The organism is Xanthomonas sp. NCPPB 4467 (assembly GCF_041475665.2).
Taxonomy (GTDB): Bacteria; Pseudomonadota; Gammaproteobacteria; order Xanthomonadales; family Xanthomonadaceae; genus Xanthomonas; species Xanthomonas dyei.
This window is the reverse complement of sequence record NZ_CM191260.1, coordinates 1,150,908-1,261,782: the sequence shown is the minus strand read 5'-3', so window position 1 is coordinate 1,261,782 and position 110,875 is coordinate 1,150,908. Positions and strand designations below refer to the sequence as shown.

Here is a 110,875-nt window from a genome sequence, read left to right as displayed (position 1 = left end):
CGTACAGCGCTCATAGCCCGAACTTTTCCACGGCGCGTTGCAGCGCGCGGTTATCAGGATCCAAGCGGCGGGCTTCGTCGAAGTAGCGCCGCGCCTCGTCCTGCTTGCCGCTGACCCACAGCACCTCTCCCACGTGCGCGGCGATCTCCGGGTCCTTGACCAGCGCCCAGGCGCGGCGCAGCTGCACCAGCGCTTCCTTGGCGCGGCCCATGCGATACAGCACCCAGCCATAGCTGTCGACGATGGCCGGGTTGTCCGGGTCGGCGGTGCGGGCGCGATCGATCAGCGCCAGCGCTTCCTTGTAGCGGGTGGTGCGGTCGGCCAGGGTGTAGCCCAGCGCGTTCAAGGCCGCCACGTTTTCCGGCTCGGCGACCAGGATCTTGCGCAGGTCGGCCTCAGCGCGCGCCACGTCGTCGCGACGCTCCCAGGCCAGGCCGCGGGCGTACAGCAGCGCGCTGTCGTCCGGGTAGGCGGCCAAGCCACGTTCGAAGGCATCCAGCTCGCCCGGGGCGTCGTCGGCGCGCTGATGCAGCTCGGCTTCCAGCACATAGGCATCGCGACGGGCATCGTCGTCGGCGCTGGCATCGCCCTGCAATGCACGTACTTCGGCCAAGGCTTCAGGCTTGCGGCCCAGCTCGTACAGCGCGCTGGCGGCGCGCAAGCGGGCTTCGCTCATCTGCGGCCCGCCGGGTACGCCGCGGTACCACTCCACCGCTTCGTCGTAACGCTTGAGGAATTCGGCGATCTTGCCCAGCAGCAGGCGGCGATCCGGGGCGGGCTTGGTGGCGCTGCTCTTGAGCTCGCCATACAGCGCCTCCAACGCGGTGCGGTCCTTCTCTTTGGCGAGCATGGACGCGCGCAGGCCGTAGGTCTGGGTGTCCTGCGGGCCGGTGGACAGCACGCGCGCCGCCGCTTCGGTCTGGCCCATGGCGTCGTAGGCGAAGGCCAGCGCGCCGCGCAGCTCGGAATCCTTCACCGCCTGCGGTTCGACGTTCTTCAGCAGCGCCAGCGCTTCGTCGTTCTTGCCTTCCTGCTGCAGCTGGGTGGCATGCAGCAAGGCCACGCGCGGCTCTTCGGGGAAGCGGCGCACCACTTCGTCGACGATGCGTTTGGCCAGCGCCGGGCGCTCCATGCGCAGCGCGAGCCGGCCGAATTCCTGCCACACCTCGATCTGGTTGGGGATGGCGCCGGCCTTGACCAGGTCTTCGAGTACGTCGGCCGAGGCTTCCGGCTCGCGGCCGCCATTGGCCAGCGCGATCAATGCAAAGCGCCAGCCGCGCGGGTCGGGTTCTTTGAGCAGGCCCAGCAAGTCGCGGCGCGCGGTGCGCAGATCGTTGCGGCGCAGGGCCAGCGAGGCTTCGGTGCTGCGCATCGACATCGACGATGGCGCGCGGGCGCGCCATAGCGCCAGGGCTTCGATGGCACGCGGGTCGTCGTTGGCCAGCATGGCGATGCGGGCGGCGCGCTCGGCCAGCCCGGCGTCGCCGGCCTCGGCCTTGGCGGCGTCCAGATAAGCGCGTGCAGCTTCGTCCAGCTGCCCGGCCTGCAAGGCGAATTCGCCGGCGAGCACAGGTTCCAGCGAGGTGGCGCCGGCACTGCTGGCGGGTGGAGCGGGCGGTGCTTTCTTGGGTGCTGCCGTGGCGTTGGCGGACACTGCTACCAGCAAAAGAACACTCAGGATGCGAATCGGTACAGGCATCGGGGGCAACCGGGCCGTAAAATGGGGCCCTGAATGGCCGCCAGCTTATCGCAAGCAACTGAACAATGACGTTGTGGGTGCTCGGACTGAATCACCAGACCGCACCTGTGGACCTGCGCGAACGCGCGGCGTTCGCAGGTGACGCGCTACCGCGCGCGCTCGAATCGTTGCGGGCCTTGCCGCAGGTGCGCGAGGCCGCGCTGCTGTCCACCTGCAACCGCACCGAGCTGTATGCGGTGGCCGACGATGCACAGGCGCTGGCCGGCTGGCTGGACGCGCATGCGCCGGGATTGAGTAGCTATCTGTACCAGCATCAGGATGCGGACGCGGTGCGCCACTTGTTCCGGGTCGCTACCGGGCTGGATTCGATGGTGCTGGGCGAGCCGCAGATCCTGGGCCAGGTGAAAGATGCCTGGGCGGTGGCGCGCGCGCATGGCGCGCTGGGCAGCGGGTTGGATCGGCTGTTCCAGCAGACCTTTTCGGTGGCCAAGCGCGCGCGGACCGATACCCGTGTCGGCGCCAACCCGGTGTCGGTGGCCTCCACCGCCGTGCGCCTGGCACAGGAGTCCTTTGCCCGGCTCAACGAATCGACCGTGTTGCTGGTCGGCGCCGGCGAAACCATCGAGCTGGCCGCCAAGCACCTGAGCGAAGGCCGCGTGCGGCGCCTGTTGATCGCCAATCGCACCCTTGCGCATGCGCAGACACTGGCCAGCCAGCACGGCGGCTATGCCTTGCCGCTGACGGATCTGGAACGCCATCTGGCCGAGGCCGATGTGGTGTTTTCGGCCACCGCCGCGCGCGAGCCGGTCATCACGCGGGTGCAGGTGGAACAGGCGCTGCGCGCGCGCAAACGCAAGCCGATGCTGTTGTTCGACCTGGCGGTGCCGCGCGATATCGAAGCCTCGGTAGCCACGCTGAGCGATGCCTACCTGTACACCGTGGACGATCTGGAACGCGCAGTCGAAGACAACCGCCGCAGCCGCCGCGAAGCCGCAGACCAGGCCGAGGCGATCATCGACCTGCAGGTGGCGCGCTATGTCGAGACCGTGCAGGCCAACGCGCGCCAGGCACCGCTCAAGCGGCTGCGCGCGTTCGGCGACAGCACCCGCGACGAACTGCTGGCCAAGGCGCGTCAACAGTTGAGCAACGGCAAGCCGGCCGACGAAGTATTGGAGCAGCTGGCGCATGCGCTGACCAACCGCTTGTTGCACCCGCCGACCGCCGCGCTGCGCGATGCCGCGCTCAACAACGACCTGGAATTGACCAGCGCGGCCGACCGGCTGTTTCCGGAAAAGCCCGGTTATCAACATCCCCCTGTAGCTACCCCGATCGTGAGGACTGATGACGCCGACCCTGCGCCGTAAGCTCGAAGCGCTGGCCGAGCGCCGCGAAGAACTGCAGCACCTGTTGTCCGACCCGGACGTGGTCAACAACAACGACAAGTTCCGCAGCCTGTCGCGCGAGCTGTCGCAACTGGAGCCGGTGGCCGTTGCGCTGGAAGACGAGGCGCGCGCCAAGGCCGACCTGAGCGCGGCCGAAGCCATGCGCAACGACCCGGAAATGCGCGAGTTGGCCGAAGAGGAGATCGCTGCGGCACAAGCGCGCCTGGACGAACTGGATGCGCAGCTGGCATTGCTGTTGGTCCCGCGCGATCCGCGCGACGACGGCAACCTGTTTCTGGAAGTGCGCGCCGGCACCGGCGGCGATGAGGCGGCGATCTTTGCCGGCGACCTGTTCCGCATGTACGCACGCTATGCCGAGCGCCAGGGCTGGAAGGTCGAAATCGAATCCGACAGCCCCGGCGAACACGGCGGCTACAAAGAAGTGGTGGCACGCGTGGTCGGGCGCGGCGCGTATTCGCGGCTGAAGTTCGAATCCGGCACCCATCGCGTGCAGCGCGTGCCCGCGACCGAGTCGCAGGGCCGTATCCATACCTCGGCGGCGACGGTGGCGATCATTCCCGAAGCCGACGACGTGGAAGAGATCGCGATCAATCCGGCGGATTTGAAGGTGGATACCTTCCGTTCGTCCGGCGCCGGCGGCCAGCACGTCAACAAGACCGAATCGGCCATCCGCATCACCCACGTGCCCAGCGGCGTGGTGGTGGAATGCCAGACCGAGCGCAGCCAGCATGCCAATCGCGACAAGGCGATGAAGCGCCTGAAGGCGCAATTGGTGGAAGCCGAACGCAGCAAGGCCGCGGCCGCCGAAGCGCAGACGCGCAAGTTGCAGGTGGGCAGCGGCGACCGCAGCCAACGCATCCGCACCTACAGCTTTCCGCAGGGCCGCATCACCGACCACCGTGTCGAAGGCCTCACGCTATACGACCTGCCCAACATCATCGAAGGCGATCTGGATGCGTTGGTCGCACGGTTGCTGCACGAGCATCAGGCCGACGAACTGGCGCGGTTGAGCGACAGCCCGTGAGTGCCAACGTCCCGCGCGAGCTACTGCAGCTGCGCGAAGCGGTGCAGCGGCAGCCCGGCGATTTCGTTGCGTGGTTGATGCTGGCCGATGCCGAACTCGGCATGGGCGGCATCGCTGCCGGCGAGTTGGCCGTGCAACGCGCGGTGGCCTTGCATCCCGGCCACCCGGAAGCGATTGCGCGGCTTGGGCGCGTGCGTTGGGCGCAACAGCGGCACGCCGAGGCCTCGCGTCTGCTGCAGCAGGCATCAGACCTGGTGCCGCAGCATCCGGGCATTGCGCTGTGGCTGGGCCATGCCTTGGAAGACGCCGATCAGCCGGAGCAAGCGGCAGCGGCCTATACACGCGCGTATCACCTGCTGCCCGACGAGCCGTACATCGCCGCGCAGCTGCTCAACTGGCGACGTCGTTTATGCGATTGGCGCGGTCTGGATGCCTTGGCCGCGCAGGTCCGTAACGCCGTGGCGCATGGCGCAGCGGTGGTGGAGCCGTTCGCGTTCCTGAGCGAAGACGCCACTGCGGCCGAGCAACTGGCCTGTGCGCGCACGCGCGCGCAGGCCATCGCTTCAAGCCTGCAGCAACTGCCACCAGTTGCGCTACGCAGCCGCGGCGGGTTGCGCGTGGGCTTCGTGTCCAATGGCTTCGGCGCGCATCCCACCGGTGTGTTGACGGTGGCATTGTTCGAGGCATTGCAGCGGCGCCAACCGGAGCTGCAGCTGCACCTGTTCGCGACCAGCCACGACGACGGCAGCGCGATTCGCGCGCGCCTGACCCAGGCCACGACGCTGCACGATGTCACCGCGCTTGGGCATCTGGCCACCGCCCAGCACATCCGTGCGCAGGGCATCGACGCGTTGTTCGATCTGCGCGGCTGGGGCGGTGGCGGACGCCCGGAAGTCTTCGCGCTGCGGCCGGCGCCGGTGCAGATCAATTGGCTGGCATACCCGGGTACCTCGGGTGCGCCGTGGATGGACTACGTGCTGGGCGACGCCTTTGCGCTACCACCGTCGCTGGCGCCGTTTTACAGCGAGCAGGTGCTGCGCTTGAACCGCGTGTTTCAGCCGTCGGACACCACGCGCACGCCTGGCGAGCCGCCATCGCGCACCGCGTGCGGTTTGCCCGCGCAGGGCCGGGTGTTTTGCTGTTTCAACAACAGCTACAAACTCAATCCGCGCAGCATGGCGCGCATGCTGGCGGTACTGCGTGCGGTGCCCGGCAGCGTGCTGTGGCTATTATCGGGGCCGGGCCAGGCCGATGCGCGGCTGCGTGCGGCAGCACAGGCGCAAGGCGTGGATGCGCAGCGCCTGGTCTTCATGCCGAAGTTGCCCCACCCGCAGTATCTGGCGCGTTACCGGCACGCGGATCTGTTTCTGGATACGCATCCTTATAACGCGCACACCACCGCCTCCGATGCGTTGTGGGCGGGTTGCCCGGTACTGACCACGCCCGGCGAAACGTTTACCGCGCGGGTGGCGGGCAGCCTCAATCAGTATCTGGGGCTGGAAGAGATGAACGTGGCCGACGACGCTGCATTTGTGGCCAAGGCAGTGGCATTGGCAAGCGATGCGGATGCGTTGGCCGATCTGCGTGCGCGGCTAGCTGAGCAACGACAGCGCAGTGGCGTTTTCGATATGGATGGCTTTGCGGACGATCTTGCGGCCCTGCTGCAGACGATGGCGCGGGAGCGTGGTTGGTTGGGGGTTTAGATGGTGGTTGGTGGGATGCGGCGCTGAAGCGATGGTGTGGGCCGCTGTGGCTCAAGGCGCGATTTAGAACAGCTAACAACACTACTGTGCAGCCGCCAGGCCGGCGCGGCCGGTGCTCGGTGCGGCATGGATCGCTCCGTACACTCCGGTTCTGAGCGCGTCATCCACACCTACCTGACAACTGCTCGCTACGTTTGTTACCCGCTCTTACTGCAGCGGCATTAGGCCAAAAACTGCCGATAGACCTGCTCGCTTCTCTCGTCGGGAGAAGGTGGCGCGCAGCGCCGGATGCGGGTGCGAGCAAGCCTGCCATGCGCAGGCTGCGACCGATCGCCGATCCTCGGGGCTCTGCTGATCGCTGCGGCCTTGTGCTCACCCATGTAGCAAGTGCTGCCATTGAGGCTTCGCCCGTACCCTCACCCCAACCCCTCTCCCGCAGGAGGGGGGCTTTTGTCACTGCACGCTGAGAGTCGCAGCGCGCGTAGTGGCTGACGCTCGATAGCCCAACACTGATCGACGTCCACCATTGACCGAATTCCAGCAGTGAGCGATCCCCACCGCTCGGCTTCCCTCAAATTCACACCGCGGCGCTGTACCCGGCCGCGGCAGCTGGTTACGCTGCGGCCATGCCTTCTACTCCCGACTTCATCCCCCTGCGCCTGTGCGTGCTGACCGTGTCCGACAGCCGCACGCTGGCCGACGACCGCTCCGGCGATTACCTGGCCGATACCCTCACCCAGGAAGGCCACGTGCTGCACGACCGTGCGCTGTGTCCGGACGACCGTTACCGCATGCGTGCAATTGTTTCTGCGTGGATTGCCGATGCGCAGGTGGACGGCATCCTGGTCACCGGCGGCACCGGCTTTACGGGCCGCGACAGCACGCCGGAGGCGATCACACCGCTGCTGGACAAGATCATGCCGGGCTTCGGCGAGATGTTCCGCGCCATCAGCATGGAAGAGATCGGCACGTCTTCGCTGCAATCGCGCGCGTTTGCGGGGCTGGCCAATCACAGCTTCGTATTCTGCCTGCCCGGCTCCACCTCGGCGTGCCGCACGGCGTGGGAAAAGATCGTGGGTGCGCAGTTGGATGCGCGCACCAAGCCGTGCAATCTGGCGACATTGCGTCCACGGCTGGGCGAATAGCCTGGGTGTTCGATCGCCGAACGGAACCTGCATGTCGCACCTGAAACGCAAGGCCTACAAAAAGTTGCTGGCACCGCTGCAGTTGGAGTTGGTCGGCATGGCGCGCTGGCTGCGCCACACCAATCAACGCGCCCTGGTGCTGGTGGAAGGCCGCGACACCGCCGGCAAGGGCGGCGTGATCCAGACCATCGCCAGCCATCTCAATCCGCGCCAGTGCCGGGTGGTGGCGCTACCCAAGCCCAACGACCGCGAAAGCACGCAGTGGTATTTCCAGCGCTATGTGGCGCATCTGCCGGCCGGCGGCGAGTTGGTCCTGATGGACCGCAGCTGGTACAACCGCGCCGGCGTGGAGCGGGTGATGGGCTATTGCACCGACGCGCAATACGAGGCGTTTCTGGAGCAGGCGCCTCGCTTTGAACAGATGCTGGTCGATGACGGCATTCTGCTGTTCAAGTACTGGTTGTGCGTGGACCAGGCCGAGCAGGAAGACCGCTTTGCCGAGCGTCACGAAGACCCGCTCAAGGGCTGGAAGCTGTCGCCGGTAGACTTGCAATCGCGCACCAAATACGACGATTACACCGCCGCGCGCGAGCGCATGCTCGAAGTGACCCATATCCCGGATGCGCCGTGGACGCTAGTGGACTTCAACGACCAGAAACGTGGCCGGCTGAGCCTGATCCGCGATCTACTGGATCGGCTGCCGGATACTTCGGTGCCCGACGAGCCGCTAGCGCTGCCGCCCTTGCACGGCAAACCGCATAAGGAGCGCTACGGCGTGCTGGAACCGATCGACGATTACGCCGGCCAGTCCTGAGAGACTTCGTCGCTGGCCGCGGTGGCGCGCGGCAGCGGATGCAGGCCGGCCTGGCGTTCGGCCTGCTCGGCCTGCAGCACCAGCTGGCTCAGGCGCTGACTGAACAACTGCATGAAACCGCGGTGCAGCGGGCGCATCGCTTCCATATAGTCCACATCGTCGGCCTGCGCGCCGAGCGGGCTGCAGGACGACAACAGCACTTCATCCAGGCGCAGGGCGCTGTCGGGCAAACGGACCAGCGCAGCGCGGCGCAACCAGTCGCGCATGCCTTCTCGGTATTCGGCGGCCAGGATGTAGGCCACTTCGACCTGGTCAAGGTCCACGTCCGGGTTCCATGCCAGCACCTGGATCACCTGCGAGCGCTCGTCCAGCATGCGGCCTTCGGCCACCAATGCATGCAGTTGCTGCAGCAGCCGCCACTGCACGCCTGCCGCATCGCGTTGTGCGGCAGGCATCGCCTCGATGGCCAAGGCCAGGCGGCGTGCGAACAGGGCCGGCACATCGGCCAGCACGATCGGGCCCGCGTCGGCGCCCAGCAGGAAGCGCTCGGTGCGCAGTGCGGCGGTGTCGGGCAGGTAGCCGTCCTGCAGTGGGCGCATCACGCCGTGATCGAGCAGCGACAGCACCACGTCGAGCCAATAACGGCGCTCCTGCTGCAGCGTGCGGTTGACCGAGGCGTTCTGCCAGGCGGTGCGCACTTCGTCCAGGCGTGCGATGCAGGCCTGGGCGTCCAGTCCATCCCATGGCGCGCGGGTGGCATCGTTGGGGTCGAAGGTTTCGGCGCTGAGCATGCCGGCGCCGAAGCGGTGCCAGGCGGCGCCACGCTGGGTGTCGTTCGGGTCGAGGCGGGGTGCGGCAAGCGCGGTCGGAGCCGCCGGGCGCAGCAACGCCGCATAGGCATCGGTCCACGATTCGGGCAGGCGTGCCGACATCGGGTAGGTCGCCGATGGCTGCACCAGGCCGCGACGGGCCAGACGCAGGCTCCACGCCACCGCACCGATCACGATGCCGCCGAACGTCCACGCCAGCAGCCAGCTGGTGGCCGCCTGTTCGGGCTGCAGGACGCGGGTGGACGGCTGCACGAACAACAACCAGCCACTGCCCAGCAGCGCGCCGAGATACAGCCACGGCCCGACCTGCGTCAGCTGGCGATTGCGGCGATGTGCCGCCGGAGCGTGCCCGTCGTTGTGATCTTGAGATGGAGCGGCCATTACATTCCCCTGAACGCCTGATCGCGTTGAGAAGGTTATCGGCGAGGCAACGCAACTCTGTTGCCCCGCCGTGGCGGCACGCACTCAGCCAGTTACAAATTCTTCAGTCGGCGGAACCGCGCACGCCGTGCGTGTCACCGACGTCACCTGCGCCGCTGGCGGGCCCTGCCACAGCCAGATTTCCAACGCATCCAGTGCGGCCTGGCTGCCGGCGGCGACCACCTCCACGCTGCCGTCCGGCTGGTTGCGGGCGTGCCCGTACAGGCCCAGCGCCAGCGCGCGCTCGCGGGTGGAGGCGCGGTACCACACGCCCTGCACTGTCCCGCTGACCACAAAGCGCGCCGCCTGCATCACCCCGCCTTGCCGGTGATGCCGACCGCCGCTTCGATGTCGCGGGCGGTGACCGGGCCGAGAAACTGCTTGGCGACCTTGCCGTCCGGACCGATCAGATAGGTCATCGGCAGGCCGCGTGGCGTGGCGAAGTCCTGCGGCGGCTGATACGGGTCCAGGATCGCCACCGGGTAAGACACTGGGTGATCCTTCAAAAACGCCTGCATGTCGGCGGCGGTGATGTCTTCATAGGCAAGGCCGACCACTTCGACGCTGTCGCGCATGGTGTGCAGTGCCGACAGCTCCGGCATTTCCTTCAGGCAAGGCGCGCACCAGGTGGCCCAGAAGTTGACCACCACCCACTTGCCGCGATGCGCGGCCAGGTCGTAGGTCTCTCCCGACACCGTGGGCAGCGACAGCTTGGGCATCTCGGCGGTCTGCTGCACCACCGAGGTATTGGCCGCGCTTGCCGGGTCAGCGGCGGGTTTTTCGGGTGTCTGGGTGGTTGCGGCAGGCGCAGCCGCCGAATCGGCCGCAGCGGGGGTGCCCTCGCCGGTAGGCTTGCAGGCGGTCAGGATCAACAGCGGCAACAGCAGCGCGCATGCGCCGCGCACAAGACGCATCGTCATAGGGGATCTCCGGGGAGGTGGGTGTAGAGGTCGCCGACCGGTTGCGCCAGCACGCCACGCAACGGTTGACGCAATTGTTCCAGCGCGGCGGCGGCGGCCTGGCCGTAGGCATCGTCGCGGCACGGAAGCGGGCGGTCTTCGATCGGCACGCGCAGCTGGCAGTTTTCGTAGAGTTCGGCCATTGGCACCACGTCCAGATCGCGCGCCAGCAGCCATTGGCCGCGTTCGTCGCGCCGCAGCAGGCGGATGCGTTTGAGCTCGCACAGCAGCTCCTGCATCAGCGTGTCGGTGAGCATCGGCTCCAGCGCCAGGATGCGGTCTTCGTCCAGGCCATTGCCGTGGATGCGCGCCTGCCGGAACCGGCCGAGCAGGCGCAGCAGGCCATAAATTTCGAAGCCCGGCGGCAGGCGCATGGCTTCGGGCTGATAGCGGAATGCGGACATCGACGACGCCAGCGACGCGCCCAGCAACACCGACACCCAGCTCAGATAAATCCACAGCAGCAGGATCGGCAGCGCCGACAGCGCGCCGTAGATGCGCTGATAGGTCTGGAAATTGCCCAGATAGAAGCCGAAGCCCCACTTGACGATTTCCATCAGGATCACCGCCAGCAGCGCGCCAGGCAGCGCGTGCCGCAGGCGCACCGCATGCTGCGGCACCACGCGGTAGATCAGCACGATGCAGACGAACTCCACCGCCATCGGTGCCAGCCGCCAGGCGAATTCGGCCAGCCACTGGCCTTCGGTGGTGCGGAACAGCGGCAGCGCGAACACGTAGGCCGCCATCGCCATCGAGGCGGCGGCGAGCATCGTGCCCAGGGTCAGCACGGTCCAGTAAATCAAGAACCGCGTCACCTTGGGCCGCGCGGCAGCCACCCGCCAGATGCTGTTGAAGGTCTGCTCGATGCTGTGCAGGGTGATCAGCAACGAGGCCACCAGCGCCACCATACCGGCGACGGTGAACTTGCCCAGATCCTCGAGCGAGCGGTTGAGATAGTTCTGCACCGAGCGCGCGGCGCCGGGCACGAAATTGTTGAAGATGAAGTCGGTGAGCGCGTCCTTCCACTCGTTGAATGCAGGAAACGCCGACAATACGCCGAACACCACGATGGCCAGCGGCACCAGCGCAAACACCGTGGTGTAGGCCAGCGAGGCCGCTGCCTGGAACAGGCGGTCGTCCAGAAAGCGGCGCCACAGAAAGCGCCCGAAGCTCACCGTCCGCGCGCGATCGCGCAGACGCTCTTTCCATTGGTGGAGTTTGTTCACACGCGACATCGCGCAAGGGTACCCGATGCGCCGTCATCGCGGCCTTGTCGCACCTGCGGCGTGCAGGCAGGCGGCGGCATGGCCGATACTGCGGCAACTCAACAGGCGGCAGAGGCACGATGGCGGAGATTCTGGTGCTGTATTACAGCCGCGGCGGCTCGGTGGCGCGGCTGGCGCGGCAGATCGCGCGCGGCATCGGCGAGGTGCCGGGCATGAATGCGCGGCTGCGCACGGTGCCGCCGGTGGCTGCGGTCACCCAGACCAGCGCCCCACCGGTGCCTGACGAAGGCGCGCCGTATGTGGACCGCGTCGATCTGGCCGAATGCAGCGGCCTGCTGCTGGGCAGCCCGACCCGCTTCGGCAACATGGCCGCACCGATGAAACACTTCCTCGACAGCCTGGGCGCCGAATGGGCCACCGGCACCCTGGCCGGCAAGCCGGCAGGCGTGTTCACCTCCACCGCATCGATGCATGGCGGCCAGGAATCCACCCTGCTGTCGATGCACCTGCCGTTGCTGCACCACGGTTGCCTGATCGTCGGCATCCCGTTTACCGAGGCCGCGCTCAGCCACACCACCAGTGGCGGCACTCCGTACGGCGCCAGCCATGTGTCCGGCGCCGCTGGCGACCCGCAACCCAGCGAGGACGAAACCCTGCTGGCGCGCGCGCTCGGCCGCCGCGTGGCCGACATCGCGCGCCGGCTCGCCACGCCGTGAGCCTGCGCGCCGTGCATTGGCTGCTGACGCTTGCGCTGCTGGCGCTGGCGGTGGTGTACGTGATCTGGTTTCACGACGACCCGCATCGCACCGCCGCCTTGCTGGTCTTCGCGCTGCCGCCGGCACTGACCGGCGTGCTGGCCGTGCGCAGTGCCCGTGCCCGCTTCTGGGCCGGCACCTTTGCGCTGGGCTGGTTCAGTCACGGCGTGATGGCGGCCTGGAGCCAGCCCCACGTCCGTGGGCTGGCGTGGCTGGAACTGCTGCTGGCGCTATTGGTCATCGGGCTGGTCAGCGGGCCCGGCGTTGCCGCGCGCTTCGGCAAGAAACGTACCCCGCGCTAACGGCTGCGCCCTGCAGCGCGGGGCGCCGCGCCGTATCATGACGGCCCTCGCGCGGCCTGCACCGCGCACGTTTGAAGGATTGGCAGCAATGGAAGACCTCCTGATCGTCACCACCGGTGGCACGATCGACAAGATCTACTTCGACGACAAATCCGATTACCAGATCGGCGACCCGCAGATCGGCCAGATCCTCAAGGAGCTGGGCGTGACCTTCCGCTTCTCGGTCATTCCGATCATCCGCAAGGATTCGTTGCACATCACCGATGCCGATCGCGAGCTGATCCGCGCCACCATTGCCGCCCAGCCGACCCGCCACGTACTGATCACCCATGGCACCGATTCGATGGTGGCAACCGGCAAGGTGCTGCAGTCGATCGTCGACAAGACCATCGTGATGACCGGCGCGCTCAACCCGGCGCGTTTCCGCGGCTCGGATGCGGAGTTCAATATCGGTTGCGCGGTCGGTGCGGTGCAGTCGCTGCCGGCCGGCGTCTACATCGCCATGAACGGGCGGATCTGGAACCCGGAACAGGTGCGCAAGAACGTCGCTGCCAACCGCTTCGAATCGGTCTGAGGCGATGAGCAAAGCCACCCGCGCGACCAAGGCATTGGACGCTGCCGGCGTGGCCTACGTGCTGCACCCTTACGACTATCAACCCGACGCAGATGCCAAAGGCCTGCAGGCGGCAAACGCGCTGGGGCTGGCACCGCAGACGGTGCTGAAAACATTGATGACCTGGGTCGACGACCTGGCCGTGTGCGCGGTCATTCCCTGCAACCGGCGCCTGTCGCTGAAACAACTGGCCAGCGCGTGCGGCGGCAAGTCCGCTCGCATGATGGACGTGACCGATGCCGAACGTCGCACCGGCTACAAGGTGGGCGGTATCAGCCCGCTCGGCCAGCAACGGCAGGCGCCGGTGCTGATCGAAGCCACCGCGCTGGACGCACCGGCGCTGTGGATCAACGCCGGCCAACGCGGGTTGCTGCTGGAATTGCCCGGCGCGCAGCTATTGCAGGCCCTCAGTGCACGGGCTTGCGTGCTGTGCGAGTAGGAGCGGTCAACAAACCGTAGCGCGCCCCCGTCAGGTCCGCATGGACGGCATGCTCAGCACCGGAACGTACGCGTGGCACAACCGCAGCCAGCATCGGCCGCGCCCACCTGGTGGCGAGCGCAGCCGGTGTGTCGGCGGCCTTACGCCGCATCGGCAGGGGTGTTCCCGCGATACTCAGTACGCCGCCGTGACGCTGACGCCTGAAAACGCCAACGTCGCTTTCAACCGCACGTAATACGTGCCGGCCACCGGTGCGTTCAGCGTGCAGCTGTCGGCATTGCCCGGCAGCAGGCTGCGGCAGGTGTAGGCGGTGTCGGTGGGCAGTGCCGCTGCGCGTAGCGACAGATCGGCATTGCCGCTGCCCCCGTTGAGCGCCACCTTGAGCGCGCGCGTGCCGGCCGGCACATCGATCTGGTAATACAGCACATCCGACTGCGCTGCACTCAATCCGGTACGTGCCGCATTCCTGGCCAAGGTGGTCGACGCGATCACCGCCGCCACCGCGCCATCGGCATTGACCAGCCCCGCACCGCACCCCTGCGTGCAGGCAATCGGCAACGGCCGGGCGCTGCTCTTGAGCAGTGCTTTCACCGTGGCCGGCGTGAGCGGATTCAGTGCCACCGACTGCATCAGCGCCACCACGCCAGCCACATGCGGCGCGGCCATCGAGGTGCCGCTGTAGGACGCGTAGGCCGCAGTCCCCGGCACCGTGGTGCCGCTGTTGAGCGTGGAGACGATGGCCTGCCCCGGCGCTGCAATATCCACGCCTTTGCCGAAGTTGGAGAAGCTGGCCTTGGCGCCCGCCGAGGTGGTGGCCGCCACTGCGATCACGTTCGGGCAATTGGCCGGCACGCTGGTGGCCACATCCATATTGCTGTTGCCTGCCGCCACCACCACCGAGCTCCCCCGCGTCACCGCACCGGCGATGGCCGTGCTCAGCGTTGTCGAACAACTCCCCGCACCGCCCAGCGACAGATTGATCACCGTGGCCGGATTCGGATTGGCCGGCGCACCGGTGACCTTGCCGCCCGATGCCCAGACGATCGCATCGGCGATATCGGACATGTACCCGCCGCAGCGGCCCAATACGCGCAGCGGCAGCACCTTGGCATTGAACGCCGTGCCGACCACGCCGCCTGCATTGTTGCCGACCGCCGCCACGATGCCGGCCACATGCGTGCCGTGCCAGCTGGAGCTGGAGGCGGACGCACCGGGCCCGCATTCGTTTGCCGCCGTCCAGTCGCCCTGGTCGGTGGCACTGGCGTCGCGCGCATTGCCGTCGCGCGCGGTCGCCGGGTCGACGATGAAGTCGTAGCCGGGCAGCACATTGGCGTCCAGATCCGGATGTTTGGTGATGCCGGTATCGATCACCGCCACCACGATGCCCTTGCCGGTGGTGCGGTCCCATGCCGGCCGGATGTTGAGACCGGCGGTGCTGGTGCCCATCGCCCACTGCTGGGACACGCCGGGATCGTTGGGCACCAGCAAGGGGCGCATCAATACGTCCACTTCCACACGTTTGACGGCCGGGTCGGCGGCAAGGCGCCGCATCAGGCTTTCCGCATCCACGCGATCCAGTTTGCGATCGGCCACCAACAGCATCGGGCCGGTGCTGAGCCGGCGCGTGGCGGACAACCCCAGCACGCGCCCGCGCTGTGCAGGCACGACGCTGGCGATCTCGCGCCACGGCGCAGACAGGCCGGTCGCGCGGCTGCTGCCGACACGGTCCTTGTAGCTGACGATGAAACGTTGATGGGTGGAACTGGACGCCAGCCCTTGCAGACTGACCTCGCCGGCCGTGGCATAAAACGTGCAGGACAACGCACAGACAAACACAGCGTGGCGCAGCACACCAACCGAGACATGCGACATGGATCAACCCTCCCCAAGGCGTTGAACGTTCGGAAGACAACGCGCTGACACCCTCTGCGACGCGCACTGCCTGATCGTGGGGCGGTTGCACACGGCCATACCTCACGTCGGCTGGCTATCGGCATGCCATCCGCGTGGCTGAAGCGGTCGGTAGTCAATGCCAAGCGCTTTGTTCAGCCATTGCCGCCGCCGGTTGACCAATGCCCAGGTCTGGCCAAGGCCCAAACGCACACTGCCCCGCCGAAGCGGGGCAGTGCAGGTTTCAAAACACCGACAGCGGCGTCGGGGCCGGCCCGACGTCGATGCCGGCGGTCAGGCCGGCATCGCGCCTCGCCGTCGCCTTACGGGGTCTGGCTGACCGCACCGGCCGCGTTGACGATGCCGGCACCGCAGCCGCCCGAGCAGGCACCCGGCAACGGACGTGCGGTGTTCTTCAGCAGGGTTTCCACCGCCGCCGGCGTCAGCGGACGGCTGGCCGCCGATTGCACCAGCGCAACCACGCCGGCCACGTGCGGGGCCGCCATCGAGGTGCCGTTGTAGGACGCGTAGCTGGCGCTGCCCGGCGTGGTGGTGCCGCTGTTCAAGGTCGACAGGATCGCCGAGCCCGGACCGGAGATGTCGATGGTGCTGCCGAAGTTGGAGAAGCTAGAACGCGCGCCGGCCGAGGTGATCGACGCCACCGAGATCACGTTGGCGCAGCTGGCCGGGGTGAAGTTGGCCACGTTGGCATTGCTGTTGCCGGCCGCCACCACCACCGTGGTACCGCGCGACACCGCACCGTTGATGGCGTTCTGATAGGTGCTGGAACAGGTGCCGTTGCCGCCCAGCGACATATTGATCACCTCGGCCGGATTGGCGTTGGCCGGTACGCCGGACACCGTGCCGCCGGAGGCCCACACGATGGCGTCGGCGATATCGGAGGTGGTGCCACCGCACAGGCCCAGGGCACGGATCGGCACGACGCGCGCATTGAACGCGGTCCCGGCCACACCGGTGCTGTTGTTGGTGACCGCAGCAATCGTGCCGGCCACATGGGTACCGTGCCAGCTCGAGTTGGAAGCCGGCGAACCCGAGAAGCACTGGTTGGCTGCGCTCCAATCGCCCTGGTCGGCCGGATTGTTGTCGCGGCCGTTGTTGTCGCGTGCGCGCGCCGCATCGCTGATGAAGTCGTAGCCCGGCAGCACATTGGCGTTGAGATCCGGGTGGCTGGTGATGCCGGTGTCGATCACCGCCACCACCACGCCGGTGCCGGTAGCGGTGTCCCAGGCCGGGCGCACGTTGATGCTGGACGCGGTGGTGCCGAAGCCCCACTGCTCGGACAGCCGCGTGTCGTTCGGGGTCAGGGTCGGATACATGATCTGGTCGACTTCCACGTAGTCCACGCTCGGATCGGCGGCGATGCGGCGCATCAGCGTCTCGGCTTCGGCACGGTCCAGGCCACGGCTGGCCTTGAGCACTTCCGACCCCAGCGCGGTGCGGCGCACGTGGTTCAAACCCAGCGCGCGACCGGCGCGGGCCGGCACCGCGCTGGCGACGGAATTGAGCGATGCGCGCATCGACGTCGGACTCACTGCCGGGCTGCTGCCGTCCTTGTACTTGACGATGAAGCGGTCCAGCGTGGGCTGCGATTCCAGGCCAGACAAATTGACCTGACCGGCAAACGCCGGCACGGCCAGCAGGGAGGTCAGCGCGGAAACACCCAGCACCACCAGTGCGCGTGCAGGTGCACGACGTTGCGACACATTGGACATCGATCGTTCCTCAAGAAAGTAAGAAGTACCGCAGCTGCGGCGAGGTGGCCGAGCCCTTGCCGCAACACCGCGGATCGGGCCGGACGAAACGGGCGATGACGCCCGTCGAAACGACTGACCGGTGTCCATTCCGGCCGAGCGGCACTGCCCTGCCTGCGCCTGCCGAAACGGCAGACGTGGGCGGACATCGCAGATGGGATGCAGCGCCGGGTCGGCGCTGCCTGGCCAGCCGGCCAGACAGCGCAACAGCGTCGAGCGGCAACGTTTAGTAGCTGGCGCTCAAGGTCACGCCAGAGAACGTGCTGTACGCCTTGACCCGCACGTAGTACGTGCCCGATGGCGCGCTGATGCTGCAGGTTTCGGCATTGCCGCTGAGGTACGGACGGCAGGCGTAGGTGGTGTCGGTCGGTGCGCTGCCGGCGCGCACGTACAGGTCTGCATCGCCGGTGCCGCCGCTGATCGCCACTGTCAGCGTGCCGCTGCCAGCAGGAACGGCGATGGTGTAGTTCAGCTCCGCACCGCTGGACGCGCCCAGGCCGGTGACCGGCGTGCCGTTGGTCAGCGTGTTGCCGGTTCCGCCACCGCCACCACCGTTGCTGCCGCTGATGGCCGCCGTCACTGCGGCGTCGGCATTGACGATGCCGGCGCCACAACCGCCGGAACAGGCACCCGGCAACGCGCGCGCGGTGTTCTTCAGCAAGGTTTCCACCGCTGCCGGAGTGAGCGCGGTCGGTGCGACCGACTGCACCAGCGCGACCACGCCGGCCACATGCGGCGCCGCCATCGAGGTGCCGTTGTAGGACGCGTAGCTGGCACTGCCCGGGGTGGTGGTGCCGCTGTTGAGCGTGGACAGGATCGCCGAGCCGGGGGCTGACACATCGATGCCGGCACCGAAGTTGGAATAGCTGGCCTTGGCGCCCGCCGAGGTGGTGGCCGCCACCGCGATCACGTTGGCGCAGTTGGCCGGCAGCGAGCCGGACACGTTGGCCGAGCTGTTGCCCGCCGCCACCACCACCGTGGTACCGCGCGACACCGCGCCGCTGATCGCGTTCTGCATGGTGGTCGAGCAGGCACCACCACCGCCGAGCGACATGTTGATGACCTCGGCCGGGTTGGCGTTGGCCGGAATGCCGCTGACGCTGCCGCCCGATGCCCAGACGATGGCGTCGGAGATGTCCGACAACGAGCCGCCACACTTGCCGAGCACGCGCACCGGCACGACCTTGGCGTTGTAGGCGGTACCAGCCACGCCGGTACTGTTGTTGGTCACCGCGGCAACCGTGCCGGCCACATGGGTGCCGTGCCAGCTGGAGTTGGAGGCCGGAATCCCGGTGCCGCACTCGTTGGCGGCATACCAGTCGCCCTCGTCCGCAGGGTTGCTGTCGCGTCCATTGCCATCGCGCGCAGCCGTCGCGTCGCTGATGAAGTCGTAGCCGGGCAGGATGTTCGCAGCGAGGTCGGCATGGGTGGTGATGCCGGTATCGATCACCGCCACCACGACGCCGGTGCCGGTCGCCTTGTCCCAGGCCGGACGGATGTTGAGGCCGGCGTTGGTGGTGCCAAAGCCCCATTGCTCGGACAGCCGGGTGTCGTTGGGTGTCAGCGTGGCATGCAGGATCTGGTCGACTTCCACGCTCTGCACATTCGGGTCGGCGGCCAGCTGGCGCATCAAGGTTTCGGCCTCGGCGCGGTCCAGCGTGCGGTCGGCCTTGATCAATTCAGGCCCCAGCGCCAGACGGCGGACAGAAGCCAGGCCCAGTGCCTTGCCGGCCTTGGCCGGCACCGCACGTGCGGCGGTGCGCAGCGAAGTGCTCAGCACGGTGGGACTGGCCAGCGCCGTGCTGCCGTCCTTGTAGGTCACGATGAATTTCTGATGGGTTTGGGCGGTGGCAAGACCGTCCAGGTAGACCTCGCCGGCAAACGCAGGCGTTGCCAGTAGCAGGCAAGTCAGGGCGGTGGCGCCCAGGACGGTAAGCGTGCGCGGACGCTTGCGGAAAGACTCGTTCGACATTGAATTCCCTTCCAAATCAAAGAGAACCGCCTTGGCGGTGTAATCCGGCACCGCCTGCAATAGGTCGGCGCCGAGTCCCCGGAATCAATCCCCTGTTATCGATCCGTTCAGCGAACCTATCTCACTGAAACCAAACTGGACAATACGAAATCGACACTTTTGAAACTTGAATATCATTTTTGTGACAAGCATCATGTCTGCTCAGCCCGCTTCCCACAGTTTTTTGACCGTCAGCATGTCGGCGTGCTGCACGGCAGGCAAAAAAAAGCCCCTGCACTGACGCGCAGAGGCCTGTTTTTGACGCTTTAGCGCTGACTCAGGACAAGCGCACCAGCCAGCCATGCCGGTCCGGCACGCGGCCGTACTGGATATCGGTCAATTCCTGGCGCAGCGACATGGTCACCTCGCCCGCCGGCGCGGACAGATCGCCCACCGCAAAGCCGTCACCCTTGAGCTCACCGATCGGGGTGACCACCGCGGCGGTGCCGCAGGCGAATACTTCAGCGATTTCGCCCGACGCCACACCCTGCTTCCATTCGTCGATGGACACCTTGCGCTCGACCACGCGCATGCCGCGGTCGCGGGCCAGCTGCAGGATGCTGTCGCGGGTGATGCCTTCCAGGATGCTGCCGGACAGTTCCGGGGTCACCAAGGTGCCGTCCTGGTAGACCAGGAACACGTTCATGCCGCCCAGTTCTTCGATGTACTTACCTTCCACCGGGTCCAGGAACAGCACCTGCGAGCAGCCCTGCGCATAGGCTTTTTGCTGCGGCAGCAGCGAAGCGGCGTAGTTGCCGCCGCACTTGGCCGCGCCGGTGCCGCCCTTGGCCGCACGCGCGTATTCGGTGGACAACCAGATCGACACCGGCGCCACGCCCTTGGCGAAGTACGGGCCGGCAGGACTGGCGATGACGTAGTACGAGGCCTTGTGCGCAGCGCGCACGCCCAGAAAGGCCTCATCGGCAATCATGAACGGGCGGAAATACAGGCTGGTTTCCGGCGCCGACGGCACCCAGCCGGCGTCCACGGCCACTAGCTGGCGCAGCGATTCGACAAACAGGTCCACCGGCAATTCCGGCAGCGCCAGACGGCGCGCCGAGCGCTGCAGGCGCTCGCCATTGGCCTGCGGGCGGAAGGTCCAGATCGAGCCGTCGGCATGCCGGTAGGCCTTGATGCCTTCGAAGATTTCCTGGCCGTAATGCAGCACCGAGGCCGCCGGATCCAGCTGCAGCGGGCCATAGGCGCGCACTTGCGCGTCGTGCCAGCCCTGCTCGTTGTTCCAGGAAATGGCGACCATGTGGTCGGTGAAATGCAGCCCGAAGCCGGGCGCGGCCAGGATCACGGACAGTTCGTCGGCACTGCGCGGCGACGGAGAACGGGTGGAAGCGAAGGACACGGACACCGGAAGATTCCTGTATGGCGGGCGAAAGGACGCGGCGCCACATCTGCAGACATGGCGCCTGACGATCAGAGCATGCCGGTCTCGAGACGGGCCGCTTCGGACATCATATGCCGGCCCCACGGCGGGTCGAACACCAGCTCGACATCGGCCTCGGCAATGGTCGGGATCATTTCCACCTTGCTGCGCACGTCGTCGACCAGGATCTCCCCCATGCCGCAGCCGGGCGCGGTGAGCGTCATCTTGACGTCCACCCGGCGCTGGTTGTCCTCTTCGCGATGGCTGACCACCGCCTCGTAGACCAGGCCCAGATCGACGATATTGAACGGAATTTCCGGGTCGAAGCAGGTACGCAGCTGCTGCCACACCAGCGCTTCCACTTCTTCGTCGCTGGCGTTGGCGGGCAATTCCAGCCCCGGCGGGGCCTCCTTGCCGATCGCATCGCCATCCTTGCCGGCAATGCGGAACAGATTGCCTTCGACAAAGACCGTGTAGCTGCCACCCAGGGCCTGGGTGATATAGCCATAGCTGCCTGCGGGCAGGGTCACCGAATCGCCCTGCGGCACCATGACGGCATCGCAATCGCGTTCGAACTGGACGGGTTCGCTGCTACGGGAGTACATGGGCTGGATATGGGGCCGCGCCGGGTGCGCGCAAGTCGGCCATTCTAGCCGACCGTGGTGGCGCCACCGCCGCCGGCCGCCCATTCCATCGACGACGCTGCATTCCATCTGCCGACGCAGTGCATCGCAAAGTGCGGCATGCGCTCTATCATGTGCGCACTGTCAGGAGCTCCAATGCCGCCCACCTCCGCGTCCGCCAGAAGCGCCCACTGGCTCTGGCCCCCGCTCCTGTTGCTGGGAAGCGTCACCGCCCTCATCGCCTGGCTGCTCATCGCCCTTGCGCTGGGCAACCAGGCCGGCTGGATGGCAGTGCTGGTTGCGCTGGAAGTGGCCTGGATGCTGCGCCTGGGCACGTTGCGCGCCGGCCGGTTGCGGATTGGCGTGGCGGTGGCGACCACCGCACTGATCATCGTCGGCGCCAATTGGGGCATCGCCTCGGCGCAACTGGGCGGATCGCTGGGCCTGGACCCATGGACCTCGGCGCAGAAAATGGGCCCGCGCCTGGCCTGGACCCTGCTGCAACTGGCCACCAATGCGTTCGATCTGTTGTGTTATTTCGCAGCGGTGCTCGTGGCGTGGTGGGCTGCGCGCTGAATCAGGCGCGTTTGTCGCGGTAGCCCAAGCACAGATGTGTTGAAGCGGATGCCTCAGTCACACAGATCCAGATGGCGCTGTTCTTCGAAGGCTGTCATGCCTCATTGTGCCGACGCAGCGATGCCTGAAGCTCTGCAACTTGGCTGCAGGCCCTTACCCGCCCACCCTCGCGGGACACGCTGCAAGTACGTCCTTGTAAGCTCTTTGGCGGCATCCATGCCGCCAAAGGTCACGCGACGGTGAGCGGGCAAGGACCAGTCAAGCTGGTCGGTGTGTGTGGTTGCGAGCAGGGCATGACGTGCGCTGATCGGCTCACTTTGCGTCTGCCAGCTTCTCACCACATTCTCATCGCAAGCCGAGCAGCAGACCGGCTTTCAACACGCAATCCAAAAACTTTCGTTTGCATAGCGCAGCGCAACACCCGCAGCACGCTTTCAAGAAAGCAGCCGACCAACTCTCTGGTGCGGTGTCCTCGCCGCTTGCGGGACCCCTGGCGGCATGGATGCCGCCAAGGAGCCTCCACGGACGGATTCACGGCGTGTCCCGCAAGCGGTGAGGGCACCGCGCCCTCGACGAGCTGAGCGTTGGACTACCCCTGAACACTGCTGCGATTCGAAAGCTCGGCAGCTTATGTGCGACTGGCTGGAGATTGCGGATGGCTCACGCGTGAGCTGCCGATCTGGGCCTTAGCTGCGAGGAACTTGGCAGCGAGCACAGCGCCCTAGACCAATCGGCTTCTCAAGTGCATCCGCGACATCAGTCGTACGAGGCCTCAATGCCCGCCCCCATCCAGCGCCTTCAACTCGCTGACCAGCGCGCTGGCCGCTTCGGCACCGTCTCCGTAGAGCATGCGGGTGTTGTCGGCGTAGAACAGCGCGTTTTCGATGCCGGCAAACCCGGTGCCCTTGCCGCGCTTGATCACCACGGTGTTGCGTGAATTGACCACGTCCAGGATCGGCATGCCGTAGATCGGGCTGGCCGGGTCGGTCTTGGCGACCGGGTTGACCACGTCGTTAGCGCCGATCACCAGCGACACATCGGTGCTGGCGAACTCGGGATTGATGTCGTCCATATCGGCGATCAGGTCGTACGGCACGCCGGCTTCGGCCAGCAGCACGTTCATATGCCCGGGCATGCGCCCGGCGACCGGGTGGATCGCAAACTTCACCTTGACCCCGCGCGCGATCAGCCGCTGCGCCAGCTCCCAGATCTTGTGCTGCGCCTGCGCCACCGCCATGCCGTAGCCGGGCACGATCACCACCCGCTCGGCGAAGGCCATCATCGCGGCAACATCGCCGGCCTCGATGGGTTTTTGCGCGCCACTGATTTCCTGCGCCTGTCCGCCGCCACCGAAGTTGGAAAACAGCACGCCGCTGATCGGCCGATTCATCGCCTTGGCCATCAGCCGGGTCAGCAGGATGCCGGCCGCACCCACCATCATGCCGGCGATGATCAGCGCTTCGTTACCCAGCACATAGCCTTCGAATGCCACCGCCAGGCCGGTAAAGGCGTTGTAGAGCGAAATCACCACCGGCATGTCGGCACCGCCGATCGGCAGCGTCATCAACACGCCTAGCGCGAGCGCCGCGGCGAAGAAGGCGATGATCGCCAGCGGCTGCAAACTGGTGGCGGCCCAGATGCCGAGCGCCAGGACCGCGAGCGCCACCAGCAGATTGACCGCTTGCTGGCCGGGAAAGGTCACCCGTCGGTCGAGCCGGCCATCCAGTTTGGCCCAGGCGATGATCGAGCCGGACAAGGACACCGCCCCGATCGCCGAGCCGATCACCGCCAGCACCACCGTGGTGGTGTCCGGCCGCCGCGCCGCCAGCTCGGCGATCGCCTGCGCGCTCCAGTGCGCGGTGTCGCGATTGGCAAAGAAGGAAAACCGCAGCAATTCCACCGCGCCGATCGCCGCCGCCGAGCCGCCGCCCATGCCGTTGTACAGCGCCACCATCTGCGGCATGTCGGTGATGGCCACTTTCCTGGCCGACCACCACGCCACCCCGGTGCCGATCGCCAGCGCTGCCAGGATCAGCGGCACGTTGCGCAGTTCCGGCAGGAAGAACGTGGCCACCGTGGCGATCAGCATGCCCAGCCCGGCCCAGCGGATGCCGCTACGCGCGGTCAGCGGCGAGGCCATGCGCTGTAAGCCCAGCAGGAACAACGTAGCGGCAACCAGATAACTGGATTTCACCAGCCACGACAGTAATTCAGGGGTAGAAACCGTCATGTCGCATCCCCGCTGGGCGGCTTCTTACTCGACTTGAACATGTCCAGCATCCGCTCGGTCACCACGTAACCCCCGGCCGCATTGCCCGCGCCCAGCACCACCGCGACGAACCCCAGCGCTTTTTCCAGCGTGGTATCGGCATGCCCAAGCACCACCATCGCACCGATCAGCACGATGCCATGGATGAAGTTGGAGCCGGACATCAGCGGGGTATGCAGGATCACCGGCACCCGCGAGATGATCACGTGGCCAGCGATGGCCGCCAGCATGAAGATGTACAGCGCTACGAACCCGTCGCTCATCGTCTTTCGCTCCACTGGCCGGTGCGGCCCGCCGATCATACCCACGCATCGGGCATGTCAACCGAATCGGCGCTGGGCCGTTGACGTCGTATCGTCTTCGCGGAAGCTACGCTGTGCTGGTGGGAACCTCTTTCGATCCGCAGCCTTCTGCAACGGCCGCCGCCGTCCCGGTGTCGCTGGACGCCTTTCTGGCCGGCATCGGTCCGCGCGCGTTCCGTTTTGCCGAGGCCGGTCTGCGTCACCGCGAAGACGCGCTGGATGCCGTGCAGGACGCCATGGTCAAGCTGCTCGGCTACCGCGAGCGGCCGGCCGAGGAATGGACGCCGTTGTTTTGGAGCATCCTGCGTACTCGCATCATCGACCTGCAGCGCCGCCGCACGTTCCGGCTGAAATTCTGGGCACCGGCCGAGCGCGCCGATGACGAAGGCCCGATCGAGTGGGCCGACCCCGGCATCGGCCCGGTCGGCGCGCAGCAACATCAGCAGGCTTACCAGCGGCTGGTCCAGGCGCTGCGCAACCTGCCGGCACGCCAGCGCGAGGCATTCACGCTGCGTGTGCTGGAAGACCTGGACGTGGCCACCACCGCCAAGGCGATGGGCTGCTCCGAAGGCTCGGTCAAAACTCACCTGTCGCGCGCGCGCGACGCGTTACAAAAACAGTTCGAGGATTTCCTGTGAACCGCTCCCACGATCCGGCCCAGTTCGATGCGCAACTGCGCCAACTGCACGCCGCAGCGCTCACCAGTCTGCCGCCGCAGACCCTGGCACGCCTGCGCCAGGCCCGCCACGCGTCGGCGGCGCGTCCACGCCGCGGTTATTGGTTGCTGGCCACCGCCTGCTCCGGGCTGCTGGCCATCGGTATCGGCCTGCAATTGCGACCGGGCGACAGCGCGTCCGCAGGCGTGGCCCCGACCCAGTCCGTGGCCACCGCCGGCAATGCCGCCAGCACCGATACCGACGACCTGCTGACCCAGAACCCCGACCTGTATGTCTGGCTCGGGTCCGATACCGCTTTGGCCATGGAATGAACACGATGACCCGCACCACCCGCCTGCTGTTGACCCTGCTGCTCTGTGCCGGGCCGTGCGCGTCGCTGTTGGCCCAGGACCGCCCGCCGGGCCCGCCAGGGCCACCGCCGATGGACGGACCCGGCCCGCATGGCCCGGGACCGCGCAACGAGACGCCGATGCCGGAGTGGGACAAGCTGACCCAGCAACAGCGCCAGGTGCTGATCGATGCGCTGCGCGAGCGCTGGAACGATGTGCCCGAAGAACGCCCGCGCATGTACCGGCACGCCAGTCGCTGGCTGGACATGACCCCCGAACAGCGCAAGCAGGCCAAGGCCGGCATGGACCGCTTCCGCAACATGAGCCCGGACCAGCGCCGCGAAGCCAAGGCCTTGTTCGACCGCATGCGCGCGCTCAACCCGCAACAGCGCAATGAGCTGCAACAACGCTGGCAGAAGATGAGCCCGGCCGAACGCAGCGCCTGGTTACGCGACCACCCGCCAACGGACGATTGAACGCGGCCGCACTGGCTGCCCGGATGCTCCGGCGTGCGATCACACCTTCAGAGTTCAGACACCAGCGCGCGCCAGCGGGTCTTCGAAAGTCGCCGCGTGCGTTGCAGACAGACGGCGCGTTACGTCGCCGCTGTCGCCGCTGTCGCCGACCAACGCGTCTTCGCCAGCAACTCATCGTTCCAGTCGAATGACAGCGCACCGTCGCTGATCAACAACGCGGCGAACGCGTAGACGTTGCGCGCAAACATCTCGCTGGCATGCACGGCGCCCTGGCTTGCCAGATTGAGCGGCCCGGCGACCACCACGCCATCGAGCTCAACGGTTTCGCCCGGACGCGTGGCCGCGCAATTGCCGCCGGTTTCCGCCGCAAGATCCACGATCACGCTGCCGGCGCGCATGCCCTGCACCATCTGCGTGGTCACGATCTTTGGCGCCGGCCGCCCCGGCACGGCCGCGGTGCAGACCACCACATCCACGCCTTTGAGATGCTCGGCCAGGCGGCGCTGCTGCTCGGCGCGTTCGTCGTCGGTGAGTTGGCGCGCATAGCCGCCTTCGCCGGCAGCGCTGACGCCCAGATCCAGAAAGCGCGCGCCTAAGGACGCGATCTGTTCGCGGGTTTCCGGGCGCACGTCGAAGCCTTCCACCTGCGCACCCAGCCGTTTGGCCGTGGCGATCGCTTGCAAGCCGGCCACGCCTGCACCGATCACCACCACCTTGCAAGGGCGCATGGTGCCGGCGGCGGTGGTGAGCATCGGGAAGAACCGCGGCGCCAGTTGCGCGGCCAGTAACACAGCCTTGTAGCCGGCCATGCCGGCCTGCGAACTCAGCACGTCCATCGATTGCGCGCGCGTGGTCCGCGGCAGGCGCTCCAGCGGAAACGCAACCAGCTCGCGCGTGGCAAATGCCTGCGCGCGCGCCGGGTCGGCATCGGGTGCGAGCATGCCGATCACCACCGTCTGCGGCTTGCAGTGCAGCAGGACATCGGCCGGCGGCGCCTGCACGCAGAGCAGCATGTCGGCCTGATCGAGTGTCTGTGCATGGGCAAGTTGCGCACCGGCCTGCAGATACGCCGCATCGTCCATGCTGCTGGCGCGGCCGGCGTCCGGCTCGATCCACACATGGGCCCCAAGCGCGACCAGCTTCTTGACCGTTTCCGGCGTTGCCGCCACCCGGCGTTCGCCCGCCGCCTGTTCTTTCAGCACCAGCACCTGCACAGCCATGGGTTGCTCCGGTCTCGCGCTCAGTGCGGCGATGCTAGCAGAGCGCGGCTGCGGCGCCTGGCACATGTGCTGCGCTGGCTGTCGGCCAGGTCGCACGTCACCACGTACCGCACGTCCCTCGCAGATGGCGCCTCAGGGCTCCAGCACCGCCTGCAGCAACGGCGCGAACACCACTTCAGGCGCAAACGCCCGCAGTGCGTCGTGCTTGCGGTCGATCGCAAGCGACGCATAGCCATGCACGGCGCTCCACGCCAGCAGGGTGCGCTGTTCCAGCAGCTCGGCACCTGGAGCGCTGCCGTGACGAGCACTCCACTGCGCGCGCACCGTATCGCGCAGGCAGGCCATGGCCGCCTCGCTGGCCTGCAGCAACCGTGGCAGGCGGCGCGAACGCAGGTCCAGACCCAACATCAGCCGGAACTGCTGCGGATAGTCGATGGCAAATCGCAGGTAGCCCAGTCCGCAGCCCAGCAACGGGTTGGCAAGTTCCTGTTGGGTTGCGTGGATGCGCGCAAGCATGCGTTCATAACCATCGGCCGCCAGTTCCGCCACCAACCCGTCCAGCGAGCCGAAGTGGTGCGCGGGTGCGGCATGCGAGACCCCGGCGCGGCGCGCGCATTCGCGCAAGGTCAGCCCACGCACGCCCGATTCGCCGACCAGCTCCCAGCCAGCGCGACGCAATGCGGCCGGCAGATCGCCGTGGTGATAGCCAGCAGGAACGTCTGATCGCGACATGGCGGCTTCGTTTATCGGGAGCTCAGTGGAGCAGATCATCTTGACGCTGACAAGATTGAATCGGCAAACTTGTGGCGCATCTTGTCACCGACAAGATATGCGACGTGCCCTCACCCCACAAGGACTCCCCCATGAGCTCGTCCATCGCCAAGTTGCGTGCGCAGCTGCTCCGCGGTCTGATGAGCGGCATCAGCCGGCTGGCCCCCGGCCCGACTGGCCGCTCTCTGGCGCGCCGTTTCGTCACCCCGGGTGCGGCCGGGCGCCGGCAGGCCGCCGCTATCGCCGCAACGCTGACCGATGTGCAGCAGCAAACCCTGCGCATCGACGGCATCGACATCGCCGTCTATCAATGGGGCGACCCCGCGCAGCAGCCGTATGTGCTGCTGTCGCATGGCTGGGCCAGCTACGGGCTGCGCTTTGCGGCCTGGGTACCGCAGCTGCGCGCACGTGGCTATGCAGTGCTCGCGTTCGATCAGGCGGCACATGGCCTGAGCAGCGGCAAGATCAGCAACATGCCGCATTTCGTGAAGATGCTGCGCCAGATCGGCGAGCGCTTCGGCCGCCCTGCGGTGTTCATCGGCCACTCGCTGGGGGCGGCATCGGTGGTGTTTGCCGACGCCCCGGCATGGCGTCCGTCCCGTTATGTGTTGATCGCCCCGCTGCTGGCGCCGGCCGCCAGCGCGCAACGTCAGTTCCGCGCGTTCGGTATCGCACCCGGCGCATTCGTACCGTTCGAAAACTGGCTGATCCAGATTACCGGCAAGCGTTTTGCCGACTTCGATGCCACCGCGTACCTGCCGCACTTCGATCGCCCGGCGCTGATCATCCACGACCGCCGCGACCGCGAGACGCCGTGGGAAGAAGGCGCGCGTTTTGCCGCACTGTGGCCAGGCGCGCAGCTGTTCAGTACCGAAGGACTGGGCCATAACCGTATGGTCGATCACGCCTCGGTGATCGCGCGGGCGCTGGAGTTCATTGGCCCGGCATCGGGCTGAAGACCGCGCTCCGGGATGCGGTCATCGCAGGCGTGGCTGCCGGAGTGCGAGGATCAAGGCAACTGCATCGGTTAAGAGCGGCCGACAAACGGGCGCGGCCGGTGCTCGGTGCGGCATGTACCACGCGTGCACCCCGGTTCCTCCGCACCGTCCGCACCCACCTGGCGACTGCTCGCTACGTTTTGTTAGCCGCTCTAAGCGTGCTGCACAATCCGATCGCAAATGCAGCGCTCACGTATTGCGCGATAAGACAGCACACGCAGCGTTTGCTGCTGCAATGATTCCGCGCCTGCCGATGAGTCACTTCGAAAGAGTCGCGTGGCCATCCGAACCGCCACGACGCCGCGAACATCCGGCGTCTGCCGCAGGAGCCCAACGGCTCTAGGAGTCCGAACGCCGACCCGGCAAGACCCTCGCGATGGCCGCGCCAGCGACGCATATCCACTCTCGAACGCACGCTCGCCGAAGACAGCGACACGGCCTCCGCGGCGCAGCGAAATCGCCGCGCAGTCCATGCAATCGCTCAGTGCACCGTGCCGCTGTTGTGCAGCGGATCCAGCCGGTCGATCACGCCCTGCATCGCACTGTCGAACGCGCCATCGTTGATGTGTTCGCGCAGGCGACCCAGCCGCACCATCACCGCCAATTCTTCCGGCGAGGCGACGCAGAAACGCACACCGCGGCGGTTGACGAACAATAGCCGCTGCGAGATCGGGCTGACCCACGACAGCTTGCCAGCCTGCACCTTGCCGTCCTTGTCGACGAAATCCAGCCAGGTGCCGATGTCCATCGCACGGAACCGTTCGGCGTCGGCACTGTCGATGCTCTGCGCCACCGCTTCGGCACCCAACACCACGCTGACGCTTTCGGCCGCTGGCGGCGGCAGGTTGACCTGCGGCAGTTCCGGCAAGGCTTTTTCCAGCTCCGGGCGTGCCTCGGCGATGGCTTGCAAGGTGTCGTGCAATGCCGTGATCGCTACCACCACCGCGTCGCCATGCAGGCCAACGCTGGCGAACACGCGATGCAGCGCCGGTTGCCAGACCTGCAGCCACGGCTTGCCGATGATGTGGCGGCGCGCCTCGCTCAGTTCTTCCAGCACGCCATCGGCTAGCGCCAATGCCTCGACCGTGCCGGGACCTTCGTCGCCGTCGCGCAGGATCGCCATGGTCAGGTGATGCAGCCACGGCTGGCGCAGGAAGTCTTCCACTGCCTTGGGCAACGGCGCACCGGCCAGCACGCGCTGCTCCAGCTCCGCCAGCGCGCGGTTACGCGCCAGCTCCAGTTTTTCCTGGCCGCGCTGGGTTTCGGTGGCGCGGCGTTCGGCAATTTCCACACGGCGGCGGTGCTGCGACAGGAAATCGCGGAACTCTTCTTCCAGGGTCAGGAAGATCGCCAGATTCTCGTTGAATTCGGCCACCAGGCGGTCGACGATTTCTTCGACCTTGCCCATCAGCACGCGCTCGGCGGCGCTATCGCCGTTATTGCCCTCGCAGGCCTCGGCCAGCGAGTTGAGCAGGCGCCGTGCCGGGTGGGTCTTTTGCACGAACATCTTGCGGTCCAGCAGCGCCACCTTGACGAAGGGCACCACCAGCCGGCCGATCATCTCGCGCGAGCGGTTTTCCAGATCGCGCTCGTCCAGCATCACGTCGAACAGCATGCCGACCAGGTCGATCGCATCCTCGTCCATCGGATCCAGCCGTGCGGTGGCCGGGTCCACGCCCAGACGCGTGGCGCTGTTGAGCACTTCGTTCTTCAGGCGCTGCGCAAGCGATTCGTTGTCGTCGCCGATGGCCGCCTGCAGCGTTGCGCTGGGCGTGGCCTGCAACAACGACAACACCGACATCATTTCGCGCTGGCTCAGCGGGCGTTGCTGGCCCACCGCCACCGACGCGGCCGAGGCTGCGCTGTCGCGCACGCTACGGGTCTGCTGCAACAGCTCATGCAGCGCATCCAGCAGCATGCCCTGGCTGCCACCCGGATGATCGGCCTCGCCTTCCATGCCGCCAGCGCCGCCACCATCGGCATCGCCGCGTTGCGCCGCGGCCTGCATGCGGCCGCGACTATGCGCCCAGCGGTCCAGGAAGCGATTGGCCCAGGCTGGCGCGTATTGGTCGTTCTGATCGTCGCCGCCCATCTCGGCATTGCCGCCATAAGCGTCGGCCTGCGTGCGCGCTTCGGGCGTCTGCCCGCGTGGCTGCATGCGCGGCGGCGGGCGCTTGGGCTGCGAAATCTCCGGCATCACGCCAGCCTTGGCCAGGGTTTCGTCCAGGCGCGCGTACAACTTGCCGATCGGTTCGGCCAGGTCGCGCTCGCACAGTTTGATCACGACCAGGCGCACTTCCGGCGCCAGATCGCAGGTGGCGAACGCTTCGTGGATCGCCACGCCCAGATGTTCCGGACCGAACGGATTGGTGTCGGCCACTAGTTCCAGGCCGCCGGCAATCCAGCCCAGGCGGCGGTCGACACGCGCCAGCACCTGCTTGAAATCGCGCAGCAGCACGGTGGCAAGGTTGCGCACTGCCAAGCGCGATTCGAGGACATGCTCGGGCACCAGACTGAGCGGGCCGGTGCCCATGTCGCCGGCCAGTACCACTTCGGCCGACAACGGCGTGCCGAGCAACAACGCCTGCCAGCCATCTTCCAGCTGTTGGCGGAATTGGGTGGTCACGTCCTCGCGCTTGCGGCGCAGCTCGCGCATGCCATCGAGAAACAGCAACTGTGACGCGCCAGCGGATTCGGCGCGATCGAACAGCACATCATCGAAATGTGCGACTGCAGCTGCAAACACCTGCACCAGCGCGGGCACAAACGCGTCGTGCGCCTGCTCGAGCAAGCGTTGGTCACGGCCCGGGTGTCCCGACGGACTGGGCTGAAAAGTCATGCGCAAAGGCTCCCCGCCTCTGCAGGCGTGAAAATATTCAAACGAGGAAAAACCGACGCGGCCCCAAATTCCGCCCTCGCATGGTAGGCGTTTCGCTCGTTCGTTAAGTGTGACGCAACTCTCACTTTACTCGTGACCGCCCAGGGTTTGCGTGTCAAGCCGACATCCTAGCTCGCAACGCCGTGGTGGAGCCTGCCGTTGGTCCTTATACGCCTGCGGGGGTTAAGGCTTCAGGTTGGCTGCCGCGTCCAGCCCGTCGACCACGCCCTGCATCGCGCTGTAGAAGGCGTCTTCTTCGCGATGCAGACGCAGCCAGTCCAGCCAGACCCATCATGACTCGGCCTCGCGCGGCCCAATGCCGGCCAGGGCAAGGCCTCCAGCAGCGCCGCCCGCCGCGCGTCCAGCGCGGTATCGCCGCGTGCAGGCGTCAGCTGCGCCAACACGGCGTCGCCCACTGCAATGGCAGCGTCCAGGGCCGGGCCGGCATCGACGCGCAACGCAACCTGTTGCACGCTCGGACGCCAGACACGGCTGAGAAAGTGCTCCACCACCGCCGGCAGCGATCCGTGTGCCAGCCGCTCTGCCAGCACCTGCGCGGCAATGCGGGCAGGAAGGAGCGATGCTATGACGGCAGGCATCGCCTGGCCGGCCAGCATGCGACAGGCATCGGGAAGAGCCCGTCTATAATTGGGATATCCGTTGCCCAGAACCGCAAATCATGCACGCACCGTATTCGCTACAAGCGCTGGACGCGCGTCGTTCGGTCCCCTCCAAACAACTGGGTGAGCCCGGGCCGGATGAAGACACCTTGCTGCGCATGCTGACATCGGCCGTGCGCGTGCCCGACCACGGCAAGCTGGTGCCGTTCCGTTTCCTGCGCATCAGCGGCGACGCGCGGCATGCCTTGGGCGACTTTCTGGCCGACCGCACCCAGGCCGCCGATCCGCTGGCGCCGCCAGCCGTAGTCGAAAAAGACCGCAAGCGCTTCAGCGACGCACCGCTGGTGATCGTGGTCATCGCCGCGCTGCGCCCGGAGCACAAGGTGCCCGAGCAGGAACAACTGCTCACCGCCGGCTGTGTGTGTTTTGCATTGCTGCAGGCCGCGCAGGCGCATGGTTTCGGCGCGCAGTGGCTGACCGCCTGGATGGCCTACGACCCGGCCGTGACCGGCTACCTGGGCCTGGGCGAAAACGAGCGCATTGCCGGCTTCATCCATATCGGCACGCCGCGCATGCAGGTGCCCGAGCGCGAGCGTCCGGACCCGCGCGCCTTATTGCGCGACTGGACCCCGTGAGCACGCTGCCGGGTGCCATTGCCGCGGCGCTGCCGGGCGGTCCGCGCCCGGAGCCGCTGTATCTGATCGATGCCAGCCTGTACGTGTTTCGCGCCTGGCATTCGATCCCGGACGAGTTTCAGGACGCGCAAGGCTGGCCGACCAATGCGGTGCACGGCTTTGCGCGGTTTCTGCTGGACCTGCTGGAACGCGAGCGCCCGCAGTACATCACCATCGCCTTCGACGAAGCGTTGGACAGCTGCTTTCGGCATGCCATCTACCCGGCCTACAAGGGCAACCGCGAGCCGGCACCGGATGCATTGCGGCGCCAGTTTGCGCATTGCAAGGCACTGTGCGCGGCACTGGGCCTGAGCGTGCTGGCGCACCGTGAGTACGAGGCCGACGATCTGATCGGCAGCGCCTTGCACAGCGTGCGCGCGCAAGGCTTGCGCGGGGTGATCGTGTCGGCCGACAAGGATCTGTCGCAGTTGCTGTTCGAGCACGACGAACAGTGGGATTACGCGCGCAATCTGCGCTGGGGCATGGATGGGGTGAAGGCGCGCCATGGCGTGCATGCGCATCAGATTGCCGACTATCTGGCGCTGTGCGGCGATGCGATCGACAACATTCCCGGCATCACCGGCATCGGCGCCAAATCGGCAGCCGTGCTGCTGGCGCATTTCGGCAGCCTGGATGCCTTGCTGGAGCGCATCGACGAGATCCCGTTCCTGCGCTTGCGCGGCGCCGCGCAAATGGCCGTGCGGCTGCGCGAACAGCGCGACCATGCGCTGCTGTGGCGCCAGCTCACCACCATCGCGCTGGATGCACCGCTCGACCTGACCGACGCCGGCTTCACGCGTGCACCGGCCGATGCGGACATGCTGATCGGCTTGTGCGACAGCCTGCGCTTCGGACCGCTCACGCGCCGACGCCTGCTGGCCGTGTGCGACGGCGCCGCGCTGCCGCCCCCTCCCGCTTCCCTGTCTCAAGGCACCTACCCATGAACCGACACGACACCCCGCCCACCGTGGTTTACGAAGGCAAGTACCAGCGCATGGTCGTACGTGGCACCTGGGAATATTCCGAGCGCGTGCACGCCGGCGGCCTGGCCGCGATCATCGTGGCGGTGACGCCGGACGATGCGATGTTGTTCGTCGAACAATTTCGCGTACCGCTGCAGGCGCGCACCATCGAAATGCCGGCCGGGCTGGTGGGCGATGTGCATGCCGATGAATCCATCGAGCTGTCGGCGATCCGCGAACTGGAAGAAGAAACCGGCTGGACCGCCGAACACGCCGAGATACTGATGATCGGCCCCACTTCGGCCGGCGCCAGCAGCGAGAAGATCGCCTTCGTGCGCGCCACCGGGTTGCGCAAGGTCGGCGCCGGCGGCGGCGATGCCAGCGAAGACATCACCGTGCACGAAATCCCGCGCGCGCAGGTCGGCGCGTGGCTGGTGCAGAAGATGGCCGAGGGCTATCAGATGGATCCAAAGTTGTGGGCCGGGCTGTATCTGGTCGATCACGCACTGGATGGCACGCCGCGTGGTTGATGCCGCTGCCGGTCACTTGCTTGGCCCCGAGGATCCGCCAGCGTTCACCGTGCACAACGCGCAGGCGGCATCGCCGTGGCTGTTGATCGCCGATCACGCCGGCCAGCGCGTGCCCGCACGGCTGGCCAATCTGGGCCTGCCGCAACAGGAGCTGGATCGCCATATCGGCTGGGATATCGGCATCGCACAGGTCACACGTCTGCTGGCCGAGGCGCTGGATGCGATCGCCATCACCCAGACCTATTCGCGTCTGGTGATCGACTGCAACCGGCCAGATGGCGCGGCCAGCCGAATGCCGGAGATCAGCGACGGCACATCCATTCCCGGCAACCTGGCGTTGACCGCCGCCGATCGCCAGCAACGTATCGATGCAATCTTCGCGCCTTACCACGCACGCATTGCGGCCGAACTGGATGCACGCGCGCAGCGCGCCCAACCGACGCTGCTGGTGTCGATGCACAGCTTCACCCCGGTGATGGCCGGCAACGCGCGGCCCTGGCATGCCGGCGTGCTGTACCACCGAGACGCGCGGCTGGCGCATCGCTTGCTGGATGCGTTGCGCGCAGAACCGGACCTGGTGGTTGGCGACAATCAACCGTACGCGGTAAGCGATGCCACCGACTACGCCATCCCGGTATACGGCGAAGGCCGCGGCCTGCTGCATGTGGAACTGGAAATCCGCCAGGACCTGATCGGCGACGCCACCGGGCAACAGGCATGGGCAGATCGATTGGCGCGCATCCTGCCGCCGCTGGCCCAGGCGCTGTTACCACGCTGAAACGACAACCACCGTAGGAGCGTGCCTGCGCGCGAGGAAGCGTTGTCGATCACGCCTCATCGCGCGCAGGCACGCTCCTACGGGTCATGCGCTCGTGTGACCGGGCGCATCACTCGCCTGTGCCCGACGGCGTCGCTCAAACGAACCCGTCGGTCGCGCGCACCAGTGCATCGACATTTTCCGGCTCGAAGGCCGAATGTCCCGATGCCGGGCTGATCTGCAGCTGCGCCTTCGGCCAGACCTTGTGCAGGTCCCAGGCGCTTTGCAGTGGGCACACCACATCGTAGCGGCCATGCACGATCACGCCGGGGATGTCGGCAATGCGGTGCGCATCGCGCAACAACTGGCCTTCCACCTCGAAGAAGCCCTTGTTGACGAAGTAGTGGTTTTCGATACGGGCGAAGGCCAACGCAAAGTGCGCGTCTTCATGCCCGGTAACGAAGTCTTCGTCCACATGCAAAAAGCTGGTGGCGCCTTCCCACACGCTCCAGGCCTTGGCGGCGGCCAGGCGCGTGGCCTCGTCGTCGCTGGTCAGGCGGCGATGGAAGGCGGCGACCAGATCGCCGCGTTCGTCGGCCGGGATGGCGTTGATGTAGTGCTCCCATGCATCCGGGAACAGCCGGCTGGCGCCTTCCTGATAGAACCAGTCCAACTCGAAACGACGCAGCAAAAAGATGCCGCGCAGCACCAGTTCGGTGACCTGCTGCGGGTGGGTTTGCGCATACGCCAAGGCCAGCGTCGAGCCCCAGCTGCCGCCGAACACCTGCCAGCGGTCGATGCCCAACTGCGTGCGCAAGCGCTCGATGTCGGCGACCAGATCCCAGGTGGTGTTGTCGGTGAGATCGGCATGCGGGGTGGACCGGCCGGAACCGCGCTGATCGAACAGCACGATGCGGTACTTGGCCGGGTCGTGGAAGCGCCGCATTTTGGCGTTGCAGCCGCCGCCCGGGCCGCCGTGCAGCATTACCACCGGCTTGCCCTGCGGGTTGCCGCACTGTTCGAAGTACAGCGTGTGGCGGTCGTCGACCTTCAGACTGCTCTGTTCGTAGGGCGTGATCTCGGGATAGAGCGTGCGCATGCGTCGGTCCTGGGCGAAAACCCGCATTGTAGCGATCGACGATGGAGCCGACGGCTGCGTCTTCCCGTGGCGAGGTGTGACTGCGCAGGCCGGCGCGCAATGCCGGCGTGACCACCAACGCTGCGTCATCCACCAGCATCACCGCATAGTCCCCTCCTCCCAGCAGCCCAACGTCACACGATCGCGCTGTTCCAGATCCTGATGCGTGGCCACCTGCGTAAACCCGCGCGTGCGCAGCAACTCGGCCACGGCCGCGCCCTGATCCCAGCCATGCTCCAGCAGCAACCAGCCGCCTGCGCGCAGATGGCCGGGCGCATCGGCCACGATCAAGCGAATGTCGTCCAGCCCGTCGCTGCCCGATGCCAGCGCGCTGGCCGGCTCGTGGCGCAGATCGCCCTGCGCAAGATGCGGGTCGCCGGCTGCGATATACGGCGGATTGCTGGCGATCAGATCGAAGCGCTCGCCGGCCAGCGGCGCGAACCAGCTGCCGTGGCGGCAGTGCACGTTCGATAGGCGGTGACTGTCGGCGTTGCGCTGGGCGATGGCGAGCGCGGCCGCGCTGGCGTCGGTGGCGATCACCTGCGCCTGCGGCCGCTCGCTGGCGATCGCCAGCGCGATCGCGCCGCTGCCGGTACCAAGATCGGCCACGCGCCGGCCGGGCGCCTGGTCCAGCCGTTCCAGCGCCAGCTCGACCAACGCTTCGGTGTCGGCACGCGGAATCAGCGTGGCCGTGGAGACGGCCAGGTCCAGGGTCCAGAACCCGCGCGAACCGGTCAGGTAGGCCACGGGCTCGCCCGCCTGCCGCCGCTGCACCAAGGCGTCGAAGGCCTGCGCGACGGTCGGCGGCACCGGGTCGCGGCCGTGCGCGAAGAGCCAGGCGCGGTCGCGGCCCAGTGCATGCAGCAGCAGCGGCTCGGCATCGGCACGCTCGATCCGCAGCGCGGCCTGCCGCAGCAGCTGTTCGGCGGGGATGCCTGCAGGATCGTCGCTCATACGAATCATTCACTTGTGCGAAACATCGGCCGACCATTATCGGAGATGGAACGGCCTACCCGCAGCGCCAGATGCCGTCTGCAAAATCGATAGCCAAAACCTATCTATGCAATTCCATCAATCGATTTGAGATATCTATCGATCCTGCCTACCATGGCCACTGTTCCATCCCCCGCCCCCCTTTCATCGCACGAGGAAACTCAATGTCTCTCATCAACACCCAGGTCCAGCCGTTCAAGGCGAATGCGTACCACAACGGCAACTTCATCGAAGTCACCGAGGCCAGCCTGAAGGGCAAGTGGTCGGTGCTGATCTTCATGCCGGCTGCATTCACCTTCAATTGCCCGACCGAAGTGGAAGACGCCGCCGACAACTATGCCGCGTTCCAGAAGGCTGGCGCCGAGGTGTACATCGTCACCACCGACACGCATTTCTCGCACAAGGTGTGGCACGAGACCTCGCCGGCCGTGGGCAAGGCGAAGTTCCCGCTGATCGGCGACCCGGCCCACAAGCTGACCCGCGCCTTTGGCGTGCACATTGAAGAAGAAGGCCTGGCCCTGCGCGGCACCTTCATCATCAATCCGGAAGGCGTGATCAAGACCCTGGAAATCCACGACAACTCGATCGCCCGCGACGTCACCGAGACGCTGCGCAAGCTGACCGCAGCACAGTTCGTGGCCAACAACCCTGGCCAGGTCTGCCCGGCCAAGTGGAAGGAAGGCGCCAAGACCCTGGCTCCGTCGCTGGACCTGGTCGGCAAGATCTAAGCCGCCGCGCATCCCTGGCCCGGTCCATCGGGCCGGGGGTGAACCGGAGCCGGTGCCGGGCTGCCCGCCAGCCATCGCCAGCACGCATCCCGACCTCGCGCCGGCTGCGGTTCACCTCCTTCCTTCCCCGGCGGCCTGCCCTGCGGCAGCGACGCCACGCCCTCCCCTTGCCCATTCCCAGGAGTTTTCCATGTTGGATGCCAATCTCAAGACCCAGCTGACCGCCTACCTGGAACGGGTGACGCGCCCGATCCAGATCCATGCGTCGATCGACGACAGCACCGGCTCGCGCGAAATGCTCGACCTACTCGAAGACCTGGTGCTGCTGTCGGACAAGATCAGCCTGGACGTCCACCGCGACGATAACCAGCGCAAGCCGTCGTTCGCGCTGACCACCCCGGGCCAGGATATCTCGCTGCGGTTTGCCGGCCTGCCGATGGGCCACGAGTTCACCTCGCTGGTGCTGGCGCTGCTGCAGGTCGGCGGCCATCCGTCCAAGGCCACCGCCGAGCTGATCGAGCAGGTGCAGCATCTGGATGGCGACTACCAGTTCGAAACCTATTTTTCGCTGTCTTGCCAGAACTGCCCGGACGTGGTGCAGGCGCTGAATCTGGCGGCCGTGCTCAACCCGCGCATCAAGCATGTCGCCATCGATGGCGCATGGTTCCAGGACGAGGTCGAAACCCGCCAGATCATGTCGGTGCCCACCGTCTACTTGAACGGCGAGCTGTTCGACCAGGGCCGCATGACGCTGGAGCAGATCGTCGCCAAGCTCGACACCAACGCCGCCAAGCGCGACGCTGCCAAGATCGCCGCCAAGGAGGCCTTCGACGTGCTGGTGGTCGGCGGTGGCCCGGCAGGCTCGGCAGCGGCGGTGTATGCCGCGCGCAAGGGCATCCGCACCGGTGTGGCCGCCGAGCGTTTCGGTGGGCAGGTGCTGGACACCATGTCGATTGAAAATTTCATCTCCGTGCCGGAAACCGAAGGCCCGAAGATGGCCGCCGCGCTCGAACAGCACGTGCGTCAATACGATGTGGACATCATGAATCTGCAGCGCGCCGAGCAGCTGATCCCGGCCGGTGCCGACGGCCTGATCGAGATCAAGCTGGCCAATGGCGCCTCGCTCAAGAGCAAGACCGTGATCCTGTCCACCGGTGCGCGCTGGAGGCAGATGAACGTGCCGGGCGAAGATCAATACAAGAACAAGGGCGTGGCCTATTGCCCGCACTGCGATGGCCCGCTGTTCAAGGGCAAGCGCGTGGCGGTGATCGGCGGCGGCAATTCGGGCGTGGAAGCGGCGATCGATCTGGCCGGCATCGTGGCGCATGTCACGCTGGTGGAATTCGACGACAAGCTGCGCGCCGATGAAGTGCTGCAGCGCAAGCTACGCAGCCTGCACAACGTGCGCATCATCACCAGCGCGCAGACCACCGAAGTGCTGGGCGACGGGCAGAAGGTCACCGGCCTGGTCTACAAGGACCGCACCGGCGGCGATATCCAGCACATCGATCTGGAAGGTGTGTTCGTGCAGATCGGCCTGCTGCCCAACACAGAGTTCCTGCGCGGCACGGTCGAGCTGTCGTCGCGCGGCGAGATCATCGTCGACGACCGCGGCCAGACCAGCGTGCCCGGCGTGTTTGCGGCAGGCGATGCCACCACGGTGCCGTACAAGCAGATCGTGATCGCAATGGGCGAAGGCTCCAAGGCCGCACTGAGCGCATTCGATCACCTGATCCGCTCCAGCGCACCGGTCAGCGCCGAAAACGTTGCGCAAGCCGCGTAAGCGCAAGCGCAGCCATCGCCCGGCCATGCCGGGCGCTAAGCTGGATCACGCGTCAGTCGTTAACCGTCACCGCCTTGAGGGCTGCTGCACATGAATCTGCGTGACCTGAAATATCTGGTAGCCCTGGCTGACCACAAGCATTTCGGCCGCGCCGCGACGGCGTGTTTTGTCAGTCAACCGACGCTGTCCACCCAGATCAAGAAACTCGAAGACGAGCTGGGTGTGCCGCTGGTGGAACGCGCACCACGCAAGGTGATGTTGACGCCGGCCGGCCGCGAAGCGGCGATGCGCGCGCGCGGCATCGTTGCCGAAGTGGAACAGATGAAGGAAGCCGCACGCCGCAGCCAGGACCCGGAGGCGGGCACCGTGCGGCTGGGCATCTTCCCCACGCTGGCGCCGTATCTGTTGCCGCATGTGGTGCCGCGCATCCGCGAGCGCTTCCCGCGCCTGGAGCTGCTGTTGATCGAAGAAAAAAGCGATCAGCTGATACACCAGCTGCGCGAGGGCCGCCTGGATGCGGCGCTGCTGGCGCTACCGTTGCAGGACGACCAGTTGCATGCCGAATTTCTGTTCGAAGAACCCTTCGTGCTGGCGGTGCCGGAGGGCCACCCGCTGTCGCGCCACGACAGCATGACGCTGGACGATCTGTCCGAACAGCGCCTGTTGTTGCTGGAAGACGGCCACTGCCTGCGCGAACAGGCGCTGGATGTCTGCCATCTGGCCGGTGCGCTGGAAAAGTCGGAATTCCAGGCCACCAGTCTTGAGACCCTGCGTCAGATGGTGGCCGCCAATGTCGGCGTCACCCTGCTGCCGCTGCTGGCAGTCAAACCGCCGGTGGCCCGGTCGGAAAACATCCGCCTGATCCGCTTCCGCGAAGACAAGCAACCCAGCCGTCGCATTGCCATGGCCTGGCGTCGCAGCTCGGCCATGACTGCTTTCCTGGAGCAGTTGTCGCAGTTGTTCAAGGAATTGCCGGACAGCCTGTTTACGCTGGATCAACCTGCGACCGGCCCCAAGGCGGTTGCGGCTTAGGGAATCGGGAATCGGGAATCGTAAAAGCGTTTCACGGATGTGGTCGCTTCGCGCGACATTCGTAGACAACACACATTGGCGGCGCGGAAGCGGCGCCTTTGGTTTTTCTTCAGCTGCTGTTTTTGTACCTCTGCAGATTCATCTGTGCAGCCACTTCCGTCTGGTGGCGTACATGCGCGGCGTTCGATCCGGCCATCTGCGCCCTGGAATTCGCTCACCGCGCTCGCTTGATCGCCTCGTTAACGCCAGTGGCTTGAAAAAAGAACCGCGTCGGCCTGAGACAAGTCACCGCACGTTTCCGCCGGGCAGCATGTATTGGGATCGGCCAACGGCGCCCTCATCTTGTCGGTGCCGCTTGCCATGTTGGCGAGCCGTATTCGTCAGGAGAGTGCCATGACTTCGCAACATCACAGCGGCTTGCCGCCATCGATCCTTGTCTCCAGCCACGACCTCGCCCGGCTTGAGGCCTTGCTCGATTCCCCCGCGTTCAACAAGCATCCCGCCGCCACTGCGCTGAGCGACGAACTGGGCCGCGCACGCGTGCTGCCGCCCGACCAGATTCCCGGCGATGTCGTCACCATGCACTCGCGCATCGAATGCGAAGACCAGCTGCACGGCGAACGGCATACGCTTACCCTCGTGTACCCGCATGAGGCCGATGTCCAGCACAGCCGCATCTCGGTGCTCGCGCCGGTCGGCAGTGCGCTGCTCGGCCTGTCGGTTGGCCAGAGCATCGACTGGCGCACGCCTGACGGGCGCGACCTGCGCCTGCGCGTGACCGCAGTGCACGATCAACCCGCTGCTGCGGGCGACTTCCAGCGCGCGGCGCGCTAACGTAACGCGCTGTGTCATCCCCGACCCGTTCCACGATTCGAGAGAACCCGCATGACTGCATCCCCCTCCAAGCTTGCCCAACTGCGCGACCTGTCTGTGGTCGTTGCCGACACCGGCGATTACGACGCGATCAAGCGCCTGAAGCCGGTCGACTGCACCACCAATCCTACCCTGGTCAAAAAGGCGCTGGACCTGCCGGTCTATGCCGACCTGATCGAGCGCGAACTGGCCTGGGGCCGCGAGCACGGCGGCGACGATCGCACTGCCACCATCCACGAGGTCGCCGACCGCCTGACCATCGGCGTGGGCGTCAAGCTGGCCGAACTGGTGCCGGGGCGCGTGTCCACCGAAGTGGACGCCGACCTGGCCCACGACACCGAAGCCACCATCGCCAAGGCGCGCAAGTTCATTGCGATGTACGCCGAACGTGGCGTGTCCAAGGACAAGATCCTGATCAAGATCGCAGCGACCTGGGAAGGCATCGAAGCCGCCCGTCAGCTGCAACGCGAAGGCATCGACTGCAACCTCACCCTGATCTTCAACCGCTCCCAGGCGCTGGCCTGCGCAGAAGCCGGCGTGTTCCTGATCTCTCCGTTCGTGGGCCGCATCCTGGATTACTACGTCGCGCAAGGCCAGACCCCGGCCAGCATCGACGAAGATCCGGGCGTGGTGTTCGTGCGCACCGTCTACGACGAATTCAAGCGGCGCGGCTCGTCCACCGTGGTGATGGGCGCCTCGTTCCGCTCTACGGCGCAGATCGAAGCGCTGGCCGGCTGCGACCGCCTGACCATCTCGCCGGACCTGTTGGAAAAGCTCGACGCCGAACACGGCGAGTTGCCGCGCAAGCTCTCGCCGGCCAAGGCCGACAATGCGCAGATCACCCCGATCAACAGCGACAGCTTCGCCACCGACCTGGCCGCCGACCCGATGGCCACCGAAAAGCTGGCCAGCGGCATCGACACCTTCGCCAAGGATCTGCAGGCCCTGCGCAAGACCATCGCCGACAAGCTGGCCGGCTGATCGTCTTAGCGTACAAGCGCGACCAACAACGCCTGCAGCCGATGCTGCGGGCGTTGTCATTTCCGACGTGCAGCGGGGATCGCACTGCGGTGTTCAAGCCTGCGCGGACACGACGGCCCGCAACGCGCAAGCCACTGCCGCTGCGTCGCGCACCTCTCTGACGCTGGTACACGCTGTGTATCGAGTTAAAGCAGGTAACGCGACGGATCCGATCGACACCGCGTGTCTCGCAGATCGTTGCCATCCTCCACCGCCCCGCGCATCGCGCAGGCAACCTCCGTTCGAGCAGCCGATGGATCAGATCGCGATCCGGCCGCCCGCCTGTCTGTCTGCACACCCTGCTTACAATCGCCGCGCGCGCACTGCCTAGAATCCGGGTACCTCAACTGGCGTAGCGGACAATGGCAAACATTGCAGTGGTGATGGTCGACGGCGTGGCCGATTGGGAAATCGGTGTGGTGCTGCCAGCGGCGCGCGAATGGTTTGGCGATCAGGTGGTCATTGCCAGCATCGATGGCCAGCCGGTGCAGTCCATCGGCGGTCTGCGCATCACTCCGGAATTTGCGCTTTCGGATCTGGCGCCGCTGGATGCCGACCTGTGGATATTGCCCGGCAGCGAGCGCTGGCAGGCGGGGGAAATCCCCGGCTTGAGTGGTCTGTTGGTGGAGCGCGTGCAACACCAGCGTCCGGTCGCGGCGATCTGCGGCGCCACCATCGCGCTGGCCTATGCCGGCCTGCTCGACGACCGCGCACATACCAGCAACACGCTGGCATTCTTGCAGGAACACGTGGTGCCGTATGCCGGCGCCGCACAGTATCGCCACGAAAAAGTCGTTACCGCCGACAGCGTGATTACCGCACCAGGCACCAGCCCGGTCGGCTTTGCGCTGGCCTGCATGCGTTTGCTGCATCCCGAACGCACCGAGACGCTCGCGCAGCTGCGCGGCATGTTTGCCGGCGAATTCGTCTGATCCAACGGACTCAAGCACGCCTAGCGCATTGGCTGCATGCAATGACTGCTGCGATTCGCCGCACCGACGCATTGCAGCAATTGGCTGCAATGATCCGCTGGGCCAGTTCGCCTATCAGGCACACATGGTAGTGGCGGCGCGCCTTGCGCACGCCACACAAAAAAAGATGGCCACGCCGTCTCCGACGCAGCCATTCAAGTTGCCTGGCATGCACTCCCATGCGCGCCTGATCGTGATAACGCTGCCGGTCACTGTTGGCCATCGGCACGCTGCCACGATCACGTGGTTGTCAGCGTTTCAATCCGGCCCGCCTTTCCGTCAGGCATCCAGCCCGATCGGGCAGCTCACTCCCGTGCCGCCAAGCCCGCAATAGCCATTGGGGTGCTTGGCGAGATACTGCTGGTGATCGTCTTCGGCGTAGTAGAACGTGGGCGCCGGGAAACGGATCTCCGTGGTGATTGCGCCATACCCTGCAGCATCCAGCTGCTGCTGATAGGCGTCGCGGCTGGCGAGTGCCGCATCGTATTGCGCCTGCGTCGTGCAATAGATCGCCGAGCGGTATTGCGTGCCGACATCGTTGCCCTGCTGCATGCCCTGGGTGGGGTCGTGGCTTTCCCAGAACGTGCGCAGCAACTGCGCAAACGACACCGACGTTTCGTCGTACACCACCAACACCGCTTCGGTATGGCCGGTCTGTCCGGAACACACTTCGGAGTAGGTCGCATTAGGTGTCTCACCGCCGGCATAGCCCACTGCGGTGGTGTACACCCCCGGCACGTTCCAGAACTTGCGTTCTGCGCCCCAGAAGCAACCAAGCCCGAATTGCACCTGGGCCAGGCCGGTAAATTCCCCGCGCAACGGGTGACCGTTGATCAGGTGCGTGTTATGCAACGGCAGCGCTTGCTCGCGGCCAGGCAGTGCCTCGCCCGGACGTGGCATGCGTTGTTTGAAGGCGCCGATTCCCAGCATGGTGCAACTCCGCAATCGTGAGGATTGCCTGCTGGATGGCGCCGGCCGCAGCAGCTTTCAAGCCTGCCCGGCCGGCGCGCGTTGCCGATGCAGCACTTACTTGGTCTTGGCGACTGCCGCTCGCGTGTCCACTTCCGGCATCGCCGAGCTGTGGTGGTTGATGATCAGCCACTTGCCGTCGCGCTTTTCGTACACGAAGGTGTAGCGCGCCTGCACATTGCTCTTCTTGCCGGCCTCGTCGGTCAGCGTGAAGGTGTACACGCCGGCATCCACCGCGCTGTCGTCATCGAGCACGCGCACGGTGCGGTAATTGACCACGCCCTGCGGCTTTTTGGTCAGGAACATCTCGAAGTACTTTTCGATCTGCTCGCGCGAGGCACGCACTTCGTTGGAGACCGTCGGCAGCAGCACGCCATCGGGTGCGTACAGATCGGCCACCTTGTGCGGGTTGCCCGTCGCCAGCGCGGCGTTCCAGGTATCGAACAGCGCGGCGACTTCACGTGCTTCACCGTCGACAGGCAGCGCCGCCTTTTCGGTGTAATGCATCACGCCGGCGGCCAGCGCCGGGGTGGCAGCCAGAGCCAAAGCCAGAGAGAACAGGGTGCGACGCATGGGAAATCTCCGTTGGGTTGTTGTGGGGTGCCTCATCGGGCGAGCTCAGTATCGAAATCCAGCAGCCCCAACAATTCTGCCGATTGGCATATACTCAAATATGCTGATCGGCCTAGAGCGAACCCATGGAAACCCCTACCAATGCTGGCGATTGGCGCCTGAGCTTGCGACGCGAGGCCTCCGATAGCGCACGTTGGCAGGCGTTATGGGAGGCGGCCGTGGCGCTGCGTCAGGCGAACACGCCCGAGCACGCCTGCGATGCAGTGCTTGGCCGCGTGCTGCTGTTGCTGGGCCTGGAACACGGTGCTGTGCTGGCGCAGCGCGAACCGCGCGCGCAAGTGCTTGCCAGCCGCGGGCGGGCACTGCCGCCCGGTGCCAGTGCGGCCGGCGACGGCCACGAAGCCGCCTGGTTGATGCCGCCGCGCCCCAGCGACATACGCGAGGCCAAGGTGCCGATCCATGCACTGGGAACGACCCACGGCATGCTGTGCGTGGCCTGGAACGACAACCGCCCCGCGCCCGGCAACGACGACGTTCAGGCGCTGCAGGCCTTCGCACTGCTGCTGCCGGCGATGGTGGCCGAACCGGCCAAGCCGATCGCCACGCGTCGGCGCAAACCGATGCAGGACGACCGCCTCAGCGCGCTGAGCAAGCGCGAAAAACAGGTGCTCTCACTGCTCCCGCGCGGACTCACTAACGCGACGCTCGCAGCTGAACTGGGGATTTCTCCCGGCACGGTAAAAGTGCATGTGGAGCGAATCCTGCAGAAACTTGAGGTAAAAGATCGCACCCAGGCCGCGGTGTACGCGGTCCAAGCCGGACTCGCGCTATGAATGCATTGGCGGTGCGTTGGAACGATTGGCCGATCACCCGCAAGAGCCTGGCGGTGGTGACCCTGCCGCTGCTGTTGCTGGCCGTGGCACTGATGGCGATCTACAGCGTGGAGCGGCAGAACATCGCCGCCGAAAACGACGTGCGCCAAACCTTGGAAGTGTTGAGCGATCTGTACGAAGCACATGCGCTATTGGCCGAAACCGCAGCAGGTGTGCGCGGCTATCGCCTGGTGCGCCGCGATGAATTCCTTACCCCTTACCGCGATGCCGAACCGCGGTTGCAACGCGTGGCCGAACGGCTCTCGCAACGCATCACCGACCCGGTGCAGGCGCAACGGTTTGCGCGCATCAAGCCGCTGTTTGCGGAAAAAATGCAGGGTTGGCGGCGGTTGCTGGCCCCGGACCTGAGCCGCGAAGAAGAGATCCGTCAGCTCTGGGACGGCAAGTACAAGCTCGACATCCTGCGTGCGGAACTGCGCGAGTTGCGCAACTACGAAACCGCGCAGTTGCAAGTGCGCACCGCCAAGGCGCAAGGGCTGCGCCAGCGCAATCTGATCATCACCCTGAGCGCGGCCATGCTCGGCGGCCTGGGCGCGGTGTTTGCGGTGGCGTGGTTCGCCTCGGCCTTGTCCGGGCGGCTGCGCACGCTGGCGGCCAACGCCGACCGCCTGGGCGAAGGCCTGCCGCTGGCGCCGCAACCGCGCGCCGGCGATGAGTTGGGCCAGGTCGGCCAGCGGCTGGCGCAGGCCAGCGAACTGTTGGCCGCACGCGCGGCCGAAGCGCAACTGGCACGGCGCGAGGCAGAAACCGCCAACCGCGCGAAAACCGAATTTCTCTCGCGCAGCAGCCATGAACTGCGTACGCCGCTCAACGCGATTCTGGGCTATGCGCAGGTGCTGGAAATGGACCTGCCCGAACCGGGCCACCGCCGCCATCTGCAGCACATCCTGGGCGCCGGCCGGCACTTGCTGGGGCTGATCACCGAGTTGCTGGACATCGCGCGGATCGAAGCCGATCAACTGGATCTGAGCCCGGAACCCATCTCGGTGCGCGCCGCCGTGCACGAAGCGCTGGGCCTGATCGCGCCGGATGCCGACAAGTACGGCATCGCGTTGCAGCCGGCCGCCATCGAAGGGCCGTGGACGGTCCGCGCCGACGCGCAGCGGCTGCGTCAGGTGCTGCTCAATCTGCTGTCGAACGCGGTCAAGTTCAATCGCCCCGGCGGCCAGGTGCAGGTCACCGCACAGGCAGATGGCGAACAGGTGCGCATCACCGTGGCCGACCAGGGCACGGGGCTGACGCCGGCGCAGATCGAGCGCTTGTTCACGCCGTTCGAGCGACTGGGTGCCGAGCGCTCGGCGGTGGAAGGGACCGGTCTGGGCCTGGCACTGAGCAAGCGTTTGATCGAGGCGATGGGTGGGCAGATCGGCGTGGACAGCAGCCGCGATGGCGCACGGTTCTGGATCTCGCTGCCGCAGGGCGAGCCGCAACGCAGCGAGCCGGCTCGCACCCTGCTGCCGCCCAGCACCAGCGGCAGTGGGGTGTGCCGGCTGCTGAGCATCGAGGACAATCCGTCCAACCAGGCGCTGATCCGCACCCTCACCGAGCGTCGCCCGCAATGGCAGTTGCTCGAAGCCGCCAGCCTGGCGCAGGCGCGCGACTTGCTGCAGCACGGCGTGCCGGATCTGATCCTGCTGGATCTGCACCTGAGCGACGGCAACGGCGAGGAGCTGTTGCGCGAGTTGCAGGCGCAACCGGCCACGGCGCAGGTGCCGGTGGTGGTGATCAGCGCCGATGCCACCACCGCCACCCTGGCGCGCGTCGGCAATCAGGGCGTGCGTGCGTATCTGACCAAACCGCTCGACGTGGCGGAATTCTTCACCGTGATCGACAGGTTGCTGGCATGACACGCGACGAAATTTTGGGCTCCCGCATCCTCATCGTCGACGACGAGCCGGCCAATGTGCGGCTGCTCGAAGACCTGCTGCAGCGCGAAGGCTTTCAGCAGGTCATCGCCACCACCGACCCGCTGCGGGTCATGGGGCTGGTGTCGGCATTCGCGCCGGACCTGATCCTGCTGGATCTGAAGATGCCCGAGCTGGACGGTTACGCGCTGCTGGAGCAGCTGGCGCGGCTCTCCGACCCAGGGCATTTTTTGCCGGTGATCGTGCTCACCGCCGACCCCAGCCGCAGCGCGCGCCATCGCGCCCTGGGCCTGGGCGCCAAGGACTTCTTGACCAAGCCGCTGGATACCTTCGAAGTCGCGCTGCGGGTCTGGAACGTGGCCGAAACCACGGTGCTGTTCAAACGCCTGCGCGCGCTGGCTGCGCCAGAGGCCGCGCCGCCAGGATGGCGTCAGCCGGAATGATGCCTGCGCGTCGTAGGAGCGCGCCTGGGCGCGATGGGGCTTTGCCGATAAACGCCACATCGCGCCCGGGTGCGCTCCTGCAACGCTACAGCGCGCGGGTGACCTCGCCGCACAGGCCGATCTCGGCCAGCACGGTCTGCGCCTGACTCAGATGGATGTCGGCCACGCACACCTGCAGCACGCCGAAGGCCGGCAATTCGCCGGCGCCACCCAGCAGCGATTCGCCGAACACGAAGGCGGTGATGCCGGCATCTTCCAGCGCGTGCTTGGCCAGATGCGCATCGATGATGTGACTGGCGCGATAGGCGATCTGCATCAGCCGCGCTCCGCGCGTTCGCGTTCTGCGCCGTTGCGCCATTCGCGCAGCGCCGGCAGCGCATCCAGGGCGGCCAGGTAATCGCCGGCGGCCTCGAACAGCGGTACGCCATAGCTGGCAAAGCGCAGCGCCACCGGGGCATACATCGCATCGACGATGCCGAATTCGCCGCACAGGAAGTTGCCGGCATGGCCGTGCTCGGCGCGCAGACTGGCCCATAACGCCTGGATACGGGTGATGTCGCGCTCGGCCGCCGCATCCCACTGCGCCGGACCAGGCGGACGCGCTAGATCCATCGGCAGTTGCGTGCGCAGGGCGGCAAAGCCCGAATGCATTTCGGCCGCAGCCGCGCGCGCCTGGGCACGCACCGCCAGGTCCGCGGGCCAGCCGCGGCCGTCGAGCCAGCGTTCGTTGATGTATTCGCAAATCGCCAGCGAATCCCAGACATGCAGGGTGTCGTCCCACAGCACCGGCACCTTGCGGGTGGGCGAATACCCGGCGATGCGCGACTGAAACTCGGGCGTGTCCAGCGGCAGGCAGACTTCCTCGAACGGCACCTGGAAATGCCGCAATAGCAGCCACGGTCGCAACGACCAGGAAGACAGGGTTTTGTCGCCGATCACCAGGCGGGGCAAAGGCATGCGCAGCTCGCTGCAGAGGGTCGGCGCAGCGTACGCGTCGGGGCCGGCGACCGCCAGCGGTGGACGATCGGGCGCTGCCAGCGCCTTTCACGCAGCATCGCAAGCGCATCACTGCCCGCCACACCTTGCGACCCTGGAGAATGCCCATCGCACCACCGGATGGCGCCAGTGGCCGGGACAACAGGGCCGGCTGATGGGCCGAGCGGCGACAGAAAACACCCGCCGACCACGCAACACGCCCAGCCGCCTACCCCTAACCGGTGCCACCGCCTAAACTTGCGGTTTACTTATTGCCGATGCCCCGCATGTCCGAGATTCCAGCCACCGACGCCACCGCCCCGGCGGAGAAGAAAGACTTCATCCGTCAGATCGTTCGCGAGGACCTGGCCAGCGGCAAGCACACGGTCATCCGCACCCGCTTCCCGCCCGAGCCCAATGGCTACCTGCACATCGGCCACGCCAAGGCGATCTGTCTGGACTTCGGCCTGGCAGCCGAGTTCGGCGGGCTGTGCAACTTGCGCCTGGACGATACCAACCCGGCCAAGGAAGACCCCGAGTTTGCCGCCGCCATCCAGGACGACGTGCGCTGGCTGGGCTACGAATGGGCGCAGCTGCGCCACGCGTCGGACTACTTCGAGGTGTACTACCTGGCCGCGCAGAAGCTGATCCGCGACGGCCACGCGTTCGTTTGCGATCTGAGTGCAGAGCAGGTGCGCGAATACCGCGGCACCTTGACCGAGCCGGGCCGCAATTCGCCGTACCGCGAGCGCAGCGTCGAAGAAAACCTTGACCTGTTCGGCCGCATGCGCGCAGGCGAATTTCCCGATGGCGCACGCACGCTGCGCGCCAAGATCGACATGGCCAGCGGCAACATCAACCTGCGCGACCCGGCGCTGTACCGCATCAAGCATGTGGAGCATCAGAACACCGGCAACGCCTGGCCGATCTATCCGATGTACGACTTTGCGCATTCGCTGGGCGATGCGGTGGAAGGCATTACCCACTCGCTGTGCACGCTGGAATTCGAAGACCACCGCCCGTTGTACGACTGGTGCGTGGACAAGGTGGACCTGGCCGGGCATCCAGCGCTGCTGCAGCCGCTGCTGGACAAGGGCCTGCCGCGCGAAGCCGCCAAGCCACGCCAGATCGAGTTTTCGCGCCTGAACATCAACTACACGGTGATGAGCAAGCGCAAGCTCACCGCGCTGGTGGAAGAACAGTTGGTGGATGGCTGGGACGACCCGCGTATGTACACGCTGCAAGGCCTGCGTCGGCGCGGCTATACGCCGGCGGCGATGCGGCTGTTTGTGGACCGGGTGGGCATCAGCAAGCAGAACTCGCTGATCGACTTCTCGGTACTGGAAGGCTGCCTGCGCGACGATCTGGATGCCGCCGCCGCGCGCCGCATGGCGGTGATCGACCCGCTCAAGCTGGTGCTGACCAACCTGCCCGACGGCCATACCGAGACACTGCAGTTCTCCAATCATCCCAAGGACGAGAGCTTCGGCACACGCGAGGTGCCGTTCGCGCGCGAGCTGTGGATCGAGCGCGAGGATTTTGCCGAAGTCCCGCCCAAGGGCTGGAAGCGGCTGGTGCCGGGCGGCGAGATCCGTCTGCGTGGCGCCGGCATCGCGCGCGTGGATGAGGTGATCAAGAACGACGCCGGGCAGATCGTCGAGCTGCGCGGCTGGCTGGATCCAGAGTCGCGCCCGGGCATGGAAGGCGCGAACCGCAAGGTCAAGGGCACCATCCATTGGGTCAGCGCAGTGCACGCGGTGGAAGCGGAAATCCGCCTGTACGACCGTCTGTTTTCGGTGGAAAAGCCCGACGACGAATCCGACGGCAAGACCTACCGCGACTACCTCAACCCCGAGTCCAAGCGCAGCGTGCACGGCTATGTGGAACCGTCGGCGGCGCAGGCGGCAGCGGAGCAGGCGTTTCAGTTCGAACGCACCGGGTATTTCGTGGCCGACCGCCGCGACCACAGCGCGGCCACGCCGGTGTTCAACCGCAGCGTGACCTTGCGCGACACCTGGGCCAAGTGATCGCGGCAGCCACGTCGGCGATGCTTGCTGCAAGGCAGGCGTCGCTGCGTGTTTGGAGCGGCGAACAAGACATAGCGAGCAATCGTGAGGTGGGCGCGGACGGCGCACTCAGCACCGGAGTGTAGAAGCGGCACATGCCACGCCGGGTACCGACCTCGCCCGTCTGGCGGCTGCACGGTAGTGTTGCCAGCTGTTCTGGATGTGGGCATGGAATCGTTCGCCCACTTTGTTCGAACAACCCGCTTTCGGCCATCCGGCGGCTGATCGCTGCGGTGCCGTGGGCCACAACGCCCACCCGTGGACGCGGCGGCCAATCATCCGGCACCACGTCGGCAATCGAATGATCGCTGAGAGCAATGCCAGATCGCATTGGGTACGCGGCTTACGGGCACACGACTGTTGACCCCTTTATCGCCACAGACAACCACCTCACGGCAGCGAGCATGCGTGATCGGCGAGCTTGATCAACGCTGCGCCGCACTGCACGCTGCAGTGCATGGCATGAAGGAGACGCACGATGCGTGAGCGCCTGATGATGGGCGTGGCCTGCGGCATCGGTGCGGGCGCGTTGTGGGGACTGGTGTTTCTGGCACCGCAGTTGTTGTCGGCGTTCACGCCGCTGCAATTGGCGGTAGCGCGCTACCTGTCGTATGGCGCGGTGGCCGCGCTGGTGCTGGCACCGCGTGCACGACAAACCGCCGCCCGGCTGGGCCGTGCCGAGTGGTGGGCGCTGGTCCGTCTGAGCCTGATGGGCAATCTGATTTATTACATATTGCTAGGCAGCGCCGTGCAGTGGGCCGGTAGCGCGGCCACGGCGCTGATCATCGGGTTGCTGCCGGTGGTGGTCACCATCATCGGCACGCGCGCGGCCGGCGCGGTGCAATTGCGGCAGCTTGCCGCGCCGTGCGTGCTCTGCGTCATCGGCGTGGCGCTGGTCGCGCTGGACACCGTGCAGGACGACTCCGGACAACAGGCAAGCGACAGGCTCACCCGCATCGCCGGCTTGCTGTGCGCAATCGGTGCACTGGTCTCGTGGTCGGCATATTCGATCGCCAATGCGCGCTGGTTGCGCCGCCGTCCCGACCTGTCCGGTGGCGACTGGTCGCTGCTGACCGGCGTGGTCACCGGGGCGCTGGCCGCATTGCTGGCGCCGGCGGCGCTGATCGGCAGCGCAGCGCATGCAGCGATCGACTGGGCCAGTTTCTGGGGCGTTTCGCTACTGCTGGGCATCCTGGCGTCGGTGATCGGCAATGCTTTGTGGAACCGCGCCAGCCGCGTGCTGCCGCTGACCCTGGTCGGGCAGATGATCGTGTTCGAAACCGTGTTTGCGCTGCTGTACGGCTTTGCCTGGGAAATGCGGCTGCCTACGCCACTGGAGCTGGCCGCGATCGCCTGTTTGCTGGTCGGCGTGCTGTGGTGCGCAGCGCTGCATGCGGAAGCGAATTGACGCAACCGACCTGCGCGCGCATCGGCCTAGATTGCACGCTGTCTCCAATGGAACACCGCCATGTGCCTCCCACAATCAGGCCAGCGAGCACTCTACGGAGCCGTCTTTTCGCTTTCGATCGGCTTGGCGGGCTGCTCGAAGCCGCAGCAAGACGTACAAGCGGTCACTCCGGCCGACGTGCTGTGCATGTTCGTCCCCAACCCGCCGGACGCCGAGCTGCCCAACGCTGACCGCGACGAAAGCATGCAGCAGCTGGCGCTTGCCACCCGCTGCAGCTCTGCGCTGCGCCGTCATCGATGATGACGTCGCAAAAATCGGCAGCTCCGACCAGCGGATGGCGATTGCCTGCGACAGCGCCCGCCATTGCGATGACCAATGCGCGTTTCAGCACTGCATATCGGTGCGCCCTTCTACGGCCGGCTCGCTCTTGCGCGCGTTGTGACCGGCAAATGGCGCAGTGCGTCACCCGGCCGGGCACTCTGCGACGCGTCAGGTGGCATGCGGACCACAGTTGCGGCGGCCAGGACTTACCATGAAACTTACTTACCGTGATCGGAGCAGCCACATGTCCCGTGCCTTGTCCTGGTGTCTGAGCACTCTGTTCCTGATCGCGCCCGTGGTTCTGATGGGCTGTGTCATTGCACCGCCCACCGAAGCGGCAACCCGTCCGGCGGCCTCGCCGATCAAGCTCGCTCAGGTGGATACCACCTGCCGCACCGATGCCGACTGCACGGTCAAGAACGTGGGCAGCTGTTGCGGCGCGTCGCCGGCCTGCGTCAACGTCAACAGCCCCACCAATCCCAAGGCCGTCGCGGCGCAATGCCGGGCCAGCGGCATGATGGGCGTCTGCGGCTTCCGCCCGATCGACGCCTGCCAGTGCGTTTCCGGCCAATGTGCCGCAACGCGGGCAACGACCGATACACTGAGACCTTGATCCGTCTCAGCAACCGGTCCACTGATGCTCTACGCGCAAGTCCACCTCACCCTGCCCGCCTGGATTCATGAGTTTGTAGACGCCAGCCGCGCCTATCCCGGCGACGACGACAAGGTGGCGCTGGCCATCGCGCTGTCGCGGATGAACGTGGAAGCGCGCAGCGGCGGCCCGTTTGGCGCTGTCGTGTTCGGCCCGGATCATCACATCATCGCGGCTGCGGTCAACCGCGTGGTGCCGCAAAATACCTCGCTGGCGCATGCAGAGAACATGGCCTACATGCTCGCGCAACAGCGCCTGCAGACGCCACGCTTGAACGATGTGCTGTCGCCGGTGACGCTGGCCACCTCTGCGCAGCCATGCTGCCAGTGCTATGGCGCCACGGTGTGGGCCGGTATCGACCGGCTGTTGATCGGCGCACGCGCCGAAGACGTGATGGCACTGACTCAATTCGATGAAGGCCCGCTGCCTGCTGACTGGGTGGGCGAGCTCACCCGCCGTGGCATCGAGGTGGTCCGCGATGTGCAACGCGAACAGGCCTGCGCGGTGCTGCGTGGTTACGGCGAGGGCGGCGGTGATCATTATTGACCTGTCCTTGCGAGCGCTGCGATGAGCGGTCTGCTGTGTTATTGCCGCCAAGGCTTCGAGCCGGAACTGGCGGCCGAACTGAGTGCGCGCGCCGCGTTCGTCGGCATCGCCGGCTATGCGCGTACGCAGCGCAACGATGGCTATGTGCTGTTCGTCTGCGATGAGGCCGCGCAACTGGCGGCAAAGCTGCCCTGGCGCGAGCTGATCTTCGCGCGACAGAAACTGGTGGTACTGGCCGAGCTCAAGGGCATCGACCCCAAAGACCGCATCACTCCAATCCTGGCCGCGCTGGAAGGGCAAGCGCGCTTTGGCGATTTGTGGGTTGAGCACCCGGATTCGGACGCCGGCAAACCGCTGGCGGGCCTGGCGCGCAGCTTCGGCAATGCGTTGCGCCCGGCACTGCGCAAGGCCGGCCTGCTCACCGACAAGCCGCAACCGCGACTGCCGCGCTTGCATGTGTGTTTTCTCGATGGCGACCACGCACTGCTGGCGGTGGCCGATGCCGACGACAGTGCGCCGTGGCCACTGGGCATTCCGCGGCTGAAATTGCTGCCGGAAGCGCCATCGCGCTCGGCACTGAAGCTCGACGAAGCGCTGCTCACCCTGCTCACGCCCGAGGAACGCGAGCGTCTGGTCAAACCCGGCATGCGCGCGGCCGATCTGGGCGCCGCGCCCGGCGGCTGGACCTGGGTACTCACCCGCCAGCACGTGCATGTCACCAGTGTCGACAACGGCCCGCTACGCGAGCATGTGCTGGAAACCGGGCTGGTCGAACATCTGCGCGCCGACGGCTTTCACTGGAAGCCGGCGCAACCGCTCGACTGGATGGTCTGCGACATGGTCGAGCAACCGCGCCGCGTGGCCGAACGCATGGCCACCTGGGTGCGCGAAGGCTGGTGCCGCCACACCATCTTCAACCTCAAGCTGCCGATGAAAAAGCGCTGGGACGAGACGCGCCTGTGCCTGGATTTATTCGAACAGCAGGCCGAAAAATCGCTGACCGTGCGTGCCAAGCAGCTGTATCACGATCGGGAGGAGATCACCGTGCTGGCGATGCGCGACTGAGCTGAGCTGGGATTGGGGAGCGGTAGAAGCGGTTGGTCGGCGTGTTGTTTGCATGTGTTGGCCGTAGATTCCGGCAGTCATTGCGCGGTGAGCACGGTGTTTGTGATGCGCATGCAGACGCTGGAGCAGATGCGGGGATGCGGGAGTTCAAGAATCGGGATTCGTAGAAGCGCTTGATCGGCGCGTTGCCGGCACATTCTCACCGTGACTTGCGCCAGTCATTGCGCGCTGAGCGCTGTGCCTGACGTGCACAGGCGCTGGAATGGAAGTGGAACAGCGGTGGCTGGTGGTGGATCTTGAAAGCTGCTGGAAGCGTCCGCCCCCATGCTCCGGTCGCCCATTGCCACGACTTGCTGCTTCACTGTTTCGGCGGCCCAGCGACCGCCGAAACCTGCCGACTTACAGCACGATGCGCTTGCTGCCTTCGCGCGCGGAGCGGTAGATCGCATCGACGATGCGGATATCCCGCAAGCCTTCTTCGCCCGGGGCGCGCAACGGTGTGCCATGCATGATCGCCAATGCGTCTTCGTCCATCTGCAAGGCCTGCTGATGCGGCACTTTGGCATCGAAGACGCGGCCGTCGCTGGCCTTGCCGGTGACGCCTTGATAGCTCTGAAACGGCGACAGCTCGTACCAGCCGCGCTCGCAGTCGGCGCGCAGCACATTCATGTTGGCACCGAAGCTGGTCTTGCACGCCGCCCGCACGGCATTGGGAAATTCCAGCGTGAAATCCATATGCTCGTCGACCTCGTCGAACAACTCGGGACGGTCGGTCCAGCGCTTGGCGGTGACTGCCAGCGGCTCGGCACCCACGGTGTAACGCGCGGCATTGAGCGGATAAACGCCCATGTCGTACATCGCACCGCCACCGAATTCCGAGCGTAGCCGCCACGGGCGATCGGCCTTGGTCGTATCGCGATAGCCGTTGTAACCGGCCTCGGCACGCACGCGTTGCATCGCGCCGAACGGCTTCTCGCCGGCCATCGCAATCAGGCGCCGCGTATTGGGTTCGTGCTGCATGCGGTAGCCGATCGTCAACGCCACCTTGTTGCGTTTGCAGGCCGCAATCATCGCTTCGCATTCGCCCGCATGCATCGCCATCGGCTTTTCGCACCACACGTGCTTGCCGGCCGCCGCCGCACGCAATGCCAGCGGTGCATGCATGTGAGTCGGCGTGACGATATAGACCACATCGATGTCGTCGTTGTCGGCGATACGGTCGAAGTTGTCGTAGTTGTAGACGTTGCGATCGGCAATGCCGTACTTGGATTGCCACTGCGCAATCTTCGACGGCGTGCCGGTCACGATGCCTGCCAGCTTGCAGTGTTTGGTCAAAGCCAGGCCCGGCGCGAGTTGCTCGCTGGCATAACTTCCCAGCCCGGCCAGTGCCACATTGAGCGGTTTTCCAGGCTTCTTTTTCGGCAACGCCCATGCAGGTGCGCCAAGCAGGATGCCGGCGCTGCCAAAGGCGGCAAGCAGGCGGCGACGCGTCAAGGATTCCACGGACATGCAAACCTCCTTCGTAGAGAGAATAGCGACCAGCGTTTGACCAGCGGCCTCATGCAGGCAGCGTCAGCGCATCGGACATTGCGACGCGTGCACGACATGGCACGCATCAGCCACATCGGCTCGACGACACGCCTTGATGTATCGGCTGCTCCGATCCACTACTGCCCGCGCACCTTACTTGATCGCACGTGATCATCGCCATGGTCGCGCTGCACGGTCTGGCACACTGCCGACGATCGTCTATGGAGGATTCCGCATGACCACGGCTGCCCGCCATCGTTTACTGCCACTGGTGTTCTTGTTGTCCAGTTCGCTCGCCATCGCTGACGACACGCCATTTGTTGCACGCGACCTGATTGGCGATGGCGCATTCACGCATAACGCCGAAGGCCCGGCCGCGGGCCCGGACGGCGCACTGTATGCGGTGAATCTGGGCAAGGACGGCACCATTGCACGCATCGCGTTGCACACAGACGGCAGCGCAACTGCCGAGGTGTTTGTCACCTTGCCTGCCGGCAGCACCGGCAACGGCATTCGCTTTCGCGATGGCGCGATGTACGTGGCCGATTACACCAGCCACAAGATCCTGCAAGTGAATCTGCACACGCGCGCGGTGAGCACCTTCGCCTCGCTGCCCGATTCCGATGGCCCCAACGATCTGGCATTGGCGCCCGATGGCAGTTTCTATGCCAGCGACCCGAACTGGAAAGACAACAGCGGCCGCTTGTGGCACATCAGTCGCGACGGCGCAGTGCGGCTGTTGGAATCGGGCATGACCACGCCGAATGGGCTGGACGTCAGCCCGGACGGCAAGCGCCTGTACGTCAACGAAAGCATGTCGCGCAAGGTGTGGGTGTACGACCGCCTGGACGATGGCAGCGTGCGCAACAAACGCCTGCTGATCGCGTTCCCCGATTTCGGTATGGACGGCATGCGCTGCGATGCCGACGGCAATCTATATATCGCCCGTTACGATGCCGGACAGATCGCGGTGGTGTCGCCGGCAGGCAAATTGCTGCGCACCATCGCACTCAAGGGCCGCAAGGCCAGCAACGTCGCCTTCGGTGGCAGCGATGGCAAACAGGTGTTCGTGACCTTGCAGGATCGCGGCGCAGTTGAAACGTTCAGATCCGATCGCCCCGGGCGCGAAACCGGACGTTGAAACTGCTGCGCGCGTCGCATCGGTTCTCAGGCCGCGCAACAGCATCCTGGCATCCTGCAAGTCACCCGCGGAGGACTCCCCCATGCAACCGATCGAACTCAAGGACGCGGCCGCCTTTGGCAGCGAATTCCTGCGACTGACCCTGTTGCAGGGGTTTCAGTCGCTGACCAAACGCGACCTGGAACTGTTGATCTTCGTGCTGCTGGAGCGCGATGGCGCGATCTCGCGCAATAGCTCCAACGCCCTTGTCGCACTGCAGCTGCGTGTCACTTCGGCCAAGGTCAAGGCCTTGCGTCGCGATGGCTATGCCCGTTGGCGCGCGTTGGTGCCCGAAGAAGGCGACGCGGCGATGCAGCGCATCGTGGCCAACGTGCTCACCGAAGACAACCTGCGCTCCGGTGCCAAGCACGTCAGCGAACGCAGCCGCAAGGAAGGTTTTCTGGCGGTGCGGATCGAACATCCCGACGACGCCCAGCAGTTCGAACAAGCCATTCTCGATGTCGGCGCGTTGCCGGTATACGAACGCAATCGCGAAGTGGTGGCAGTGCGCTTCGACACGCTGCTGAAAATCGCCGAACGCTGGGGCTATCTGCAGCAGGATCCGCAGGCAGCGGTACGCGAATTGCAAAAGCTCACGCCCACTGCCGAAGAAGTGGCGGATCTGTTGAAAAAGGACATCGCGCAGCTGCGCTGGGATGATGTGCGTCGCGCACTCAACAGTCTGGGTGCCAAGGCCGTGGCCAGCACGGCAGAAGGCGGCTTGAAGGGCTTGCTCAAGATCGTGTTTCCCTTCATCCCCGGCTGAGTGGCTTGCAGGGCGACGGCAACGCGCCGTCGCCCTGTCAGACCCAGCGTTGATGTCCCCGGCTCCGCGCTTGCGCTGCGGCCAGCTTGCGTAATGAATCTTGCGATGCGCTGCCTCTACCGCGCGCGCCACCCACCGCAAGCTGCCCACAGCCTCTATCCTTACCAGCTGTTCCAAATCAGGGGGATCTGATGACCATCTGCCGTCTTGCAACATGTACCGCACTGCTGCTCGTTTGCGGCCTCGCCTCCGCCCAGCAGGCACCTACGCCGGCCAGCAGCATGCCGCTGGTCGATGTGCCCAATGTCATCCGCACCCAGCCGCTGTCCAGCGGTGAGGTCACCCATCAGACCCGACTGGAGCGCCCGCGCGGCGAATCCAGCGTGATCGTGCGTTCGATCCAGCCCAGCAGCGTGGTCGGCAGCTACCGCATCGATTTCGAGGCCATGGACGTGGATGGCGACGGCCGCATCAGCCGTGCCGAAGCCCAGGCCAACCCCGCGCTGGGCGACGAATTCGATGCGCTCGACACCCGCCACAGCGGTTACCTGACCCGCGAGCAGTTGGCCGGCTGGCTGACTCTGTGATCTCCCCGCACACCTGAGCGGCAGGCAGGCGCGCCAGCAGGACGCGGGCGCGCACTGCACTTCAGGTTCCGATGCCAACACCTCTTGCAGCGCCCGCTTCGGTCGGCTAGATTGTATTTAACGGATACAATTTGGATGGATCGATGACCGCTCGCCTGGCACTTGCCAAAGACCTCGGCTACCAACTGCAACTGGCCACCTTGGCGTCCAGCCATGCCGCCCGCCAGGAGCTGGCCGAGCTGCATCTCACCCCGGCACGCGTCACTGCGTTGATCCACATCCGCGACCAGCCCGGCTGCGACCAGACCGAACTCGGCAACCGCCTGCTGGTCAATCGCGCCGCCGGCATGAAGATCGCCAACGCGCTGGCCGAGCAAGGCCTGATCGAACGCCTGGCCGGCCGCGACCGCCGCAGCAAGGGCCTGTACCTGACCGACCAGGGCCACCGCACGCTCGAGGTGGCGCAAGCCTGCCTGGCGCGCGCCGTTGCGCGCACCTGCACCGGCCTGCAGGCCGGCGAACAGCAAACCCTGCTCCGCCTGCTGTGCAAATTGAATGCCAGCGCCACGCTGGAGCGGACGACTGCGGCAGAGACCGCGTTGGCCGAAGACCTCTGATCCCGCAGCCCCCGACTTGAAGGAGACGCCGCTTGAACGAGCATGACGTGGTATCGGTTCGCATCGAAAACCGCATTGCCTGGGTGAAGTTCGCACGCCCGGACAAGCGCAACGCGATGAGCCCGGCGCTCAACCGCCGCATGATGGATGTGCTGGACGAACTGGAATTCGACGACAACGTCGGTGTGCTGGTGCTCGGCGGCGAAGGCACCGCCTGGTCGGCCGGCATGGACCTCAAGGAATACTTCCGCGAGACCGAAGCGCAGGGCCTGCGTGGCGTGCGTCGCTCGCAACGCGAATCCTACGGCTGGTTCCGTCGCCTGCGTTGGTATCAAAAGCCCACCATCGCGATGGTCAACGGCTGGTGCTTCGGCGGCGGCTTCGGCCCCTTGTTTGCCTGCGATCTGGCCATTGCCGCCGATGAGGCGCAGTTCGGCCTGTCGGAGATCAACTGGGGCATCCTGCCGGGCGGCGGCGTGACCAAGGTGGCGGTCGAGCTGCTGTCCATGCGCGATGCGATGTGGATGACGCTGACCGGCGAAATGATCGACGGCAAGAAGGCGGCCGAATGGCGCCTGGTCAACGAAAGCGTGCCGCTGGAACGGCTGGAAGCCCGCACGCGCGAAGTGGCCGAGCTGTTGCTGCGCAAGAACCCGGTCGCGTTGAAATACGCCAAGGACGCGGTGCGTCGCGTGGGCACCCTGACCTACGACGAAGCCGAAGATTATCTGGTGCGTATGCAGGAAGCGGCCAACTCGTTCGACAACAACGCCCGCAAGGAAGGCATCCGTCAGTTCATCGACGAGAAGAGCTACAAGCCCGGCCTGGGCGAATACGACCTCACCAAAAACAGCGCCTAGCACGTCCCATGGCGCCTGAAGCGATGCGTGCACGCCACGCATCGCTGGCGCTGCCAGTGGTTTTCTGCACCGAGGAGGGAGTATGGAAGCCTTATCCGCAACGCTGCGCGGGATCGCCGCGCGTGGGCCGCTGGGCCTGTTCATCGATGGCCGGTGGCGCGCAAGCAGCGGCGATCGCCATGTCGATGTAATCGCCCCGCATACCGAACAACGCCTGCTGCGCTACACCGAACCATCGCACGCAGATACCGAGGCCGCGGTGGCCGCGGCGCGTGCCGCCTTCGACACCGGCCCCTGGCCTCAGCTGTCGCCTCCCGAGCGCGGGTTGATACTCAAGCGCGTTGCCGACCAGCTGCGTGCACGCATGCCGGAACTGGCCGAAGCCTGGACCGGCCAGGTTGGCGCCACCATCGGTTTCAGCCGGCGCGCCTCGCAACAGGCGCCCGGCCTGTTCGATTACTACGGCGACCTGATCGCCATGCACCCGTTCGTGGAGCCACGCGCACGCGCCAATGGCGGCCGCGTGCACGTCGTGCAGGAACCGGTGGGTGTGGTTGCGGCGATCACGCCCTGGAACGCGCCACTGGTCTTGCTCTGTTACAAGGTGGCCGCCGCACTGGCCGCCGGCTGCACGGTGGTGGCCAAGCCCTCGCCGGAAACCCCGATCGATGCGTACATCCTGGCCGAATGCATCAGCGCAGCAGGCGTGCCCGATGGCGTGTTCAACCTGTTGCCGGCCGGTCGCGAAGTCGGCGACCAGCTGATCCGGCACCCGCTGGTCGACAAGGTCAGCTTCACCGGCTCCACCCAGGCTGGACGACTGATCGGTATGGCCTGCGCCGAACGCCTGGCGCGGGTCGGCCTGGAGCTGGGCGGCAAGTCGGCCGCCATCGTGCTTGAAGACGCCGACCTCTCCAAGGTGCTGCCCAGCCTGGTGCCCTACTCCATGCCGATCACCGGCCAGGTGTGTTTCTCGCTGACCCGCGTGCTGGTGCCGGCGCAACGGCGCGACGAAATCCTGCAGGCGTATTGCGCGGCACTGGGCGCACTCAAGCTCGGCGATCCGTTCGCCGCCGATACCGGTATGGGCCCGCTCGCGCTTGGCCGGCAACTGGAACGTGTGCAGTCCTATATCGCGCAGGGCAGCGCCGAAGGTGCGCAGCTGGTGATGGGCGGCAACCGCCCGGCGCATTTGCCGCGTGGATTCTTCATCGAGCCGACGGTGTTCGCCAACGTCACACCGGACATGACCATCGCACGCGAAGAAATCTTCGGCCCGGTGGTGAGCTTCATCGACTATCGCGACGAGGCCGATCTGATCGCCAAGGCCAATGCCAGCGACTACGGCTTGCACGGCACCGTCTATGGCGAGGATGTCGATCGCGCGTATCGCATCGCACGGCGCGTGCGCAGCGGCAGCCATTCGATCAACGGCATGTGGGTGGATATCGACATGCCGTTCGGTGGCGTCAAGCATTCCGGAATCGGTCGCGAAGGCGGCATCGAAGGCCTGCATGCGTTTCTCGAAACCAAGACCGTCTATCTCAGTTGAGTTTTACGTCACCGACGACGCGGCGAGCATGCCGACGTAGTCGCACTGCAGTGCGCTGCACACCACGGCATCTCATCTCCAGTAGTGCGTTAGCAACGTATTCGGTGAACGCGAACTGCCGCGTTGTGCACGCGCGCCAACCTTCCTGCCATCTCTGTCGCACGCACGTTTGTCACTCCCCCATTGCGCCCTCGGAAGACAACGCCATGACCATGCCGACCGACTCGATTTCCTTCCATGCCCGCCTCACACCGCAACGACTTGCCGCGCGCGACCTGGTGCTGGAGCACGAATGGACCTATGCCGAACTGGACACCCTGATCGGCCAGCTCGCCGCCTTGCTGCAGACGCGCGGCTGCGTCGACGGCGAACGGCTGGCGGTGCTGGCCCGCAATTCGGTCTGGCAGGTTGCGCTGCATTTCGCCTGTGCGCGGGTCGGCGCGATCTATGTGCCGCTCAACTGGCGGCTGAGCGCTACCGAGCTGGACACCTTGCTGCAACGCGCGCAGCCGCATCTGCTGCTGGGCGATGACGTCGCGGCCGGACGCGCGCATGTGGAAGCCTTGGCCAGTTTTATCGACAGTGCCAAGGCGCTGGCGCCCGCCGAAACGTCGTACATCCCGCCCGAGCGCGTGAGTCTGATCCTGTTTACCTCGGGCACGTCCGGCCAGCCCAAGGGCGTGATGTTGAACGAGCAGAATCTGCAGCAGGTGGCGCACAACTTCGGCGTGACCACACGTGTGGATGGCAACAGCAGTTTCCTGTGCGAGGCGCCGATGTTCCACATCATCGGCCTGGCCACCAATGTACGTCCGGCGCTGGCGGTAGGCGGGTCGATCCAGGTGTCGAGCGGCTTCGAACCGAAGCGCACATTGGGCTGGCTCGGCAACCCGGCGCTGGGCATTACCCACTATGTCGGCGTGCCGCAGATGATGCAGGCGTTTCGCAGCCAGCCCGGTTTCGATCCGGCAAGGCTGCGTCACCTCACCGCACTGGTCAGCGGCGGCGCGCCGCACGCCGCCGACGACCTGCTGGGCTGGCTGGACGATGGCATCCCCATGGTCTGCGGCTTCGGCATGAGCGAGGCGGGCACGGTGTTCGGCATGTCGGTGGATTGCGCTGTGATTCGTCGCAAACTTGGTGCGGCAGGTATTTCATCGCCCAGCGTGCAGACGCGGGTGGTGGACGGCGATGGCAACGACTGCCCGACAGGCGTACCTGGCGAATTGTTGTTGCGCGGCCCCAACCTCAGCCCAGGCTACTGGCGCGACCCGCAGGCCACCGCTCAGATGCGCGACGCACAGGGCTGGTTCCGCACCGGCGATATCGTCAGGTGCGATGACGACGGCTTCTTCTGGGTGGTGGACCGCAAGAAGGACATGTTCATTTCCGGCGGCGAAAACGTGTATCCGGCCGAGATCGAAGCGGTGCTGGCCGATCACCCGGACATCCGCGAATGCGCGGTGGTCGGCATGGCCGACCCGCAATGGGGCGAAGTGGGCTACCTGGCGATCGTGCCCGCCGCTGAGGCGACGGATCTGGAGCAGATTCGCAGTTATCTGATCGAGCGCCTGGCCAAGTACAAGGTTCCCAAGCACCTACGCCTGGTCGAGGCGCTACCACGCACGGCGACCGGCAAGCTGCAGAAGGCGCGATTGAAGGATGCCTTGGCCAAGGAAGCCTGATGGCATTGGCAGCCATGTCACGCGAGCGTGCGCATCACCGCGCACGCTCGGACGGGACCGATGTCGGTCACCGCACTCCATGGTGCTTGATTCGCCCGGCGCAGGATCAGCCGGGCGCGGCGCGGGTTTCAATCAAACACACACGGCCGTCGAGTCCATCCACAACTGCATTCGAACAGCGCAACTGTCCAAGCAGGCGATAGGCAGCACTCGTCCCGCTCGGCGATACACCTTGCGCCTGGCAATACGATCATCCGTTACGCAGACGCATCCAGCAGCATGTCGTCTTCGCCGATATGCTCATCCACCCACACCGCGCCCTGCTGCGCCATCAGCGCCAGTTGGTGTTCCAGCTCACGCATCAACAACCGCACACCGGGTTTGAGGATGGCACTGCTGTCGCGATAGATCACGCCACCTGCGCGCGCTTGCGAGGGCTGCTGCAGCTGGAAGGCACGCAGTTCGCCGCGTGCGATGTCGCCGGCCACCATCATGCTTGGCATCACCGCAATGCTGTCGGTGCCAAGCAGGATCTCGCGGGTGAAACTGGCAGAGCTGGAACGCAGTTGATCGCGCGTGGCCAGCCCGTGCTCGCGCATGACCTGCGCCACGTCGCGCTCCACATGCTGACTCAGGGTCGGCAGCACCTGTCGGTACGCAGCCGCTTCGGCGATGCGCACCGGGCCATTGGCAAACAACGGATGGTCGCTCCGCGCCACCAGCGCAATCGGGTCCTGGTACAGCACCTTGCGCACCAACGCGTCGTAGCGCGCCAGCGGATACAACCGGCCAACGACCAGATCCACCTCGTTTCCGGCGAGCTTTGGCAGCAACTCATCGGTGCGTCCGTGCAGCAGCCGCACACGCAGCGTGGGTTCGGTACGGTACAAGGCTGCCAGCACTGCCGGCAGCAGGCCGCTCGCAGCCACCGGCAACGCGCCGACAGTGATAGTGAGCGCATCGTCCTGCAGCAACCCTTCGAACGTGTCCTGCGCGCGGCGTAACTGGCCCAGCACGACGTGCGAGGTCTGCACCAGCACCTCGCCCATCGCATTGGGACGCACGCCACGCGAATGGCGCTCGAACAAGGGCGCGCCGACGATCTCTTCGATCTCCTGCAAGGCACGCGTGAGTGCAGGCTGGGTCACGTTCAAGACGCGTGAGGCGCGAAGCAGGCTTTTTTGCCGGTCCAGCGCCTCGATGACACGTAGATGCCGGACCTTGATGCGGTGTTCGAAGAACACGGAGGACATGGTCATGGGGGTGGGCCTTACGTTGGGAAGTCGGGTGGAAGCGCCCGGTCACTGGCCGGGACGCGCAGCTCAGCGTGCCTCGGGCACACGCCGGGTCTGCATGAAGTCTTCGAACGACTCGCCGCGCATGATGGCGTAGACCTGCAGATTGGTCATGCGCACCACGCGGGCGAACTTTTCGATCACAAAAAAATTGGCGCCGTACTGCACCAATCCAAGCCAGTCACGCGCCCGCACCAGCGCTTTCTCGCGCTCGGTGAGCTCGGCTTCCTGCATCAACACTTCCGCGTCCTGCAAAAAGCGATCGCGCCATGGGGCGCGGATCATGTGCCAGAAAAAACGATTGAGGCGCAGTGCGCGATTGCTGGTGCGCAGATCGAACAGATAGGTACCGTCGATCTTGTCCATGCCGTCTACTTGCGGATTCATCAGCAGGCCCTCATGCCGCGTTGGCGGTGCGCGCCAGCAACTCTGCCGAGCGCGGTGCGTCGGCGCGTTCTTCGCCCGGCTCGTACAACACCACGGTCATCGCGGTGGTCGTCATCAGGTAGTAGTTTTGATGCAGCTTGCGGATCGGCCCATCCAACGCGCCGCGCATGGCTAGCCACATGATCTGCTCCACGCTCTCGGCACCGCCCAGGCGCACGTAGTCGGTGTGGGTGAGATCGGTCAGGGTTTCCGGCGCGTGCTGGAAGCGATCCAGAAATTCCATGTCCCAGTCAGTGTTGTTGAAGCCGGTGCGTTCGCCATGGATCTGGTGCGACAGCCCACCGGTGCCGACCACCACCACCCTGAGATCTTCCGGATACGACTCGATCGCACGACGCACCGCCTGGCCCAGCCGGTAGCAGCGGCGTGCGGTCGGCAGCGGGTATTGCAGGACGTTGATCGCAATCGGCACCACCGTGCCCGGCCAGTCCGGCACATGCGGCCACAGCAGCGGCAACGGGGCCGCGCAGCCGTGGTCGATCGGTTTGTCCTGAAACACGGTCAGGTCGAATTCGTCGTTGACCAGGCACTCGGCGATATGCGCCTGCAGCTGCACATCGCCGCGGATCGGAGGCAGATTACGCAGCCCTGCGCCTTCGTCGGCGACCGGGAAGCGCTCGCCCACGCCTAGCGCAAAGGTCGGATACAGATCGAAGAAGAAGGTCGTGCAGTGGTCGTTGTAAAAAAACACCAGCACGTCGGCACGTTGTTCGGCCAGCCACTCGGCCACCGGCGTGTAGCCGTCGAACAACGGCTTCCACACCGGATCCTGTTGTTTGCCCTTGTCGTAGGCCACGCCGATGGTGGGAACGTGCGAGGTCCCGATGCCGCCGATGATGCTAGCCATGCTTTGCTCCTGCGACGCAGCGCTGCCAGGTAAAGGCGGAGCGCACGTCATTGATTGAGTCAGGATTGACGATGCAATGGATCCCAACACGGACGACCAAGCAATCCGGATCGCCAAAACGGTATCCTTGGGATCCAAATTGCCATCAAGCGATCTCATCCGCAAGGTTTTTATACAAGTAATTGCTAGTTTTCCCCTTCGAAGGAACGTGCGCTGCGGTACGGCGCGAGAGAATGGAGCCAATGGCGAACAACCACCGATTGCAAGCGGTCCAGCAGCTACGCGAATTGATCCTGTGCGGCACCTTCGCCCCGGGCGAGCGCATCACCGAGGCAGCCCTGGCCGAGCGCCTGGCCATTTCGCGCACGCCCATCCGCCAGGCGTTGCCGGCGTTATGCCAGGAGGGCCTGCTGGTGCAGGTCGGTAACCGGGGCTATGCGGTCCGCCGTTTCAGCCAGCAGGAAAGCCTGGATGCGCTGGCGGTACGCGCGCTGATGGAGGGCATGGCGGCGCGCACCGTGGCCGAACAGGGCGCGTCGGCCACATTGCTCTGCACCCTGCACGATTGTCTGTGCGAAGGCGACCGGCTGTTTGCCAAGCGCAGCCTCGATGTCGGCGATGAGCAGACCTACGGCGCGATCAATGCCCGCTTCCATCGCGCCATCGTGTTGGCGGCCAACAAACCGATCCTCACCGAGACGGTGGACCGCTGCACGCTGGTACCGTTCGTCAGCCCGGTCAACGTGGTGTTCGGCCAGCGCTCGCCCACCCTGGCCTATGACGATCTCTATTACGGCCACCGCCAGCATGGCGCGATCGTCGCCGCCATCGAACAACGCGATGGCGCACGCGCGGAATTGCTGTTCCGCGAACATGCCAATACGCAGCGGCACAGCATGGGGCTGTGAGTCGCCGCCGGTCCTCGCAGCACCGGCGCCGCGATTGTGGCGGGCACTCCATTGGCTGGCCCCACCGCGCCTGCCGCCCTTGCGGAGCAACAGGCATGGTGCATGCACGCAAACGGTTGGCGACTGCACGGACCGCGTGCCAGCCAGCTCGGCGCGCTATAGCGAATGCACGAACATCAGGTTGAAGGTGTTTCCGGCCACCGAGTTCTTGACCTCGACCGGCAGGTAGACATTGAAATTGAGCACGTTCTTCGCGTCCAACCGCCACGAGAGCCCTGGCCCCATGTAGAACTGTGTGCGTTTGCTGTCGGGCACGCGCTGGCCATTGGTCCGGTTGTCTTGCAGCTGCCGTAGGTAGAAGCCGTTGACACCGACCCGCAACTGCTCGGTCAGCTTGACCGAGCTGGCAAAATTCAGCCACGCCAGATCGCCTGCCTGGCCGTTGCGGAACTGGAAGCCGGGAATTGGCGGCACCCCACCGGCACGGTCGGTGCGGAAGTTGTACATGTAATGCAGCCGCATGCTGACCTCCCAGTTATCGGTGGGCTGTACCGTGAATGCCCAATGCGGCGAGAACGACCAGTAGCCGGTGCTCTGGTTGATCGCGATATCGCGATCGAACTTGCCCACCGGTGCAAATGCCACCAGTGCGAAGCGCTGAAACAGCAGGATCCGGTCGTTGCGCATCACCGGCGGCATCTGCAACGCCGCCCCGACCGCGATATCGCCAATGCCGAATCCGTTGTCGCTCAACCGCACCGGGCTGTCGGCGGCAAACGCGGCATTCTGGTTGACCAGCGGCACGATGGCATCGACGGCAATCGTGCCGCCCAACCATTTGTAGGGCGTTACGTAGATGAGCTGGGTCAGCGCTGCCGAGCTGCTGATCTTCGGATCACGAAACGCCGGCGAATCGTTGCCTTGCGCATCCAGCACGGCATTCAGATGCGCATGGCGCAGATATTCGACCACCGTCCAGCCGGGTTGGGTGGAGCCAAAACCGTCGAAAAAGCTGGTGCCCCCCAGATTGATGCCTTGCGGCACCGGAACCGTGTCAGGCACGGCCTGTGCGAAGGCCGCCGCTGGCGCCAGCGCAGCCAGCAGCAGAGTCAAGCTGCCGGCGCGCAGGCGATGCGACCGGGGCGATGAGCGACGACGACCAACAGACGAACATGCGCGTTCCACTAGGCGATTCTCCAACGAAGATGGGCGATTGAGGCAACGCGACTTGGGGGAGAGCAGTGTCGAGATGTCGCCTTCAATGGCCGGCGGCATCGTTGAACAGGCAGGCAGCGATCACTCTCGGTCAGTGCGCCTCGACGCGCAGCAGCAATGCGCCGAGGCGTTGCTTGAACAGCCATTGGTTGTCCTGGTGCACCAGCACATCGTCGAAGGTGCCGATCAGTGCAGGCGCCTGCGCCGTCCAGGGAACAGACGCATCGGTCTGCGGTGCGCTGTAGAGCAGCACATGGCTATGCGCATGGGCCAGCGTGCTCGATTGGACGCTGACCAGGGTATTGAGCATCAAATGACAGGTGTTGCGTGGCGCGCGAGCGCGGAAGGCCTCCAAGATCGCGTCGCGTCCATGCACGGGCGCATCCGGCGCACTCGGTCGTGCAAAGACGCCGTCGGCAGTAAACAGGGCAGCCAACGCCTGGTGCTCATGGCGGTCGTTATGCAGGGCAAACCGACGAATCAGCTGTTCGCACGCAACGATGATCGAAATGTCTGCAGACACGCAGCAGCCTCCCTTGGCGGTGGAATGACACAAATAAAGCGCTGGCGATACTTCAGCGCAGGGCAATTGCCAAGACGACCGGGCTGCCGCCTACGGCGCGGGCGATCACGTGCTCAGCCACTCGCGCAGCGCGGTGCTGACTGCAGCCGGCGCTTCCACCGGCGCCATATGCCCGCAATCTTCGAATACGACCAGACGCGCCTGCGGAATCTGCCGCGCCATGTCCTGATGCCGTGCCAGCGGGCTCCAGGCATCCTGGCGCCCGACCCCCAACAAGGTGGGGCAGCGAATCTGCGCAAGCACCGGCGCGGCATCCGGGCGCTCCAGCAAGGCGTTGACCTGGCCAGCGAAACTCTGCGCGCTCTGCCGCTGCACCATCGCGCTGAGGTCTTGCATCAAACCTGCATCGGCGCTGCGTGCGGGGTGCAGCATCGGTGGCAACCAGGCCAGTGCCAGCGCCTGCATGCCTTGCGTCTGCGCCAGATCCACCAGCGCCTGGCGTTCCTCGCGTTCGCCATCGCGACGCGGCGCAATGCCGGTATCGAGCAGTGCCAGCTGCGTCACCCGCTCGGGCGCCTGACGCATGATGTCCAGCGCAACCCGCCCGCCCATCGAATGCCCGGCCAACGCAAACTGTGGCGGTGCGCCAGCCAGCACGTGGGCCGCCATCTGCGCGATGCTGTCGAACCCGGGAAAATCCAGCACCTGCACATCGGCCAGATCCGCCAGCGCGTCGCGCTGCGGTTGCCAGATAGCGGCGTCGCAGAGCAGGCCGCAGAGCAGCAGCAAGGTGGGTCTGGAGGTGTGCGAAACGGAAGTCATGGCGCGACTGTAGCCACGCCGGCCGCGTGCGTCGTATGGAAGATGCGGCCTGCGCTATAAGCTCAAAGACATAGAACGTCAGCTATGCCGGCCAGCCACAGCGCAGGCCGGCAGACGCGAGATGGCTTACGCGCCGCCGGAGGCGCGCTTCCACAGCACATCGACCAGCGGCGGCAACCTGCCGGCGAGGCCAAGCGCGGCACCGCGCAACAGGGTCAGGTGCATCTCGTCGTTGGAAAACACGTTGTTGATCGCATCGAAACCGTAGGCGGCCACGGTATTTTCGCTGCGGCGGGTGCGCGCCCAGCGCTGCAGCCGGTGCGGCGCGGCCCAGTCCGCACGTTTGGCCAGCGCGGCGCGCACTTCCGCGCGAAGTGCAGCGACATCGCGCAAGCCCAGGTTGACGCCCTGCCCCGCCAACGGATGCACCACATGCGCCGCATCGCCCAGGGTCAACACGCGGCCACTGACGTACTGCTCCACCAATTGCCGTTGCAGCGGGAACGCAGTGCGTGCGGAAGTGACACGTACCGCGCCCAGGCGCGCAGCAAAGGCCTGGGTCAGCTCGCGCGAAAACGCCGCATCGTCCAGTTCCAGCACGCGCTCGGCCTCGCGATCGGGCAAGGTCCAGACAATCGAACTGCGGCCTTCGGCAAACGGCAGGAACGCCAGCGGCCCGGTGGTCAGAAAGCGCTGCCAGGCCGTGGCCTGGTGCGGTTGTTCGGTCTCCACGAATGCAACCACGCCGCGTTGTGCGTAGGCGTGCCGCGACACCGGCAGGCCGGTCAAGTCGCGCAAGGTGGACGACGCGCCATCGGCGGCGATGGCAATGGCCGCTTCCAGCCGGCTGCCATCGTCCAGCCGCAGGCGCACGCTGTTGGCGTCCTGCTCCAGTTCGGCCACACGCGCCGGGCAATGCACTTCGATCCCCGCGCTGTGCACGGCCGCCCACAGGCGATCGACCAGCAGCGCATGTTCGACGATCCAGCCGAGTTGTTCGCGGCCCAGGGTGTCGGCGTCGAAACGCAGCTCGCCGCCACCGCCGGCATCCCAGACCCGCATGCGCCGATACGGCTGCACGCGCCCGGCGCGCACGCTGGCCCACACGCCAAGACTGTCGAGCAGCGCGGCGTTGTCGGCGGCGAAGGCATAGACACGCAGGTCGGGGTGATCGGCATGCCAGCGCGCGGGCTCGCGCCCTTCCACCAGCGCAACGCTCAAACCAGCGTCGGCCAGCGCCAGCGCGCAGGCGGCGCCGACCACGCCACCGCCGACGATCACCGCATCGCGCGTACCGCGGCGGCTCATGCGATCCACCGGCACAGCTGCGGCACATCGCCACGGAACCCCATCGCCCCGCCGACCAGCATCGATTGCAGCGGCGCGGCCTGCGAGGTCGCGAGCAATCCCAGGCTGCGCAGCGGCCGCAGCAAGGGTGCCGGATTGCCGGTCAGCCGCGCCAGCCCGCCGGAGAAGCCGATCGTCTGCTCGCGGTCCACGCGCCGACGCGCCACATAGTCGGCCAGCAGCGCGCCGGCTCCGGCATCGCTGCGATCGTGTTCGATCAGCTCTGCCAAGGTGAGCGCGTCGCGCAATCCCAGATTGAAGCCCTGCGCGCCGATGGGGTGCAGCGTCTGCGCGGCATTGCCGAGCAGCACCACGCGCTCGGCGATCAGGTTATTGGCCAGCACCTGCACCAGCGGGTATGCGCTGCGTTCGCCGCTGGCGACAAAGCGCCCGGCGCGCCAGCCGGCCGCGCGCTGCAGCAGGGCCAGCCAGCCGGCCTCGTCGAGCGCGGCGACCATCTCGGCCTCAGCGCGTGCCACGCAGTGGATCGCGCCGTAATGGCGGTCGCCCCGCGGCAACAGCGCGGTCGGCCCGTGCTCGCCGAAGCGCTCCCACGCGGTGCCGTCCGGCGGCCGGGAGGCGCGCACACGCGCCACAAACAAGGTCTGCAGGAAATCGTGCGTGTCGGTCTCGATATGCAGCAGTTCGCGCACTGCGCTGTGGCTGCCATCGGCACCGACCACCAGCCTGGCGCGGACACGCTGCTCGCCGTCGTCGGTCGCCAGCCGTAGCGTGCGCACGCCATCCTGCACCGGTTCCACGCCGATGCAGCGCGCAGGACGGTACCGGCGCAGCTGCGTCAATTCGTCCAGGCGTGCCTGCAAGGCGTCGCCGAAGTCGCGGGCTACCACCACTTGCCCAAAGCTGTCGCGACCGTAGTCGGCGGCGTCCAACTGCACGCGCCCGAAATCGCCGGCGCGGCTGACGTGGATGCGCCGGATCGGCCCGGGCGGGCTACGCAACTTGGCCATGACGCCCAGCACGCCCAAGGCGTTGACGGTGGCGGCGGCGAAACTCAGATTGCGTTGATCGAACACGGCCGGCGGCGTGCCGGCTGGCGTGGCTTCCACCAGCCCGACATCCAGGCCGAGGCGGTCCAGCGCAATCGCCAGGCTGGAGCCGACCAGGCCGCCGCCAACGATCAAAACGTCATGTGGGTCTATCATCCGCACATGATAAGCCCTCGCCCGCAACCCATCGCGCGCGCCAGATGAGACACGTTGACGCGCCTTCTCGGTAGGCCGTTGTCGTCTCTACCGGCCGCCGAGCGCACCGCAGGCCTGGCGATGGCGCGGGTGCGCCAGGTTCCACGCTACACTCCCGCACCTGTAATCCGGCCACCACCGCGCATGACTTCTCGCTCGCACGACACCCTGATTCTGAGCCTGCTCGCCGTCCTGATGGCGGCCACGCGGATCAATCACTTCGCGCCGGTCCCGGACGCGTCCTGGGCGGTGTTCTTCATCGGCGGGTTTCATCTGGCTGCGCGCAGCAAACTGGCGTTCCCGCTGCTGATGGGCCTGGCGGTCGCGGTGGACTGGCTGGTCATCACCCAGCAGGGCATGAGCTTCTGGCAGCACTACTGTGTGTCGCCGGCGTACTGGTGCCTGATCCCGGCGTACTTCGCGCTGTGGGCCGGTGGTGTATGGCTGCGCCGGCACTATCACGGGGCACAATGGACTGCGCTGGTCGCGCTGGTGCCTGCCCTGCTCATCGCCGTGGCGCTGTGTCAGCTGATCGCCCAGGGCAGCTTTTACTGGATCAGCGCCAGCGTGAGCGAACCCACCCTCGCCGGCTGGTTCAAGAACTACAGCGACTGGCTCTGGCCGTACCTGCGCAGCGCCGCGCTGTACGTCGCGGCCGCAGCCCTCATCCAGGTGGTTGCCGAGCGCCTGGCTGCGCCCCATCGCCAGCGCCAGGCCGGCTGAGTCATGGGCAACCGGCTTTCACGTATCTATACGCGCACCGGCGACGACGGCAGCACCGGATTGGGCGATGGCAGCCGGACCGGCAAGGATGCCTTGCGCGTCAACGCCTACGGCACCGTGGACGAGGCCAATTCGGCGCTCGGCGTGCTGCTGGCCGCGCCCGGCGTGCCCACTGCGATTGCCGAGCTGCTGACCACCGTGCAGCACCAGCTGTTCGACCTGGGCGGCGAGCTCTGCATCCCCGGCCATGCTGCGATCGAGGCGGCCGACATCCAGGCCCTGGAACGCCACCTGGACCACTTCAACGACAGCTTGCCGCCGCTGCAGGAGTTCATCTTGCCGGCCGGTGGCGAAGCGGCCGCGCGCTGCCACCTGGCGCGGACCATCGTGCGCCGGGCCGAGCGCGAGACCGTGGCGCTGTCGCGCCAGGAAGCAGTGCGCAGCGAGGCGATCGGCTATCTCAATCGACTGTCGGACCTGCTGTTCGTGCTGGCGCGCGTGCTGGCACGCGTGGATGGCCAGCAGGAAGTGCTGTGGCGGCACGACCGCCGGCGCGGCTGACCATATGCGCGGCACGGCAAAAAGGCTAACGTCATCTCATGCTGGTCTTCACCCATCCCGCCTGTCTCGGTCACGACGCCGGCCCTGAACACCCCGAAAGCCCTGCCCGCCTGGAGGCGGTCGTCGACGCCCTACGCGCGGCCTTTCCGGACCTGGACTGGCGCGAGGCGCCGCTTGCCAAGCTGGGAGACCTGTGCCGCGTGCACGAGCGCGAACAGGTGGACGCGGTGCTGGAAACCGCCTTCGAAGGCTATCGCCAACTGGATGTGGACACCCGCATGGTACCGGCCTCGCGCGCGGCTGCCCTGCGCGCCGCCGGCGCCGGCATCGCCGCCGTGGACGCGGTGATGCAGGACCTCACCCGCACCGCCTTTTGCGCCGTCCGCCCGCCCGGCCATCACGCCACCGCGCAGGTGTCGATGGGGTTCTGCCTGTTCAACAACATCGCCGTGGCCGCCGCCCATGCACGCGACCGGCATGGCCTGGAGCGCATCACCATCGTCGATTTCGACGTGCACCACGGCAACGGCACCCAGGCGATCTTCGAACGCGACCCGGCCGTGCAGTATCTGAGCACGCATCAGTCCGGGCTCTATCCGCACTCGGGCAGCGTCCATGAGCGCGGCGTTGGCAATATCCACAACCTGTTGCTGCCGCCCGGCAGCGATGGCTTGCGCTTCCGCAACGTGTGGGAAGACGAGATGCTGCCGCTGATCGACGCCTTCCGCCCGCAGCTGATCCTGATTTCGGCCGGCTTCGACGCGCATCTGCGCGATCCGCTGGCCGATCTGATGCTGGACGACGATGATTTCGCCTGGCTGACCGGCGCGCTACGCACCCTGGCCGAGCGGCATGCGCGTGGCCGGGTGGTGTCCATGCTGGAAGGCGGTTATGACCTGCAGGCCTTGCGCGAAAGCAGTGTTGCCCACGTCGCCGCACTGCGCTGACCCACAGCGGCACGCCGGTCGCGCCACGGTTTGCGATGAACCTCGTCCTCTTCACTCTGGCGCTCTTCATTGCCCCTATGCGGGGTATGCGGCAAGCTAGTCGCCATTTTACTGGTTGAATCCACGCGTGCGCCGAGTTCTCCGCCTGCTGCCCCTGCCCTTGAGCATCGCCATCTGCCTTCCGGCCATGGCTGCCGACAAGCCGTTGAATTGGGGACTGTGCCCGGCCGTGGACCCGCTGCCTGGTTTCGAGGGCGCCCCTGCCGCCGACCCCAAGGCTGCCGAAATGCGCCAGCAGCTGCCGACCGACATCGAGGGCGACCAGCTGTCCGGCACCAGCACCACTCCGCAGTACCAGGGCAACGTGGCGCTCAAGCGCGGCGACCAGTTCCTGGGCGCGGACAACCTGCGCATGGATACCGAGACCGGCAACTACATCGCCGAGGGCAATGTCCGCTACCAGGACACCTCCTTCCGCATGGTCGCCGACCGCGCCGAGGGCAATCAGGACACCGACGCCCACAAGGTCTCCAACATCCAGTATCAGATGGTGGACCGCCGCGGCAATGGCGTGGCGGAATCGGTGGACCTGCAGGGCCAGGTCGGCCAGATGCATCGTTCGACCTACACCACCTGCGATCCCTCGCAGCCGATCTGGCGGGTGCGCGCGCCCGAAATCGACGTCGACAACGAAGAAGGCTTCGGTACCGCGCGTAACGCCGTGCTGCAGATCGGCAAGGTGCCGGTGCTGTACTTCCCGTGGTTCAAGTTCCCGATCGACGACCGTCGCCAGACCGGCCTGCTGTTTCCGCAGTTCGGCCTGTCCGGGCGTAACGGTTTCGACTACCTGCAGCCGATCTACCTGAATCTGGCGCCCAATTACGACGCCACCTTGTTGCCGCGCTACATGAGCAAGCGCGGTTTCATGTTCGGCACCGAGTTCCGCTATTTGTACGACGGCGGTCGCGGCGAAATCACCGGCAACTACCTGCCCAACGACAAGTTGCGCGAGAAGGACCGTGGCAGCGTTTTCTATAGCGGCTACCACAACGTCAACACCTATTGGCAGGCGCGCAGCAGCATTTCCTGGGTCAGCGACACCCGCTATGTGGAAGACTTCACCAGCCGCTTGAACGGCATGGGCTCCGCATCCAGCCTGCAGAGCACCATCGGCATCTACGGCACCGGCGAAACCTGGACCGCCGGCCTGATGGCCGACCGCTGGCAGCTGACCGACTACACCCTGGACGAGCAGGCGTTGCCCTACAACCGGCAGCCGCGTGCGTATTTCACCTGGGAAAAGCCGTTCGGCATTTTTGAGGCGGGTGTGTATGCCGAGGCGGTGCGGTTTACGCATGACGATTCGTACCAAGTCAACTTCGTCCCGAACACCAATGGCAATAACAATAGCAACAACGGCGACGAATACGTCCGCACCAATATCCGCAACAGGGAATATGGCAGCGGCTCGCGGCTGGACGTCAAACCCTATATCTCGATGCCGTTGTCGGGTGCGGCCTGGTTCGTAACGCCGACGGTGGCCTGGCGTTACACCGCCTACCAACTGGATTCGACGCTGGCCAATACCGCACCGCTGACCGGCGACCGTTCGCCCACGCGCAGCCTGCCGATCGCTTCGCTGGACGCCGGCCTGTACTTCGATCGGGAAACCTCGCTGTTCGGCACCAATTATCTCAATACGCTGGAACCGCGCATGTACTACTTGTATGTGCCCTACCGCGACCAGGACGACCTGCCGGTCTTCGACACCCGTCCGTTCACCTTCAGCTACGGCCAGCTGTTCCGCGACACCCGCTATACCGGCGCAGACCGCCAGAACGATGCCAACCAGTTGACCCTGGCGGTCACGTCGCGCTGGCTGCGCCAGGACGACGGGCGCGAGAAGCTGTCGCTGAGCGCCGGCCAGATCCTGTACTTCAACGACTCGCTGGTCACCATCAACAACAGCACCAACTCCGCGGCAGGCAGAGAACAGCCCATTGAGCAGGGCAAGTCCGCCTGGGTGGCCGATGCCAACTACATGATCAACGATCGCTGGTCGATGGGCGCCACGTATCAGTGGAACCCGAACTCGCGTAAGGAAGACCTGGCCAGCCTGCGCACCCGCTATCTGCTGGGCAACGACGGCATCATCAATCTGGCCTACCGCTACCGTCGTAACCTGATCGACGACAGCGACCAGCTCAAGCAGGCCGACTTCTCGTTCCTGTATCCGATCAATCCCACCTGGAGTGCGGTCGGTCGCTACTACTACTCGCTGCTGGACCGTAAACCGCTGGAGATCATCGGCGGCGTGCAGTGGGACAGCTGCTGCCTGGCGGTGCGCGCGCTGGTGCGCCGGTTCGTGCGCAACCGCGACGGCGAGATGGACAACTCCATCCAGTTCGAGTTCGTGCTCAAGGGCTTGAGTTCGTTTGGCCAGAACACGGACCGCACTTTGCGCCGTGCTATTCTCGGCTATTACCGCGACGACCTGTACCTGGTCCCGCCCAGCAACACCACGACCAATCCGGACGATTACGATCCGAACCTGATTCCATGACCAAGCCTTTCTCTGTTCTTCTTGCCTCGTTGCTGGTAATCACCAGCACGGTCTCGCCGGTGGCATCGGCGCAGCAATCCCAGCCGCTGGATCGTATCGCCGCTATCGTGGACGAAGACGTGGTGCTGCAGAGCGAGCTCGATCGCGCTGTGCGCAACGTCAAGTCGCAGTATGCCGGTCGCGAAAACCAGCTGCCGCCGGACGATGTCCTGCAGCGGCAGGTGCTCGAGCGCCTGGTCCTGGTCAAGTTGCAGGTCGGCCGTGCCGATGGCAGCGGCATCCGCGTCAGCGACGAGGAACTCAACCGCGCCATTGCCAGCATCGCCCAGCAGAACGGCACCACCGTGGATGGTCTGCGCCAGAAGCTGGCTGCCGACGGCATGGCTTACGGCGACTTCCGTGCTTCGGTGCGCGACGAAATCATCGTGCAGCGTCTGCGCCAGAGCTTTGCGCAGAGCCGCATCAGTGTGAGCGAAGGCGAAGTGGATACCGCGCTGGCCCAGCAGGCCACGACCGGTAGCCAGTATCACCTGGCGCATATCCTGGTGGGCCTGCCGGAAGGCGCGACCGCCGACCAGATCGCCACCGGTCAGAAGAAGGTCGATGGCGTCAAGGCCTTGATCGACAAGGGCGAGCTGGATTTCTCTGCGGCGGCGGTGCGTTATTCCGATAGTCCGAACGCGCTGGAAGGCGGCGACCTGGGCTGGCGCAGCCTGGACGAAATCCCCAACGCATTTGCCCAGCTGATCCGCGACATGCAGCCTGGACAGGTCGCCGGCCCGCTGCGCGGCCCGAGCGGTTTCCAGCTGCTCAAGCTGGTGGAAATGCGCGACGCCAATGCCGGCGGCGAAAAGAAGATGGTCACCGAGTACAACGCGCGCCATATCCTGGTCCGCATCGGCGACAACCAGACCGACGCGCAGGCCAAGGCCAAGATCGATACGCTGCGGGCACGCATCGCAGGCGGCGCCGATTTCCAGGCAACGGCCAAGGAGTCCTCAGAGGACACCAACAGCCGCGGTCAGGGTGGCGATCTGGGTTGGTTCCCGGCCGATGCGTTCGGCCCGGATTTCGGCAAGCAAGTCGAAGGCCTGGCTGACGGCGCAGTGTCCGAGCCGTTCCGCACGCAGGCCGGTTGGCATATCGTGCAGCGCGTCGGCAGCCGTCAGACCGACGTCAGTGCCGAGAACCAGCGTGCCCAGGTCCGTGAAACGATCGGCCGTCGCAAGCTGGAAGAGGAATACAACCGCTACCTGCAGGAACTGCGTGGCGAGGCGTATGTGAGCTACCGCACCGGCGATCGCGCCGACGGCAATGCCACTGCCGAGCCGACCAAGCCGGCAGAACCCGCAGCCCCGACCCCGCCGCCGGCACAGCCGGCGCGCTGAGTCGATGATGGTTCCGTCGCTCGCGCTGGTGCCAGGCGAGCCGGCCGGGATCGGGCCGGAGCTGTGCATCCGCCTCGCTCAACAACCGCGCTCCGATGCGCGGCTGGTCGCTTACGCAGATCCCGATACCCTCAACAGCGCCGCAAAGGCGCTGTCTTTGTCTGTGCGCCTGCTCGACCCCGATCAGCCGGCACGCATGCCCGGCGATCTGCCGCTGTTTCCGATTCGTCAGGCCGTCCCGACCCGCTTCGGCACTGCAGACCCCGCCAATGCAGCGACCGTCATTGCCGGCCTGCGTACCGCTGCCGGCGACTGTCTTGCCGGCCGACGGCAAGGCATCGTGACCGGCCCGGTGCACAAGGCAGTGATCAATGCCGGCGGGATCGCCTACACCGGCACCACCGAATTGCTGGCCGAACAGGCCGACTGCCCGGTGGTGATGATGCTGGCCAACAGCATCGTGCGCGTGGCACTGGTGACCACGCACCTGCCGCTGCGTGCGGTGGCCGATGCGATCACCGCCGACGCGGTTGCGCGCTGTCTGCGCATCACCCACGCCGCGATGCGCCGCGACTTCGGCCTGGAGCACCCACGTATCGCCGTGCTCGGCCTCAATCCCCACGCAGGCGAAGACGGCCACCTGGGCCGCGAAGAACTGGACATCATCATCCCGGTGCTGGAGCAGCTGCGCGGCGAAGGTATGCAGCTGATCGGCCCGTTGCCGGCGGACACCGCGTTCTTGCCGCAGAAACTGAGCGGCTTCGACGCAGTGGTGGCGATGTACCACGACCAGGGCCTGCCGGTGCTCAAGTACAGCGGTTTCGAGCAGGCGGTGAACATCACCCTGGGCCTGCCCTACCCGCGCGTGGCGGTGGATCACGGCACCGCGCTGGAACTGGCCGGACGCGGCATCGCCGATCCATCCAGCCTGATGGCGGCAACCGCGTTGTGCGCGCGCTTGGCGGCACGCGGCTAAGCGCGTCGCACCTGTGCGATCGCCGCAGGTTATGAGCGACTTATCGGACTGTGACAGCCTGGACGCGCAGCACCGACACCGCGTGCAGCCGCCGGCTCCGTTAAACTGCGCGCATGAATTATTCCTTCAGCGCACCGGCCAAGAAGTCGCTTGGCCAGCACTTTCTTGCCGACCGGTATTACATCGACCGGATCGTCCAGGCGGTGGACCCGCGCGCCGGACAGCACCTGGTCGAAATCGGCCCCGGTCAGGGCGCGATCACCTTCCCGCTGCTACGCAAGCATGGCGCGTTGACGGTGATCGAGTTCGATCGCGACCTGATTGCTCCGTTGACCGAGGCCGCCGCACCGATCGGCGAACTGAGCATCATCCATCGCGACGTGCTCAGCGTGGATTTCACCGAACTGGCCCACGGCACGCCGATCCGGCTGGTCGGCAACCTGCCTTACAACATCTCCTCGCCGATCCTGTTCCATGCGCTGGACCATGCCGCTGCGGTGGCCGACATGCACTTCATGCTGCAGAAGGAAGTGGTCGACCGCATGGCCGCCGGTCCCGGCAGCAAGGTCTACGGCCGGCTCAGCGTGATGCTGCAGGCGTACTGCGAGGTCACCGCGCTGTTCGTGGTGCCGCCTGGCGCGTTCCGGCCGCCACCGAAGGTGGACTCGGCGGTGGTGCGGCTGGTGCCGCGCGACCCGGCAACGGTGATGATCAACGACCGCCGTCGCTTCGCCGATGTGGTGCGCGCCGGCTTCGGGCAGCGTCGTAAGACCCTGCGCAATGCCTTGTCCACCGTCTGCGAACCCGCACATTTCGAGGCAGCCGGCGTGCGTCCGGATGCCCGCGCCGAACAACTCGAGGTCGCCGATTTCATTCGGCTGGCCAATGTCGAGCTGGCTTGAGCGCCGCTCCCACACCGTTTTATTTAGACTTTTCCCATGCAAGATGATCCACGCTATCGGGTCGAGGTCGAGGTGTCGCCGCGCTTCCTCGCTAATCAATCGACCCCGGAAGAAGGCCGCTATGCCTTCGCCTACAGCATCCGCATCCACAACGCGGGCGCCGTGCCTGCACGCCTGATCGCGCGCCATTGGCAGATCACCGACGCCAACGGCCGCACCGAGCAGGTGGATGGCGAAGGCGTGGTCGGCGAGCAGCCATGGCTGCGCCCCGGCGAAGCCTTCCATTACACCTCCGGTGTGCTGCTGGAAACCGAGCAGGGACAGATGCAAGGCCACTACGACATGGTGGCCGACGATGGCACCGAATTCACCGCCCCGATCGCCGCCTTTGTGCTGAGCGTACCCAGGACGCTGCACTGATGACTGCTGGATTGATGGAGCGCACACGATGAGCGTCTGGGCAATTGGCGACCTGCAAGGGTGCTACGACATTACCCAGCGGTTGCTGGAAAAGATCAATTTCGACCCCGCACAGGACACGCTGTGGTTCTGCGGCGATCTGGTCAACCGCGGCGGGCAATCGCTGGAAACGCTGCGGCTGGTGCATTCGCTGCGCGCACACAGCGTGGTGGTGCTGGGTAATCACGATCTGTCGCTGCTGGCGATCGGTGCGCGCTCGGAGGAAGAGCAGCGCAAGGTCAATCCGGATCTGCAGCGCGTCGTGCTGGCGGAGGACCGCGACGTGCTGCTGGACTGGCTGCGTCTGCAGAAGCTGGCCCACGTGGACCGCGAGCTGGGCTGGATGATGGTCCACGCCGGGCTGGCGCCGAAGTGGACCACGCAGCTGGCCGAAAAGCATGCGCGCGAAGTCGAGCAGCAGCTGCAAGGCGGCGGCTATCGCAAGCTGTTGCGCAACATGTACGGCGATCAGCCGGGATGGTCGCCAGGCCTGAGCGGGTACGACCGCAGCCGCGCGATCATCAACCTGTTCACGCGCATGCGCTATTGCACCCCGCGCGGTCGCATTGCGACCGACGACAAGGGCACGCCGGGCACGCAGGCACAAGGACTCTACCCGTGGTTCGAGGTACCGGGCCGGGTCGAGCGCGATCTCAAGATCGTGTGCGGGCATTGGTCCGCGCTGGGATTGACGATTACCCAGGGCGTGCATGCCATCGATACCGGCGCGGTGTGGGGCGGCAAGCTCACCGCCCTGCAACTGGATACCGACGAACTGCGCGTGGTGCAGGTGCCGGGGCGCGAAGTCACTGCCCCGACCGCACCTGCCGCGAATGCACCACGGCGTCCACGCGAAGGTCAGGGCCGCCCGCGCGGGCGTGGCCGAGGACGTGGCAATGGCGGTGGCGGTGGCGGTGGCGGTGGCGGCAACAATGCGGGAAATGCGGGTAGCGGCACCGCTGCACCGGCCAAGCCGCAGAGTGGCGTTGTTCCTGAGTAAGAGCGACTCACCAACCGGCTGCGCCCCGATGCGGGAGCAGCCGTTGCTCGGACCGGCATGTGCCACGCATCCGCTGCGCTCCAGTGCGCCGTCCACGGTCACCGGGCAGCCGCTCGCTAGGTTTTTCTTTAGCGGCGCTTAGTTGTATGGAATCGGGCGCGCTGATCGCGCGCTGCGTCCTTGCCGGCTCAGCGACGCAGGTAATCCACAAAGGAAAACGCGAACGCATGGCGGTCATCGGCCGCATGCGTCTGGCGATGCCCTGGCACCCATACCGCCGGGTCGATCGGTGGGAAGTGCGTGTCGGCCCCATCCACCGCGGTGTCGACCTCGGTCACCGCCAGCATGTCGGCACGCGCCATCGTCAGGCGGTACACCTCGCCGCCGCCGATCACGCATAACTCCTGCGCGCCCTCCCGCTCGGCACGCGCGATCGCCTGATCGACCGATGCCACCGCGTGCATGCCCTCGAACGGCACCTGCCCCGAGCGCGTCAGCACCAGATTCAAGCGCCCCGGCAATGCGCGCCCGAGCGATTGCGCCGTCTTGCGCCCCATCAGGATCGGCTTGCCCATCGTCAGCGCCTTGAAGCGCTTGAGATCGTCCGGCAACTTCCACGGCAGATCGTTATCGCGTCCGATGGCGTTGTTACGGTCGAAGGCGACGACCAGAATCAGCTTCATGTGTCTGGAGATAGCTCGTTATAGATTTTCATTGCCGCATGCCGAGCAAGCATCCCCAAGAAAAAAATCGCAAGGTAGGCCAAGGCAATCGCGCCCAATGCTGGCTGCGATTGCTCGCTGAGCATTCTCGTCAAATCCAGTCGCTCACCTTTATACAAGGCAACTCCAAAGAAGCCGATGGGCGCAATGAGAACGATGCTTGTCAGATTGACGAAGAGACTTGCTTGCATCGTCATCAGCGAATCGGCAAGTTTCTCTCGTGCTTTGTTCGAATTTTTCGTCATGACGCTCCTCCTCTTTCGATGAAAATCAGCATGCGCAGCCTGTGTCTCATCGGTCGAGATCCGGCTTACACCGCCACCGGCGCCTTGATCGCCGGATGCGGGTCGTAGCCTTCGATGGCGATGTCCTCGAAGCGAAACGCAAACAGGTCTGTCACTTCGGGATTCAGGCGCAAGGTCGGCAATGCGCGCGGGGTGCGCGTCAGCTGCTCGCGCGCCTGTTCGACGTGATTCGAATACAGATGCGCATCGCCCAGCGTATGCACGAAATCGCCCACACCCAGGCCGGTGGCCTGCGCCACCAGATGAGTCAGCAGCGCATAGCTGGCGATATTGAACGGCACACCCAGGAAGATGTCGCCGCTACGCTGGTAGAGCTGGCAACTCAGTTTGCCGTCGACCACGTAGAACTGGAACAGGCTGTGGCACGGCATCAATGCCATCTGCGGCAGCTCGCCGACGTTCCAGGCGCTGATCACCAGCCGGCGCGAATCCGGGTTGCGTTTGATCTCATCGACCAGCCATTGCATCTGGTCGATCTCGACGCCGTCCGGGCCGGTCCAGCGCCGCCACTGCTTGCCGTAGACCGGGCCAAGGTCGCCATTGTCGTCGGCCCATTCGTCCCAGATGCGCACCTGGTTGTCTTTCAGGTACCCGATGTTGGTATCGCCCTGCAAAAACCACAGCAGCTCGTGGATGATCGAGCGCAGATGCAGCTTCTTGGTGGTGACCAGCGGAAAGCCGGCATTGAGATCGAAGCGCATCTGCCAGCCGAACACGCTGCGCGTACCGGTACCGGTGCGGTCGGACTTTTCGGCGCCGTGTTCCAGCACGTGCTGCAGCAGATCCAGGTACGGCTTCACTTCGCCGCCTCCACCGCTACGGCGGTGGGCACTACCGGCTGCAACACCGGCGCACGGCGCGACATCGCCAGCAAGACCAGGCCCACCGCAATCAACGGCAAGCTCAGAATCTGGCCCATCGTCAACCAGTTGAAGGCCAGATAGCCGATCGGCGCATCCGGCACACGCACGAATTCCACGATGAAGCGGAACACGCCATACAGCAGCGCAAACAGCCCCGACACCGCATAGCGCGCGCGCGGCTTCATCGAGAACGCCCACAACACGACAAACATCACCACGCCTTCCAGCGCGGCTTCGTACAGCTGCGACGGGTGACGGGCGAACCGATCCAATGCGCCGGCGGCGTATTGCGCGTGAATCTGCGCTGGTGCGATATCGGCCAGTTCCGGCGCATGCGGGAAGATCACGCCCCAGCCGGCCTGCGTGAACTTGCCCCACAACTCGCCGCCAACAAAATTGCCGAGCCTCCCGAAACCAAGGCCCAACGGCACCAACGGCGCGACAAAATCCATCACGTCGAAGAAGTGCAGGCGATGCTTGCGCGCCCACAACCAGCAGGCGATCAACACGCCCAGCAGCCCGCCGTGGAAGCTCATGCCGCCTTCCCACACCTTGAACAGGATCAGCGGATTGGCCAGGAAGGTCTCGAACGCATAAAACAGCATGTAGCCGATGCGGCCGCCCAGCACCACGCCGAGCATGCCGTAGAACAACAGGTCGGAAAAACCGTCCATGTCCACGCCGGGCAGACGGCCGCGCAGGATGCGCGAGCGACCCAGCGCCCATGCCGAGAAGAAGGCGGCCAGATACATCAAGCCGTACCAGTGCACCTGCACCGGGCCAAGCGAGAAGGCGATGGGGTCGATGGCGTGCAGATAGATCATGCGGACCGCGTATCACAAAAAAGCGAGGCGTCTATTCTGACACCTCGCACGCCTTCAGCCTAAGAGCTGGGGCCGATCGGGCAGCTCGTCTTCATTCTGCACGTCGGCGCCGCGCGGGAAATGCGCGACCAGCAGCTCGGTTACCGCCTCGATGCCGGCCAGCACCGCCGCCTCATCCTGGCGCTCGCGCAGGAACTGCTGCATACGCCGGCACACCTCCGCCCACTGCGCCTCCGGCACCTGGCTGCGCAAGCCGCGGTCGGCAACCACTTCGATGGCGTGGTCGGCCAGCAACAGATAGATCAGCACCCCGTTATTGGCTTCGGTGTCCCAGGTGCGCAGCTGCGCGAACGCCTGATCGGCGCGCTGGCGAGCGGTGTGGGCGCGCCACAGCGCCCCGAGCGGCAGGTCCGCCTCGACCGCCACCATGATCTGGCCGGTATGGCTGCGCTCGCTGGCGGCCACCGCCGCCGTGATCGCATCCATGCAACTGGTCGGAAACCTGCGCTGCGCCGACGGCGCGAAAAGATGCCTGAGCCACCGCATTACCAACTCCCCGAGGCGCCACCGCCTCCCGATGATCCACCGCCGCCGCCCCAGCCGCCACCGCCAAAACCACCACGGCCACCGCCCCCGAATCCTCCGAATCCGCCACCGCCCCAGCCACCGCCGCCGACAAAGCGCCCCGGCGAGCCGGAGACCAGGCCCGCCAGCAGACCGATGACGGCTGCACCGGCGCTGGCGAACAGCAACGAGGTAAACAGCAAGGCGGCGCCCCCGGCCGCGACGCCGGTCAGCACGGCGCGCAGCGGACGCGGCAGGGCGCCGAGGATGCCGCGCGCCACCATCGCGACCACAAAGCCGATAAACAGCGCCATGATCCAGCCGCCCCCACCTGCCCCATTGCCGACGCCACCCTCGGCGTGCCCGCTGACCGGTTCCGGGAGAGCTTCTCCTTCGATCAGGCCCGCCAGCGTCGCGGTCGCATCGCGGATACCGCCGCCGTAGTCGCCCTCGCGGAACCTCGGCGCCAGGTACTCCTGGATGATCCGGTTGGCCACGATGTCGGGAATGGCGCCTTCCAGGCCATAACCGGGCTGGATGCGCACGCGGCGATCATCCTTGGCCACCAGCAGCAGCACGCCATCGTCCACGCCCTTGCGCCCGATCTTCCATTGATCGAACACGCGCTGGGTGTATTGCTCGATCGTCTCCGGCTGGGTGGTCGGCACGATCAGGATCTGCAGCTGCGCGCCCTTGCGTTGCTGCAATGCCAGCGCCTGCTGCTCAAGTTGCTGGAGCTGCGCCGCATCCAAGGTGCCGGTGACATCGACCACCGGCGAGCGCAGTGGAGGGATGGCTGCAGGATCCTGCGCCAGCACCGAGGCGGGCAGCAGCAGTAGCGCCATGATCCAAAACACCCACAGGTGCGTTTTCCGCATTACCAACTCCTTGATAAGTACCGACAGTGAATCAGCACTGACACTTAAAGCTTTGCTAATAAAACGTAGCGAGCAGTCGTCAGGTGGGGGTGGACGGCGCGCTCAGAACCGGCGTGGACGAGTGGACCATGGCGCACCGAGCACCGGCCGCGCCCGCCTGGCGGTGAGCACAGTCGTTGTGTTGGCCGCTCTTGGCTTTCCCTTCTCCCTGCGGGGAAGGTGCCCCGAAGGGATAAATGAAGGAACGAGCGAAGCTACGTGCAGTGTCGTTATACGACGGCTTCGTCCCTCACACCCACACCGCTCCTGAGGGAGAGGGACTTGATGCTCCGCATTTGAACGTTGGTTGATCACGCAGGCGATAGGTTGCTTGCCATCGCACACGTAGCGATTGCCTCGACATGCCGTGCAGCACACCGCGCAGTAGTTGAGCCTGCGCAGGTGCATGTATTTACTGAGCCGGCTGCTGCTGTGGCGGTTGTTGCTGCGGCGCTTGCTGATTGCCGAAGTCCACCTGCGGCGCGCGCGAAATCTGCGCTTCGTTTTCCACGCTGAAATTCGGCTTGGGCTGGTAGCCGAAGATCTTGGCGGTGATCACCTGCGGAAACGAGCGGATATAGGTGTTGTAGTCCTGCACGGTCTGGATGTAACGGCCGCGGGCCACGGTGATGCGATTTTCGGTGCCTTCCAGCTGCACCTGTAGATCGCGGAACGACTGGTCGGACTTGAGCTGTGGGTAGTTTTCGCTGACCACCAGCAACCGCGACAGCGCACTGCCCAGTTCGCCCTGCGCCTGCTGAAAACTCTTGAGCGAGGCTTCATCGTCGGCATTGACCTGGATCTGCCCGACGCGTGCGCGCGCATTGGTGACTTCGGTCAGCACCTGACGCTCCTGCTGCGCATAGCCCTGCACGGTGCGTACCAAGTTGGGAATCAGGTCGGCACGGCGCTGGTACTGGTTGAGGACTTCCGACCAACCGGCTTTGACGCCTTCTTCTTTTTGCTGGATCGCGTTGTACCCGCACCCCGACAGCGAGGCGGTCAGGAGCAGCAATACCAGAGCACGCATCAGGACAGACATGCAGGCGATTCCGTTGAAAGAGAGCCGCAGCATGCCACGCGCCAAGTCAAACCCGCATGCACATGCGCCTGCCAGGCGTGCGAGGGGTAGTGCGCCTCGAAACGACCGGCAGTCCCTGATGAGCAACCACGTCGATCTGCGGTCCGTGGCGACGGCGCTCGCACCCTGAGGCGAGCCCGTCGACGCATGGCGCCGCGTATTGACAGGCCATGCGTGCCGCGCGAGCTCGCGCCCCTCTCCACCCCGAGTGCACCAAGCGCAAGTTGCCAATCTCGTGTGTTTGCGCAACACGTGGCGCGCGCCTGATCGAGCAAGACATGTCCAGCCCTGCCGAGCGTACCTGCGCGCTGTTGCCAAAGCAGGAGATCGCCCGGCGGCGGGCCGTCCGCATGTCTGCGCGATTGATCAGGATGTGATGCGCAACCGGCTGACCGTCAAGATCGCACCCGTCTCAAAACACCCGCGGCAACAGAATCAACCCCCAGCACAGCAGCACATTGATCAGCAGCAGAAACACCGCTGCCGATCCCATGTCCTTGGCGCGGCCGGCGAGCACGTGGTGCTCGGGGCCATAGCGTTCGATCACCGCTTCGATGGCCGAATTCAACAGCTCGGCGGCCAACACGATCAACAACGGCGCGATCAGCGCGATGCGTTCCAGCGGCGACTGACCGAGCCAGATGCCCAACGGAGCCATCACCACGGCCAGGCAGACTTCCAGCCGGAATGAGGATTCGTGCAGCCAGGCTGCACGTAAGCCCTGCCACGACCAGACCGCGGCCTTGAGCATGCGGCGCGGTCCGCGCGGCACGTGTCCCAATTGATCGGCCATGCGTCAGTGCTTCCGGCCGCGAGGGCACGTCAGGGGACAACAAGAACGCATGGCATGATCGCTGCTGGGGAAAGTGCGAATCTTGCACCGTGACGCCGCGCATCGCCAGCCACGGTGTGGTTTGCCCTCAGCTCGCAGACTGCTGCACCATGGGCAGCCCGCTCTCTCGCTGCAGGTTTCCGTATGACTCGACGCGTCTTGCGCACACTGCTGTGCACCCTCGCACTGCTCTCCGGCCAGGCCATCGCGCAGGCCCATCAGGCCCCACACGCCGCGCCTGCGGTGCCCGCACAGGTGTCCAACGTGGCCTGGGAAGACGACATGCAGCGCTTTGCGGCCAGCGATGCGCGCCAGCCGCCGCCCAGGCACGGCATCGTGTTTGTCGGCAGTTCGTCGATCCGCTTCTGGGACACGCTGGCGCAGGATTTCCCCGGCAAACCGGTGATCAATCGCGGCTTCGGCGGCTCGGAGGTGCGCGACAGCACCTGGTACGCCGACCGCATCGTGATTCCGTATGCGCCACGTCAGGTGCTGCTGTATGCCGGCGATAACGATCTCAACAGCGGCCGCACGCCCGAGCAGGTGCGCGATGACGTGGTGGCGTTCGTCGCCCGCATTCGGCGCGATCTGCCCAAGACGCGCATCAGTTATCTGTCGATCAAGCCCAGCCCCTCGCGTGCGCAGTTGCTGCCGTCGGTGATCGCCGCCAATCGCCTGATCAAGGACGCACTTGCGCCGCTGCCGCGCGTGGATTTTGTGGATGTCTACACGCCGATGCTCGATGCCAGTGGCAAGCCGCGCCCCGAACTGTTTCGCGAGGACATGCTGCACATGACTGCAGACGGCTATGCAATCTGGCGTAAGGCAGTGGCGCCGGTATTGGAGCAAAAATAAGGATCAAGTGGAACAGCCCATGCCGACGCTATCGAGCGGCGACAACGCGCCTGGCAAGCACCAACCGACCTACGCCACCACCACCGCCACCGAAGTCCCTAGACCTGCCTCGCTGTGCAGCTCGATCCGCCAACCGAAGCGGTCGCACAGCCGCCGCACGATCGACAGGCCCAGCCCGGTGCCTTGCGGGCGCGTAGGGTCTGCGCGGAAAAACGGCTCGAACGCGCGTGCACGTGCCTCCTCGCTCATGCCGATACCGGTATCACGCACCACGATGCGATCCTGGCTGACTTCCACTTCGATGCTGCCGGTGTCGGTATAGGCGCAGGCGTTGCGCAATAGGTTGCTCAGTACCACCCGCATCACCCGCGGCGGCGCGAACATCTGCAGGCTGCCCTCGCCGACCATGCGCAAGGAAACCGGCTTGTCGCCGAGCAATTCGCGGGCGCTCTCGACCTCTTCGCTGGCTAGCTCAGCCGCGTCGAAGGTCTCGCTTTGCGGATCGATCTCCGCTTCGCGCGCCAGGATCAGGAACGCGTCGATTACCGCTTCCATGTCGCGGCCGGCACGCTGGATGCGGCGCAGGCTTCGCTGGGTACGCTGCGATAGCTCGTCGTCGGCCAGCGCCATGTCGCTGGCCACACGGATCACCGTCAACGGCGTGCGCAGTTCATGACTGGCATCGCGGGTGAAGTTGCGTTCGCGCGCGACGTGGTCGCTGACCCGCTGGCCGAGCGCGTGCAATGCGGCGGCCAACTGCCGGGTCTCGCCTTGCAACTCTGCCGGCAACCGCTCCGGCGATAATTCGTCCACATCCGGGTTGCGCGGGTCCCAGTGCGACACGCGTCGCGCGAGCCAGCTGATCGGCGACACCAGGCGCTTGGACACGCGGTAGGTGAACCATGAAACGCCGTAAACGCCCAGCAGCACGATGATCGCCGGCACCACGCCGAACCACAGCGTCAGATGCGCGGCCCGCGAGCGCGGAAATACCAGATACAGGCGTCCTTCGGGGCGTTGGTCCACATAGACCAGCGCATCGGCAGCGGCCACCTCGCTGAACCCCGGCGACAGGGTTTGCAGCGCGCGCGGCGCCGCATCGGCGGCGGTGCCGGCAGGCGAGAAATACCCTTGAATATTGCGCGTATTCGGCGGCCGGTTGTCCGGCGCGCTCTTGTGCATGCGCCAGAAGTGCACGGCCTCATCGGCCAGCACGGTGCGCACCAGGCTGTACTTGATCACGAAGGAAATCAGATACCCGCCTAGCACGATCGCCAAGCTCGCCAGCGCGACCTGCAGCAGGAAGGCGAGACGTATTTTTCGCGGGAGCCCGTGTGGCATTGCTGCATCCAGGGGAGAGCGCCGGATTATAGGCAACGCTTCCGTGAGTCCGTCGTGCAGCCAGCCGGCCGCACGGGAGAACGAGCGGCGCGTGTGCGCCTACAGGATCGGCCGGCCGCCAGTCGGCAGCCGGCCGGCGACATCAGGCCATCGGTTGGGCGATGTCGGCAATGCGATAGCCGGCGCTCTGCACGGTGTGCAGCAGCGGGCGATCGAACGGCTTGTCGATGATCTTGCGCAGGTTGTACAGATGGCTGCGCAGGGTGTCCGAGTCCGGCAACCCATTGCCCCAGATTTCGCGTTCGATTTCCTGGCGTGTCACCACGCGCGGCGATTCGCGCATCAGGATGGTGAGCAGGCGCAGGCCGATCGGCGAGAGCTGCAGCTCGGTGCCGGCACGGGTGGCGCGCATGCTGACCGGGTCGAGCACCAGGTCGGCGACCTTGAGCACTTCCGAGCCCACCTGACGACGCTCGCGGCGGATCAGGGCACGCAGGCGCGCTTCCAGTTCCTGAATCGCGAAAGGCTTTGTCAGGTAATCGTCGGCGCCGAAACCCAGGCCGGTGAGCTTGTCGTCCAGCGTGTCGCGGGCGGTCAGCATCAGGACCGGAGTGGACTTGCGTGCGTCGTTACGCAGACGGCGGCACACTTCGATCCCGTCCAGGCGTGGCAGCATGAGGTCCAGCACGACCACGTCGTAGCTGTTCTCGGCGGCCAGACGGTAACCGTCCAGTCCGTCCTGCGCATAGTCGACCTCGAAGCCACGGCCTTCCAGGTACTCGCCGATCATTTCGGAGATATTGCGGTTGTCTTCGACGACCAGCACGAGGCCGGACGTTTCCTTGGTCTGACGCATGGACTTTCCTCGGTCTTCAGCTTTGTGAAACATGCCGGATCGGCGGTGGAAAGCACGTGAAGACCAAATAACGTTACATGACGCGCCTGGTTCAGCGCGCCAGCAACGGGCGCAGCGCGGGCCACACCGTTTCCAGCACCTTGGGCTGCGCCGCCGCGGTCGGATGCAGGCCGTCGGCCTGCATCAAGCCAGGCTGCAATGCGACCTTCTCCAGGAAGAACGGCACCAGCGCGGTGTTGTACTGTTTGGACAGGTCGGCGTAGGCAGCTTTCAGGCGCTCGCGATAGGCCGGGCCGTAGTTCGGCGGCACATCGATGCCCAGCAACAGTACCTTGGCGCCGGCCTGCTGGCTGAGCTGGATCATCTTTTCCAGGTTGCCCTTGAGCTGGGCCGGGGTCAGCCCGCGCAGCGCATCGTTGCCACCCAGCTCGATCACCACCACCCCGGGGCGATGCTTTTGCAATAGCCCTGGCAGCCGGGTCAGCGCGCCCGATGTGGTCTCGCCGCTGATGCTGGCATTGACGACCGGCGGTGGCGTCGCCATGTCACGTTTCAGGCGTTGGTCCAGCAAGGTGACCCAGCCGGACTGCACCGGGATGTTGTGCGCAGCGCTCAGGCTGTCGCCGACCACCAGGATCGGTGCGGTCGCAGCCGGACTTTTGGCAGAGGCAATTCCCGGCGCAAGCAGGGACAGTGTCAGCAGCCACAAGACCAGCGCGCCATATTGCAGTGTTCTTTCACGCATTCGGAGATTCCTCATCGACAGTCTGGCCCCCCGCTCCAGCACCCGCACCGCCATCGACGTCCGCGAGGTCGGCAAATCCGTCAGTGGACCGGAGGGAACACTCCACATCCTCGACAACGTCAGCTTGACGGTCAGTGAAGGCGACAGCATCGCCATCGTTGGGGCGTCCGGTTCGGGCAAGACCACCCTGCTCGGCCTGCTCGCCGGGCTGGACCTGCCCACCCGCGGCAGCATTGCGCTGTCCGGCCAGAACCTGGGCCAGCTCGACGAAGAAGCGCGCGCGGCCCTGCGCGCGCGCGAGGTCGGCTTCGTGTTCCAGAGCTTCCACCTATTACCGGCGCTCACCGCCGAAGAGAACATCGCGCTGCCACTGGAACTGGCCGGGCGCGAAGATCCGGCGCGGGTGCGCGAGGTGCTGGAGGCGGTGGGCCTGAGCGCACGTGCGCGGCATTACCCGCGCCAGCTGTCCGGCGGCGAGCAGCAACGTGTGGCGCTGGCGCGCGCGTTCGTGGCCAAGCCGCGCATCCTGTTTGCCGACGAGCCGACCGGTAGCCTGGACCAGACCACCGGCGCGCAGATCAGCGACCTGTTGTTCGCGCTCAACGCCACCAGCGACACCACCCTGGTACTGGTGACCCACGACATGACCCTGGCGCAGCGCTGCCATCACATCTACCGCATCGACAGCGGCCGCCTGCACGCGCAACCCGGTTCTGCCGCATGAACGTGCTGCGGCAGGCCGCGCGTGCGGTACGGCGGGAATTTCTGGCAGGCGACCTGCTGACCGTGTTCGCCGCGCTGGTGCTGGGCGTGGCGGTGATGACCGCAGTGGGCACCCTGGTGGACCGGGTGACCCTGGCACTGACCTCCAGCGCAGCCGAAGTGCTGGGCGGCGACCTGGGTGTCACCGGACGCCAGGAGATCCCGGCCGACTTCACCGACGAGGCGCAGCGACGTGGGCTGCAAAGCACGCGCATGGTCAGCTTCCCGAGCGTGTTGTTTCATGGCGAGGCCAGCCAGATGGCCAACATCCGCGGCGTGGGGCCCGGCTATCCACTGCGCGGTCAGTTGCTGGTCTCCAAAGGCGCTAGCGACCCGGAAGGCACCCCCGCCACCGCACCGCCGCCGGGCCAGGCCTATGCCGACCCGCGGCTGCTGGAAGCCCTCGGCCTGCGCGTAGGCGAACAGCTGGAGTTCGGCGCCGGCCATCTGACCATCACCGGCGTGCTGCGCGCCGAGCCGGACGCCTCCGGTGAGTTGATGCAGCTGTCGCCGCCGTTGCTGGTCAACCGCGCCGACATCGAGGGCGCCGGCCTGCTGGGCCCGGGCAGCCGTGCCTCCTACCGCTTGATGTTTGCCGGTGCGCCGAACGCGATCGCCGACCTGCGCGCCTGGCTCAAGCCGCGCGCCAGCGAATACCGCCTGGTCGGCATCGAGGACACCCAACGCGGCATGCGCGCCGCGTTCGATCGCGCCGGGCGTTTCCTGGCCCTGTCGGCGTTGCTGGCGGTGTTGTTGTCCGGCGTGGCCACCGCACTGGCAGCCAATCGCTTTGCGATGCGCCGCATCGACACCGTGGCGGTGCTGCGCTGCCTGGGCGCAAAACAGCGCGACATCCTGGCGATGCTGTCGCTGCAATTGCTGTTGACCGCCATCCCGGCCTGCCTGGTCGGCATTGGCTTGGGCATGCTGGCGCAGGAAGGCCTGGTGCAGGCGCTGGGCAGCCTGATCCCGAACCGGCTGCCGTTGCCGCAGGCCACCCCTGCGCTGGCGGGTGCGGGCATCGGCCTGGTGCTGCTGCTGGGCTTCGGCCTGCCGCCGCTGCTGCGGCTGCGTAACGTGCCGCCGATGCGCGTGCTCAACCGCAGCTTTGCCGCGGTGCCGCCGAGCTCCCTGCTGGTGTATGCGGCCGCGTTGGCCGCCACACTGGCGCTTACTGTCTATGCCACCGGCAACCTGGTGCTGGCCGGCTGGGTGTTGGGCGGCCTGGCCGCGCTGGCGGTGGTGGCGATGCTGCTGGGGCTGGGATTGCTGACGTTGCTACGGCCGATCCAGCACCGCCTGCGCGGGGCCTGGAAGCTGGGTCTGGCCTCGCTGACGCGCCGACGTGGGTTGAGCGTGGTGCAGTTGGTCGGTCTGTCGCTGTCGTTGTGCGCGCTGTTGCTGCTGGCGGTGGTCGGCCCGGGCCTGCTTGGCCAATGGCGCGACCGTTTGCCTGCGGACACGCCCAACTACTTCCTGATGAACATCCAGCCCGAGCAGACCGCGCCGGTGCTGCAGACCTTGCGCGGCCTGGGTGTGGACAACGCGGCGGTGGAGCCGTTTTCCACCGGGCGGCTGATCGCGATCAACGACAAGCCGCCTGTCCGCGGCGACCGCGACCCGCAGGACGATGGCGACGGCGACAACCGCCCGGTCAATTTTTCCTGGCGGCATGCATTTCCGCCGGCAAATACGCTGTTGCAGGGCAAGTTCTGGGCAGCCGAGAGCACCGCAGCGGAAGCCTCGGTGGAAGAAGGCTGGGCACAGCGCTATCAGCTCAAGCTCGGCGACCGCATCACCTTGTTGCTGGGCGAACAACAGCGCAGCTTCACCGTTACGAGCATCCGCAAGGCCGATTGGGATTCGTTCCGGGTCAACTTCTTCCTGCTGCTCAACCAGGGCGCGGTGGGCGATGCGCCGTACAACCTGATTTCTGCCTTCCATCTGCCGCCCGGTAGCGCACCCAAGCTGGCGTCGCTGAGCCGCGACTACCCCAATATTTCGGTCCTGGATATCGACGCCATTCTCGGCCGCGTGCGCGAGGTGATCGACCAGGTGGCGCAGGCCGTGCAACTGGTGATGGGCTTCAGCCTGCTGGCCGGCGTGCTGGTGCTGCTGGCCGCGTTGCAGGCCACCGCAGGCGAGCGCCGCTACGACAGCGCGGTGCTGCGTACCTTGGGCGCACGGCGCGGGCAGTTGCGTGGCGCCGTGCTGGTGGAATTCGGCGCGTTGGGGCTGCTGGCCGCAGGCCTTGCGGTGACGGCCGCCGCCGTCATCGGCGCGGTGGTCGGGCAGCAGGCGTTCGACATCGCACTTGCACCGGATTGGCCGCGGTTGTTGCTGGGTGGCGCGTTCGGGCTGGCGTTGAGCCTGCTTGCAGGCTGGTCGGGCACCCGGCGCATTCTGTCCACGCCACCTGCGTTGGCGCTGCGCACCGAATAACGCCCGCCATAGACGCGGCCAAGCGTTGGCTATCGGCTGAGTCGTCCGCCACCAGATGCGCTCCATGACCCACTGTCATGGAGCGCTGCGCCTTACGACGCGATCGGCATCGCCGGTGTCGCGCCGCATATACCTGCAGCGCATAAGCACCTTGCCAATCGTACGTTCGCAGCGGCGGCCGGACTGCCTAGAGTGATCAGTCCGGTCGCCGTTCGGGCGGCCTTTAGCTGTCGTCGAGGTGCCACCGTCATGGCCAGCGTGAGTTCTGCAGCGCGCGTGCAATCGCCGCGCAACGATGCCGCCGCCGTGCAGACGTCCGGCGTGCGAATCGTGCCGTTCGACGCGCCGCTGGGCGCGGAAGTCCTGGGGCTGGATCTGTCGCAGCCGCTGGATGCCGCCACCTTTGCGCGTATCCATCAGGCACATCTGGACCATCACGTGCTGGTGTTCCGCGATCAACGCATCACGCCCGGGCAGCAGGTGGATTTCAGCCGCCGTTTCGGGCCGTTGCAGATCCATGTACTGCGCAACTTTCAGCTGCCCGGGCATCCGGAAGTGCTGGTGGTGTCCAACATCAAGGAGAACGGTGAGCCGATCGGGCTGGGCGATGCCGGGCATTACTGGCACTCGGACCTGTCTTACAAGGAAACGCCCAGCCTGGGCTCGCTGCTGCATGCGCAGGAACTGCCCAGCGAAGGCGGCGACACCTTGTTCGCCAATCAGCAACTGGCCTGGCAAACGCTGCCCGAGCCGCTCAAGCGGCGCGTGCAGGACCTGCGTGCCGAACATAGTTATCTCGCCAAATACGAAGCGCTGCGCGCACGCAACCCGTGGCGCCCGGCGCTGACGCCCGAGCAGATTGCCGAAGTGACGCCGGTGCAGCATCCCATCGTGCGCACGCACCCGGAAACCGGGCAAAAGGCGCTATTTGTCAGCGAACACTTCACCACCCGTATCGTCGGGCTGCCCGACGACGAAAGTACTGCGTTGCTGCAGACATTGTTCGAACACAGTACCCGCGATGCCTTGGTGTACCGGCATCAATGGCAGGCGCACGACATGGTGTTCTGGGACAACCGCTCGGTCATGCATCTGGCTGCCGGCACACCCGACCACCTGCGCCGCCGGCTCAACCGCACCACCATCGAAGGCGATGCGCCGTTCTGAGCGTGCGCCTGCCCCCTCCTCCCCCTTTCGACTGGAGCGCCGCATGCGTTTGACCGTCACCTCTCACGCACCGTCGCAGCGCCGCACAGTCTCGAGGCGCGTCGCGGTGTTGCTGCTGGCAGCACTGCCGTTGCTGCTGAGCGCCACCGCGCAGGCAGAAGGAAAGCTGCGCATCGCCAAGCAGTTCGGCATCGTCTACCTGCTGCTGGATGTGGTACAGGACCAGAAGCTGATCGAGCAGCAAGGCAAGGCCGCTGGCGTGGACATCGATGTGCAGTTCCTGCAGTTGTCCGGCGGCGCGGCGGTCAACGATGCCTTGCTCACCGGTTCGATCGATATCGCAGGCGCAGGCGTCGGGCCGTTGTTCACCATCTGGGACCGCACCCGTGGCCGGCAGAATGTGCGTGGCGTGGTTTCGCTGGGCAATTTTCCGTACTACCTGATCAGCAATGACCCGCGCATCAAGAGCATCGGCGACTTCACGCCGCAGGACCGTATTGCAGTGCCGGCCACCGGCGTGTCGGTGCAATCGCGGTTTCTGCAACATGCCTCGCAACAACGCTGGGGCGACAAGGGCACCCATCAGCTGGATCCGTTGCAGGTGGCATTGCCGCACCCGGATGCCGCCGCAGCGATCATCCGTGGCCGCACCGAAATCACCGCGCATTTCGCCAGCCCGCCGTTTCAGGAACAGGAACTGGCGCGCAACCCGGCCGCGCATATCGTGACCAGCTCCTATGACATCGAAGGCGGCCCGTCGTCGGCCACGGTGTTGTACGCCACCGAAAAATTCCGCCGCGACAACCCCAAGACCTATCGCGCGTTTGTGGCCGCACTGGATCAGGCGGCGAAATTCGTCACCGCGCACCCGGAGCAGGCGGCGGATATCTTTTTGCGTCGCAATGGTTCAAGCATCGATCGCGCGCTGGTCTTGCAGATTCTCAAGGACCCCAAGGTGCAGTTCACCGTGGCGCCGCAGAACACGCTGAAGCTGGGCAAGTTCATGCAACACAGCGGTGCGATCAAGCAGGCGCCTGCCAAGGTGGGCGATTATTTCTTCGATGATCCGCTGATTGCAGGCGGGAGCTGAGCGATGAGCACACCCTTGCTGCAAGTGGATCATGTCAGCCTGGAATATGCATCCGCGCAGCGCGTGGTGCGCGCAACGCATCGGGTGCGCTTCGATGTGCATGAAGCCGATCGTTTTGTGCTGCTTGGGCCGTCGGGATGCGGCAAGTCCACCTTGCTCAAGGCGGTGGCCGGCTTCGTCAGTCCGCGCGAAGGACAGATCCGTCTGGACGGGCGCACAGTGACCGGACCAGGGCCGGATCGAGTGGTGGTGTTCCAGGAGTTCGATCAACTGGCACCGTGGAAGACCGTGCGCGAGAACGTGATCTTCGGCCTGCGCGCAGCGCGCAAGCTCAGCCGCGCCGAAGCGCGCGAGCGTGCCGACGAAAGTCTGGCGCAGGTCGGGTTGAGCGCGTTTGCCGAGGCCTACCCGCACACCTTGTCCGGTGGCATGAAGCAACGCGTTGCCATTGCCCGCGCACTGGCGATGCGCCCGCGGGTGCTGTTGATGGACGAGCCATTCGCTGCGCTGGACGCGCTGACGCGCTCGCGCATGCAGGAGCAGGTGCTGGAACTGTGGGAACAATTGCGCTTCACGCTGTTGTTTGTCACCCACTCCATCGAGGAAGCGCTGGTGGTCGGCAACCGTGTGTTGCTGCTGTCGCCGCATCCCGGCCAGGTGCGCGCCGAACTCAACGCGCACGCGTTCGGGCCGCACAGCGCCGGGAGCGTGGCGTTTCAGCAAACCGCGCAGCGCATTCACCGCTTGCTGTTCGACCTGCCCGACGCCACGCTCGACAACGACAAGGTGGCGCCGTTGCGTCGCCCGGCCATGCGTCAACGCGAGGCACTGCCATGAGCCGCAGCCCTGCCGCCAGGCTGCCACCACTCCCGCCGGTGCGCGCCGAGTACGAACTGGCCGTCCAGCCACTGGACCCCGCACTGATCGCCACGGCCGCGCCTGCGCGCTGGCAGGCGCCGCCATGGCTGCGCAAGGCGCTGGTGCTGGCGGTGCTGGTGGCGGTATGGGAAATCGCCGCGCGGGTAGTCGGCGACGATCTGATGCTGCCCAGCGCATGGCAGACCGCACGCGCGTTTTTTGAGGGGCTGCTGTCGGGCGAATTGCTGCGCCGCGTGGGTGCCTCGCTAAAGGTGCTGGCGCAGGGGTATGTGCTCGGCGTGGTGCTGGCCTTCGTGCTCACCGCCCTGGCCGCCTCCACGCGCTGGGGCCGCGATGTGCTCGGCACGCTGACGGCGATGTTCAACCCGCTGCCCGCCATCGCGCTGCTGCCGCTGGCCTTGCTGTGGTTCGGGCTGGGCACCGGTAGCCTGGTGTTCGTGCTGGTGCATTCGGTGCTGTGGCCGCTGGCGCTGACCACCTACGCCGGCTTCCAGGCAGTGCCCGAGACCCTGCGCATGGCCGGCCGCAACTACGGCTTGCGTGGTCCACGCTATGTGGCGCAGTTGCTGATCCCGGCGGCCCTGCCGGCGATCCTGTCCGGGTTGAAAATCGGCTGGGCGTTCGCCTGGCGCACCTTGATCGCGGCCGAACTGGTGTTCGGCGCCACCTCCGGCCAGGGCGGCCTGGGCTGGTACATCTTCCAGAACCGCAACGAGCTGTACACCGACAAGGTATTCGCCGGCCTGGCCATGGTGATCGTACTGGGCCTGCTGGTGGAAGGCGTGGTGTTCCAGGCCATCGAACGTCTCACCGTGCGCCGCTGGGGGATGCAGCGCTAGCAGGGTGAGCGTGGGAGCCGCGATGTGAGGTCAGTCGTTTTGCATGGCCCTGTTGCAGACCAGCGTATCCCCCGGGCCTCCGACCACCTTAGCCTGCGCCCGGCGCATCGAAACGGTCGCGTGCGCTTAACGGCACTGGCTTATGCTGCCGGCCCCTTTCCTGCCGTCCGCCGTCATGCCTACCGCCTTCACTGCGTACCTGTACCCAATCCTGCTGCTGCTCGCCAGCAACGTGTTCATGACCTTCGCCTGGTACGGGCATCTGAAGTACAAAAGCACGCCGCTGATGATCGCGATCCTGGTCAGCTGGGGCATCGCGTTTTTCGAATACTGCCTGCAGGTGCCGGGCAATCGCCTGGGCAGCGCGGTGTATTCGGCGCCGCAGCTCAAGGGCATGCAGGAAGTGATCACGCTGCTGGTGTTCGCCGGCTTCTCGACCTTCTACCTGGGCCAGTCGCTGAAGTGGAATCACTGGGCCGCATTCGGGCTGATCCTGGTGGCGGCATTTTTGATGTTCAAGGAATAACGTCTGCCTTGCCCGTAGGAGCGCACCTGGGCGCGACGGGCATTACCAGGAAGGCCGCGTCGCGCCCGGATGCGCTCCTACGACGTTCTTGTGCGTCATTCATCGGTTCGACACGAGGTGATCAGGTTGCTGGTGTTTGCCGGCTTCTCGACCTTACGTCGCTGAAGTGGAATCACTGGGCCGCATTCGGGCTGATCCTGGTGGCGGCATTTTTGATGTTCAAGGAATAACCGCGGTCTTGCCCGGAGGAGCGTACCCGGGCGCGACGGGCGTTACCGGGAAGGCCGCGTCGCGCCCGGGTGCGCTCCTACGAGAGCCGGTGGTTAGTTCGCAGGCTCCACCCACTGCGCGAAGACCGCGTCGAGTTGCGCGTCCTTGACCGGCTTGCCCTTCTGCACGGTGTCGGCCTGTTCGAAAATCGGCATGATCATCGCCATGCCATCGGGCTTGGTTTTCAGATGCAGGCCTGGTGGGGTGTCGAGGAAGGTGGCCCAGCGCGAGCGCACCTTGGCCCAGTAGCCTTGCGTGGCTTTCCAGTAGGCGTAGGCCGGCGCAAAGTCGACCTCGGTGGTCTTGCGGTAATCGTTGAAGCCGAACTCGCGCGCGATGGCCTGCTGGCTTCCATCGGGATTGCGCACCACCTTGGTGTTGAACTGTTCGTGCGTCCAACCGCTGGGCGTGAGCGTATGGCGATTGATCACCGACAGCGCGTTGTAGTCGCTGCGCTTGGTGTATTCGCGGCGCGGCAACGGACGCCAACTCAGGTCGCTGGTCCAGGTGGGGTGACCGTCGGCGTAGTCCCAGCGCCCGGTGCCGCAATAACGCGGCGCATCGCTCACCTCGAACACGCATTGCGTCCATGCACCTGCAGTCGTCGTCGCCGACACAGCGCGCACCTGCCAGGTCTGATCGGAGCTGAATTCGAAACGCTGCGGCACTTCGTAGACCCAATCCTGCCGCCAGTGCTTGGTCACATGCTTGGTCTTCTCGTCCACCAGCAGGTGCTGCAGCACGATCTTGCGTGGCGTGTCTTCCACCACAATCACCACCTCGTTGGCAGCGCTGCGCATCGCCGACGCGCGCTCGTAACCGGGCTTGAGCAACACGGTTTCGTCGAAGGCGAAATCCACCGCGTATTCGCCCTGCATCGCCAGGATGCTCTGGCGATCGCGATCGCGATCGGGCTCTGCGGCCGCAGTGGCGACCACCGGTAACAGGCTCAGCATCGCTGCAGGAAAATACGCGAACAGTCGGCTCATCGGAACTCTCGGTCGTGGTCGTGGTCGTGGGAACGTCAGCGGCGCAGTCGCAGCAGCGACGTGGTCATCTCGGTGGGATCGGTACCGCGCGAGGCGGCAGCGCGTGCGCAGCAGCAATCGTCCGCTGCCACACGCCCGTCGATGCCTTCTTCGCGGGCCAGGCGCGCGGCAACCTCGGCGCCCAGCGCAGACACGGTCGCAAGGCTGGCAACCAGCGGCTGCTGGCGGTTGGCAGTGGACTGCAGGCGCAGCGCGCTCAAGCGCCAGCTCTCACCGCGCAGGCGTCCGGCCAGCCGATGCCATAAGCGTTCGCCGACACCCAGGCCGTGCGTTTCCGTCGGCAGTGGCGGCAAGCGCGAGACCAGACGATCCCAACTCAAAAAATCGCTGTCCGGCAACAGATACAGCCGCCAGCAGCATTGGCCGTCGGCATCGAAAAACCAGATGCTTTCGCGCACGCCATCGCTGTCCACCTGGCGCGAGACGGCGGCATCGACGGCGTGCTGCCAGCCATCGAGTTCATTGCCCAGCGCTGGACGATACAAACACAGCACCGTGCCCAGCGCCGACAACTGCGGTACGCGCGGCAATGCCGCGCGGCTGGCACCTGCACCCGAGGACAACGGCTGTGAGCGGGGGATAGGCATGGCGGCTACCAACTCACGGCCAAGCTGACCGACGCGGTGCGTCCGGCGCCGGTAAACCGATCCAGCACCGTGCTGCTGGCCAACGTGCCGTTGGGCAGCGCATTCCAGTCCACGTAGCGGCGGTCGGCCAGATTGAAAATGCCTGCAGTGACCTTGGCGCCGGGTGCGAATTCCCAATGGCCCATCACATCCAGCGTGGCGTAGCCGGCCGGCGTGTAATAGCTGTCCAGCTGCGGGCGGCGCTTGCGTGCGACAACGGTGCCGATCAATTCCGCACCCCAGCCATCGCTGTCGAAGGCGACGCCCAGCGTGCCGCGCAACGGGTCGACCGAATTCAGTGGTGTGTCGTCGGTGAGGTTGTCGCCTTGCGAATAGGCCACCGCGCTGTTCAACGACCAGCCTTGCCAGCCGGCCAGCGCGCCCAGATCCAGCCCGCCGCGCGCTTCGGCGCCCTTGATCACCACATCGTCGACATTGCGCGACTGGAACAGCAGTAAACCCTCCGCGTTGGTGCCGGCTGGTGCGTACGATTCGATGAAGTTGCGGTAGTCGGTATAGTACACGCTCACCCCCAGATAGCCGACGGCATCGTTGAAGCGCAGCCCCAGCTCGCCGCCGCGACTGGTCTCCGATTTCAACTCCGGGTTGGCGATGGCGGTGTAGCGCGCCTGCAGATTGGTAAAGCCGATATTGACGTCGTTGTACGGCGGCGCGCGAAAGCCGTGCGCATAGTTGGCATACGCCGACCAGGCTGGCGAGAACCGCCACACCGCGCCGAATTTCGGCGACACCTGCGTCTGGTCGATGGTGGCCACCGCCACGCCGGGATTGTCTTCGCGGAAGATGTCGTCCAGCTGCGGCGCCAGACGGAAATAATCCACGCGCACGCCTGGGGTCAGCGACAACCTGCCATCCAGCAGATCGATTTCGTCCTGCGCATACAGACCGAGCTTGGTGGTTTCGCTCTTGGGGAAATCGCGCACCGGAAACACGTCCTGGCCAACGCGGCTGCTGACCGCGCCATTGGCCAAATTCACCGAATACCCGTCGCGCTTGGCGCGCGTGTCGGTCCAGGTGCCGTCCAGGCCGTAGGTGATGTCGTGGGTCAGCGCCACGGTTTCGATGCGCTTGTGCGCATTGACCAACAACCCGTACACGCGCTGGTCGAAAGTGTGTTCGTTGTGGCGGCGCGTATTGTTGCCACGTAATTCATCGGTGCGTTGCAGGCTCTCGCTGTCCTGGCGATAGAGCTGCCATTGCAGATCGTCGGCCAGCGCCGTGTCCAATGCATCCAGCTCATGCCGCAGCGACACCCGCGCACGGGTCTGATGATCGCGGCCGTCCTGCGACAGGATGCGCAGCGATGGCGTGGTCACACGCGGGTCGATGCCGCTCAGCGCTTCGATGCTGCCATAGTCCTCGTTGCCTTCGACGGTGAGCTTGAAACGTTGCTGCGCGTTCGGTGCGTAGACCAGTTTGGCCAGCACGCTGCGCCCGTCGATGGTCTGCGGATTGGCCGCAGTACGCGTGAAGTCGCGGCTCCGGTTATCGCCCTGGTTTTGCGCTTCCTGGCCCTGGCGATGCGCCACGGCGACCATGCCGCTCCAGCGCTCGCCGCCGAATGCGGCGGTCGCACCGGCAAACAAGCCATTCCAGTCGCCTTCGTAACCGAACTTCAGCCCGACATAGCTGCGCTTGTCGGCGCTCAGATAATCCGACGGGTCCTTGGTCACAAACGCCACCACGCCACCCAGCGCATCGGAGCCGTACAGCGAGCTGGCCGGCCCACGGACGACCTCCACCCGCTTGAGCGTTTCGAGGTCGACAAAATTGCGGTTGGCATTGAGATAGCTGCCGAAGGCGAAGGTGTCCGACACCGGCACGTTGTCCACCAGGATCGCGACGCGGTTGCCATCCAGCCCACGAATGCGGATGCCGCTGGCGCCGGCAAAGCGGCCGCTGTTGCTGGTCACCGACACCCCGGGCGTGTAGCGGAACAAATCCTTGAGCTCGCGCACCAGCTGGTTATCCAGTTGTTCGCGGTCGATCACATCCACCGTGCCCGGCACATCGATCAGTGCGCGCTGGGTACGCGTGGCGGTGACCTGCAGGCGATCGAAGTCGTGCACCTCACGCGCAGCATCGCCGCCGGCGTCCGAGTCGGCAGCATAGGCACACAACGGAACAGCAGGCAGCGCAAGCGAGAGCGCGACCACCAGCGGATGCAGGCGAATCATCTAGGAACCTTTGCGGGAGAACCCCGGCAGCGCACGCTGCGGCATGCCGCATGCGGCAACCGGGGGTGGAGAGGTCGGCGGTGGGCAGCGGCGGCATGCCCACATCGATCGTAGTGTGCGGCTGCCGGTCGGCACGGCCGCACTGCGCAGCGCAACATCGGCTGCGAAAACGCAATCACTGCGTGGCGCGATTGGAGCAGTTGCGCGGCGCGTCTGCCTCAAGGCCGCTGCCGGACGACCCGCATCGGGTCGCCCGCATCGGCTCGGCGCGACTTACTTGGTCAAAATGAGCTTGTCGTTGCTGGTATGGCGCAGGCGATAGACGCGGTCGCCATGCTGGATCAGCACTTCGCGGCGCCCCTTGAGCAGCGCCTGGCTGCTGATGAGGTCTTCGGCAGGCACAACACGCGGCACGGCGCGGTCGCGCAGGTTGACCGGTTCGGAGCGGAGCAGCACGGGATGAGCGGTCATGATCGGGTTCTCCAGTCGGTTGGCCAGACAAATAATAACCATTCTCATTTAATGATCAAGAGCCATTCTCATTTGGATCGCTCGATCTTTGCATCGCTTCACAGTTATCGATTGACGCAACCAATCGTTTCTGCTGCACGACTCAGCGCGTCGCTGCGTCTACTCGCTCCCAGCCCGCCGCATCCACCTGCGCCAATGTGTCCAGCGCACCGAGATTTTCTTCCAACTGAGAGACCCGGCTTGCGCCCAGGATCACCGTGGACACGTGCGGGTTGCGCAGGCACCAGGCGATGGCCAGCCGTGCCGGGGACTGCCCGAGCTCGGCAGCCACCTCACAAAACGCGCGGGCCCGCTCGAGACGGCGCGATTCGGGCGTGCCCAGCACTTCGTCCTGCAGCCAGGCATTTTCCGGCTGGCCCAGGCGGCTGTCGGCCTCCACGCCGCCGTTGTATTTGCCGGTCAACAAGCCCGACGCCAGCGGCGACCAGATGGTGGTCCCCAGCCCGGCCTCGCACAGTGGCGCGTACTCGCGCTCCAGCCGCTGCCGATGCAGCAGGTTGTACTGCGGCTGCTCCATCGCCGGCGCATGCAGGTGTTCCTGCTCGGCGATCGCGATGGCCGCACGCAACTGCTCGGCGCTCCACTCGGAGGTGCCCCAGTACAGCACCTTGCCCTGGCGAATCAGCGCGTCCATCGCGCGCACGGTTTCCTGGATCGGCGTGTCCGGATCGGGCCGGTGGCAGAAATACAGATCCAGATAGTCCACGCGCAAGCGCTTGAGCGCCGCATGGCAGGCGTCGGTGACGTGCTTGCGCGAGAGCCCGCGCTGGGTCGGGCGCGGGCTGTCCACCGCACCGAAGAACACTTTGCTCGACACGCAGTAGCCATCGCGCGGCAGACGCAGATCGCCGATCACATCGCCCATTACCTCTTCGGCGCGGCCGCGTGCGTAGACCTCGGCGTTGTCGAAAAAATTGATGCCGTTGTCCCAAGCAGCGGCGATCAGGTTGCGCGCCTCGCCGCGCCCGATCTGCTTACCGAAGGTCACCCAGGCCCCGAACGACACGGCCGACAATTGCAGCCCGGTGGAACCCAGACGACGGTAAAGCATGGCGATCTCCTGCGACCTCCAGGGCACCTGCCCCGGACCGGTTTGCGCAGTTTACCGGGCCGGGCGCCTGCGCAAGCCTGTGACGGCCTTCTGAATGCCGCTCGCCTTGCCCGCCGACACCCCCTGCTCTAGGCTTCATCGTTTTGCCGTTAGCAGCCCGGGGAATGGAATGGTCGAAGGTTTGGGAAGGATCGGTTTCGGCCTGTTCGGTCTGGCGGTGCTCATCGGCATCACCTGGCTGTTTTCGACCAACCGCCGCGCGATCGACTGGAAGCTGGTCGGCACCGGCCTGTTGCTGCAGATCTCGTTCGCCTCGCTGGTGCTGCTGGTCCCGGGCGGGCGCGACGTGTTCGACTCGCTAGGCAAGGGCTTTGTGAAGGTGCTGAGCTTCGTCAATGAAGGCTCCACCTTCATTTTCGGCAGCCTGATGAACATCGAAAGCTACGGTTTTATTTTCGCGTTTCAGGTGCTGCCCACCATCATCTTTTTCTCCGCGCTGATGGGCGTGCTGTACCACCTGGGCGTGATGCAGGTGGTGGTGCGTGCGATGGCCTGGGCGATCACCAAGGTGATGCGCGTGTCTGGCGCAGAAACCACCAGCGTGTGCGCCAGCGTCTTCATCGGCCAGACCGAGGCGCCGCTGACGGTGCGCCCGTATATCCCCAAGATGACCCAGTCCGAATTGCTGACGATGATGATCGGCGGCATGGCGCATATCGCCGGCGGGGTGCTGGCCGCATACGTGGGCATGCTCGGCGGCAGCGATCCTGCGCAGCAGGCGTTTTACGCCAAGCATCTGCTGGCCGCCAGCATCATGGCCGCGCCGGCCACTCTGGTGGTCGCCAAGCTGCTGGTGCCGGAAACCGGCACGCCGCTGACCCGCGGCACGGTCAAGATGGAAGTGGAAAAAACCACCAGCAACATCATCGATGCGGCCGCGGCAGGCGCCGGCGATGGCTTGCGCCTGGCGCTGAACATCGGCGCGATGCTGCTGGCCTTCATTGCGCTGATCGCCTTGATCAACGCACCGCTGACCTGGCTGGGCGAGGTGACTGGCGCCGCTGCAGCGCTGGGCCGGCCGACCAACCTGTCGACGATCTTCGGTTACGTGCTGGCGCCGATCGCCTGGGTGATCGGCACGCCGTGGGTGGATGCCACCACGGTCGGGTCGCTGATCGGCCAGAAAGTGGTGATCAACGAGTTTGTTGCCTACAGCGAGCTGTCGCGGATCGTGAAGGGCGAAGTGCCTGGCGTGGGTCTGAGCGCCGAAGGCCGCCTGATTGCAACCTATGCCCTGTGCGGCTTTGCCAACTTCAGCTCGATCGCGATCCAGATCGGGGGCATTGGCGGGCTGGCGCCGGAACGTCGTCACGATCTGGCCAAATTCGGCCTGCGTGCGGTGCTCGGCGGTTCGATCGCCACCTTCATGACCGCTACCATTGCCGGCGTGCTCTCGCACTTCGGTTGAGGCGGCGCGGGTTCATCGGTGTCACGGTCTAATCGCCGGACGCCACGTTTCATTCGAGTCATTCACGCAAGCAGGTATTTATGAGTTCGGTCGTCGTTGTCGGGTCTTTCAATGTCGATCACGTGTGGCGCTGCGATGTGCTGCCGGCGCCGGGTGCCACCATCGCCGGCCGCTACAGCACCGGCCCGGGTGGCAAGGGGTTCAATCAGGCGGTTGCGGCCACACGTGCTGGCGCCAAGACGCATTTTTTGTGCGCGCTGGGCGACGATGCAGGCGGCGCGCTGGCGCGCGCGCTGGCCGCGCACGACGGCTTCACGCTGATCGCCGAACCGAGCAATGAACCCACCGGCACCGGCGGCATCTATGTCGATGGTCACGGCCGCAACACCATCGTGATCGGCGCCGGCGCCAACTCGGTGCTGAGCACCGGGTTCGTCAAGAACCAGCGCGCGCTGGTCGCCTCGGCACGCGTGCTGCTGGCGCAGCTGGAATCGCCGGCGGAAACCATCGAATCGGCGCTGGCCCTGGCTCACGAATGCGGTGTACTGACCGTGCTCAACGCCGCCCCGGCCAATGCACCGACCTCGATCAGCCTGCTCAAGCTGGCGGATGTGCTGACCCCGAACGAAACCGAATTCGCCGCCCTGCTCGGCCGCCACGTCGGCGAGCGTATCAACGCCGACGATGTGGCCGCATTGGATGGCAACACGCTGCATTCGCTGTGCCGCAAGCTGCTGCCGGGCGGCACCGTGGTGGTGACGCTGGGCGCGGTCGGCGCCTTCATCTCGCACGCCGAAGAACAGCTGCGCGGCGATAGCGCCGCGCATTACCGCGTGGGCGCAGAAAGTGCGCAGACGGTGGACACCACCGGTGCCGGCGACGCCTTCAACGGCGCGCTGGTGGCCTCGCTGGCGCAGTCGCCGGGTGCGAGCTTCATCACCCACGTGCGTTTTGCCACCCGCTACGCGGCGCGCTCCACCGAAGTGGAAGGCGCCGCTGCATCGATGCCGCGGTTGCTGCCGGACGCCGGCTAACCGCCTGCGCCGATGGTGGCATCGGTTTGCGTTCACTCGCCCCACCCCGCCACACCTGACCGCCCGTCACCGTGACGGGCCTGCATCACGACAAGGAGTGTTCGATGCGTCGTTGTTCCCTGATCCCGTTGGTTGCACTGTGCGCCCTGCTTGTCCCGCTGGCGGCCGCTGCACAGCGCTGCGACTGGAACGGCGCTGCCAGCGGTGCCGACCGCGCAGCGGTGACCATGTCTGCAGACAGCCTGCAACAGGCGATCGCACCGCACTACGACGATGCCGAGCAGGAAGACGGCGCCGCGCTGGCGCGCACGCTGCTGCAGCGTGCGCAGTCGCCGCAGCTGCCGGGCAAGCTGGACGGCCGCTGGAAGGTGCGCTCGATCAAGGTCGACCAGCGGTTCGCCTATGCCTACCCGTATTTCAAGGCCGAGATCAGCCGCGATGCCTGCGGCTATCGCTTCAGCAAGGTCAGCGGCTCGCAGCGCCGCAGCGGCACGCTGTATCCGCTGGCCAAGGACAGTCGCGAGTTCGCATTCCTTGGTGCCAGCACGGTCAACGACGAACCGGAAGGCCGCTACGCGCCAGGCAATATTTCCGACGGCACCAACGGCAACAGCGTCGGCCGGCTGGTCGCACTGGGGCCGGACGAACTGCTGCTGATCCTGGACGGCGGCGCCAAGGGCTTCGAGCTGTATCAGCTGATCCGCTGATCCTGGAATCTTCGGCCCGGCCGCGTCCGCGCGATCCGGCGGGCGCATGCGCTGGCTTGCTGCAGTCCAGGGTCCGCGTTCGCTACTGCATGCGTCCTCCGGCAGCGCTCGAGTTGGCAGCAGCGGCAACCGCGGCGACAATGCGCACATGCAGATCGGCCCTTACACCATCGCCCCCAAGGTGATCCTCGCCCCGATGGCGGGCGTTACCGACAAGCCGTTCCGGCTGTTATGCAAGCGGCTGGGCGCCGGACTGGCGGTGTCGGAGATGACCATCTCCGATCCGCGCTTCTGGGGCACGCGCAAGTCGCTGCACCGCATGGACCATGCCGGCGAGCCGGACCCGATCAGCGTGCAGATCGCCGGTACCGAGCCGCAGCAGCTGGCCGAGGCGGCGCGCTACAACGTGGACCATGGCGCGCAGCTGATCGACATCAATATGGGATGCCCGGCCAAGAAGGTCTGCAATGCCTGGGCCGGCTCGGCGTTGATGCGCGACGAGGCGTTGGTGGCGCGGATTTTGCGCGCGGTGGTGCAGGCGGTGGATGTGCCGGTGACGCTGAAGATCCGCACCGGCTGGGATTGCGACCATCGCAACGGCCCGACCATCGCACGCATCGCGCAGGAGTGCGGCATCGCTGCGCTGGCGGTGCACGGGCGCACCCGCGACCAGCATTACACCGGCAGCGCCGAGTACGCGACGATTGCGCAGATCAAGGCCGCGCTGCAGATCCCGGTGATCGCCAACGGCGATATCGATTCGCCGCAGAAGGCGGCGCAAGTGCTGCGCGAGACAGGCGTGGATGCGGTGATGATCGGCCGCGCCGCGCAGGGGCGGCCATGGATCTTCGGCGAGGTGGCGCATTACCTGGCCACCGGCACGCTGTTGCCGGCGCCGACGCTGGCCTTCGTGCGCGACACCCTGCTCGACCATCTACACGCGCTGCACGCGTTTTACGGCCAACCGCAGGGCGTGCGCATCGCGCGCAAGCATCTGGGCTGGTACGCCAAGGATCACCCGCAAAGCGCCGACTTCCGCGCCGTGGTCAATCGCGCCGAAACGCCCGAAGCGCAGCTGGCGCTGACCCGCGATTACTTCGACGCCTTGATTGCCGGCGTCGCGCCGCCGCTGCCGAACGCCGCCTGAGGAGTCCCGGCTGCGTTCGAACGCGTGCCTGCGCGATGCGTGCGCCGCGTGCTGCCATCCGCTGCGCGCCATGGCGTGACGTGGCTAACCCACCTGGCGCGCAGGCGTCAGCTGGGTGTGGGCAGCGCGCTCACCCGGAATCCTAGGAGCGCCACATACGCACCGGGCACATGCAGCGCCCGCCTGCCGGCTGCACAGTCGTTTTGTGAGCGACTCTTATTGCGTCGACGCTGCCGGCGTAGCCACCGGCGTGTCCACCTGCTCCAGATCGCCGGTCAGCGCCGTGCCGGCCGGTGCATGCCAGATGCGGTGCCACATCTGCGCCAGCACCGCACCGATTTGATCGCGCGCCACCGGTGCGCGATAGGCCGCCTGGACCTGGCGCGGAACGATGGGCTGCCATTGCCCGCCGTCGCGGTGCGCGACCACGAAGTTGAAGTTGTAGTCCGGCTCCAGGCCCATGCGCAGATCGCTGAGCATCAAATCGTCGTCGACCAGGCGCGCACGCATGAAGCCGCGATTGAACCAGGTCAGCCGGCGCACCGAATCGAATGCCGCTACTTCGCCCAGTGCATGGGTATTGCTGGAAAAACCACGGAACTGCATCGGTCCGGTGTCGGCCACCAGCGAACGCTCGCCGATCACATAGCCATTGGGCGTCATCGCCACCACCCGCCATAGCAAGGTGTTAAGCGGCATCGGTACCGAGAAGCGTGGTGCGTCGGCCAGCCCCATCGCCGCCAGCGCGCGGTCGGCTTCCTGATCGACCAGATGCTTGGCGATCAACGACCAGCCCAGATAGGCCGAACTTGCCACCAGCCCGATCACCAGCACGTGCTGTGCAAATGGACGCGCACGCGCGAACCAGGCGACGGCGCAAGCCAGCAGCAGCCATAGCGTGTAGGCCGGGTCGATGATGA

111 protein-coding genes, 4 other RNA genes and 1 pseudogene (2 of these 116 only partly in view) are annotated in these 110,875 nt (G+C 65.8%); 65 read left to right on the top strand and 51 right to left on the bottom strand.

The features are described from left to right. Together lolB and ACCQ06_RS05435 are read right to left on the bottom strand one after the other, a co-directional pair. A protein-coding gene (gene lolB, locus ACCQ06_RS05440) for a lipoprotein insertase outer membrane protein LolB (protein ID WP_228324028.1) crosses the window boundary here: on the bottom strand, window positions 1-14 show its start. Its footprint begins 640 nt before the window's first position; 14 of the gene's 654 nt are visible here — the first part of the coding sequence; it begins with the start codon at window positions 12-14; its stop codon lies beyond the left edge, outside the window. After that, window positions 11-1,699, bottom strand: coding sequence for a tetratricopeptide repeat protein (locus ACCQ06_RS05435; protein WP_228324029.1), 1,689 nt, complete (start codon window positions 1,697-1,699; stop codon window positions 11-13). Before ACCQ06_RS05435 ends, lolB begins: the two co-directional genes overlap by 4 nt. Before the next feature lie 65 nt (window positions 1,700-1,764). Here ACCQ06_RS05435 and hemA point away from each other — a divergent pair, with 65 nt between their 5' ends. The 6 genes from hemA to ppk2 all read left to right on the top strand — a co-directional run bounded on the left by hemA (window position 1,765) and on the right by ppk2 (window position 7,788). Then, entirely contained in the window at window positions 1,765-3,063 is a 1,299-nt protein-coding gene (gene hemA, locus ACCQ06_RS05430) for a glutamyl-tRNA reductase (protein WP_104614982.1), read from the top strand. Continuing rightward, a complete protein-coding gene (gene prfA / locus ACCQ06_RS05425; protein ID WP_104614981.1) occupies window positions 3,041-4,126 on the top strand; it encodes a peptide chain release factor 1 in 1,086 nt (361 codons plus the stop codon). The genes hemA and prfA overlap by 23 nt, the downstream gene beginning before the upstream one ends. After that, window positions 4,123-5,829: an O-linked N-acetylglucosamine transferase, SPINDLY family protein gene (locus ACCQ06_RS05420; RefSeq protein ID WP_316690776.1), complete on the top strand. Its 1,707-nt coding sequence runs from the start codon at window positions 4,123-4,125 to the stop codon at window positions 5,827-5,829. Before prfA ends, ACCQ06_RS05420 begins: the two co-directional genes overlap by 4 nt. A gap of 126 nt (window positions 5,830-5,955) precedes the next feature. After that, window positions 5,956-6,032, top strand: a non-coding RNA gene (locus tag ACCQ06_RS05415) — sX9 sRNA. Between the two features lie 423 nt (window positions 6,033-6,455). After that, a complete protein-coding gene (gene moaB / locus ACCQ06_RS05410) occupies window positions 6,456-6,974 on the top strand; it encodes a molybdenum cofactor biosynthesis protein B (RefSeq protein WP_104614979.1) in 519 nt (172 codons plus the stop codon). 31 nt (window positions 6,975-7,005) lie between these two features. Beyond that, window positions 7,006-7,788 (top strand): polyphosphate kinase 2, encoded by a 783-nt coding sequence (gene ppk2, locus ACCQ06_RS05405; RefSeq protein ID WP_316690774.1) that lies wholly within the window; start codon window positions 7,006-7,008, stop codon window positions 7,786-7,788. Here the strand turns inward: ppk2 and ACCQ06_RS05400 are convergent. From ACCQ06_RS05400 to ACCQ06_RS05385, 4 genes are all read right to left on the bottom strand, one after another. Further along, the gene (locus ACCQ06_RS05400) at window positions 7,770-8,999 is read right to left on the bottom strand and encodes a hypothetical protein (protein ID WP_316690772.1); all 1,230 of its coding nucleotides are present in this window, start codon (window positions 8,997-8,999) and stop codon (window positions 7,770-7,772) included. The two genes, ppk2 and ACCQ06_RS05400, sit on opposite strands and share 19 nt — an antisense overlap. An 84-nt stretch (window positions 9,000-9,083) precedes the next feature. Further along, window positions 9,084-9,350 (bottom strand): acylphosphatase, encoded by a 267-nt coding sequence (locus tag ACCQ06_RS05395; RefSeq protein WP_228324031.1) that lies wholly within the window; start codon window positions 9,348-9,350, stop codon window positions 9,084-9,086. Continuing rightward, complete coding sequence (locus ACCQ06_RS05390; RefSeq protein WP_104614975.1) at window positions 9,350-9,958, bottom strand: TlpA family protein disulfide reductase; 609 nt, start codon at window positions 9,956-9,958, stop codon at window positions 9,350-9,352. Before ACCQ06_RS05390 ends, ACCQ06_RS05395 begins: the two co-directional genes overlap by 1 nt. Continuing rightward, window positions 9,955-11,232 carry a YihY family inner membrane protein gene (locus tag ACCQ06_RS05385; RefSeq protein ID WP_228324032.1) on the bottom strand — a complete coding sequence of 426 codons (1,278 nt, stop codon included), beginning with the start codon at window positions 11,230-11,232 and terminating at the stop codon, window positions 9,955-9,957. The genes ACCQ06_RS05390 and ACCQ06_RS05385 overlap by 4 nt, the downstream gene beginning before the upstream one ends. A gap of 110 nt (window positions 11,233-11,342) precedes the next feature. On the opposite strand from ACCQ06_RS05385, the gene wrbA reads away from it, so the two are divergent. The 4 genes from wrbA (at window position 11,343) to ybaK (ending at window position 13,332) form a co-directional block, all read left to right on the top strand. Then, the gene (gene wrbA / locus ACCQ06_RS05380; RefSeq protein ID WP_104614973.1) at window positions 11,343-11,939 is read left to right on the top strand and encodes an NAD(P)H:quinone oxidoreductase; all 597 of its coding nucleotides are present in this window, start codon (window positions 11,343-11,345) and stop codon (window positions 11,937-11,939) included. Beyond that, window positions 11,936-12,280 carry a DUF2069 domain-containing protein gene (locus tag ACCQ06_RS05375; RefSeq protein WP_104614972.1) on the top strand — a complete coding sequence of 115 codons (345 nt, stop codon included), beginning with the start codon at window positions 11,936-11,938 and terminating at the stop codon, window positions 12,278-12,280. The genes wrbA and ACCQ06_RS05375 overlap by 4 nt, the downstream gene beginning before the upstream one ends. Before the next feature lie 88 nt (window positions 12,281-12,368). Continuing rightward, window positions 12,369-12,854: an asparaginase domain-containing protein gene (locus tag ACCQ06_RS05370; RefSeq protein WP_104614971.1), complete on the top strand. Its 486-nt coding sequence runs from the start codon at window positions 12,369-12,371 to the stop codon at window positions 12,852-12,854. Window positions 12,855-12,858: 4 nt separating this feature from the next. Next, window positions 12,859-13,332, top strand: coding sequence for a Cys-tRNA(Pro) deacylase (ybaK, locus tag ACCQ06_RS05365; protein WP_316690766.1), 474 nt, complete (start codon window positions 12,859-12,861; stop codon window positions 13,330-13,332). Window positions 13,333-13,506: 174 nt separating this feature from the next. Here ybaK and ACCQ06_RS05360 read toward each other — a convergent pair whose 3' ends face one another. From ACCQ06_RS05360 to sufT, 5 genes are all read right to left on the bottom strand, one after another. Beyond that, complete coding sequence (locus ACCQ06_RS05360) at window positions 13,507-15,204, bottom strand: S8 family peptidase (protein ID WP_316690765.1); 1,698 nt, start codon at window positions 15,202-15,204, stop codon at window positions 13,507-13,509. Window positions 15,205-15,545: 341 nt separating this feature from the next. Beyond that, window positions 15,546-16,955 carry a S8 family peptidase gene (locus tag ACCQ06_RS05355; RefSeq protein ID WP_316690763.1) on the bottom strand — a complete coding sequence of 470 codons (1,410 nt, stop codon included), beginning with the start codon at window positions 16,953-16,955 and terminating at the stop codon, window positions 15,546-15,548. Between the two features lie 265 nt (window positions 16,956-17,220). Further along, window positions 17,221-18,966, bottom strand: a complete 1,746-nt coding sequence (locus ACCQ06_RS05350) for a S8 family peptidase (RefSeq protein WP_316690761.1) — start codon at window positions 18,964-18,966, stop codon at window positions 17,221-17,223. 316 nt (window positions 18,967-19,282) lie between these two features. Continuing rightward, a complete protein-coding gene (locus ACCQ06_RS05345; protein ID WP_104614967.1) occupies window positions 19,283-20,368 on the bottom strand; it encodes a branched-chain amino acid aminotransferase in 1,086 nt (361 codons plus the stop codon). A 65-nt stretch (window positions 20,369-20,433) separates the two neighbouring features. Continuing rightward, window positions 20,434-20,988, bottom strand: coding sequence for a putative Fe-S cluster assembly protein SufT (gene sufT / locus ACCQ06_RS05340; protein WP_011260066.1), 555 nt, complete (start codon window positions 20,986-20,988; stop codon window positions 20,434-20,436). Window positions 20,989-21,162: 174 nt separating this feature from the next. On the opposite strand from sufT, the gene ACCQ06_RS05335 reads away from it, so the two are divergent. After that, a complete protein-coding gene (locus tag ACCQ06_RS05335; protein WP_104614966.1) occupies window positions 21,163-21,582 on the top strand; it encodes a hypothetical protein in 420 nt (139 codons plus the stop codon). A gap of 772 nt (window positions 21,583-22,354) precedes the next feature. Here the strand turns inward: ACCQ06_RS05335 and ACCQ06_RS05330 are convergent. After that, window positions 22,355-23,812 carry an NAD(P)(+) transhydrogenase (Re/Si-specific) subunit beta gene (locus ACCQ06_RS05330; RefSeq protein WP_316690720.1) on the bottom strand — a complete coding sequence of 486 codons (1,458 nt, stop codon included), beginning with the start codon at window positions 23,810-23,812 and terminating at the stop codon, window positions 22,355-22,357. After that, on the bottom strand, window positions 23,809-24,114 hold the full coding sequence (locus ACCQ06_RS05325) for an NAD(P) transhydrogenase subunit alpha part 2 (protein WP_104614964.1): 306 nt from the start codon (window positions 24,112-24,114) through the stop codon (window positions 23,809-23,811). Before ACCQ06_RS05325 ends, ACCQ06_RS05330 begins: the two co-directional genes overlap by 4 nt. 113 nt (window positions 24,115-24,227) lie before the next feature. Between ACCQ06_RS05325 and ACCQ06_RS05320 the strand changes: the two genes are divergently transcribed. The 3 genes from ACCQ06_RS05320 to ACCQ06_RS05310 are packed head-to-tail and all read left to right on the top strand — an operon-like array spanning window position 24,228 to window position 25,635. Further along, a complete protein-coding gene (locus ACCQ06_RS05320) occupies window positions 24,228-24,791 on the top strand; it encodes an RNA polymerase sigma factor (protein ID WP_316690717.1) in 564 nt (187 codons plus the stop codon). After that, a complete protein-coding gene (locus ACCQ06_RS05315) occupies window positions 24,788-25,141 on the top strand; it encodes a hypothetical protein (RefSeq protein WP_104614963.1) in 354 nt (117 codons plus the stop codon). Before ACCQ06_RS05320 ends, ACCQ06_RS05315 begins: the two co-directional genes overlap by 4 nt. 5 nt (window positions 25,142-25,146) lie before the next feature. Continuing rightward, complete coding sequence (locus ACCQ06_RS05310) at window positions 25,147-25,635, top strand: DUF3106 domain-containing protein (RefSeq protein ID WP_104614996.1); 489 nt, start codon at window positions 25,147-25,149, stop codon at window positions 25,633-25,635. Between the two features lie 119 nt (window positions 25,636-25,754). On the opposite strand, the gene ACCQ06_RS05305 is transcribed toward ACCQ06_RS05310, so the two are convergent. Both ACCQ06_RS05305 and ACCQ06_RS05300 read right to left on the bottom strand, forming a co-directional pair. Next, window positions 25,755-26,855 (bottom strand): NAD(P) transhydrogenase subunit alpha, encoded by a 1,101-nt coding sequence (locus tag ACCQ06_RS05305; protein ID WP_316690715.1) that lies wholly within the window; start codon window positions 26,853-26,855, stop codon window positions 25,755-25,757. A 132-nt stretch (window positions 26,856-26,987) separates the two neighbouring features. Further along, a complete protein-coding gene (locus ACCQ06_RS05300) occupies window positions 26,988-27,587 on the bottom strand; it encodes a TetR/AcrR family transcriptional regulator (protein ID WP_228324043.1) in 600 nt (199 codons plus the stop codon). 131 nt (window positions 27,588-27,718) lie between these two features. Here ACCQ06_RS05300 and ACCQ06_RS05295 point away from each other — a divergent pair, with 131 nt between their 5' ends. Both ACCQ06_RS05295 and ACCQ06_RS05290 read left to right on the top strand, forming a co-directional pair. After that, window positions 27,719-28,582: an alpha/beta hydrolase gene (locus ACCQ06_RS05295; RefSeq protein WP_316690712.1), complete on the top strand. Its 864-nt coding sequence runs from the start codon at window positions 27,719-27,721 to the stop codon at window positions 28,580-28,582. Between the two features lie 115 nt (window positions 28,583-28,697). Further along, window positions 28,698-28,773: non-coding RNA, sX9 sRNA (locus tag ACCQ06_RS05290), on the top strand. A gap of 332 nt (window positions 28,774-29,105) precedes the next feature. Here the strand turns inward: ACCQ06_RS05290 and pacR are convergent. Together pacR and ACCQ06_RS05280 are read right to left on the bottom strand one after the other, a co-directional pair. Next, complete coding sequence (pacR, locus tag ACCQ06_RS05285) at window positions 29,106-31,463, bottom strand: PacR family protein (RefSeq protein WP_316690710.1); 2,358 nt, start codon at window positions 31,461-31,463, stop codon at window positions 29,106-29,108. 230 nt (window positions 31,464-31,693) lie between these two features. Beyond that, complete coding sequence (locus ACCQ06_RS05280) at window positions 31,694-32,119, bottom strand: hypothetical protein (RefSeq protein WP_372365214.1); 426 nt, start codon at window positions 32,117-32,119, stop codon at window positions 31,694-31,696. 62 nt (window positions 32,120-32,181) lie between these two features. Between ACCQ06_RS05280 and ACCQ06_RS05275 the strand changes: the two genes are divergently transcribed. Genes ACCQ06_RS05275 through ACCQ06_RS05260 form a run of 4 tightly spaced genes read left to right on the top strand, consistent with a single transcriptional unit; the run spans window position 32,182 to window position 35,066 of the window. Then, window positions 32,182-32,757 (top strand): nitroreductase family protein, encoded by a 576-nt coding sequence (locus tag ACCQ06_RS05275; protein WP_228324045.1) that lies wholly within the window; start codon window positions 32,182-32,184, stop codon window positions 32,755-32,757. After that, a complete protein-coding gene (locus ACCQ06_RS05270; protein ID WP_228324046.1) occupies window positions 32,754-33,740 on the top strand; it encodes a 5'-3' exonuclease in 987 nt (328 codons plus the stop codon). The genes ACCQ06_RS05275 and ACCQ06_RS05270 overlap by 4 nt, the downstream gene beginning before the upstream one ends. Next, window positions 33,737-34,288 (top strand): NUDIX hydrolase, encoded by a 552-nt coding sequence (locus tag ACCQ06_RS05265; RefSeq protein WP_316690706.1) that lies wholly within the window; start codon window positions 33,737-33,739, stop codon window positions 34,286-34,288. The genes ACCQ06_RS05270 and ACCQ06_RS05265 overlap by 4 nt, the downstream gene beginning before the upstream one ends. Beyond that, entirely contained in the window at window positions 34,269-35,066 is a 798-nt protein-coding gene (locus tag ACCQ06_RS05260; protein ID WP_316690704.1) for an N-formylglutamate amidohydrolase, read from the top strand. Before ACCQ06_RS05265 ends, ACCQ06_RS05260 begins: the two co-directional genes overlap by 20 nt. A gap of 136 nt (window positions 35,067-35,202) precedes the next feature. On the opposite strand, the gene pip is transcribed toward ACCQ06_RS05260, so the two are convergent. Continuing rightward, window positions 35,203-36,144, bottom strand: coding sequence for a prolyl aminopeptidase (gene pip / locus ACCQ06_RS05255; RefSeq protein WP_316690702.1), 942 nt, complete (start codon window positions 36,142-36,144; stop codon window positions 35,203-35,205). Between the two features lie 138 nt (window positions 36,145-36,282). Then, window positions 36,283-37,137, bottom strand: coding sequence for a peptide chain release factor N(5)-glutamine methyltransferase (gene prmC / locus ACCQ06_RS05250; protein ID WP_316690700.1), 855 nt, complete (start codon window positions 37,135-37,137; stop codon window positions 36,283-36,285). 203 nt (window positions 37,138-37,340) lie between these two features. Here prmC and ahpC point away from each other — a divergent pair, with 203 nt between their 5' ends. From ahpC to ACCQ06_RS05220, 6 genes are all read left to right on the top strand, one after another. Further along, window positions 37,341-37,904, top strand: coding sequence for an alkyl hydroperoxide reductase subunit C (ahpC, locus tag ACCQ06_RS05245; RefSeq protein WP_010381556.1), 564 nt, complete (start codon window positions 37,341-37,343; stop codon window positions 37,902-37,904). Window positions 37,905-38,094: 190 nt separating this feature from the next. After that, window positions 38,095-39,687 carry an alkyl hydroperoxide reductase subunit F gene (ahpF, locus tag ACCQ06_RS05240; RefSeq protein ID WP_104614953.1) on the top strand — a complete coding sequence of 531 codons (1,593 nt, stop codon included), beginning with the start codon at window positions 38,095-38,097 and terminating at the stop codon, window positions 39,685-39,687. A gap of 90 nt (window positions 39,688-39,777) precedes the next feature. Further along, window positions 39,778-40,719, top strand: a complete 942-nt coding sequence (locus tag ACCQ06_RS05235) for a LysR substrate-binding domain-containing protein (protein WP_228324050.1) — start codon at window positions 39,778-39,780, stop codon at window positions 40,717-40,719. 393 nt (window positions 40,720-41,112) lie between these two features. Then, entirely contained in the window at window positions 41,113-41,553 is a 441-nt protein-coding gene (gene rnk / locus ACCQ06_RS05230) for a nucleoside diphosphate kinase regulator (protein ID WP_055851460.1), read from the top strand. Between the two features lie 51 nt (window positions 41,554-41,604). Then, window positions 41,605-42,573 carry a transaldolase gene (tal, locus tag ACCQ06_RS05225; protein WP_316690634.1) on the top strand — a complete coding sequence of 323 codons (969 nt, stop codon included), beginning with the start codon at window positions 41,605-41,607 and terminating at the stop codon, window positions 42,571-42,573. Window positions 42,574-42,974: 401 nt separating this feature from the next. Continuing rightward, window positions 42,975-43,544: a type 1 glutamine amidotransferase family protein gene (locus ACCQ06_RS05220; RefSeq protein ID WP_104614950.1), complete on the top strand. Its 570-nt coding sequence runs from the start codon at window positions 42,975-42,977 to the stop codon at window positions 43,542-43,544. A 318-nt stretch (window positions 43,545-43,862) separates the two neighbouring features. Here the strand turns inward: ACCQ06_RS05220 and msrA are convergent, their stop codons facing one another. Further along, window positions 43,863-44,513, bottom strand: a complete 651-nt coding sequence (gene msrA / locus ACCQ06_RS05215) for a peptide-methionine (S)-S-oxide reductase MsrA (RefSeq protein ID WP_104614949.1) — start codon at window positions 44,511-44,513, stop codon at window positions 43,863-43,865. Between the two features lie 96 nt (window positions 44,514-44,609). Further along, on the bottom strand, window positions 44,610-45,125 hold the full coding sequence (locus ACCQ06_RS05210) for an SgcJ/EcaC family oxidoreductase (protein ID WP_316690633.1): 516 nt from the start codon (window positions 45,123-45,125) through the stop codon (window positions 44,610-44,612). Window positions 45,126-45,250: 125 nt separating this feature from the next. Between ACCQ06_RS05210 and ACCQ06_RS05205 the strand changes: the two genes are divergently transcribed. Genes ACCQ06_RS05205 through ACCQ06_RS05195 form a run of 3 tightly spaced genes read left to right on the top strand, consistent with a single transcriptional unit; the run spans window position 45,251 to window position 48,326 of the window. Then, the gene (locus ACCQ06_RS05205; RefSeq protein ID WP_316690632.1) at window positions 45,251-45,958 is read left to right on the top strand and encodes a helix-turn-helix transcriptional regulator; all 708 of its coding nucleotides are present in this window, start codon (window positions 45,251-45,253) and stop codon (window positions 45,956-45,958) included. Next, the gene (locus tag ACCQ06_RS05200) at window positions 45,955-47,865 is read left to right on the top strand and encodes an ATP-binding protein (RefSeq protein WP_316690631.1); all 1,911 of its coding nucleotides are present in this window, start codon (window positions 45,955-45,957) and stop codon (window positions 47,863-47,865) included. The genes ACCQ06_RS05205 and ACCQ06_RS05200 overlap by 4 nt, the downstream gene beginning before the upstream one ends. After that, window positions 47,862-48,326: a response regulator gene (locus tag ACCQ06_RS05195; protein WP_104614945.1), complete on the top strand. Its 465-nt coding sequence runs from the start codon at window positions 47,862-47,864 to the stop codon at window positions 48,324-48,326. The genes ACCQ06_RS05200 and ACCQ06_RS05195 overlap by 4 nt, the downstream gene beginning before the upstream one ends. Before the next feature lie 85 nt (window positions 48,327-48,411). Here ACCQ06_RS05195 and ACCQ06_RS05190 read toward each other — a convergent pair whose 3' ends face one another. Further along, the gene (locus tag ACCQ06_RS05190) at window positions 48,412-48,642 is read right to left on the bottom strand and encodes a putative signal transducing protein (RefSeq protein ID WP_104614944.1); all 231 of its coding nucleotides are present in this window, start codon (window positions 48,640-48,642) and stop codon (window positions 48,412-48,414) included. After that, window positions 48,642-49,283: a glutathione S-transferase family protein gene (locus ACCQ06_RS05185; protein ID WP_228324055.1), complete on the bottom strand. Its 642-nt coding sequence runs from the start codon at window positions 49,281-49,283 to the stop codon at window positions 48,642-48,644. Before ACCQ06_RS05185 ends, ACCQ06_RS05190 begins: the two co-directional genes overlap by 1 nt. A gap of 305 nt (window positions 49,284-49,588) precedes the next feature. Between ACCQ06_RS05185 and ACCQ06_RS05180 the strand changes: the two genes are divergently transcribed. Beyond that, window positions 49,589-51,328, top strand: a complete 1,740-nt coding sequence (locus tag ACCQ06_RS05180) for a glutamine--tRNA ligase/YqeY domain fusion protein (protein WP_316690629.1) — start codon at window positions 49,589-49,591, stop codon at window positions 51,326-51,328. 59 nt (window positions 51,329-51,387) lie between these two features. Here the strand turns inward: ACCQ06_RS05180 and ACCQ06_RS05175 are convergent. Next, window positions 51,388-51,464: non-coding RNA, sX9 sRNA (locus ACCQ06_RS05175), on the bottom strand. Window positions 51,465-51,845: 381 nt separating this feature from the next. Between ACCQ06_RS05175 and ACCQ06_RS05170 the strand changes: the two genes are divergently transcribed. The 5 genes from ACCQ06_RS05170 to rlmM all read left to right on the top strand — a co-directional run bounded on the left by ACCQ06_RS05170 (window position 51,846) and on the right by rlmM (window position 55,359). After that, window positions 51,846-52,775, top strand: a complete 930-nt coding sequence (locus ACCQ06_RS05170) for a DMT family transporter (protein ID WP_104614941.1) — start codon at window positions 51,846-51,848, stop codon at window positions 52,773-52,775. 60 nt (window positions 52,776-52,835) lie between these two features. Beyond that, window positions 52,836-53,075: a hypothetical protein gene (locus ACCQ06_RS05165; RefSeq protein ID WP_146091650.1), complete on the top strand. Its 240-nt coding sequence runs from the start codon at window positions 52,836-52,838 to the stop codon at window positions 53,073-53,075. Window positions 53,076-53,340: 265 nt separating this feature from the next. After that, entirely contained in the window at window positions 53,341-53,709 is a 369-nt protein-coding gene (locus ACCQ06_RS05160; protein ID WP_104614940.1) for a hypothetical protein, read from the top strand. A 24-nt stretch (window positions 53,710-53,733) separates the two neighbouring features. Continuing rightward, window positions 53,734-54,294 (top strand): nucleoside deaminase, encoded by a 561-nt coding sequence (locus ACCQ06_RS05155; RefSeq protein ID WP_104614939.1) that lies wholly within the window; start codon window positions 53,734-53,736, stop codon window positions 54,292-54,294. Window positions 54,295-54,315: 21 nt separating this feature from the next. Beyond that, on the top strand, window positions 54,316-55,359 hold the full coding sequence (gene rlmM / locus ACCQ06_RS05150; protein ID WP_228324356.1) for a 23S rRNA (cytidine(2498)-2'-O)-methyltransferase RlmM: 1,044 nt from the start codon (window positions 54,316-54,318) through the stop codon (window positions 55,357-55,359). Between the two features lie 399 nt (window positions 55,360-55,758). On the opposite strand, the gene ACCQ06_RS05145 is transcribed toward rlmM, so the two are convergent. Further along, window positions 55,759-56,868 carry a Gfo/Idh/MocA family protein gene (locus ACCQ06_RS05145; protein WP_104614937.1) on the bottom strand — a complete coding sequence of 370 codons (1,110 nt, stop codon included), beginning with the start codon at window positions 56,866-56,868 and terminating at the stop codon, window positions 55,759-55,761. A gap of 256 nt (window positions 56,869-57,124) precedes the next feature. On the opposite strand from ACCQ06_RS05145, the gene ACCQ06_RS05140 reads away from it, so the two are divergent. The 7 genes from ACCQ06_RS05140 (at window position 57,125) to ACCQ06_RS05110 (ending at window position 64,136) form a co-directional block, all read left to right on the top strand. Continuing rightward, complete coding sequence (locus tag ACCQ06_RS05140; RefSeq protein ID WP_104614936.1) at window positions 57,125-58,030, top strand: SMP-30/gluconolactonase/LRE family protein; 906 nt, start codon at window positions 57,125-57,127, stop codon at window positions 58,028-58,030. Window positions 58,031-58,112: 82 nt separating this feature from the next. Continuing rightward, on the top strand, window positions 58,113-58,835 hold the full coding sequence (locus ACCQ06_RS05135) for a hypothetical protein (protein ID WP_115512455.1): 723 nt from the start codon (window positions 58,113-58,115) through the stop codon (window positions 58,833-58,835). Between the two features lie 191 nt (window positions 58,836-59,026). Beyond that, window positions 59,027-59,422, top strand: coding sequence for an EF-hand domain-containing protein (locus tag ACCQ06_RS05130; protein WP_228324357.1), 396 nt, complete (start codon window positions 59,027-59,029; stop codon window positions 59,420-59,422). A 143-nt stretch (window positions 59,423-59,565) separates the two neighbouring features. Then, window positions 59,566-60,039 (top strand): MarR family winged helix-turn-helix transcriptional regulator, encoded by a 474-nt coding sequence (locus tag ACCQ06_RS05125; protein ID WP_104614934.1) that lies wholly within the window; start codon window positions 59,566-59,568, stop codon window positions 60,037-60,039. A gap of 32 nt (window positions 60,040-60,071) precedes the next feature. Next, entirely contained in the window at window positions 60,072-60,899 is an 828-nt protein-coding gene (locus ACCQ06_RS05120; protein ID WP_104614933.1) for a p-hydroxycinnamoyl CoA hydratase/lyase, read from the top strand. 82 nt (window positions 60,900-60,981) lie between these two features. Beyond that, entirely contained in the window at window positions 60,982-62,451 is a 1,470-nt protein-coding gene (locus ACCQ06_RS05115; RefSeq protein WP_316690620.1) for an aldehyde dehydrogenase, read from the top strand. 206 nt (window positions 62,452-62,657) lie between these two features. Next, window positions 62,658-64,136, top strand: a complete 1,479-nt coding sequence (locus tag ACCQ06_RS05110) for an AMP-binding protein (protein ID WP_228324359.1) — start codon at window positions 62,658-62,660, stop codon at window positions 64,134-64,136. Between the two features lie 257 nt (window positions 64,137-64,393). Here the strand turns inward: ACCQ06_RS05110 and ACCQ06_RS05105 are convergent, their stop codons facing one another. The 3 genes from ACCQ06_RS05105 to ACCQ06_RS05095 form a co-directional block, all read right to left on the bottom strand. After that, a complete protein-coding gene (locus ACCQ06_RS05105; RefSeq protein ID WP_104614931.1) occupies window positions 64,394-65,395 on the bottom strand; it encodes a LysR substrate-binding domain-containing protein in 1,002 nt (333 codons plus the stop codon). Window positions 65,396-65,458: 63 nt separating this feature from the next. Continuing rightward, window positions 65,459-65,818: a protocatechuate 3,4-dioxygenase gene (locus ACCQ06_RS05100; protein WP_104614930.1), complete on the bottom strand. Its 360-nt coding sequence runs from the start codon at window positions 65,816-65,818 to the stop codon at window positions 65,459-65,461. Between the two features lie 10 nt (window positions 65,819-65,828). Continuing rightward, window positions 65,829-66,725, bottom strand: coding sequence for a gallate dioxygenase (locus ACCQ06_RS05095; RefSeq protein WP_228324360.1), 897 nt, complete (start codon window positions 66,723-66,725; stop codon window positions 65,829-65,831). 233 nt (window positions 66,726-66,958) lie between these two features. Between ACCQ06_RS05095 and ACCQ06_RS05090 the strand changes: the two genes are divergently transcribed. Continuing rightward, on the top strand, window positions 66,959-67,633 hold the full coding sequence (locus ACCQ06_RS05090) for a GntR family transcriptional regulator (RefSeq protein WP_228324361.1): 675 nt from the start codon (window positions 66,959-66,961) through the stop codon (window positions 67,631-67,633). Between the two features lie 156 nt (window positions 67,634-67,789). On the opposite strand, the gene ACCQ06_RS05085 is transcribed toward ACCQ06_RS05090, so the two are convergent. The 5 genes from ACCQ06_RS05085 to ubiH form a co-directional block, all read right to left on the bottom strand. Continuing rightward, complete coding sequence (locus tag ACCQ06_RS05085) at window positions 67,790-68,737, bottom strand: SphA family protein (protein WP_244907777.1); 948 nt, start codon at window positions 68,735-68,737, stop codon at window positions 67,790-67,792. Between the two features lie 202 nt (window positions 68,738-68,939). Continuing rightward, a complete protein-coding gene (locus tag ACCQ06_RS05080) occupies window positions 68,940-69,371 on the bottom strand; it encodes a nuclear transport factor 2 family protein (protein WP_228324362.1) in 432 nt (143 codons plus the stop codon). 105 nt (window positions 69,372-69,476) lie between these two features. Continuing rightward, window positions 69,477-70,193 (bottom strand): alpha/beta fold hydrolase, encoded by a 717-nt coding sequence (locus tag ACCQ06_RS05075; RefSeq protein ID WP_316690615.1) that lies wholly within the window; start codon window positions 70,191-70,193, stop codon window positions 69,477-69,479. Between the two features lie 126 nt (window positions 70,194-70,319). Next, the gene (locus ACCQ06_RS05070) at window positions 70,320-71,501 is read right to left on the bottom strand and encodes a UbiH/UbiF family hydroxylase (RefSeq protein WP_228324364.1); all 1,182 of its coding nucleotides are present in this window, start codon (window positions 71,499-71,501) and stop codon (window positions 70,320-70,322) included. After that, window positions 71,498-72,706, bottom strand: a complete 1,209-nt coding sequence (gene ubiH, locus ACCQ06_RS05065; protein ID WP_316690612.1) for a 2-octaprenyl-6-methoxyphenyl hydroxylase — start codon at window positions 72,704-72,706, stop codon at window positions 71,498-71,500. The genes ACCQ06_RS05070 and ubiH overlap by 4 nt, the downstream gene beginning before the upstream one ends. A gap of 183 nt (window positions 72,707-72,889) precedes the next feature. On the opposite strand from ubiH, the gene ACCQ06_RS05060 reads away from it, so the two are divergent. From ACCQ06_RS05060 to ACCQ06_RS05020, 9 genes are all read left to right on the top strand, one after another. Continuing rightward, window positions 72,890-73,468, top strand: a complete 579-nt coding sequence (locus ACCQ06_RS05060; protein ID WP_316690610.1) for a hypothetical protein — start codon at window positions 72,890-72,892, stop codon at window positions 73,466-73,468. A gap of 3 nt (window positions 73,469-73,471) precedes the next feature. Further along, on the top strand, window positions 73,472-74,029 hold the full coding sequence (locus ACCQ06_RS05055; protein WP_316690608.1) for a cob(I)yrinic acid a,c-diamide adenosyltransferase: 558 nt from the start codon (window positions 73,472-73,474) through the stop codon (window positions 74,027-74,029). A 38-nt stretch (window positions 74,030-74,067) separates the two neighbouring features. Beyond that, window positions 74,068-74,976 (top strand): histone deacetylase family protein, encoded by a 909-nt coding sequence (locus ACCQ06_RS05050; RefSeq protein WP_055851131.1) that lies wholly within the window; start codon window positions 74,068-74,070, stop codon window positions 74,974-74,976. A gap of 127 nt (window positions 74,977-75,103) precedes the next feature. Next, window positions 75,104-77,539, top strand: a complete 2,436-nt coding sequence (lptD, locus tag ACCQ06_RS05045; RefSeq protein WP_349810179.1) for an LPS-assembly protein LptD — start codon at window positions 75,104-75,106, stop codon at window positions 77,537-77,539. Further along, a complete protein-coding gene (locus ACCQ06_RS05040; RefSeq protein ID WP_228324368.1) occupies window positions 77,536-78,927 on the top strand; it encodes a peptidylprolyl isomerase in 1,392 nt (463 codons plus the stop codon). The genes lptD and ACCQ06_RS05040 overlap by 4 nt, the downstream gene beginning before the upstream one ends. A gap of 4 nt (window positions 78,928-78,931) precedes the next feature. Further along, window positions 78,932-79,903: a 4-hydroxythreonine-4-phosphate dehydrogenase PdxA gene (gene pdxA / locus ACCQ06_RS05035; RefSeq protein WP_316690601.1), complete on the top strand. Its 972-nt coding sequence runs from the start codon at window positions 78,932-78,934 to the stop codon at window positions 79,901-79,903. A gap of 113 nt (window positions 79,904-80,016) precedes the next feature. Next, window positions 80,017-80,805, top strand: a complete 789-nt coding sequence (gene rsmA / locus ACCQ06_RS05030) for a 16S rRNA (adenine(1518)-N(6)/adenine(1519)-N(6))-dimethyltransferase RsmA (protein WP_316690599.1) — start codon at window positions 80,017-80,019, stop codon at window positions 80,803-80,805. 36 nt (window positions 80,806-80,841) lie between these two features. After that, window positions 80,842-81,225 (top strand): Co2+/Mg2+ efflux facilitator ApaG/CorD, encoded by a 384-nt coding sequence (apaG, locus tag ACCQ06_RS05025; RefSeq protein WP_316690597.1) that lies wholly within the window; start codon window positions 80,842-80,844, stop codon window positions 81,223-81,225. Window positions 81,226-81,253: 28 nt separating this feature from the next. Then, window positions 81,254-82,264, top strand: a complete 1,011-nt coding sequence (locus ACCQ06_RS05020) for a symmetrical bis(5'-nucleosyl)-tetraphosphatase (RefSeq protein WP_316690595.1) — start codon at window positions 81,254-81,256, stop codon at window positions 82,262-82,264. A gap of 188 nt (window positions 82,265-82,452) precedes the next feature. Here ACCQ06_RS05020 and ACCQ06_RS05015 read toward each other — a convergent pair whose 3' ends face one another. From ACCQ06_RS05015 to ACCQ06_RS04975, 9 genes are all read right to left on the bottom strand, one after another. Then, complete coding sequence (locus ACCQ06_RS05015; protein ID WP_104614916.1) at window positions 82,453-82,947, bottom strand: dihydrofolate reductase; 495 nt, start codon at window positions 82,945-82,947, stop codon at window positions 82,453-82,455. Further along, window positions 82,944-83,231 (bottom strand): hypothetical protein, encoded by a 288-nt coding sequence (locus ACCQ06_RS05010; protein WP_055851109.1) that lies wholly within the window; start codon window positions 83,229-83,231, stop codon window positions 82,944-82,946. The genes ACCQ06_RS05015 and ACCQ06_RS05010 overlap by 4 nt, the downstream gene beginning before the upstream one ends. Window positions 83,232-83,296: 65 nt before the next feature. Further along, on the bottom strand, window positions 83,297-84,091 hold the full coding sequence (locus tag ACCQ06_RS05005; protein WP_104614914.1) for a thymidylate synthase: 795 nt from the start codon (window positions 84,089-84,091) through the stop codon (window positions 83,297-83,299). After that, the gene (lgt, locus tag ACCQ06_RS05000) at window positions 84,088-84,978 is read right to left on the bottom strand and encodes a prolipoprotein diacylglyceryl transferase (protein ID WP_316690591.1); all 891 of its coding nucleotides are present in this window, start codon (window positions 84,976-84,978) and stop codon (window positions 84,088-84,090) included. The genes ACCQ06_RS05005 and lgt overlap by 4 nt, the downstream gene beginning before the upstream one ends. 54 nt (window positions 84,979-85,032) lie before the next feature. Continuing rightward, window positions 85,033-85,524, bottom strand: a complete 492-nt coding sequence (locus ACCQ06_RS04995; protein WP_104614912.1) for a TPM domain-containing protein — start codon at window positions 85,522-85,524, stop codon at window positions 85,033-85,035. After that, the gene (locus ACCQ06_RS04990) at window positions 85,524-86,420 is read right to left on the bottom strand and encodes a TPM domain-containing protein (protein ID WP_316690586.1); all 897 of its coding nucleotides are present in this window, start codon (window positions 86,418-86,420) and stop codon (window positions 85,524-85,526) included. The genes ACCQ06_RS04995 and ACCQ06_RS04990 overlap by 1 nt, the downstream gene beginning before the upstream one ends. Window positions 86,421-86,473: 53 nt before the next feature. After that, a non-coding RNA gene (locus ACCQ06_RS04985) (sX9 sRNA) lies at window positions 86,474-86,550 on the bottom strand. A gap of 321 nt (window positions 86,551-86,871) precedes the next feature. Beyond that, complete coding sequence (locus tag ACCQ06_RS04980; protein WP_104614910.1) at window positions 86,872-87,501, bottom strand: LemA family protein; 630 nt, start codon at window positions 87,499-87,501, stop codon at window positions 86,872-86,874. Window positions 87,502-87,952: 451 nt separating this feature from the next. Then, the gene (locus ACCQ06_RS04975) at window positions 87,953-88,333 is read right to left on the bottom strand and encodes a diacylglycerol kinase (RefSeq protein ID WP_104614909.1); all 381 of its coding nucleotides are present in this window, start codon (window positions 88,331-88,333) and stop codon (window positions 87,953-87,955) included. 183 nt (window positions 88,334-88,516) lie between these two features. On the opposite strand from ACCQ06_RS04975, the gene ACCQ06_RS04970 reads away from it, so the two are divergent. After that, complete coding sequence (locus ACCQ06_RS04970; protein ID WP_316690582.1) at window positions 88,517-89,227, top strand: SGNH/GDSL hydrolase family protein; 711 nt, start codon at window positions 88,517-88,519, stop codon at window positions 89,225-89,227. A gap of 69 nt (window positions 89,228-89,296) precedes the next feature. Here the strand turns inward: ACCQ06_RS04970 and ACCQ06_RS04965 are convergent, their stop codons facing one another. From ACCQ06_RS04965 to ACCQ06_RS04955, 3 genes are all read right to left on the bottom strand, one after another. Beyond that, on the bottom strand, window positions 89,297-90,568 hold the full coding sequence (locus ACCQ06_RS04965) for a sensor histidine kinase (protein WP_316690579.1): 1,272 nt from the start codon (window positions 90,566-90,568) through the stop codon (window positions 89,297-89,299). A gap of 142 nt (window positions 90,569-90,710) precedes the next feature. After that, window positions 90,711-91,424 (bottom strand): response regulator transcription factor, encoded by a 714-nt coding sequence (locus tag ACCQ06_RS04960; protein WP_002811889.1) that lies wholly within the window; start codon window positions 91,422-91,424, stop codon window positions 90,711-90,713. Between the two features lie 91 nt (window positions 91,425-91,515). After that, entirely contained in the window at window positions 91,516-92,184 is a 669-nt protein-coding gene (locus ACCQ06_RS04955; protein ID WP_316692503.1) for an arylesterase, read from the bottom strand. Window positions 92,185-92,293: 109 nt separating this feature from the next. On the opposite strand from ACCQ06_RS04955, the gene ACCQ06_RS04950 reads away from it, so the two are divergent. The 8 genes and pseudogenes from ACCQ06_RS04950 to ACCQ06_RS04915 all read left to right on the top strand — a co-directional run. After that, on the top strand, window positions 92,294-92,893 hold the full coding sequence (locus tag ACCQ06_RS04950) for an ABC transporter ATP-binding protein (protein ID WP_228324379.1): 600 nt from the start codon (window positions 92,294-92,296) through the stop codon (window positions 92,891-92,893). Further along, entirely contained in the window at window positions 92,890-95,373 is a 2,484-nt protein-coding gene (locus ACCQ06_RS04945; RefSeq protein WP_104614904.1) for an ABC transporter permease, read from the top strand. The genes ACCQ06_RS04950 and ACCQ06_RS04945 overlap by 4 nt, the downstream gene beginning before the upstream one ends. Before the next feature lie 249 nt (window positions 95,374-95,622). Continuing rightward, window positions 95,623-96,540: a TauD/TfdA dioxygenase family protein gene (locus ACCQ06_RS04940; protein WP_316690576.1), complete on the top strand. Its 918-nt coding sequence runs from the start codon at window positions 95,623-95,625 to the stop codon at window positions 96,538-96,540. Between the two features lie 43 nt (window positions 96,541-96,583). Then, entirely contained in the window at window positions 96,584-97,630 is a 1,047-nt protein-coding gene (locus ACCQ06_RS04935) for an ABC transporter substrate-binding protein (protein WP_316690574.1), read from the top strand. A gap of 3 nt (window positions 97,631-97,633) precedes the next feature. Then, window positions 97,634-98,467, top strand: a complete 834-nt coding sequence (locus ACCQ06_RS04930) for an ABC transporter ATP-binding protein (protein ID WP_104614901.1) — start codon at window positions 97,634-97,636, stop codon at window positions 98,465-98,467. Next, the gene (locus ACCQ06_RS04925) at window positions 98,464-99,348 is read left to right on the top strand and encodes an ABC transporter permease (RefSeq protein ID WP_316690572.1); all 885 of its coding nucleotides are present in this window, start codon (window positions 98,464-98,466) and stop codon (window positions 99,346-99,348) included. The genes ACCQ06_RS04930 and ACCQ06_RS04925 overlap by 4 nt, the downstream gene beginning before the upstream one ends. Window positions 99,349-99,523: 175 nt before the next feature. Next, window positions 99,524-99,874 (top strand): DMT family protein, encoded by a 351-nt coding sequence (locus tag ACCQ06_RS04920; RefSeq protein ID WP_104614992.1) that lies wholly within the window; start codon window positions 99,524-99,526, stop codon window positions 99,872-99,874. Window positions 99,875-99,988: 114 nt separating this feature from the next. Further along, a pseudogene (locus tag ACCQ06_RS04915) lies at window positions 99,989-100,104 on the top strand (DMT family protein); the annotation flags it as partial. A gap of 93 nt (window positions 100,105-100,197) precedes the next feature. On the opposite strand, the gene ACCQ06_RS04910 reads toward ACCQ06_RS04915, so the two are convergent. From ACCQ06_RS04910 to ACCQ06_RS04890, 5 genes are all read right to left on the bottom strand, one after another. Continuing rightward, on the bottom strand, window positions 100,198-101,133 hold the full coding sequence (locus ACCQ06_RS04910; RefSeq protein ID WP_316690569.1) for a DUF6607 family protein: 936 nt from the start codon (window positions 101,131-101,133) through the stop codon (window positions 100,198-100,200). A 35-nt stretch (window positions 101,134-101,168) separates the two neighbouring features. Next, complete coding sequence (locus ACCQ06_RS04905; RefSeq protein WP_316690567.1) at window positions 101,169-101,780, bottom strand: Hemin transport protein; 612 nt, start codon at window positions 101,778-101,780, stop codon at window positions 101,169-101,171. Window positions 101,781-101,785: 5 nt separating this feature from the next. Beyond that, complete coding sequence (locus ACCQ06_RS04900; RefSeq protein ID WP_104614897.1) at window positions 101,786-104,017, bottom strand: TonB-dependent hemoglobin/transferrin/lactoferrin family receptor; 2,232 nt, start codon at window positions 104,015-104,017, stop codon at window positions 101,786-101,788. Between the two features lie 273 nt (window positions 104,018-104,290). Next, window positions 104,291-104,530, bottom strand: a complete 240-nt coding sequence (gene hemP / locus ACCQ06_RS04895) for a hemin uptake protein HemP (RefSeq protein ID WP_228324430.1) — start codon at window positions 104,528-104,530, stop codon at window positions 104,291-104,293. A 100-nt stretch (window positions 104,531-104,630) separates the two neighbouring features. Next, on the bottom strand, window positions 104,631-105,599 hold the full coding sequence (locus ACCQ06_RS04890) for a potassium channel beta subunit family protein (protein ID WP_228324387.1): 969 nt from the start codon (window positions 105,597-105,599) through the stop codon (window positions 104,631-104,633). A 169-nt stretch (window positions 105,600-105,768) separates the two neighbouring features. Between ACCQ06_RS04890 and ACCQ06_RS04885 the strand changes: the two genes are divergently transcribed. The 4 genes from ACCQ06_RS04885 to dusB all read left to right on the top strand — a co-directional run bounded on the left by ACCQ06_RS04885 (window position 105,769) and on the right by dusB (window position 109,955). Further along, a complete protein-coding gene (locus ACCQ06_RS04885; RefSeq protein WP_316690562.1) occupies window positions 105,769-107,067 on the top strand; it encodes a NupC/NupG family nucleoside CNT transporter in 1,299 nt (432 codons plus the stop codon). An 80-nt stretch (window positions 107,068-107,147) separates the two neighbouring features. Further along, on the top strand, window positions 107,148-108,101 hold the full coding sequence (locus ACCQ06_RS04880; protein WP_228324389.1) for a ribokinase: 954 nt from the start codon (window positions 107,148-107,150) through the stop codon (window positions 108,099-108,101). Between the two features lie 104 nt (window positions 108,102-108,205). Then, a complete protein-coding gene (locus ACCQ06_RS04875; protein WP_316690560.1) occupies window positions 108,206-108,808 on the top strand; it encodes a DUF4893 domain-containing protein in 603 nt (200 codons plus the stop codon). 148 nt (window positions 108,809-108,956) lie between these two features. Then, window positions 108,957-109,955: a tRNA dihydrouridine synthase DusB gene (dusB, locus tag ACCQ06_RS04870; RefSeq protein WP_316690558.1), complete on the top strand. Its 999-nt coding sequence runs from the start codon at window positions 108,957-108,959 to the stop codon at window positions 109,953-109,955. 216 nt (window positions 109,956-110,171) lie between these two features. Here the strand turns inward: dusB and ACCQ06_RS04865 are convergent, their stop codons facing one another. Beyond that, on the bottom strand, window positions 110,172-110,875 hold the 3' portion of the coding sequence (locus ACCQ06_RS04865) for a metal-dependent hydrolase (protein WP_316690556.1). The gene runs 397 nt beyond the window's last position; the window shows 704 of its 1,101 coding nt (coding positions 398-1,101); the start codon falls outside the window, past its right edge; it ends in the stop codon at window positions 110,172-110,174.

Coding starts and splice junctions, on each gene's coding strand:
- ACCQ06_RS05360 (WP_316690765.1), bottom strand. CDS start 15,204: ATGTCGCATGTCTCGGTTGGTGTGCTGCGCCACGCTGTGTTTGTCTGT.
- ACCQ06_RS05350 (WP_316690761.1), bottom strand. CDS start 18,966: ATGTCGAACGAGTCTTTCCGCAAGCGTCCGCGCACGCTTACCGTCCTG.
- hemA (WP_104614982.1), top strand. CDS start 1,765: ATGACGTTGTGGGTGCTCGGACTGAATCACCAGACCGCACCTGTGGAC.
- ACCQ06_RS05330 (WP_316690720.1), bottom strand. CDS start 23,812: ATGACGGTTTCTACCCCTGAATTACTGTCGTGGCTGGTGAAATCCAGT.
- ybaK (WP_316690766.1), top strand. CDS start 12,859: ATGAGCAAAGCCACCCGCGCGACCAAGGCATTGGACGCTGCCGGCGTG.
- ACCQ06_RS04875 (WP_316690560.1), top strand. CDS start 108,206: ATGCGTCGTTGTTCCCTGATCCCGTTGGTTGCACTGTGCGCCCTGCTT.
- ACCQ06_RS05100 (WP_104614930.1), bottom strand. CDS start 65,818: ATGAATCCGCAAGTAGACGGCATGGACAAGATCGACGGTACCTATCTG.
- ACCQ06_RS05110 (WP_228324359.1), top strand. CDS start 62,658: ATGACCATGCCGACCGACTCGATTTCCTTCCATGCCCGCCTCACACCG.
- ACCQ06_RS05125 (WP_104614934.1), top strand. CDS start 59,566: ATGACCGCTCGCCTGGCACTTGCCAAAGACCTCGGCTACCAACTGCAA.
- ACCQ06_RS05090 (WP_228324361.1), top strand. CDS start 66,959: ATGGAGCCAATGGCGAACAACCACCGATTGCAAGCGGTCCAGCAGCTA.
- ACCQ06_RS04990 (WP_316690586.1), bottom strand. CDS start 86,420: ATGCGGAAAACGCACCTGTGGGTGTTTTGGATCATGGCGCTACTGCTG.
- prfA (WP_104614981.1), top strand. CDS start 3,041: ATGACGCCGACCCTGCGCCGTAAGCTCGAAGCGCTGGCCGAGCGCCGC.
- ACCQ06_RS05185 (WP_228324055.1), bottom strand. CDS start 49,283: ATGCCTTTGCCCCGCCTGGTGATCGGCGACAAAACCCTGTCTTCCTGG.
- ACCQ06_RS04910 (WP_316690569.1), bottom strand. CDS start 101,133: ATGAGCCGACTGTTCGCGTATTTTCCTGCAGCGATGCTGAGCCTGTTA.
- ACCQ06_RS04935 (WP_316690574.1), top strand. CDS start 96,584: ATGCGTTTGACCGTCACCTCTCACGCACCGTCGCAGCGCCGCACAGTC.
- ACCQ06_RS05155 (WP_104614939.1), top strand. CDS start 53,734: ATGCTCTACGCGCAAGTCCACCTCACCCTGCCCGCCTGGATTCATGAG.
- wrbA (WP_104614973.1), top strand. CDS start 11,343: ATGGCGGAGATTCTGGTGCTGTATTACAGCCGCGGCGGCTCGGTGGCG.
- ACCQ06_RS04900 (WP_104614897.1), bottom strand. CDS start 104,017: ATGATTCGCCTGCATCCGCTGGTGGTCGCGCTCTCGCTTGCGCTGCCT.
- ACCQ06_RS05055 (WP_316690608.1), top strand. CDS start 73,472: ATGGGCAACCGGCTTTCACGTATCTATACGCGCACCGGCGACGACGGC.
- ACCQ06_RS05205 (WP_316690632.1), top strand. CDS start 45,251: ATGGAAACCCCTACCAATGCTGGCGATTGGCGCCTGAGCTTGCGACGC.
- ACCQ06_RS05095 (WP_228324360.1), bottom strand. CDS start 66,725: ATGGCTAGCATCATCGGCGGCATCGGGACCTCGCACGTTCCCACCATC.
- ACCQ06_RS05070 (WP_228324364.1), bottom strand. CDS start 71,501: ATGAGCCGCCGCGGTACGCGCGATGCGGTGATCGTCGGCGGTGGCGTG.
- ACCQ06_RS05165 (WP_146091650.1), top strand. CDS start 52,836: ATGTGCCTCCCACAATCAGGCCAGCGAGCACTCTACGGAGCCGTCTTT.
- ubiH (WP_316690612.1), bottom strand. CDS start 72,706: ATGATAGACCCACATGACGTTTTGATCGTTGGCGGCGGCCTGGTCGGC.
- ahpC (WP_010381556.1), top strand. CDS start 37,341: ATGTCTCTCATCAACACCCAGGTCCAGCCGTTCAAGGCGAATGCGTAC.
- ACCQ06_RS05170 (WP_104614941.1), top strand. CDS start 51,846: ATGCGTGAGCGCCTGATGATGGGCGTGGCCTGCGGCATCGGTGCGGGC.
- ACCQ06_RS05180 (WP_316690629.1), top strand. CDS start 49,589: ATGTCCGAGATTCCAGCCACCGACGCCACCGCCCCGGCGGAGAAGAAA.
- pip (WP_316690702.1), bottom strand. CDS start 36,144: ATGCGCACGCTCTATCCCGAGATCACGCCCTACGAACAGAGCAGTCTG.
- msrA (WP_104614949.1), bottom strand. CDS start 44,513: ATGCTGGGAATCGGCGCCTTCAAACAACGCATGCCACGTCCGGGCGAG.
- ACCQ06_RS05235 (WP_228324050.1), top strand. CDS start 39,778: ATGAATCTGCGTGACCTGAAATATCTGGTAGCCCTGGCTGACCACAAG.
- sufT (WP_011260066.1), bottom strand. CDS start 20,988: ATGTACTCCCGTAGCAGCGAACCCGTCCAGTTCGAACGCGATTGCGAT.
- ACCQ06_RS05200 (WP_316690631.1), top strand. CDS start 45,955: ATGAATGCATTGGCGGTGCGTTGGAACGATTGGCCGATCACCCGCAAG.
- rnk (WP_055851460.1), top strand. CDS start 41,113: ATGACTTCGCAACATCACAGCGGCTTGCCGCCATCGATCCTTGTCTCC.
- ACCQ06_RS04980 (WP_104614910.1), bottom strand. CDS start 87,501: ATGTCTGTCCTGATGCGTGCTCTGGTATTGCTGCTCCTGACCGCCTCG.
- ACCQ06_RS05265 (WP_316690706.1), top strand. CDS start 33,737: ATGAACCGACACGACACCCCGCCCACCGTGGTTTACGAAGGCAAGTAC.
- ACCQ06_RS05140 (WP_104614936.1), top strand. CDS start 57,125: ATGACCACGGCTGCCCGCCATCGTTTACTGCCACTGGTGTTCTTGTTG.
- ACCQ06_RS04945 (WP_104614904.1), top strand. CDS start 92,890: ATGAACGTGCTGCGGCAGGCCGCGCGTGCGGTACGGCGGGAATTTCTG.
- ACCQ06_RS05300 (WP_228324043.1), bottom strand. CDS start 27,587: ATGTCGCGATCAGACGTTCCTGCTGGCTATCACCACGGCGATCTGCCG.
- ACCQ06_RS05385 (WP_228324032.1), bottom strand. CDS start 11,232: ATGTCGCGTGTGAACAAACTCCACCAATGGAAAGAGCGTCTGCGCGAT.
- ACCQ06_RS05370 (WP_104614971.1), top strand. CDS start 12,369: ATGGAAGACCTCCTGATCGTCACCACCGGTGGCACGATCGACAAGATC.
- prmC (WP_316690700.1), bottom strand. CDS start 37,137: ATGAGCGACGATCCTGCAGGCATCCCCGCCGAACAGCTGCTGCGGCAG.
- ACCQ06_RS05295 (WP_316690712.1), top strand. CDS start 27,719: ATGAGCTCGTCCATCGCCAAGTTGCGTGCGCAGCTGCTCCGCGGTCTG.
- ACCQ06_RS05435 (WP_228324029.1), bottom strand. CDS start 1,699: ATGCCTGTACCGATTCGCATCCTGAGTGTTCTTTTGCTGGTAGCAGTG.
- dusB (WP_316690558.1), top strand. CDS start 108,957: ATGCAGATCGGCCCTTACACCATCGCCCCCAAGGTGATCCTCGCCCCG.
- ACCQ06_RS05280 (WP_372365214.1), bottom strand. CDS start 32,119: ATGCTGGCCGGCCAGGCGATGCCTGCCGTCATAGCATCGCTCCTTCCT.
- ACCQ06_RS05305 (WP_316690715.1), bottom strand. CDS start 26,855: ATGGCTGTGCAGGTGCTGGTGCTGAAAGAACAGGCGGCGGGCGAACGC.
- ACCQ06_RS05105 (WP_104614931.1), bottom strand. CDS start 65,395: ATGACCATGTCCTCCGTGTTCTTCGAACACCGCATCAAGGTCCGGCAT.
- ACCQ06_RS05310 (WP_104614996.1), top strand. CDS start 25,147: ATGACCCGCACCACCCGCCTGCTGTTGACCCTGCTGCTCTGTGCCGGG.
- ACCQ06_RS05160 (WP_104614940.1), top strand. CDS start 53,341: ATGTCCCGTGCCTTGTCCTGGTGTCTGAGCACTCTGTTCCTGATCGCG.
- ACCQ06_RS05210 (WP_316690633.1), bottom strand. CDS start 45,125: ATGCGTCGCACCCTGTTCTCTCTGGCTTTGGCTCTGGCTGCCACCCCG.
- ACCQ06_RS05040 (WP_228324368.1), top strand. CDS start 77,536: ATGACCAAGCCTTTCTCTGTTCTTCTTGCCTCGTTGCTGGTAATCACC.
- moaB (WP_104614979.1), top strand. CDS start 6,456: ATGCCTTCTACTCCCGACTTCATCCCCCTGCGCCTGTGCGTGCTGACC.
- ACCQ06_RS04970 (WP_316690582.1), top strand. CDS start 88,517: ATGACTCGACGCGTCTTGCGCACACTGCTGTGCACCCTCGCACTGCTC.
- ppk2 (WP_316690774.1), top strand. CDS start 7,006: ATGTCGCACCTGAAACGCAAGGCCTACAAAAAGTTGCTGGCACCGCTG.
- ACCQ06_RS05075 (WP_316690615.1), bottom strand. CDS start 70,193: ATGACTTCCGTTTCGCACACCTCCAGACCCACCTTGCTGCTGCTCTGC.
- ACCQ06_RS05190 (WP_104614944.1), bottom strand. CDS start 48,642: ATGCAGATCGCCTATCGCGCCAGTCACATCATCGATGCGCATCTGGCC.
- ACCQ06_RS05020 (WP_316690595.1), top strand. CDS start 81,254: ATGAGCGTCTGGGCAATTGGCGACCTGCAAGGGTGCTACGACATTACC.
- ACCQ06_RS04995 (WP_104614912.1), bottom strand. CDS start 85,524: ATGCGGTGGCTCAGGCATCTTTTCGCGCCGTCGGCGCAGCGCAGGTTT.
- ACCQ06_RS05010 (WP_055851109.1), bottom strand. CDS start 83,231: ATGACGAAAAATTCGAACAAAGCACGAGAGAAACTTGCCGATTCGCTG.
- pdxA (WP_316690601.1), top strand. CDS start 78,932: ATGATGGTTCCGTCGCTCGCGCTGGTGCCAGGCGAGCCGGCCGGGATC.
- ACCQ06_RS05400 (WP_316690772.1), bottom strand. CDS start 8,999: ATGGCCGCTCCATCTCAAGATCACAACGACGGGCACGCTCCGGCGGCA.
- ACCQ06_RS04905 (WP_316690567.1), bottom strand. CDS start 101,780: ATGCCTATCCCCCGCTCACAGCCGTTGTCCTCGGGTGCAGGTGCCAGC.
- ACCQ06_RS05325 (WP_104614964.1), bottom strand. CDS start 24,114: ATGAGCGACGGGTTCGTAGCGCTGTACATCTTCATGCTGGCGGCCATC.
- ACCQ06_RS05050 (WP_055851131.1), top strand. CDS start 74,068: ATGCTGGTCTTCACCCATCCCGCCTGTCTCGGTCACGACGCCGGCCCT.
- ACCQ06_RS05390 (WP_104614975.1), bottom strand. CDS start 9,958: ATGACGATGCGTCTTGTGCGCGGCGCATGCGCGCTGCTGTTGCCGCTG.
- ACCQ06_RS05145 (WP_104614937.1), bottom strand. CDS start 56,868: ATGTCCGTGGAATCCTTGACGCGTCGCCGCCTGCTTGCCGCCTTTGGC.
- tal (WP_316690634.1), top strand. CDS start 41,605: ATGACTGCATCCCCCTCCAAGCTTGCCCAACTGCGCGACCTGTCTGTG.
- ACCQ06_RS04925 (WP_316690572.1), top strand. CDS start 98,464: ATGAGCCGCAGCCCTGCCGCCAGGCTGCCACCACTCCCGCCGGTGCGC.
- ahpF (WP_104614953.1), top strand. CDS start 38,095: ATGTTGGATGCCAATCTCAAGACCCAGCTGACCGCCTACCTGGAACGG.
- ACCQ06_RS04960 (WP_002811889.1), bottom strand. CDS start 91,424: ATGCGTCAGACCAAGGAAACGTCCGGCCTCGTGCTGGTCGTCGAAGAC.
- ACCQ06_RS04930 (WP_104614901.1), top strand. CDS start 97,634: ATGAGCACACCCTTGCTGCAAGTGGATCATGTCAGCCTGGAATATGCA.
- ACCQ06_RS04885 (WP_316690562.1), top strand. CDS start 105,769: ATGGTCGAAGGTTTGGGAAGGATCGGTTTCGGCCTGTTCGGTCTGGCG.
- ACCQ06_RS05335 (WP_104614966.1), top strand. CDS start 21,163: ATGCCGCCCACCTCCGCGTCCGCCAGAAGCGCCCACTGGCTCTGGCCC.
- ACCQ06_RS04890 (WP_228324387.1), bottom strand. CDS start 105,599: ATGCTTTACCGTCGTCTGGGTTCCACCGGGCTGCAATTGTCGGCCGTG.
- ACCQ06_RS04920 (WP_104614992.1), top strand. CDS start 99,524: ATGCCTACCGCCTTCACTGCGTACCTGTACCCAATCCTGCTGCTGCTC.
- ACCQ06_RS05130 (WP_228324357.1), top strand. CDS start 59,027: ATGACCATCTGCCGTCTTGCAACATGTACCGCACTGCTGCTCGTTTGC.
- ACCQ06_RS05355 (WP_316690763.1), bottom strand. CDS start 16,955: ATGTCCAATGTGTCGCAACGTCGTGCACCTGCACGCGCACTGGTGGTG.
- apaG (WP_316690597.1), top strand. CDS start 80,842: ATGCAAGATGATCCACGCTATCGGGTCGAGGTCGAGGTGTCGCCGCGC.
- ACCQ06_RS04955 (WP_316692503.1), bottom strand. CDS start 92,184: ATGAGGAATCTCCGAATGCGTGAAAGAACACTGCAATATGGCGCGCTG.
- ACCQ06_RS05115 (WP_316690620.1), top strand. CDS start 60,982: ATGGAAGCCTTATCCGCAACGCTGCGCGGGATCGCCGCGCGTGGGCCG.
- ACCQ06_RS05015 (WP_104614916.1), bottom strand. CDS start 82,947: ATGAAGCTGATTCTGGTCGTCGCCTTCGACCGTAACAACGCCATCGGA.
- ACCQ06_RS04965 (WP_316690579.1), bottom strand. CDS start 90,568: ATGCCACACGGGCTCCCGCGAAAAATACGTCTCGCCTTCCTGCTGCAG.
- ACCQ06_RS04940 (WP_316690576.1), top strand. CDS start 95,623: ATGGCCAGCGTGAGTTCTGCAGCGCGCGTGCAATCGCCGCGCAACGAT.
- ACCQ06_RS05135 (WP_115512455.1), top strand. CDS start 58,113: ATGCAACCGATCGAACTCAAGGACGCGGCCGCCTTTGGCAGCGAATTC.
- ACCQ06_RS05060 (WP_316690610.1), top strand. CDS start 72,890: ATGACTTCTCGCTCGCACGACACCCTGATTCTGAGCCTGCTCGCCGTC.
- ACCQ06_RS05275 (WP_228324045.1), top strand. CDS start 32,182: ATGCACGCACCGTATTCGCTACAAGCGCTGGACGCGCGTCGTTCGGTC.
- pacR (WP_316690710.1), bottom strand. CDS start 31,463: ATGACTTTTCAGCCCAGTCCGTCGGGACACCCGGGCCGTGACCAACGC.
- ACCQ06_RS05260 (WP_316690704.1), top strand. CDS start 34,269: ATGGCACGCCGCGTGGTTGATGCCGCTGCCGGTCACTTGCTTGGCCCC.
- ACCQ06_RS04975 (WP_104614909.1), bottom strand. CDS start 88,333: ATGGCCGATCAATTGGGACACGTGCCGCGCGGACCGCGCCGCATGCTC.
- ACCQ06_RS04880 (WP_228324389.1), top strand. CDS start 107,148: ATGAGTTCGGTCGTCGTTGTCGGGTCTTTCAATGTCGATCACGTGTGG.
- ACCQ06_RS05195 (WP_104614945.1), top strand. CDS start 47,862: ATGACACGCGACGAAATTTTGGGCTCCCGCATCCTCATCGTCGACGAC.
- ACCQ06_RS05220 (WP_104614950.1), top strand. CDS start 42,975: ATGGCAAACATTGCAGTGGTGATGGTCGACGGCGTGGCCGATTGGGAA.
- lgt (WP_316690591.1), bottom strand. CDS start 84,978: ATGATCTATCTGCACGCCATCGACCCCATCGCCTTCTCGCTTGGCCCG.
- rlmM (WP_228324356.1), top strand. CDS start 54,316: ATGAGCGGTCTGCTGTGTTATTGCCGCCAAGGCTTCGAGCCGGAACTG.
- hemP (WP_228324430.1), bottom strand. CDS start 104,530: ATGGTTATTATTTGTCTGGCCAACCGACTGGAGAACCCGATCATGACC.
- rsmA (WP_316690599.1), top strand. CDS start 80,017: ATGAATTATTCCTTCAGCGCACCGGCCAAGAAGTCGCTTGGCCAGCAC.
- ACCQ06_RS05395 (WP_228324031.1), bottom strand. CDS start 9,350: ATGCAGGCGGCGCGCTTTGTGGTCAGCGGGACAGTGCAGGGCGTGTGG.